Annotated in this window: 75 protein-coding genes and 4 tRNA genes (1 of these 79 cut by a window edge); 54 read left to right on the top strand and 25 right to left on the bottom strand. The window is 48.2% G+C overall.

The features are described from left to right. On the bottom strand, positions 1 to 456 hold the 5' portion of the coding sequence (gene yeiP, locus P2G85_RS11335) for an elongation factor P-like protein YeiP (RefSeq protein ID WP_275864195.1). The gene continues 111 nt to the left of window position 1, outside the view; only the first 456 of its 567 coding nucleotides appear in the window; the start codon lies at positions 454 to 456; its stop codon lies off the left edge, out of view. 160 nt (positions 457 to 616) lie between these two features. Here yeiP and P2G85_RS11340 point away from each other — a divergent pair, with 160 nt between their 5' ends. Further along, positions 617 to 1384, top strand: a complete 768-nt coding sequence (locus P2G85_RS11340; protein WP_275864196.1) for a nucleotidyltransferase domain-containing protein — start codon at positions 617 to 619, stop codon at positions 1382 to 1384. A gap of 23 nt (positions 1385 to 1407) precedes the next feature. Here P2G85_RS11340 and P2G85_RS11345 read toward each other — a convergent pair whose 3' ends face one another. After that, positions 1408 to 3771 carry a DNA polymerase II gene (locus tag P2G85_RS11345; RefSeq protein ID WP_275864267.1) on the bottom strand — a complete coding sequence of 788 codons (2364 nt, stop codon included), beginning with the start codon at positions 3769 to 3771 and terminating at the stop codon, positions 1408 to 1410. A gap of 436 nt (positions 3772 to 4207) precedes the next feature. On the opposite strand from P2G85_RS11345, the gene uvrY reads away from it, so the two are divergent. From uvrY to nspC, 11 genes are all read left to right on the top strand, one after another. Beyond that, a complete protein-coding gene (gene uvrY, locus P2G85_RS11350) occupies positions 4208 to 4852 on the top strand; it encodes a UvrY/SirA/GacA family response regulator transcription factor (RefSeq protein ID WP_275864197.1) in 645 nt (214 codons plus the stop codon). A 1-nt stretch (position 4853) separates the two neighbouring features. Beyond that, positions 4854 to 6686 carry an excinuclease ABC subunit UvrC gene (gene uvrC / locus P2G85_RS11355; protein WP_275864198.1) on the top strand — a complete coding sequence of 611 codons (1833 nt, stop codon included), beginning with the start codon at positions 4854 to 4856 and terminating at the stop codon, positions 6684 to 6686. Between the two features lie 46 nt (positions 6687 to 6732). Next, positions 6733 to 7290, top strand: a complete 558-nt coding sequence (gene pgsA / locus P2G85_RS11360; protein WP_275864199.1) for a CDP-diacylglycerol--glycerol-3-phosphate 3-phosphatidyltransferase — start codon at positions 6733 to 6735, stop codon at positions 7288 to 7290. Between the two features lie 429 nt (positions 7291 to 7719). Further along, a tRNA-Cys gene (locus P2G85_RS11365) sits at positions 7720 to 7793 on the top strand. A gap of 3 nt (positions 7794 to 7796) precedes the next feature. Then, positions 7797 to 7872 (top strand) — tRNA-Gly (locus P2G85_RS11370). Positions 7873 to 7949: 77 nt separating this feature from the next. Then, positions 7950 to 8036, top strand: a tRNA-Leu gene (locus tag P2G85_RS11375). A gap of 12 nt (positions 8037 to 8048) precedes the next feature. After that, positions 8049 to 8124: transfer RNA gene (locus tag P2G85_RS11380), tRNA-Gly, on the top strand. Between the two features lie 344 nt (positions 8125 to 8468). Next, positions 8469 to 8594, top strand: a complete 126-nt coding sequence (locus P2G85_RS11385; protein ID WP_275864200.1) for a hypothetical protein — start codon at positions 8469 to 8471, stop codon at positions 8592 to 8594. 476 nt (positions 8595 to 9070) lie between these two features. Then, on the top strand, positions 9071 to 11947 hold the full coding sequence (locus tag P2G85_RS11390; protein ID WP_275864201.1) for a pyridoxal phosphate-dependent class III aminotransferase: 2877 nt from the start codon (positions 9071 to 9073) through the stop codon (positions 11945 to 11947). A gap of 18 nt (positions 11948 to 11965) precedes the next feature. Beyond that, positions 11966 to 13219, top strand: a complete 1254-nt coding sequence (locus P2G85_RS11395; RefSeq protein WP_275864202.1) for a carboxynorspermidine synthase — start codon at positions 11966 to 11968, stop codon at positions 13217 to 13219. A 113-nt stretch (positions 13220 to 13332) separates the two neighbouring features. Next, a complete protein-coding gene (gene nspC / locus P2G85_RS11400) occupies positions 13333 to 14466 on the top strand; it encodes a carboxynorspermidine decarboxylase (protein WP_275864203.1) in 1134 nt (377 codons plus the stop codon). A 55-nt stretch (positions 14467 to 14521) separates the two neighbouring features. Here the strand turns inward: nspC and P2G85_RS11405 are convergent, their stop codons facing one another. Both P2G85_RS11405 and P2G85_RS11410 read right to left on the bottom strand, forming a co-directional pair. Further along, on the bottom strand, positions 14522 to 15034 hold the full coding sequence (locus P2G85_RS11405; RefSeq protein WP_275864204.1) for an ACT domain-containing protein: 513 nt from the start codon (positions 15032 to 15034) through the stop codon (positions 14522 to 14524). Positions 15035 to 15250: 216 nt separating this feature from the next. Next, positions 15251 to 16123: a DUF3943 domain-containing protein gene (locus P2G85_RS11410; protein ID WP_275864268.1), complete on the bottom strand. Its 873-nt coding sequence runs from the start codon at positions 16121 to 16123 to the stop codon at positions 15251 to 15253. Between the two features lie 225 nt (positions 16124 to 16348). On the opposite strand from P2G85_RS11410, the gene P2G85_RS11415 reads away from it, so the two are divergent. Further along, positions 16349 to 17581 (top strand): CinA family nicotinamide mononucleotide deamidase-related protein, encoded by a 1233-nt coding sequence (locus P2G85_RS11415; RefSeq protein ID WP_275864205.1) that lies wholly within the window; start codon positions 16349 to 16351, stop codon positions 17579 to 17581. Between the two features lie 87 nt (positions 17582 to 17668). Here the strand turns inward: P2G85_RS11415 and yfaE are convergent, their stop codons facing one another. From yfaE to ubiG, 4 genes are all read right to left on the bottom strand, one after another. After that, positions 17669 to 17950, bottom strand: a complete 282-nt coding sequence (yfaE, locus tag P2G85_RS11420) for a class I ribonucleotide reductase maintenance protein YfaE (protein ID WP_275864206.1) — start codon at positions 17948 to 17950, stop codon at positions 17669 to 17671. Next, positions 17950 to 19083, bottom strand: a complete 1134-nt coding sequence (gene nrdB, locus P2G85_RS11425; protein ID WP_275864207.1) for a class Ia ribonucleoside-diphosphate reductase subunit beta — start codon at positions 19081 to 19083, stop codon at positions 17950 to 17952. The genes yfaE and nrdB overlap by 1 nt, the downstream gene beginning before the upstream one ends. A 93-nt stretch (positions 19084 to 19176) precedes the next feature. Continuing rightward, on the bottom strand, positions 19177 to 21459 hold the full coding sequence (nrdA, locus tag P2G85_RS11430) for a class 1a ribonucleoside-diphosphate reductase subunit alpha (protein WP_275864208.1): 2283 nt from the start codon (positions 21457 to 21459) through the stop codon (positions 19177 to 19179). A 499-nt stretch (positions 21460 to 21958) separates the two neighbouring features. Next, positions 21959 to 22666 carry a bifunctional 2-polyprenyl-6-hydroxyphenol methylase/3-demethylubiquinol 3-O-methyltransferase UbiG gene (gene ubiG, locus P2G85_RS11435; RefSeq protein ID WP_275864209.1) on the bottom strand — a complete coding sequence of 236 codons (708 nt, stop codon included), beginning with the start codon at positions 22664 to 22666 and terminating at the stop codon, positions 21959 to 21961. A gap of 308 nt (positions 22667 to 22974) precedes the next feature. Between ubiG and gyrA the strand changes: the two genes are divergently transcribed. Both gyrA and P2G85_RS11445 read left to right on the top strand, forming a co-directional pair. Beyond that, positions 22975 to 25623 carry a DNA topoisomerase (ATP-hydrolyzing) subunit A gene (gyrA, locus tag P2G85_RS11440; protein ID WP_275864210.1) on the top strand — a complete coding sequence of 883 codons (2649 nt, stop codon included), beginning with the start codon at positions 22975 to 22977 and terminating at the stop codon, positions 25621 to 25623. A 122-nt stretch (positions 25624 to 25745) separates the two neighbouring features. Further along, a complete protein-coding gene (locus tag P2G85_RS11445) occupies positions 25746 to 26369 on the top strand; it encodes a hypothetical protein (protein WP_275864211.1) in 624 nt (207 codons plus the stop codon). Positions 26370 to 26478: 109 nt separating this feature from the next. Here the strand turns inward: P2G85_RS11445 and nrfA are convergent, their stop codons facing one another. Next, positions 26479 to 27906: an ammonia-forming nitrite reductase cytochrome c552 subunit gene (gene nrfA, locus P2G85_RS11450; protein WP_275864212.1), complete on the bottom strand. Its 1428-nt coding sequence runs from the start codon at positions 27904 to 27906 to the stop codon at positions 26479 to 26481. Between the two features lie 450 nt (positions 27907 to 28356). Here nrfA and nrfB point away from each other — a divergent pair, with 450 nt between their 5' ends. The 10 genes from nrfB to P2G85_RS11500 all read left to right on the top strand — a co-directional run bounded on the left by nrfB (position 28357) and on the right by P2G85_RS11500 (position 37513). After that, on the top strand, positions 28357 to 28941 hold the full coding sequence (gene nrfB, locus P2G85_RS11455) for a cytochrome c nitrite reductase pentaheme subunit (protein WP_275864213.1): 585 nt from the start codon (positions 28357 to 28359) through the stop codon (positions 28939 to 28941). Between the two features lies 1 nt (position 28942). Next, entirely contained in the window at positions 28943 to 29629 is a 687-nt protein-coding gene (nrfC, locus tag P2G85_RS11460; protein ID WP_275864214.1) for a cytochrome c nitrite reductase Fe-S protein, read from the top strand. After that, on the top strand, positions 29626 to 30597 hold the full coding sequence (gene nrfD, locus P2G85_RS11465) for a cytochrome c nitrite reductase subunit NrfD (RefSeq protein WP_275864215.1): 972 nt from the start codon (positions 29626 to 29628) through the stop codon (positions 30595 to 30597). The genes nrfC and nrfD overlap by 4 nt, the downstream gene beginning before the upstream one ends. 9 nt (positions 30598 to 30606) lie before the next feature. Next, on the top strand, positions 30607 to 32517 hold the full coding sequence (nrfE, locus tag P2G85_RS11470; RefSeq protein ID WP_275864216.1) for a heme lyase NrfEFG subunit NrfE: 1911 nt from the start codon (positions 30607 to 30609) through the stop codon (positions 32515 to 32517). Further along, positions 32492 to 33028, top strand: a complete 537-nt coding sequence (locus P2G85_RS11475; protein ID WP_275864217.1) for a DsbE family thiol:disulfide interchange protein — start codon at positions 32492 to 32494, stop codon at positions 33026 to 33028. Before nrfE ends, P2G85_RS11475 begins: the two co-directional genes overlap by 26 nt. After that, positions 33015 to 33422, top strand: a complete 408-nt coding sequence (locus P2G85_RS11480; protein ID WP_275864218.1) for a cytochrome c-type biogenesis protein — start codon at positions 33015 to 33017, stop codon at positions 33420 to 33422. Before P2G85_RS11475 ends, P2G85_RS11480 begins: the two co-directional genes overlap by 14 nt. 158 nt (positions 33423 to 33580) lie before the next feature. Next, positions 33581 to 33757, top strand: coding sequence for a hypothetical protein (locus tag P2G85_RS11485; RefSeq protein WP_275864219.1), 177 nt, complete (start codon positions 33581 to 33583; stop codon positions 33755 to 33757). A gap of 271 nt (positions 33758 to 34028) precedes the next feature. Beyond that, positions 34029 to 34625, top strand: coding sequence for a GTP cyclohydrolase II (ribA, locus tag P2G85_RS11490; protein ID WP_275864269.1), 597 nt, complete (start codon positions 34029 to 34031; stop codon positions 34623 to 34625). 385 nt (positions 34626 to 35010) lie between these two features. After that, on the top strand, positions 35011 to 36555 hold the full coding sequence (locus tag P2G85_RS11495) for a L,D-transpeptidase family protein (protein WP_275864270.1): 1545 nt from the start codon (positions 35011 to 35013) through the stop codon (positions 36553 to 36555). A gap of 301 nt (positions 36556 to 36856) precedes the next feature. Next, a complete protein-coding gene (locus P2G85_RS11500; RefSeq protein ID WP_275864220.1) occupies positions 36857 to 37513 on the top strand; it encodes an MBL fold metallo-hydrolase in 657 nt (218 codons plus the stop codon). On the opposite strand, the gene P2G85_RS11505 is transcribed toward P2G85_RS11500, so the two are convergent. Further along, the gene (locus P2G85_RS11505) at positions 37514 to 38179 is read right to left on the bottom strand and encodes a DUF2982 domain-containing protein (RefSeq protein WP_275864271.1); all 666 of its coding nucleotides are present in this window, start codon (positions 38177 to 38179) and stop codon (positions 37514 to 37516) included. It lies immediately after the preceding gene. 268 nt (positions 38180 to 38447) lie between these two features. On the opposite strand from P2G85_RS11505, the gene P2G85_RS11510 reads away from it, so the two are divergent. The 6 genes from P2G85_RS11510 (at position 38448) to P2G85_RS11535 (ending at position 44422) form a co-directional block, all read left to right on the top strand. Further along, positions 38448 to 38840: a MarR family transcriptional regulator gene (locus tag P2G85_RS11510; RefSeq protein ID WP_275864221.1), complete on the top strand. Its 393-nt coding sequence runs from the start codon at positions 38448 to 38450 to the stop codon at positions 38838 to 38840. A 435-nt stretch (positions 38841 to 39275) separates the two neighbouring features. Continuing rightward, positions 39276 to 40364, top strand: a complete 1089-nt coding sequence (locus P2G85_RS11515; RefSeq protein ID WP_275864222.1) for a TRAP transporter substrate-binding protein — start codon at positions 39276 to 39278, stop codon at positions 40362 to 40364. A gap of 128 nt (positions 40365 to 40492) precedes the next feature. Beyond that, positions 40493 to 41032 (top strand): TRAP transporter small permease subunit, encoded by a 540-nt coding sequence (locus tag P2G85_RS11520; protein WP_275864223.1) that lies wholly within the window; start codon positions 40493 to 40495, stop codon positions 41030 to 41032. Between the two features lie 12 nt (positions 41033 to 41044). Then, positions 41045 to 42331, top strand: a complete 1287-nt coding sequence (locus tag P2G85_RS11525) for a TRAP transporter large permease subunit (protein ID WP_275864224.1) — start codon at positions 41045 to 41047, stop codon at positions 42329 to 42331. Positions 42332 to 42435: 104 nt separating this feature from the next. After that, a complete protein-coding gene (locus tag P2G85_RS11530) occupies positions 42436 to 43800 on the top strand; it encodes a cache domain-containing protein (RefSeq protein ID WP_275864225.1) in 1365 nt (454 codons plus the stop codon). Next, positions 43784 to 44422 carry a response regulator transcription factor gene (locus tag P2G85_RS11535; RefSeq protein WP_275864226.1) on the top strand — a complete coding sequence of 213 codons (639 nt, stop codon included), beginning with the start codon at positions 43784 to 43786 and terminating at the stop codon, positions 44420 to 44422. Before P2G85_RS11530 ends, P2G85_RS11535 begins: the two co-directional genes overlap by 17 nt. A 62-nt stretch (positions 44423 to 44484) precedes the next feature. On the opposite strand, the gene P2G85_RS11540 is transcribed toward P2G85_RS11535, so the two are convergent. Further along, positions 44485 to 44961: a MarR family transcriptional regulator gene (locus tag P2G85_RS11540; RefSeq protein WP_275864227.1), complete on the bottom strand. Its 477-nt coding sequence runs from the start codon at positions 44959 to 44961 to the stop codon at positions 44485 to 44487. Between the two features lie 386 nt (positions 44962 to 45347). On the opposite strand from P2G85_RS11540, the gene P2G85_RS11545 reads away from it, so the two are divergent. Both P2G85_RS11545 and P2G85_RS11550 read left to right on the top strand, forming a co-directional pair. Further along, positions 45348 to 46919, top strand: coding sequence for a BCCT family transporter (locus P2G85_RS11545; protein WP_275864228.1), 1572 nt, complete (start codon positions 45348 to 45350; stop codon positions 46917 to 46919). A gap of 225 nt (positions 46920 to 47144) precedes the next feature. Then, positions 47145 to 49028 (top strand): methyl-accepting chemotaxis protein, encoded by a 1884-nt coding sequence (locus tag P2G85_RS11550; protein ID WP_275864229.1) that lies wholly within the window; start codon positions 47145 to 47147, stop codon positions 49026 to 49028. Between the two features lie 83 nt (positions 49029 to 49111). On the opposite strand, the gene P2G85_RS11555 is transcribed toward P2G85_RS11550, so the two are convergent. Both P2G85_RS11555 and P2G85_RS11560 read right to left on the bottom strand, forming a co-directional pair. After that, positions 49112 to 49831 (bottom strand): 3'-5' exonuclease, encoded by a 720-nt coding sequence (locus P2G85_RS11555; RefSeq protein ID WP_275864230.1) that lies wholly within the window; start codon positions 49829 to 49831, stop codon positions 49112 to 49114. 8 nt (positions 49832 to 49839) lie between these two features. Next, positions 49840 to 51729 (bottom strand): DUF294 nucleotidyltransferase-like domain-containing protein, encoded by a 1890-nt coding sequence (locus P2G85_RS11560; protein WP_275864231.1) that lies wholly within the window; start codon positions 51727 to 51729, stop codon positions 49840 to 49842. 224 nt (positions 51730 to 51953) lie between these two features. Here P2G85_RS11560 and P2G85_RS11565 point away from each other — a divergent pair, with 224 nt between their 5' ends. Further along, entirely contained in the window at positions 51954 to 52580 is a 627-nt protein-coding gene (locus P2G85_RS11565) for an outer membrane beta-barrel protein (RefSeq protein WP_275864272.1), read from the top strand. A 141-nt stretch (positions 52581 to 52721) separates the two neighbouring features. On the opposite strand, the gene P2G85_RS11570 is transcribed toward P2G85_RS11565, so the two are convergent. From P2G85_RS11570 to P2G85_RS11590, 5 genes are all read right to left on the bottom strand, one after another. Next, a complete protein-coding gene (locus P2G85_RS11570) occupies positions 52722 to 53912 on the bottom strand; it encodes an amino acid aminotransferase (protein ID WP_275864232.1) in 1191 nt (396 codons plus the stop codon). Between the two features lie 270 nt (positions 53913 to 54182). Continuing rightward, positions 54183 to 54482, bottom strand: a complete 300-nt coding sequence (locus P2G85_RS11575; RefSeq protein ID WP_275864233.1) for a hypothetical protein — start codon at positions 54480 to 54482, stop codon at positions 54183 to 54185. Positions 54483 to 54684: 202 nt separating this feature from the next. Further along, entirely contained in the window at positions 54685 to 54915 is a 231-nt protein-coding gene (locus tag P2G85_RS11580) for a hypothetical protein (RefSeq protein WP_275864234.1), read from the bottom strand. Between the two features lie 452 nt (positions 54916 to 55367). Continuing rightward, positions 55368 to 56768 (bottom strand): asparagine--tRNA ligase, encoded by a 1401-nt coding sequence (gene asnS, locus P2G85_RS11585; RefSeq protein ID WP_275864235.1) that lies wholly within the window; start codon positions 56766 to 56768, stop codon positions 55368 to 55370. 188 nt (positions 56769 to 56956) lie between these two features. Continuing rightward, positions 56957 to 58582: a methyl-accepting chemotaxis protein gene (locus tag P2G85_RS11590; RefSeq protein ID WP_275864236.1), complete on the bottom strand. Its 1626-nt coding sequence runs from the start codon at positions 58580 to 58582 to the stop codon at positions 56957 to 56959. Between the two features lie 319 nt (positions 58583 to 58901). On the opposite strand from P2G85_RS11590, the gene P2G85_RS11595 reads away from it, so the two are divergent. Both P2G85_RS11595 and queD read left to right on the top strand, forming a co-directional pair. Further along, on the top strand, positions 58902 to 59486 hold the full coding sequence (locus tag P2G85_RS11595) for a DJ-1/PfpI family protein (protein WP_275864237.1): 585 nt from the start codon (positions 58902 to 58904) through the stop codon (positions 59484 to 59486). Positions 59487 to 59735: 249 nt separating this feature from the next. Beyond that, the gene (queD, locus tag P2G85_RS11600) at positions 59736 to 60092 is read left to right on the top strand and encodes a 6-carboxytetrahydropterin synthase QueD (RefSeq protein ID WP_275864238.1); all 357 of its coding nucleotides are present in this window, start codon (positions 59736 to 59738) and stop codon (positions 60090 to 60092) included. A gap of 243 nt (positions 60093 to 60335) precedes the next feature. Here queD and P2G85_RS11605 read toward each other — a convergent pair whose 3' ends face one another. From P2G85_RS11605 to P2G85_RS11620, 4 genes are all read right to left on the bottom strand, one after another. After that, positions 60336 to 60803, bottom strand: a complete 468-nt coding sequence (locus tag P2G85_RS11605) for a GNAT family N-acetyltransferase (RefSeq protein ID WP_275864239.1) — start codon at positions 60801 to 60803, stop codon at positions 60336 to 60338. A gap of 131 nt (positions 60804 to 60934) precedes the next feature. Continuing rightward, positions 60935 to 62296, bottom strand: coding sequence for an L-serine ammonia-lyase (locus P2G85_RS11610; RefSeq protein WP_275864240.1), 1362 nt, complete (start codon positions 62294 to 62296; stop codon positions 60935 to 60937). 95 nt (positions 62297 to 62391) lie between these two features. Then, on the bottom strand, positions 62392 to 63645 hold the full coding sequence (locus P2G85_RS11615) for an aromatic amino acid transport family protein (RefSeq protein WP_275864241.1): 1254 nt from the start codon (positions 63643 to 63645) through the stop codon (positions 62392 to 62394). 288 nt (positions 63646 to 63933) lie between these two features. After that, entirely contained in the window at positions 63934 to 64536 is a 603-nt protein-coding gene (locus tag P2G85_RS11620) for a CoA pyrophosphatase (protein ID WP_275864242.1), read from the bottom strand. 176 nt (positions 64537 to 64712) lie between these two features. On the opposite strand from P2G85_RS11620, the gene P2G85_RS11625 reads away from it, so the two are divergent. Together P2G85_RS11625 and P2G85_RS11630 are read left to right on the top strand one after the other, a co-directional pair. Beyond that, positions 64713 to 65252: a heme NO-binding domain-containing protein gene (locus P2G85_RS11625; protein ID WP_275864243.1), complete on the top strand. Its 540-nt coding sequence runs from the start codon at positions 64713 to 64715 to the stop codon at positions 65250 to 65252. Between the two features lie 6 nt (positions 65253 to 65258). Next, entirely contained in the window at positions 65259 to 66962 is a 1704-nt protein-coding gene (locus tag P2G85_RS11630; RefSeq protein WP_275864244.1) for an ATP-binding protein, read from the top strand. A 30-nt stretch (positions 66963 to 66992) separates the two neighbouring features. Here the strand turns inward: P2G85_RS11630 and pabB are convergent, their stop codons facing one another. Then, positions 66993 to 68354: an aminodeoxychorismate synthase component 1 gene (gene pabB / locus P2G85_RS11635; protein WP_275864245.1), complete on the bottom strand. Its 1362-nt coding sequence runs from the start codon at positions 68352 to 68354 to the stop codon at positions 66993 to 66995. Positions 68355 to 68576: 222 nt separating this feature from the next. Here pabB and P2G85_RS11640 point away from each other — a divergent pair, with 222 nt between their 5' ends. The 8 genes from P2G85_RS11640 to P2G85_RS11675 all read left to right on the top strand — a co-directional run bounded on the left by P2G85_RS11640 (position 68577) and on the right by P2G85_RS11675 (position 76381). After that, the gene (locus P2G85_RS11640) at positions 68577 to 70100 is read left to right on the top strand and encodes a fumarate hydratase (RefSeq protein ID WP_275864246.1); all 1524 of its coding nucleotides are present in this window, start codon (positions 68577 to 68579) and stop codon (positions 70098 to 70100) included. Between the two features lie 153 nt (positions 70101 to 70253). Continuing rightward, positions 70254 to 70439, top strand: coding sequence for a hypothetical protein (locus P2G85_RS11645; protein WP_275864247.1), 186 nt, complete (start codon positions 70254 to 70256; stop codon positions 70437 to 70439). Positions 70440 to 70625: 186 nt separating this feature from the next. Then, positions 70626 to 72002: a YcjX family protein gene (locus P2G85_RS11650; RefSeq protein WP_275864248.1), complete on the top strand. Its 1377-nt coding sequence runs from the start codon at positions 70626 to 70628 to the stop codon at positions 72000 to 72002. Beyond that, entirely contained in the window at positions 71999 to 73039 is a 1041-nt protein-coding gene (locus tag P2G85_RS11655) for a TIGR01620 family protein (RefSeq protein ID WP_275864249.1), read from the top strand. The genes P2G85_RS11650 and P2G85_RS11655 overlap by 4 nt, the downstream gene beginning before the upstream one ends. Before the next feature lie 100 nt (positions 73040 to 73139). Beyond that, positions 73140 to 74684, top strand: coding sequence for a transcriptional regulator TyrR (tyrR, locus tag P2G85_RS11660; RefSeq protein WP_275864250.1), 1545 nt, complete (start codon positions 73140 to 73142; stop codon positions 74682 to 74684). Positions 74685 to 74720: 36 nt separating this feature from the next. Continuing rightward, entirely contained in the window at positions 74721 to 75305 is a 585-nt protein-coding gene (locus P2G85_RS11665) for a GNAT family N-acetyltransferase (RefSeq protein WP_275864251.1), read from the top strand. A gap of 1 nt (position 75306) precedes the next feature. Continuing rightward, positions 75307 to 75894, top strand: coding sequence for an HD domain-containing protein (locus P2G85_RS11670; RefSeq protein ID WP_275864252.1), 588 nt, complete (start codon positions 75307 to 75309; stop codon positions 75892 to 75894). Positions 75895 to 75907: 13 nt separating this feature from the next. Beyond that, positions 75908 to 76381, top strand: coding sequence for a DUF2947 domain-containing protein (locus P2G85_RS11675; protein WP_275864253.1), 474 nt, complete (start codon positions 75908 to 75910; stop codon positions 76379 to 76381). A 61-nt stretch (positions 76382 to 76442) separates the two neighbouring features. On the opposite strand, the gene P2G85_RS11680 is transcribed toward P2G85_RS11675, so the two are convergent. Continuing rightward, positions 76443 to 77405: an integron integrase gene (locus tag P2G85_RS11680; protein WP_275864254.1), complete on the bottom strand. Its 963-nt coding sequence runs from the start codon at positions 77403 to 77405 to the stop codon at positions 76443 to 76445. Between the two features lie 783 nt (positions 77406 to 78188). Here P2G85_RS11680 and P2G85_RS11685 point away from each other — a divergent pair. Then, complete coding sequence (locus tag P2G85_RS11685) at positions 78189 to 78551, top strand: hypothetical protein (protein ID WP_275864255.1); 363 nt, start codon at positions 78189 to 78191, stop codon at positions 78549 to 78551. A 1170-nt stretch (positions 78552 to 79721) separates the two neighbouring features. Here the strand turns inward: P2G85_RS11685 and P2G85_RS11690 are convergent. Then, positions 79722 to 79928 (bottom strand): hypothetical protein, encoded by a 207-nt coding sequence (locus P2G85_RS11690; protein WP_275864256.1) that lies wholly within the window; start codon positions 79926 to 79928, stop codon positions 79722 to 79724. A 1712-nt stretch (positions 79929 to 81640) separates the two neighbouring features. Between P2G85_RS11690 and P2G85_RS11695 the strand changes: the two genes are divergently transcribed. The 7 genes from P2G85_RS11695 (at position 81641) to P2G85_RS11755 (ending at position 88766) form a co-directional block, all read left to right on the top strand. Further along, the gene (locus tag P2G85_RS11695; RefSeq protein ID WP_275864257.1) at positions 81641 to 82036 is read left to right on the top strand and encodes a DUF3465 domain-containing protein; all 396 of its coding nucleotides are present in this window, start codon (positions 81641 to 81643) and stop codon (positions 82034 to 82036) included. Between the two features lie 151 nt (positions 82037 to 82187). Beyond that, positions 82188 to 82961, top strand: a complete 774-nt coding sequence (locus P2G85_RS11705; protein WP_275864258.1) for a hypothetical protein — start codon at positions 82188 to 82190, stop codon at positions 82959 to 82961. A gap of 1342 nt (positions 82962 to 84303) precedes the next feature. After that, positions 84304 to 84753, top strand: coding sequence for a C-GCAxxG-C-C family protein (locus P2G85_RS11720; RefSeq protein ID WP_275864260.1), 450 nt, complete (start codon positions 84304 to 84306; stop codon positions 84751 to 84753). 819 nt (positions 84754 to 85572) lie between these two features. Continuing rightward, positions 85573 to 85872 (top strand): hypothetical protein, encoded by a 300-nt coding sequence (locus P2G85_RS11735; protein ID WP_275864262.1) that lies wholly within the window; start codon positions 85573 to 85575, stop codon positions 85870 to 85872. A gap of 689 nt (positions 85873 to 86561) precedes the next feature. Continuing rightward, complete coding sequence (locus P2G85_RS11740) at positions 86562 to 86936, top strand: RidA family protein (RefSeq protein ID WP_275864263.1); 375 nt, start codon at positions 86562 to 86564, stop codon at positions 86934 to 86936. Between the two features lie 162 nt (positions 86937 to 87098). After that, positions 87099 to 87575 (top strand): GNAT family N-acetyltransferase, encoded by a 477-nt coding sequence (locus P2G85_RS11750; RefSeq protein ID WP_275864264.1) that lies wholly within the window; start codon positions 87099 to 87101, stop codon positions 87573 to 87575. A gap of 780 nt (positions 87576 to 88355) precedes the next feature. Further along, on the top strand, positions 88356 to 88766 hold the full coding sequence (locus P2G85_RS11755) for a hypothetical protein (protein WP_275864265.1): 411 nt from the start codon (positions 88356 to 88358) through the stop codon (positions 88764 to 88766). The last annotated feature ends 868 nt before the right edge of the window (positions 88767 to 89634 follow it).

Genomic DNA, 89634 nt, shown 5'->3' on the forward strand with positions numbered 1-89634 from the left:
GGTACGTGCCGATGCAGATGCGCCTTTGATTGACGGATCGGTCTCTTCAATTACCAGTTCCACCGACGATGGTAGCTCAAGGCCTACAGCGGAACCGTCAACCAGGATAATGTGAATGCCTTGGGTATCTTCATTGATGAACAGCAGGTCATCTTCGATTTCGTTGTGTTTGAACGTGTATTGCGAGTAGTCTTCGTTATCCATGAAGATATGCTCGTCACCGTCTGCGAATGAGTACACAACCGCACGTTTGTTCATCTCGACCGTATCCACCACGTCATCAGATTTGAAACGCTCATCAACGCGCGCACCGGTGGACAGGTCAGTACAACGCATTTTGTAGATTTTTGCACCGCCACGGCCGCCAGGAGTGGTTACTTCGATGTCTTTCACCAGAAGCGTTTTACCATTGGACTCGATGGCAAAGCCTTTTTTGATTTCACTTGCCTTTGGCATTATCTATTCCTATTTATACGTATTAAGCAAAACGGGGTGATTATAGCGCTAAGTTCACAGACTGGCATCTAAAATCCTTCGGCAAGAGGATCTTGATTCGAGTGGCAACCTGTTGGATCATAGTCGGCAGAGCCTTTTAAATTGAGTATTTTTCCTGTCCATGTCACTTGCTGTTATTGATCCCCAAGCTCCTTTTCAACCGGAATATGCTCCACTGATCCAAGATTTACTGCACTGCTTAAAAAGCGGGCTGGGGAATAAACTCCACAGTCTGTATGTTTATGGCAGCGTTGCGCGCAAAACGGCGACACCCGGTAAGTCGAATATTGATTTAGTGGTCGTGACACACAGCGGGTTTGAGGATCACAAAGCCACTCTGTTCAATACCATTAAATGGCGAGTGCAAAAGGAATACCCCCATGTTAACGGGGTATCAATCCGATGTGCTTTGGTTAAGGAAGTGGCCAACCTCGACAGCATCTTTACCTGGGGCTTTATGCTCAAACACTGCTGTGTCTGCCTTTATGGCGAAAACCTCGGCGAGTGTTTTGGCGACTATGTCCCGAGCTGGGAAATTGCCAAACACTGGAATATGGATGTTGAAGATTGGCTGATAGTGTACCGGAAAAAAATCGCCCAGGCGGGTGGCCGTGAGCAAATGGTGCAGGCACAGCAGGTGATTGCCAAGAAATTGCTACGTGCTGCCTATTCGCTGATTATGTATAAGGATAAGCGTTGGTTTGATGACCCGTTGAGGTGCGGAGAGGAGTTTCTTCAGTATCACCCCGAGAAAGCGACCGAAATTGAGCGGTTGGGGATTTTGCTCTCGGGGCGGCCCATACCCAAACGCTCGGTCATCGGCCTGATTGACAGTTTTGGCCAGTGGCTGGTCAAGCAATATCAAAAGACTGAGTTTCGTATCGGTTAAATCATTAATCTCGCTCTCCGTATTCAGAACAGGCCGAGCTGTGGGGCACACAGGCGCTCAAAGTCAGTGCCGATAAAGGGCAGAATCGCATCGGCGACGGGCTTGAGTTGTTTGTCTATATAGTGCTGGTAATCAATCGGGCTGCGGCGATACTCAGCAGGCTCAGGCCCGTTCACGGTGATCAGGTATTCTATCCGCCCCCGGTTCTGGTACTGGAGTGCTCTTCCCAGCCTGGCGTTGATCTCATCGGCCAGACGCGCCGCGCGCACTTGTGGCGGTACATTTTTCTGATATTCATGAAGCTTTCTGCGTAAGCGTTTCTGGTAGACCAGTTCATGATCAAAATTACCATTGTGGGTTTTCTCTACGGTTTCACGTATGTAGTTACTGGGGTCTTCACCGTGGAAGATCATTTGGTACAGTTGGTGCTGAAAACGTTGCGCCAGCGCTGTCCAGTCGGTACGTGCACTCTCCAGGCCCTTGAAGATGATCCGCTCCTGGTCACCTTCACCAATCAGCCCGGCGTAGCGCTTTTTCGAGCCGGTTTCTGCCCCGCGGATGGTCGGCATCAGGAACTTGCGGTAGTGGGTTTCATACTCCAGTTCAAGGATTGACGTGAGGTTGTACTCCGAGCGCAAGTGCTCGTGCCACCAGTTGTTGATGTAATCGACCAGCTGATAGCCAATTTTGTCGGCGTCCGCCTGGCTGTAGGGACCATCGAGGGAGACGAACGTCGAGTCAGTATCACCGTAGATAACCTGATAGCCCTGTTGTTCAATCAGTACTTTGGTCTGCTTCATGATCTCATGCCCGCGCATCGTGATGCTGGAAGCCAGGCGGGTATCAAAAAAACGGCATCCTGACGAGCCAAGAACGCCATAAAATGAATTCATGATGATCTTAATGGCTTGGGAAAATGCCTTCTCTTGATTCTTTTTCGCGACGTCACGCGCCGCCCACAATTTTTCAATCATCTCGGGCAAAAAGTGCCTGGAACGGTGGAACTGGCCACCACGAAATCCCGCCACTGCCTGCTCATCGCCTTTACCTACTTCAAGCAAAAGCCCTTCAACCAGTCCCAGCGGATCGATTAAGAACGAGCGAATAATCGACGGGTAAAGGCTCTTAAAGTCGAGCACCAATACGGAGTCATACAGGTTCGGGAGCGAATCCATGACGTAGCCTCCGGGGCTGGCTACCCAGTTTTCCGGATGGAGGTTAGGCGCAATATAACCGGCGCGGTGGAGTTGAGGCAGGTAGAGGTTGGTGAAGGCTGCAACCGAGCCACCAACCCGGTCCAGCTCCACTCCGGTTAAGCGGGAACGTTCAATGGCGAAGTCAAGCAGGTGGGTGTGGGCGAAGATCCTGTTGACCAGCACACAATCCTGCAGATTGTATTTGGCCAGAGACGGTTTATCACTGCGGTACATCTGGTTAATTTCATCCATGCGATCATGCACGTTATGGATGGCTTTACCTTCACCCAGCAGCTCCTGCGAGACCGACTCCAGTGACCAGGAGCGGAAATGATAGGTTGCGGTCTTCAGCGTGTCGATCCCATCAAGCACAACCCGGCCGGGGATGGAAATGAAGCCTTGTTGGCTTTGCGCAGCGCTGCGAAAGAAACTGTGTTGTCCCGCCCGGCCTATGGCAAGTTTGAGCTGGTGCCATTCGGCGCGTTTGTGCAGTAAACGAAAATCGAAGTCGATCACGTTCCAGCCAATGACTACGTCGGGATCAAACTCGGTAAACCAGGCGACGAGCGCTTCAAGCAATGCCCGTTCATTGGCGACCCACTGGATAGGAGTATCAGACGACTCGGGTTTGCCAATCATGATTACCCGGCTGTCTTGTGGGCTGTCGAGGCCAATGGAATAGAGTATCCCTTTTTCTGAACACTCCAGATCGAGAGATACCACATGCAGACGCGGGAGGTAATTGCCGCCACGACACTTGGCGTTAACGGCAGCACGGTACCCCAGGCGTTGTTGCAAAGGCCCGCTGAACTCGACGCTACCTTTAATGAAACGTTCCATCAGGAAGCGGTCAGCCAAACGGATATCCCCTTCCAGTACTTCAATTTCTTGTTGGGTCAACGCCAGTTGCAGGGTTCGGGCTTCTTTAAGCGTAGGAGTATAACAGGCCGTGAGTGGCTGTTGAGCGAAGCTCTTCAGAGGCAGTGCTTTGAAATCAGCACTAATGTGATTACTAACAGCGAGTTTTTCCGCCAGAACTTGTTGTGCCTGAGGAACAAAAAACACCGGTTTTTCGCCGTTTATCAATAGCTGGGTTGCACCCCGGTCGGTGGCTAACCAAAGTTCTATTTGGGTCTGTCCACCCACATCCCGCGCCTGGCGGGTAAGTAAGAAACCTTGTTCAATAGTCAAGAGCGTTGCAACCTCAGCGAATAACTTCGTCGCCATTCTAGCATTCTGGCGCAGAAAGGGTATGGCGGAGTGCCACGTCATCACGGTAGCAGCGGCAGGAATGATTTGCCTGCTGTATGGTTCTTAAGCGTTGCTGTATGCGGACTAATCAATCCCGGAGAAGTTTGTGCCGGACACGGCAATATGCAACCTAGCTGCTTGATTTGTAGAGGGTAATGTTGTTAGCTTACCAGTTGTAAAGTAAGGTTTTGTACAGCCTGCTGAGAAATAAAACGGCTCTCTTTGAATAAGTTCTTGCTAAAGTTTGCATTTCAGCACATATTCTTAGAAAGCAATTTTTTGTCTATTGCGTTACGATATAGGCAATCATACTGATATCCACATTGAACAACTGTTATGTGGGTGCAGAGCCAATAAAAAGTGTGGAGATACAAGTTTGATAAATGTTTTCCTTGTAGATGATCACGAGCTGGTTCGCACAGGGATACGACGTATTATTGAAGACGTCCGTGGAATGAACGTAGCAGGAGAAGCTGACAGCGGTGAAGAAGCGGTAAAATGGTGTCGCAGTAATTATGCAGATGTCGTTTTAATGGATATGAACATGCCCGGAATCGGTGGCTTGGAAGCGACGAAAAAGATTCTGCGTGTTAATCCGGACGTGAAAATCATTGTACTGACTGTTCATACGGAAAATCCGTTTCCAACAAAAGTGATGCAGGCGGGGGCCTCTGGCTACCTGACCAAAGGTGCAGGGCCGGATGAAATGGTCAATGCAATTCGTGTAGTTCATAGTGGGCAGCGTTATATTTCGCCAGAAATTGCGCAGCAGATGGCGTTGAGTCAATTCTCGCCGGCATCTGAGAACCCATTTAAGGATTTGTCCGAGCGTGAGCTTCAGATCATGATGATGATCACAAAAGGCCAGAAAGTCACGGACATCTCTGAGCAACTTAATTTAAGTCCTAAAACGGTCAATAGTTATCGCTATCGCCTGTTTAGCAAATTGGACATTAATGGTGATGTGGAGTTAACCCACTTAGCCATCCGCCACGGAATGCTGGACACCGAGACGCTTTAGTGTGATTCCTGCTTTCGATTCGGCGTCCTTCCTTAAGACAGTGACTCATCAGCCCGGCGTGTACCGTATGTACAACGCCGACGCTGTGGTTATTTATGTCGGTAAAGCCAAAGATCTGAAAAAGCGCCTCTCGAGTTACTTTCGCAAAAAAGTCGACAGTGAGAAGACCCGCGCGTTAGTCAGCAACATTGCCAAAATTGACGTAACCGTAACCCATACGGAAACCGAAGCGCTGATTTTAGAGCACAACTACATCAAGCAGTATTTACCTAAATACAATGTGTTGCTGCGTGATGACAAATCTTACCCGTATATTTTTATCAGCGGTCATCAGCATCCCCGTTTATCATTGCACCGGGGGGCGAAAAAACGCAAAGGTGAGTATTTCGGTCCGTATCCTGATTCCGGGGCTGTACGCGAAACGCTGCACCTGCTGCAAAAAATTTTCCCGGTACGCCAGTGTGAAGATACGGTTTACGCCAACCGGACCCGGCCTTGCCTGATGTATCAAATTGGCCGCTGCGCCGGGCCGTGCGTCAGCAGTATTATTTCTGATCAGGAATATACGGAACTGGTGGGGTTGGTCAGGCTGTTTCTTCAGGGCAAAGACAAGCAGGTACTGGAACTGCTGATCAGCAAAATGGAAACGGCCAGCCGCGAGCTGCGCTTTGAAGAAGCGGCAAAATTCCGTGATCAAATCCAGGCGATCCGTCGCGTGCAAGAGCAACAATATGTGTCGGAAGACAGTGCCGAAGATTTGGATGTGTTGGGTTTCGCCCAGGAAAACGGCATTGCTTGTATCCATATCCTGATGATTCGCCAGGGCAAAGTGCTGGGTAGTCGTAGCCACTTCCCGAAGATTCCGCAAAATACCAGCCAACAGGAAGTATTCGATAGCTTCCTGACTCAATACTACCTGAGTCACAATGAAGCGCGCACTATTCCGGCACGGATCATTCTCAATCAAGAGCTCGCTTCTGAACTCGCTTCTATCCAGTTGGCACTGAGTGACATGGCGGGGCGTAAAATTCAGTTCCATTCCTCGCCGACCGGCACGCGGGGACGCTATCTGAAACTTGCCAATACTAATGCGTTAACGGCGATTACCACCAAAATTAACCATAAAATGACCATTCATCAGCGCTTCACTGCGCTGCGTGAAGTGCTGGGGATGGCATCGATTAGCCGTATGGAGTGTTTCGATATCTCTCACACTATGGGGGAGAGCACCATCGCTTCGTGTGTGGTATTTAACAGTGAAGGTCCGGTTAAACAGGAGTACCGTCGGTACAATATCACGGGGATCACGGAAGGGGATGATTATGCCGCGATGGGGCAGGCGCTGGAGCGTCGTTATTCCAAACAACTGGATGTGGAAAAGATCCCGGATATCATTTTTATTGATGGTGGTAAAGGTCAGCTGAACCGGGCCCATGAGATCATTACCCGCTATTGGGGCGACTGGCCTAAGCGTCCGGTGATGATCGGTATTGCCAAAGGGGTAACACGCAAACCCGGGTTAGAGACGCTGATTAGCGTAGAAGGGGAGGAGTTCCATTTACCCAGTGACGCCCCTGCACTGCACCTGATCCAGCATATTCGAGATGAAAGCCACAATCATGCCATCGCCGGGCACCGGGCGAAACGTGGTAAAACGCGTCGCACCAGTCCGCTGGAGGGCATCGAGGGGGTCGGGCCAAAACGCCGCCAGGCACTATTGAAATATATGGGGGGACTGCAAGAGCTTAAACGCGCAAGTGTCGAAGAAATCGCCAAAGTGCCGGGTATTAGTCACTCTTTAGCAGAAATTATTTTCCAAGCATTGAAACAATAAGCAAAATCCCGCACCATTAAGACGCAATGTGTAAGAGAATAATAAAATGCGTTTGAATATCCCCAACATACTGTCCCTGTTAAGGTTGTTCCTTATCCCGATTTTTGTGGTCGTTTTCTATCTGCCTTACTCATGGGCGCCATTTGCCGCTGCGATGGTTTTTTTTGTCGCCGGCTTTACCGACTGGCTCGATGGGATGTTGGCACGTAAGTTAAATCAGACCTCTCGTTTTGGCGCGTTTATTGACCCGGTGGCAGATAAGGTTCTGGTCGCTACCGCACTGATTCTTATTACCGAACACTTCCATTCGATTTGGGTCACTATTCCAGCTGTAACCATGATTGCCCGCGAAATTATTATTTCTGCACTGCGAGAGTGGATGGCGGAAATCGGCAAACGAGCCAGTGTTGCGGTTTCCTGGGTCGGGAAAGTGAAAACTGCCTCGCAGATGTTTGCACTTTGGGTACTGATCTGGCGCTATGACGAGTGGATGGTGTGGCTGGGTTTCGCTGCACTGTACATCGCGACCTTCCTGACCTACTGGTCCATGGTGCAGTATTTGGCTGCGGCCAAAGATGACTTACTCAATGAAGAGCATCATTAGATTCTTAAAAAGCAGGCTTAGCCTGCTTTTTTCTTTGTAGGTTGTTTCTAGGTGACTTTGTTTTCTAGGTGACTTAGTCACGACTACCTGGTCGTTCGTCTCGCGGAAAGGAAAATGTGAGCGGAGTCTTGTTATTCGCTTAAGATGGAAAGTTAGTCCGGTTTGGCTGACTAAACTGAAGCTCTCGCCCTCTTAATGTCGGTAGGAAATGGCGACTTAGGTAGTTCAAATCTCTCAATAAACAAGTGCGCTACGGTGATTTTTTGTGATGAAACTAGTCGATTTTTCGTCTTTCGCACAAAATCTAGTCAAACGGTTTAAAAAACTAAAAATAGTATTGACTCGATTGCACGAATCCGTAGAATGCATCCCGTACCCAAGAGAGCATGGCTTGAAAGGGGAGTAAGATAAACTTCTTACAACTAAGAAGGCGCGTTGGCAGAGTGGCTATGCAGCGGATTGCAAATCCGTGGACCTCGGTTCGACTCCGGGACGCGCCTCCATTTGCGACACTAGCTCAGTTGGTAGAGCGCAACCTTGCCAAGGTTGAGGTCACGAGTTCGAACCTCGTGTGTCGCTCCAGATTTGGTGATATGGCGTAAGCGGTATCCAGATGGTGTGTTACTTTTCTGTAATGGCATCACAAAGTATATTTGTGTGCCCTGGTGGTGGAATTGGTAGACACAAGGGATTTAAAATCCCTCGGCGTTCGCGCTGTGCCGGTTCAAGTCCGGCCCGGGGCACCATCTCAATATTTTGCGACACTAGCTCAGTTGGTAGAGCGCAACCTTGCCAAGGTTGAGGTCACGAGTTCGAACCTCGTGTGTCGCTCCAGATTATAAAACCCAGCCTCGTGCTGGGTTTTGTCGTTTTTCTTCACTAGAATTTTTCTGATCCGGAAAGCCATCGCGATCGCACCGTTCTGCCTAGGGTAAAAGTATTGCATAACGTTGCCCTGCCTGGATGCCCGCATGTCTTCAGTTCAGGCCTGAGTTACAACCAGGTGGTTATGCTGGTTTTTTTTATTGCAATAAGCAAGACATTGCCATGCCGTTGGCAGGTCTACATCTCTCAATAGCTATTGAACGCGACCTGAACGCTTCACAACACGCTGAATGTAACGCGATTGCACGCCGGAATGGGACCCGATTCAGACGCCTTTGTGCTGGGTTAAGGCTGTGAATGAGCCTGACTTTATCGCTGGCTTTGGTGCGCATGATTTGGTCCGCGGTAAGCGGATATTAAGTCGTCAGGGTGATACGGATATTGGCTTAGTTGCCAAAGGCTCATTCTGTACACGTTAATATGTGATCTTGTTCTAAAAATAGAGTGTAAAAATGATTGCCAGAGCGTTTTGTTTTGTGATAAATTCGCGCGCAATCTCGGAGCGATAGAAATCGACGAAAACATCTCTGGGGGATACGCGTAGTGACCATTCAAGCTGATTGTGACACTACGTAGGGTAGGTATCAGTAGCACCTATTACTGATAGACGGGATACTAATGTTGCAGAAAGCAGCATGTTAATGGGAAACCCAACATTGAAATCTTTAAATAATCACACATTAATCAGCTTCATATTACCGAAATGCCCAGTTCGACAAGATAGCTGCATTACGGAACCTTGATTATTTCCCATCCGTTTTAGAAGTCGCGTTTATCGCGACGAGTTGCTTATGTTTGCGATTTAGCAAGCAGAGTGACTGATTTATGTTGCCTGTTATTTACCACCGAATCCTGATAGCAGGAATTGAAGTTACCACATTCAAGGGATCAACGTATGAGCACCGCCTTTGAAGTCGATAATACTATCGCGAATATTTCTCCTTCTCTCGTCCCCGTTGTTGAGGGCTTGTATGACTTAACGCCGGATCAAGTGCTGCTGGATCAGGCTGAGCATGAATCAGAAGTACGTTCTTATCCACGTCGATTGCCGATTGCGATTAAGCAGGCTTACGGCTGTTTGGTTGAAGACACACGCGGACAGGTCTTTTTAGATTGTTTAGCAGGTGCGGGAACGCTAGCACTGGGTTACAACCATCCTGAAATTAATCAGGCATTGAAAGAACAGCTGGACTCTGGCCTTCCATATCAGACTCTGGATATTGCGACGAGTGCAAAAACTCAGTTTATTCAGTCTGTGAAGTCGTTTTTGCCGGCAGAGCTGGGCGATAACAGTGTGATCCAGTTCTGTGGACCATCTGGTGCCGACGCGGTAGAAGCTGCGATTAAGCTTGCCAAACAAACCACTGGCCGCAACACCATGTTTGCATTCCGCGGGGCATACCACGGCATGACCAACGGTACCATGGGGATGATGGGTAACTTGGGCACCAAAGCGCGTCGTACCGGGTTGATGTCTGATGTCCATTTTATGCCGTTCCCTTATAACCTGCGCTGCCCGTTTGGCCTGGGTGGTGACGAAGGTGCTAAAGCCAGTATCCGTTATATCGAGCGTTTATTAAACGATGATGAAGCGGGTATCATGAAACCAGCGGCGATCATTGTCGAACCAGTTCAAGGTGAAGGCGGTGTAATTCCTGCCCCGGCATTCTGGCTGCGCGAGCTTCGTCGTATTTGTGATGAGCACGGAATCCTGCTGATTTTCGATGAAATTCAATGTGGTGTTGGTAAGTCAGGTTACAACTTCGCCTTTGAAGAAGCGGGTATTGTGCCAGATGTCCTGTGCTTATCTAAAGCCATTGGTGGCGGTTTGCCAATGTCACTGCTGGTGATTAACAAACAGCACGACACCTGGAAGCCGGGTGAGCACACAGGTACTTTCCGTGGTAACCAACTGGCGATGGTTTCAGGTGCGAAAGCCCTTGAAATTATTCAGCGTGACAACCTGGTTGAGCATGCCAACGTTGCCGGTCAGTACTTACGATTTGGTCTGGAAAGTATCCAAAAACGCGTTAACTGTATTGCTGAAGTGCGCGGTAAAGGTTTGATGCTAGGCGTTGAAATCAAGAACCCTAACGGCGAGCTCAATAAGTTCGGTGAACCTCTGGCTGATGGTCAGTTGACACTGGCGATTCAACGCGCCGCGTTAGAGCGTGGTTTGATGGTTGAAAAAGGTGGTCGTGACGGTTCGGTGATCCGTTTCCTTCCTCCGTTGATCATTACTTTTGAGCAAATCGACTTTGCCTTGCGTGTTCTGGAAGAAGCGATCATCGCTGCAGGTGGTAGCCATGTTGAAGCGGCACCACAAGAAGAGTGGAAAAAACATTTCATCCATACCGGCGAACTAGGTAGCACTGAGTTTGCAGCGGTGATGAACCACACGACTGCGGCCATGAAGTCGGTGTTTGAGCAAGTTGACGCACCGTATTCAGGTATGGATCCTAAAGCGCTAGAAGATGCGATTAATGCTGTCGATCTGGACAACAAAAACGCGCCACTAACATCGGTGATTGATGATGCGGCAGAGCTTGTGGCTAAAAACGCAATCTTCACGCAACATCCTGATTGTATTGCGCATTTGCACACGCCGCCTTTGATGCCGGCCGTTGCCGCAGAGGCGATGATCGCGGCGCTGAACCAGTCAATGGACTCCTGGGATCAGGCTTCATCTGCGACTTACGTTGAACAGAAGGTCGTGAACTGGCTGTGCGATAAGTACGAGTTGGGCGAAAAAGCCGACGGTATTTTCACTAGCGGTGGCACCCAAAGCAACCAAATGGGCTTAATGCTGGCGCGTGACTGGATAGCAGACAAGCTAAGTGGCCACTCAATTCAGAAGCTAGGCCTTCCTGAATACGCGGACAAACTGCGCATCGTATGTTCGAAGAAGTCTCACTTCACGGTGCAAAAGTCGGCATCTTGGATGGGGCTGGGTGAAAAAGCGGTGATGACCGTTGATGCAAACGCAGATGGCACGATGGACATCACTAAGCTGGATGAAGTGATCGCTCAGGCAAAAGCTGAAGGGCTAATCCCATTTGCGATTGTTGGTACCGCGGGCACGACAGACCACGGTGCGATTGATGATTTAGACTTCATCGCGGACATGGCTGAAAAACATGACATGTGGATGCATGTTGATGGCGCGTACGGCGGTGCGTTAATTCTTAGCAGCCACAAAGCGCGTCTGAAAGGCGTAGAGCGAGCACATTCAATCAGTGTTGATTTTCACAAGTTGTTCTACCAAACAATTAGCTGTGGCAGTCTGTTGGTCAACGACAAGTCGAACTTCAAGTTCCTGCTTCATCATGCTGATTACTTGAATCGTGAACACGACGAGTTGCCGAACTTAGTGGACAAGTCAATCGCAACGACCAAGCGTTTTGATGCTCTGAAAGTGTTCATGACAATGCAAAACGTTGGCCCGAAAGCACTTGGTGATATGTACGATCACCTACTGGCTCAAACGCTGGACGTGGCAGACATGATCCGTGCGAACGATCAGTTTGAACTGTTGGCCGAGCCTTCGTTGTCAACGGTATTGTTCCGTGCAACACACGCATCAGCCGATCTCGACGAACTGAATAAAACGCTACGTCTGGAAGCGCTGACTCGCGGTGTCGCGGTATTGGGTGAAACCGTTGTCGACGGTAAAACCGCTCTGAAATTTACGATTTTGAACCCGTGTCTAACGACAGCGGACTTTGAATCTCTGCTCTCTAAAATCAATATGCTAGCAGTTGAGCTAGTTTAACAAAGGTAACGGAAAACTATGGCAATTCTACAGATTGGTGCAGGCGGCGTTGGCTGGGTAGTTGCACACAAAGCAGCACAAAACAACGACGTTCTGGGTGATATCACAATCGCATCACGTACCGTAGGTAAGTGTGAGAAAATCATCGAATCGATTCAGAAGAAAAACAATCTGAAAGATTCAGCTAAGAAACTAGAAGCTCGTGCAGTAAATGCTGACGACGTAGATGCTCTTGTTGCTCTGATTGAAGAAGTGAAGCCGGACCTGGTGATCAACGCAGGTCCTCCATGGGTAAACATGCCAATCATGGAAGCGTGTTACCGGGCAAAAGTGTCATACCTAGATACATCAGTAGCGGTTGACCTGTGCTCTGAAGGTCAGCAAGTTCCACAGGCTTACGATTGGCAATGGGGCTACCGAGAGAAGTTCGAAGAAGCCGGTATCACTGGTATCCTGGGTGCTGGTTTCGATCCAGGCGTCGTATCTGTGTTTGCAGCATATGCAGTTAAACACCTTTTCGATGAGATCGACACCATCGACGTGATGGACGTAAACGCGGGTGACCACGGTAAGAAGTTTGCAACTAACTTTGACCCGGAAACCAATATGCTAGAGATCCAGGGTGACTCTTTCTACTGGGAAAATGGCGAGTGGAAGCAAGTACCTTGTCACTCACGTATGCTTGAGTTCGAATTCCCGAATTGTGGCTCGCACAAAGTGTACTCAATGGCGCACGACGAAGTGCGTTCAATGAAAGAGTTCATCCCTGCCAAACGTATTGAGTTCTGGATGGGCTTCGGTGACCGTTACCTGAACTACTTCAACGTAATGCGTGACATCGGCCTACTTAGCCCAGATCCGCTAACGCTGCACGATGGCACCGTAGTACAGCCTCTTCACGTGTTGAAAGCACTACTACCAGATCCAACGTCTCTGGCACCGGGTTACACCGGTCTGACGTGTATCGGTACCTGGGTTCAGGGTAAGAAAGACGGTAAAGAGCGTAGCGTATTCATCTACAACAACGCTGACCACGAAGTGGCATACGAAGATGTAGAGCACCAAGCGATCTCTTACACCACAGGTGTACCGGCGATCACGGCAGCGCTACAGTTCTTCCGCGGCAAGTGGGCAGATAAAGGTGTGTTCAACATGGAACAGCTGGACCCAGATCCGTTCCTGGAAACCATGCCGTCTATCGGTCTGGACTGGCATGTTCAAGAGTTGGAACCAGCTCAAGGGTTACCAGTTATCCACGAACTTAAAAAGTAAGTCGTCAAGCCTAGACTTATCTTGATTTAACTAAATCTAAGCCGATGCAACTGCGTCGGCTTTGTTCGATTTTATAGTGCCTTCGTTTGGGCGAGGGGACTCAAGGTATTAACATGCAACACAATGAACTAAAAACCCCGTACTTCATGATCAATGAAGACAAGCTGATTGCGAACCTGGAGAAAGCAAAACAGCTAAAAGAAATCTCAGGCGTCAAGCTGGTGTTGGCACTGAAGTGTTTCTCAACCTGGGGCGTATTCGACATCATCAAGCCTTACTTAGACGGCACAACCAGCTCGGGTCCGTTCGAAGTAAAACTTGGCTACGAAACGTTCGGCGGCGAAACGCACGCCTACAGTGTGGGTTATAGCGAAGATGACGTGCGTGAAGTGGCAGACATTTGTGACAAGATGATCTTCAACTCGCAGTCTCAGCTCGCGGCTTACCGTCATATCATTGAAGGCAAAGCGTCAATTGGTCTGCGCCTGAACCCGGGCGTGAGCTACGCAGGCCAAGACCTGGCAAACCCGGCACGTCAGTTCTCTCGTCTTGGTGTACAAGCAGACCACATCAAACCTGAAGTCTTCGATGGTATTGATGGTGTGATGTTCCACATGAACTGTGAAAACAAAGATGTGGATGCGTTTATCGGTCTGCTGGATTCAATCTCTGAGCAGTTTGGTCAGTACTTAGATAAGCTAGATTGGGTGAGCATGGGCGGCGGCGTATTTTTCACCTGGCCAGGCTACGATATTGAGAAGCTAGGTTTAGCGCTTAAAGCGTTCTCTGAGAAACACGGCGTACAAATGTACTTAGAGCCGGGTGAAGCGATCATCACTAAGACCACAGATCTGGTGGTTACAGTGGTTGATATCGTAGAGAACGTGAAGAAGACTGCGATCGTCGATTCTGCGACAGAAGCACACCGTCTTGATACGCTGATTTATGATGAGCCAGCCTCTATTCTGGAAGCATCAGAAAACGGTGCTCATGAATACGTGATCGGTTCGTGCTCGTGCCTGGCCGGGGATCAGTTCTGTGTGGCGAACTTTGACCAACCGCTGGAGATTGGTCAGCGTTTACACATCATGGACAGTGCCGGATACACCATGGTGAAGCTAAACTGGTTTAACGGTTTGCGTATGCCATCGGTGTACTGTGAGCGTTCAAATGGCGAAGTCCAAAAACTGAATGAGTTTGATTATTCAGATTTTAAACGTTCTTTATCGCAGTGGTCGGTGCAATAAGCCGGAAACCTCACAACTAAAAAGAGCAGCGTCTGCTGCTCTTTTTTATGCCGGTTTAACTTTCAATCACGACCCGGGTATCTTCACTGAGTGATTCAAGCTCGTTGGCGATATCATCAATGTCCATCTCATTGGGTAGTCTGAGCGCTATCTTCGCCGTGAACAGACTTGAGCTGATGCCTCCCCCTCCGGCAATGAACACCCGCTGGCAGTCCATATCTAAGATAGAAATGCCCTGTCCGTCAAGAACATGGGTGATCTCGTTGACAATACCGGCGCGGTCGTTGGCGTCGAGACGAATTTGATAAATGGTGTCTTCGCGGTGTGCATGAAGATCAGAATCGACAAAATGGACAGTTAATGTCTGGCAGGCTGAAAACGCTTCTTTTACGATGTCGGCATTCTGGGCCGGAAGTTCGACTTTAATGACGCCTGCCACTTGGTCTTCAATAAAGTTAACTTTACTGATTAACCACTTACCCCCATTTTCATGCGTAACTGCGGCGAGCTGCTTGATGGTTGCAGGCGATGCCTGACCAATGAAATTAACGATAAATACAGTGTTCATATTGTCCCCTCCCGGCGAAAAGCTTAGGACGCGCCACCACAAATGAGACGCTTAAGTTATTGGAATAAATCCCTTTATTTCAGTGTAGGTGTAAGCCCATCACTGTGTTTGATAAAAGTCAATTTTTCTTACTAATTCGTGATGCAAACAATGAAAACTCTGGCTAGGGCACAAAAAAAAGCAGCGTTTCCGCTGCTTTCTCAGATAGTGATGTGATTAAAACGTCATTTTCAGTTCTACCCCGTAGAATTGGCGGTCGTAACTGGCTCCGGCATCCATTGCGAACTGTGCGGCGTCTTGGTTACCAAACCAAGGCGTTGAGCTAAACTGAAAATCGGCACTGCCTCCCCAGGCATTGGAAACCCAGTAATGGATGTGCCCGACAGGGTTAAGGAGGAATAACGAGACATCACCCATGGTTTCTGAGCCCATTACTTCACCACCGTTGCTAACAATATCTTGCTCTGCGGTTAACATCATTTCACCGACGACGGCGCCAAAGAAAGGGGTAATGAAGATATCCTGCCAGGATGGGACTTCGGCAAAGGCTTCCACGCCATATTCCCAAAAAAAGGTCGACATGGTGGCAGAGTAAAGAAAAGACTCAAACTCGTTGTAACCCGCGTGACGCGCTGCGGTATAGTAAACACCACCAAAATAAGGGTGCATAATGTAGTTCAGGAAATGTTCATCTCGATCCCACACTGGTCCATTTTTGACATTGTCTTTCCATTTTTTACCCAGTTGGCTCATGTCGCGGTCTTCTTCATCCCACTTGGTAATACTTTCTGGTAAAAATGTCATTAAGCCCACGGTGGCAACGCTCAGCCCGAGGATGGTGTAGGTTTGCCCCATCAGGTAGTCCCAATCTTTATCTTTTGGCACGATTTGGTGTTTTGGGTGCAAGCCAGCATCCAGATCATAGGCGTCTTCACTGTTTTGTTCAAAAGTGAGACTAGGATTAATCGTGTCAAATGTATACAGAGCGGGGCTTTCGCAGTAGTCTGATAGACATGTAGGAGAGTAGGAAAACTCAATATCCTGACTGGCATCGTATGCCATCGCGTGTGTCGCAGCAGAGGCGGTCATGACGAGGCTAGCTAGAGTTCTTTTGAACGTAGTTGAGTTTGACACTAAGGTCTCCAAGTGTAATGTTTAATGATCGAGCTCACAATTATCCCCCAAAAGAACAGTCATTTAAACACTTGGATTTCAGAAAACCTAAACTTAAGGCCTTAATCTCCAGATCGAGAAATAAAAACGATAAATTCCCTTATAACTAGAAGAGATTCTAATGATTTTTAGGAGTCAGTTGTGAAAATTGCGATGCTCAGCACCGGTGAAGAGGTGCTTCACGGAGATATTGTAGATACCAATGCCGCTTGGCTGTCTAATCTGTTTTACCAGAAGGGATTTGCGCTGACTAAACGCTCGACAGTGGGCGATCAACTGTCCGCATTGGTCGAAGAGCTTTTGATGCTCAGCTTCAATAATAATGTGGTTATCGTCAACGGTGGTCTGGGGCCAACCACCGATGATATGAGCGCATCGGCGGCAGCTAAGGCCGCAGAGTGTAAGCTGGTGTTGTTCCGGGACTGGTTGGCACATCTGGAGCAATTATATGCCCGCAGGGGTAAACCAATGCCTGATAGTAATTTAAAGCAGGCGATGTTACCGGAAACAGCGACCATTCTGGATAACCCAATCGGTACGGCTTGTGGTTTTCAAATGGAAATTAACGGTGCGGTGTTCTATTTCACCCCGGGTGTACCGAGCGAATTTAAGCTGATGGTCGAAACGCAGGTTTTACCTGATCTTAAACGCCGCTATCCTGATACAGCTGCTTTTGAGTGTAGCCGCTTGTTTACCTTTGGTCTGTCTGAATCCGGGATTTCCGATAAACTGGACCGGCTAAAGTTGCCATCAGGATTTGAGCTGGGCTATCGTTCTTACCTGCCATTTATTGAAGTCAAACTGTTTGGACCGGCAGGTCAGTTGGAACAGCGGCTCAAGATGATGCAGATCATCTACAGTCATCTGGAGAGTAACACCGTGAGTATTGATATACCTATGGTGGCTCATGTCGGCCAGTTGTTGGTTGAGCGGTCGCTAAGTTTGTCGGTTTCCGAGCAAAGTAGCCATGGTCACCTGACATACTGGTTAAATGGTGATGAGCAGCTCGCCAGCCAGTTTGGCCATGGTTGGGTATTGTCTGAGCAAGGCGTTGCTGTTGCCGATCAGGGTGATCCGCTCGCGGCGACTTTTGCGTTGGCCGGGGCGACACGTGATAAGTGTGGCAGTGATCTTGCCTTGGTTACTGGCAAAGTAGAGGATGGGGTGTTTTCGGTTGCGCTATCCACGCCAGCGGGCGAGTGGGGGGCGTTATACAAGCTGTCGAGAAAATACTCCGGCTCAGACCGCGCCCAAGTGATCAGTGCAACGGCATTGGATCTGCTGCGGCGTTATCTGGAGCGTAAGCCCATGTCTGGCCGATATATGTTCCTTGATACGGTTAAAGAAATGCACATACCGAAAAGTGCGATGTAATAAGCACATCGTAGTGAACTGAATTAAGATAACGCAGACAAAAAAGCCAAGGCATTGCCTCGGCTTTTTAATTGCTCTGCTCTGGGCTTACGCACGCTGTTTTTCTTTCAGCGTGTAGTTGACACCAGTCAGCTTAAGGTTTGATTTCGCTTTGCAAATGCACGGCAGAATTTCGTTCCCTTGGGTGTAGGCCATGGCAAAACCAACATACTCCACTTCACCTGATTCCAACTTGCAACGACACGCACCACAGTGCCCATCACGACAGTTGTACTCTGGTAATAGACCAGCTTGCTCCATTGTCTCCAAAATCGTATTGGATGGGTTGGACTCAATGCTGACGAGTTTGTTGATTTTGATATTCGGCATTACAGCTCAAATCCTTCGAAGTCGTCTGCACTTACTTCGTTGTCGATCTGACCAACAAGGTAAGAAGAGATTTCTGCTTCCTGAGGGGCAACCTGAACGTTATCTGAAGAGAGCCAGGCGTTAATCCACGGAATGGGGTTGCTGGTGGCGTCCGGATAAGCAGCAGGCAGGCCAACTGCTTGCATGCGGATGTTGGTGATGTACTCAACGTATTGGCTTAGGATGTCTTTGTTAAGACCGATCATTGAACCATCTTTGAACAGGTACTCAGCCCATTCTTTCTCTTGCTCAGCCGCTGCTTTGAATAGGTCAAAACACTCTTGTTTGGCTTCTTCAGCGATTTGCATGAATGAGAAGTCGTCCTGACCGTTACGCAGCAGGTTGATCATGTGCTGAGTACCGTTTAGGTGCAGAGCTTCATCACGCGCGATCAGCTTGATGATTTTCGCGTTGCCTTCCATCAGCTCACGTTCGGCAAATGCGAACGAGCAGGCGAAACTGACGTAGAAACGAATCGCTTCCAGTGCATTAACGGACATCAGACAGACATAGAGTTTCTTCTTCAGCTCGTACAGGCTGACTTTGATGGTTTGGCCGTTGACCACGTGCTCACCTTCACCGAAACGGTGATAGTCGTTGGTCGCCTGGATCAGGTCATCGTAGTAGTGGGCGATGTCTTTGGCACGCTTTAGGATATGCTCGTTCTCAACGATGTCGTCAAATACCACACTTGGGTCGTTGACGATGTTACGAATGATGTGCGTGTAGGAACGAGAGTGAATGGTTTCTGAGAAAGACCAGGTCTCGATCCAGGTTTCCAGCTCAGGCAGAGAAACCAGAGGCAGCAGCGCTACGTTCGGGCTGCGGCCCTGAATAGAATCCAACAGCGTCTGGTACTTCAGGTTGGAGATAAAGATGTGTTTCTCGTGATCTGGCAGCTTGTTGTAATCGATACGGTCGCTGGATACGTCTACCTCTTCCGGGCGCCAGAAGAAAGACAGCTGCTTTTCAATCAGCTTTTCAAAGATCTCGAATTTCTGTTGGTCGTAACGGGCCACGTTTACGGATTGGCCAAGGAACATTGGTTCCTTTAGTTGGTCGTTTTTGTTCTGGTTAAAAGTACTGTAAGCCATAATGCCTCAATTCCTTTTAGACCTCCCCAAAAGGGGAGGTGTTCGATATTCTGTTATTAATTCAGCTAGTTCGGATTGTTAGTGTGGGGAAGATTAAATCTTACAACCGCCGCCTGCACAATCGTCATCTTGTGGTTGAACTGCGTCTTTCTGGTCATCTTTCGCGCCGTCACGGGTGTTATGGTAGTAAAGTGTTTTTACCCCAAACTTGTACGCGGTCAGCAGGTCTTGAAGTAGTTTCTTCATTGGAACCTTGCCGCTCTCGTAAACTGACGGGTCGTAGTTTGTGTTCGCCGAGATCGCCTGGTCTACGAATTTTTGCATGATGCCCACAAGATGCAGGTAACCGTCGTTAGAGCCGATGTTCCAAAGCAGCTCATAGTTGTCTTTGAGTTCCGTGAACTCCGGCACCACCTGCTTGAGGATACCGTCTTTTGATGCTTTTACCGACACGTAACCACGTGGTGGTTCAATACCGTTGGTTGCGTTTGAGATCTGGGAAGAGGTCTCCGAAGGCATCAGCGCAGTCAGGGTTGAGTTACGCAAGCCGTGCTGCATGATTTCTTGGCGCAGGCTATCCCAGTCGTAGTGCAGCTCTTCGTCACAGATCAGGTCGACATCTTTTTTGTAAGTGTCGATTGGCAACAAACCTTTTGCGTAATTGGTCTCACCGAATGAAGGACACTTACCTTGCTCTTTCGCCAGCGCTACCGACGCTTTGAGTAAGTAGTACTGCATCGCTTCGAACGTGCGGTGAGTGAGGCCATTTGCGCTGCCGTCAGAGTACTTAACGCCATTCTTCGCTAGGTAGTATGCGAAGTTGATAACACCAACCCCCAGGGTACGACGGTTCATGGTCGACTTGTAGGCCGCTGGCAGCGGGTAATCCTGGTAATCCAGCAGCGCGTCGAGTGCGCGTACTACCAGATCCGACAATTCCTCAAAGTCATCCAGAGACTGGATGGCACCCAGGTTAAACGCCGACAGCGTACATAGTGCGATTTCGCCTGAATCATCTTCAACGTTGGTTAGAGGCTTAGTTGGCAGTGCGATTTCCAAACATAGGTTCGACTGGCGAACTGGTGCTACTTCTGAATCGAATGGGCTGTGAGTGTTACAGTGATCCACGTTCTGAATGTAGATACGACCTGTTGATGCGCGCTCTTGCATTAGCAGAGTGAACATCTCAATCGCTTTAACGGTCTCTTTCTTGACTGAAGGATCGTTCTCGTATTTCACGTACAGGCGTTCGAATTCTTCTTGGTTTTCGAAGAATGCGTCGTACAGGCCCGGTACGTCGGATGGTGAGAACAGGGTGATGTTGCCACCCTCAACCAGGCGTTGATACATCAGTTTGTTCAGCTGCACACCGTAGTCCATATGGCGAACACGGTTCTCTTCCACACCTCGGTTGTTCTTAAGTACCATCAGAGAACGAGCTTCGCCGTGCCACATCGGATAGAACACCGTTGCTGCGCCGCCACGGACACCACCTTGAGAACAACATTTCACCGCAGTCTGGAAGTATTTGTAGAACGGGATACAGCCAGTGTGGAATGCTTCACCACCGCGGATTTCAGAACCCAGCGCCCGGATACGACCGGCGTTGATACCGATCCCGGCACGTTGAGAAACGTAACGAACAATTGAGCTTGCGGTTGCGTTGATAGAATCCAGGCTATCACCACACTCAATCAGTACGCACGAGCTGAACTGGCGGGTAGGGGTCCGCACACCAGACATGATTGGCGTCGGCAGAGAGATCTTGAATGTCGAAGTCGCATCGTAGAAACGTTTGATGTAATCAAGACGTGTCTGTTTCGGGTAATTAGCGAACAGGCAGGCTGCCACCAGGATGTACAGGAACTGGGCACTTTCGTAGATTTGCCCGGTTACGCGGTTCTGGACGAAGTATTTTCCTTCGAGCTGTTTTACGGCTGCGTATGAGAAATCCAGATCGCGTTTATGATCGATATAGCTGTCCAGCTCATCAAGTTCTGCTTTGGTGTAGTCTTCCAGAATATGCTTGTCATATTTACCCATATCAACCAGACGCGACACGTGATCGTAGAGCGTTGGTGGCTCATATTGGCCGTAAGCTTTTTTACGCAGGTGGAAAACCGCCAGGCGAGCAGCCAGGTATTGGTAATCCGGTGTTTCTTCTGAAATCAGGTCTGCCGCAGACTTAATGATGGTTTCATGAATATCTGAGGTCGTGATACCGTCATAAAACTGGATGTGAGCGCGCAATTCGACTTGTGAGACAGAAACATTGTTCAGGCCTTCTGCGGCCCACGTGATAACGCGGTGAATCTTATCGAGATCGATAGTTTCCTGGCGACCATCGCGCTTTGTGACGGTAAGTTTTTGGTTCATTCTGCTTTATTTCCCTAACAAAACTGATTAAAGCCGTGTTTTTGTTTGTTTATGTGCAATTTTTGTAAAAATTGCGTCGGCTTTGTGATCATGGTCTACCTATATATTGTAGTCTAAACACAACATATAGGGGTTGGTTTGTTTTCGGGTTACAAGATAGTGCTATTGCTGGCAGTTTTCAAGGGAGCAGAAACTGGAAGAGTTGTGGATAACTTGGAAAAACAAAAAAAACAGTAAGTGGTTACTAACCGATGAGAAAAGGGCAGAGTTGATGGGGGAAAAGTGGCTTTTGGCGATCGGTTCATAAATAACCGCAGATAAAAAAAATTTCCTTGATCTTTGGCAATTTTTTGTTAGCAAAAAAAGATTGGTTAGAATGCCGCCGAGTGCACAAAAAAACGGCAGCGAAAGTAAAAAAGGCGATGCATTTGTGCTATCGCCTTAGGTGAAAATTTGTTTCGGGGCCAGGGAAAAATGGTAATGCTGCCCCGCTAACGCATTAGCATTTTTGGGTATGAACGATATAGTTGACATCGACATTAGACCCCAGCTTGTAGCTGTCGGTAAGCGGGTTGTAATGTAGGCCCGTAATACCGAGTTCGGTCAGATCGGTTTGGTCGATCATTTTCAGCATTTCCGCCGGGCGGATAAATTTGTCGTGATCATGGGTGCCTTCCGGCACGATTTTCAATAGTTTTTCAGCACCAACAATGGCGAATAAGTATGACTTGATGTTGCGGTTTAACGTCGAGAAGAAGACGTGACCGCCGGGCTTGACCAGCATGGCACACGAACGAATAACCGAAAGTGGATCGGGAACATGCTCGAGCATTTCCATACACGTTACCACGTCATAAGTACCAGCGTGCTCTGCCGCATGGTCTTCGATGGTGCTTTGAATGTAAGTCAGTTTGGTGCCGGTTTCCAGCGCGTGTAACCGCGCGACTTCCAGTGGCTCTTTACCCATATCCAGGCCGGTAACGACCGCTCCCTCTTTGGCCATGCTTTCAGCAAGAATGCCACCACCACAACCGACATCAAGTACGTGTTTGCCAAATAAACCATCGGCTTTTTCGAGTACATAGTTCAAGCGTAACGGATTAATTTGGTGCAGCGGTTTAAATTCACCTTCCAGATCCCACCAGCGTGAAGCCATTTCTTCAAATTTCTGGATTTCACTCGGATCGACGTTTTGGGCTTTGGTCATCATGTTTGTCTTGGATTAGTTCTGAGTCCTTGAGTGGCGCGATTATACTCTAATGCAACAAATGGACAAAACAGCTTGTCTTCAAAGTTGCCCAATCAGAGTGAAATTGGCTTGTGCTGATGGAAATGTAGTCACTTATCAGAAAGATATGGGACTAGTGTGCAAATTCTCGTCATTTGAGGCATCACCAACCTCACAACCTGATAAAAGGAGAGGGAAAGAGATGCCGAAGTGCGGAATTGTGTGTTATATTTTTGCACCTTACACGTATCGTATTTACGATCAGAAAATAGAGGGATAATGGCTCTATGAGCGATTTAGCTAAAGAGATCACGCCCGTAAACATTGAAGACGAGCTTAAAGGTTCGTACCTAGACTACGCGATGTCCGTTATCGTGGGTCGTGCTCTTCCGGATGTGCGTGATGGCCTAAAACCAGTACACCGCCGCGTGCTATACGCGATGAACGTACTAGGCAACGATTGGAACAAACCATATAAAAAATCAGCCCGTGTTGTCGGCGACGTAATCGGTAAATACCACCCGCATGGTGATAGTGCTGTGTACGACACCATCGTACGTATGGCTCAGCCGTTCTCGCTTCGTTACATGCTGGTCGACGGTCAGGGTAACTTTGGCTCGATCGATGGCGACTCTGCTGCGGCAATGCGTTATACCGAAGTTCGTATGGCAAAAATTGCCCATGAACTTCTGGCTGACCTAGAAAAAGAAACGGTAGACTACGTACCTAACTATGATGGTACTGAGCAGATCCCTGCGGTTCTGCCGACTAAAGTTCCTAACCTGCTGGTTAACGGTTCTTCCGGTATCGCGGTAGGTATGGCGACCAACATTCCACCTCACAACCTGGGTGAAGTGATTGATGGCTGTCTGGCATACATCGATAATGAAGCGATCACTATTGATGAATTGATGGGTTACATACCCGGCCCGGATTTCCCAACCGCTGCACTGATCAGTGGCCGTAAAGGCATCGTCGATGCTTATAAAACCGGTCGCGGTAAGATCTACATGCGCTCTAAAGCGGATATCGAGACGGAAAAAAATGGCCGTGAAACCATCGTGGTTACCGAGATCCCTTATCAGGTGAACAAAGCTCGCTTGATCGAAAAGATCGCTGAGCTGGTGAAAGATAAGAAAGTTGAGGGCATCAGTGCGCTACGTGATGAGTCTGACAAAGACGGTATGCGTATCGTTATTGAATGTAAGCGTGATGCGGTCGGCGAAGTGGTTTTAAACAACCTTTACGCTCAAACTCAGCTTCAAACGACTTTCGGTATCAACATGGTGGCGTTGGACAATGGCCAGCCTAAGCTTTTCAACCTGAAAGAGATGTTGAAGTGCTTCGTTGACCACCGTCGTGAAGTCGTGACTCGTCGTACTATCTTCGAACTACGCAAAGCACGTGAGCGTGCCCATATCCTGGAAGGTTTGGCACTGGCACTTGCCAACATCGATGAAATCATCGAACTGATCCGTAACGCGCCAACACCGGCTGAAGCAAAAGCTGGTCTTGTTGCTCGTGGCTGGGACCTTGGCAATGTTGCTGCGATGCTGGAGCGTGCCGGTACCGATGCGGCACGTCCAGAGTGGCTTGAGCCACAGTACGGTATCCGTGATGGTCAGTACTTCCTGACGGAGCAGCAGGCACAAGCTATCCTGGATCTACGCCTACACAAACTGACCGGTCTGGAACACGAGAAGATTCTTGACGAATACAAAGCACTTCTGGAAGAAATCGCCGAGTTGATGCATATCCTTGCAAGCACTGAGCGTTTGATGGAAGTGATCCGTGAAGAGTTAGAAGCGGTGCGTGATGGTTTCGGTGACGAGCGTCGCACTGAAATCACGGCTGCCAGCCATGATATCGACATGGAAGAGCTGATTGCTCGTGAAGACGTAGTAGTAACGCTATCACACGGTGGCTACGTGAAATACCAAGTGCTGAGCGATTACGAAGCCCAGCGCCGCGGTGGTAAAGGTAAGAGCGCCACGAAGATGAAAGATGAAGACCATATTGAGCGTCTTCTGGTGGCCAATACCCACGACAACATTTTGTGTTTCTCTACCCGTGGTAAGACCTACCGCTTGAAAGTGTATCAATTGCCACTGGCAAGCCGTACCGCCCGTGGTAAGCCGATTGTTAACATCCTTCCACTGGAGGACGGTGAGCGTATTACCGCTATTCTGCCGGTAGATGAGTTCTCAGCAGACAAGTTCATCTTCATGGCGACCGGTGACGGTACCGTTAAGAAGACGTCACTGGATCAGTTTGCAAACGTACGTTCAAACGGTCTGATCGCGGTTAACCTGCGCGAGGACGACTCGCTTATTGGTGTTGATATCACCACAGGTGACAGCGACATCATGCTGTTCTCGAAAGCCGGTAAAGTGGTTCGCTTCAGTGAAGACAAAGTCCGTCCAATGGGCCGTACAGCTGCTGGTGTTCGTGGCATGAAGCTGGGTGATGATGATCAGGTGGTTTCTCTTATCGTACCGTCGCATGAAGGTGACATCCTGACAGTTACAGAAAACGGTTATGGTAAGCGTACGGAACTGGATGAGTACCCAACTAAGGGCCGTGCAACTCAGGGCGTGGTGTCAATCAAGGTTTCTGAGCGTAACGGTCCGGTTGTCGGCGCGATACAGGTAGAAGAAGGCGACGAGATGATGATGATCACCGACGCCGGTACTCTGGTACGTACCCGTGTTGCCGAAGTCAGCCAGGTAGGCCGTAATACCCAGGGTGTGACCCTGATCCGTACCGCCGATGACGAATCTGTCGTTGGTCTGCAGCGTATCGAGGAAGTTGAAGAAGCTGAATTGCCAGAAGGCGAAGAAGCAGAAGCAAATGAAGCGACAGAGGCCAATGCAGAGCAGCCGGCAGCTGAAGCGCCTGCAGCAGATGACGCAGCAGAAGGTTCTGAGGAAGAGTAATTCTTCATCTTAATCGCTAATGTTGAAAGCCGGGCATCACGCTCGGCTTTTTTGTATCTGCATCACCGCAATGACGAAGCTATATCTGTACACTAAGCCTACCTTTATTTATGGATAGCGTTATGTCTGTTTGGTTTTTCGTTGCAATCTCTTTAATGGGGTTGTTGATTGTGTTTTTGTCGCTCAGTGCGGCAAAAGTTAAGCCAACGCAGTGGTTTGGTTTTTGTACCTTAGTGTTAGTACTTACTAGTGCGAGCTTCCTTCTTTTCAGACAGCCACCGCCATCCCCGCCTCAAGCGGAAGTGTCACGTCTGATGACCACTCCGGACATCATGCAAGAGATCCAACAGCAACTTCGTAACGATGCCAATAACGCTGAGCTTTGGTTTCAGCTCGGGCAAGGCTATTTGGCCGAACGGGAGCTTGATGCTGCGCTGATTTGTTTTGATTATGCTATCCAGCTGACGGATCCGGTAACGGCGAGGCAGTTAGCGGCAAAAGCCACCGTACTGTATTACCTTGATAAACAAACCATGACAGACGAAGTCAGCTTGCTTCTCGAGCAAGCATTGCAGCTCGAGCCTCATAACGAAACCGCGTTATCCTTGATTGCCAATGACCACTTTTTATCATTCCGTTTTCAGCAGGCCATAGATACCTGGGTACGGTTGCTAGACTCTGATGATCCGAATCTGGACCGGGTACACATCATTAATGCCATCAACCAGGCAAAAGCGATGATGTAGCTGTTGGACGCGGCTTTGAGCCGTCAGTGGACGACAAGTGGCAGGTGATAACCCCATGACATGAGAAAAGGGGGCGCAGAGTGCGCCCCGGTTGGTGGTTGTCCAAAGTTTAGTATGTCGCTTCGCGCTCCGTTGCTGCTTTATCCCAGTCCGGAACGACCGTTTCCAGGAAATGCTGTTTGTCGGCGTTCATTTTCTCCATATCCATTCCCAGCGCTTGTTGCGCTTTTGCCTTGGTCGAGATATCAGGGAGTTGCACGGGTTCAGTTATCCCCTTGGTTGCCAACAGACGCACAAGTTTGGTTCTTGCGTTTGCGGCGCGGTCCACGGCAGTACCCAGAACTTCAAGTGCGACTTCCGGCGCGTGCATGTGGACACCGTGCGAAGCGATCGCGTAATCCCAGCGCCATTGTGCATGGCGAATATCTTGCAGAATTGGCTGCATCTCTTCCTCTGTCGCGCCTGCTTTCCATGCGGCACCGGCTTCAAAGTGTGCTGCAACGATTTGCTTCTCCGCGGTGAGTTTCATGTTAAGCACCTGAGCTTTGCGGGCTGATACGATGTTGCGCAACTGCTCTTTAGTTTGGGTATGACACTGGGCACAGGTGTCTTCGAAGCGGTCGAATGGGTTACCGACTTTATGGTCAGTGTACACGGTGCCGTCTTCGTTGGTGACCTTCGGCATATGACAATCGACACATACCACTTTGTTCTTACCGTGAATACCATCGCGCCATGTTTCGTAGCCAGGATGCTGCGCTTTTAGCATTGGGGCTTTGGAAACGGCATGCGTCCAGTCTTTGAAGTTCAGCGCATCATAGTACTGCTCCATGTCATTGACGGTGGTGCCCATATCCCAAGGGAACTTCACGGCTTTGGTCGGGCCGGTAAAGTAGTATTCAACATGGCATTGAGCGCAAACGGACGCTTGTTTATCAAGGCGAGACTGTTGATCGAAGTTTTTGCCGATCGCATCAAACGCTCGCTCAACATAAGGTCGGGTTAACGCCAGCGATGGTTCACCCCGGTTAAATTGCTCTGAACGGGTGTCGTGGCAGTCAGAGCAGCCAATAGGATTGGCGATCTCCGCGCCCAGACGCGCCCACTTGCCGTTGAAGTAGCCGTCTTCGCCGCGCTCATCAATCACCCTTGCTACGTCAGGGCTTTTACAGCTCCAGCATGCCATTGGCATTGGCCCGGAGTTTGCGTCTGTCGGGGCTCCGGTACGAAGCGTTTGCCTGACATCATCCAGTGCATAGAAGTGACCGCGCGCTTTGTTATAGTCCTTGGCGAAGCCGTAGCCTGCCCACAGGATCACCATATTAGGATCTTCACTCAGGGCATCTTCAATATGTTCACTCTCAGAGGTTGCTCTCCAGGAATGGTACTGGTCAGGATGGTTTTGTTCGAAGGCGTCATTGCGAGGATCAACGAGACCTTTATCTTCCGCCGCCAACGGAGAGCCAAGCCAAATAAACTGGCTGGCGAATAAGGTTGCTACCGCGACAGGTGCGCTCATCCAGTGTTTTATATTCACGGTGTTATCTCCATATTCATTTTTTATTAGCAGCGTTGTGAGGAGCTATTCCAAATAAGAATCGGAGATCTGGTATTAGTATTGTTGCTTAATGTGGTTGATGAAATAGTGAGCGATTTATATTTTGTTTCAGATCAATTTAGGCCAGTGATCTGAGTCATATTTAGTTTCATATACCCCAAAAGGGGTAGTGAAAGCGCCCTTCATTCCCTAACTGGTCGCGTTTTGAGTGTCGGATTAATAGGGTGATTTAGTTCGCTTTTTAAGCAAGCTAACCTGCCTCTTATAAGCAATAGGGTTATGATAAATACAGGTTTAGCGTTGTGGCTTTCCAAAATAAGAATTGATGTCATTTGAAGTTATGGAAATACCTTCAGAGGTAATTAATTGTCGCTCGAATTAATAATTGAGAATAGTTATTAATTATTTTTTGAGCTAAGGAAAGAAAATATGGGCAACATAAAATTGACCATAGAGACAATGCTGAAATTTCTCTTCGTCTTTGCCGTCTATGGTTTTTCAATCGCCGCCCATGCGACTCCCTCAGAGCCTGCTGATGGCGCTCAAGCTGAGCGTCATCAAGTGGAGTTGATTCGCGACCGGGACTATAAATGTCTTCAGTGTCACAAGGAATCGAAACAGACTCTGGGTCAATCGCATGATCCCCAGGTTTTGCTTAGCAAAGGGCAGGTACTGAACTGCACCAACTGCCACAGTAATATCGGACCTGACCACCGGGAAGGGGCACCTGAGGTGATAAAATTCTCTGCAGCGCAGTCTAAAGCGGTTCATGGCAAGGCCTGGCTTGATCCCACCCTGATACTAAAAGCGAATAGCCAGTGCGTTGATTGCCACGCACCAACGCAACAGCGTGAAAGCCACTGGACGCATGATGTGCACGCCAAAAACCTTACCTGCTCAAATTGTCATGATGTCCATGCCAAAAAAACTAAGGCTTTATCATACGACAGCAAGCAGCTAATCAAGCAGTGTGTTGACTGCCACTCTGAATTTGCCAAAGAGGAGGAGAGGTAAGATGAAATGTTCTAGACGAAACTTTTTAGCCGGTAGCGGCGCTCTGATTCTTACCACCGGGGTAGCGGGCACTGCCGTTGTGAGTTCTTCTCTTTATGCCGGTGACGATGAGCAAGCCAGGCGTTTGGGGATGGTGCATGATGAAAATGCGTGTATTGGCTGCAGTGCTTGTACCGATGCGTGTCGTGAAGTCAATCAGGTTCCGGAAGGCGTGACACGGCTTAAAATTCATCGCAGTGAACCGATGGGCGTGTTCCCTGATGTGGAATACCAGTTTACCCGCGAGTCTTGCCAACATTGTGACAACCCGCCTTGCGTGTACGTTTGCCCGACCGGGGCCGCATACAAAGATGAAGCAACGGGTATTGTTGACGTACACAAAGAAAAATGTGTCGGCTGTGGCTACTGTTTGGCGGCATGCCCGTACCAGGTGCGTTTCTTCCACCCGGAAAACCACTCGGCTGACAAATGCAATTTCTGTCGCGATACCAACTTAGCCCAGGGCAAACAACCCGCCTGCGTTGAATCCTGCCCAACGAAAGCACTGATATTTGGGGACTTGAATGATCCAGGCAGTGAAGTCAGCAAAGCGATACAAAACCATGTGGTGTATCGCGATAAGTCACACCTGGGCACTCAGCCTAAGCTTTACAAAATACCGCATGACAAAGGGGAGGTGTCATCATGAACGGCTTCGAAAGTGCTTTCCACTTTGATTCCTTAGTGTGGGACTGGATCATTGCGATCTACTTGTTCCTGGCCGGTATGTCTGCGGGGGCGGTAATGATCGCTATTTATCTCAGACGTAAAGTGATTAATGGCGATCCGGCGAATAACGGCATCATGCAGGCAATGGCGTGGCTGGCACCATTTGGCATTATCTCCGGGTTGGTGATTTTGATCTTTCACCTGACCAAACCGTTAGAGTTTTGGAAGATCATGATCTATTACAACCCAACCTCAGTGATGTCGATGGGGGTTATTCTGTTCCAGGTGTATATGCTGGTGTTGTTTATCTGGATTGGTGTGATTTTCCGTCATCAGATCATCAACTTCTGTGAGGGCATGCTACCGGGTGGTTTACTGGACCTGGTTGATGGCTTCCTTCTTAAAGCTCGCCGGGCAAACAATGCGATTGAGCTGTTTTTGGGCTTGTTGGCGATAGTCCTGGCAGCCTATACCGGTTTCTTGTTGTCGGCGTTAAAAACTTATCCGATGCTCAATAACCCGGTGTTGCCCATCTTGTTCCTGTTTTCCAGTTTGTCGTCAGGAGCCGCAGCGTGTCTGATGTTCGGCATTCTGGTGTTTAAAGAGCCGACGAGCAGCCCGAGTGTTTCTTGGGTGCACGGTTTTGAACGTCCTGTTGTGCTGTTTGAACTGTTTGTACTGGTGACATTTTTTACCGGGCTTATCTTTAGCGGTGGTCAAAATGAAGTGGCAGCGTGGAATGCGATCGCAGGTGGCTTCTGGGCCCAGTGGTTCTGGGTGGGAGTAGTGCTGATTGGCATGTTGACACCCCTGACGCTTAACTGGCTGATGCCCTCAGGAGTGCGGCATAAAGGCAGTTACATCTTTGTTGTCACCACGCTGAGTCTGGTCGGTGTGTTGATGCTGCGTACGTTCATTTTGTACGCCGGCCAGATGACCATCGTGTAAGGAGCAAGGATGGAGGCTGAACTGGGATTTTTCCTACTGATATTGGTTGCGGTTGGCTCGTCCTGTATGGCGGTGAGCCACTGGGCTCTCCGGTCGCTGGGAAAAATGCCGGTGCTGCAGCATCAGCAGGCGGTTTCGCACCTGATCAGTTTAGCCTCTGTGCTTTGTCTGCTGCTGCTGATCGTCTGTTTTGTCCGGGACGACTTTGCACTGGAATATGTCGTGACGCATTCCAACAGCCAACTGCCGTTGCCTTTTAAGGTCGCTGCGGCATGGGGCGGGCATCAAGGATCGATGTTGTTTTGGGTGGTAACCTTGTGCGCCTGGTCGTCTTTCATTGCGCTCAAGACCCCGATTAGCCGGCGTTACACCGCAGACTGCCTTGCGGTCATGCATGTTCTGATTGCGATATTTGCCTGGTTCACCTTAACCACATCCAATCCATTTGCCTACGCGCAGGTTCTGGTGAATGAAGGGCGGGACTTAAACCCGATGCTGCAGGATGTGGGTTTAATTGTTCATCCGCCGTTACTTTATCTGGGCTATGTGGGGTACGCGGCTGTGCTCGCTTTTGCCCTGGCGGCGTTACTGGGTAAGCATCCTTTACATCAGTGGTATGACGCAGCGCGTTACGCAGTGTTTTTCGCCTGGGCAACGTTAACCATCGGTATCCTGGTCGGATCGTGGTGGGCGTATAATGAGCTGGGCTGGGGAGGCTGGTGGTTCTGGGATCCAGTGGAAAACGCCTCACTGTTGCCCTGGCTAACCGGGAGTGCTCTGCTACACAGTGGTGTATTAGCCAAGCGTCATCAGGCGGCGGTGTGGAGTACCTATGCTTTAGCGTTTGCGACATTCAGCCTGAGTGTTTTGGGCACCTTTATTGTCCGCTCGGGCGTTCTGACCTCGGTGCATGCCTTTGCGGTCGATCCGACCAAGGGGCTAATGTTGCTGGGCGTGCTGAGTTTACTGGTGGTGATGACATTTGGTCTGCTGATAGTCCGCGGCGAGGCCATCAGGCCGTTCAGGTTGCGGTCATTGAGGAGCCGGGCCTACCTGCTCTATGTGGCGATGGGGCTGATGGTTATTACTGCGGCGATCGTATTCCTGGGGACTTTCTATCCGCTAGGTTACCAGTTGATGGGTTTAGGTAATATTTCCGTCGGTGCCCCTTACTTCAATAGCCTGGTCTTTCCGTTGTCTGTTGTTGCCTTGTTCATGCTGGCCGTGATGCCGGTGTTACGCTGGCAGCAGGGAGTGCAGCGTCACTGGAAGGCCCACACGGCAGGTTCTGGTGCCGTTTCGCTCATTGCTGTGGGGCTGTTGGGCGTATTTGTCGATGATGTAAAGTCGAGTACGTTCATCACGGTTTTTCTTGCTGTGTGGGTGGCCGCCTCTCATATTTACCTTCTGCTCACAACAGAGAAGAAAGCGCCACTGATGCCAGCCGTGTTAGCGCACTGCGGGTTTGCATTGGCCACAGCCGGTGCGGTCGTAAACAGCGATTACTCCTATGAGTATGCTTTGAGGGCTGAACCTGGTGTTATCCATGAGAGACAAGGGGTGATCGTTGAGTTTCACGGGATCGAGTGGCGAGTCGGGCCAAATTACACGGCTGAACAGGCACAGGTTACGTTACGAACGGAAAACAACGGGATATACCGCCTGCTTCCGGAAAAACGCCATTACCCAGTACGAGTAATGAACATGACCGAGCCGGCGATACGTTCATTGTGGCATGGTGATTATTATGTGACTTTAGGCGACCGAGTCGCAGAAAATGCCTATGCGATTAAAGTACAGTATCGCGCTGGAATCTGGTGGATTTGGTCGGGCGGTTTGATTGCGGTCACGGGTGCGCTGGGGAGTATGCCGGGTAGAAACCGCAGGAGTGCGCATGTCATCAAAAAGAAACTCGCTTAAATTGGCAGGACTGGTTGTGGCAGTGATCGCATTTGCTGCTGTGAGCTTGGTCGCGTTATCCGATAAACCCCAGGCTGTATTGTCCCAGCCCCGCGAGTTGACTGTACCTCAGTTCAGTGCGGTTTCTCTCATCTCTGGGCAGGCAGTCTCGGAGAGGTTATTTAAGGGGGAGGGATACAAGTTATTGAATGTTTGGGCTTCCTGGTGCGGAGTATGTAAACGTGAAAACGATGAGTTGTTAATGTTGGCGCAGCAAGGAGTGAAAATTATCGGGTTAAATTATCGTGATCAAAGTCTGGCGGCGAGGAATTATTTGCAGGTTAACCATGATCCTTATTACGAAGTGATCAGTGATCCAAATGGCTCTCTGGCGATCGAACTGGGAGTAATAGGCACACCAGAAACGTATCTGGTGGATCAATATGGCAAGATTTTGATCAAATACCGGGGGCAACTTACGCCAGAAGCGTGGAATGATATATTTTCAGGATACTTTGATGTCTCAATATAGCTATTTTGTGATTATTTTTATGGTATTACTGGGATTTATGTCTCCAGTGCATGCTAATCAGATGGATCAAAATCTGGATCTTTTTGAGTTTCATAATGCTGATACTCAACAGCGCGCCATCACGCTGGCAAAGACGTTACGCTGCCCCCAGTGCCGAAACCAGAACCTGATAGAATCGAATGCTGAGTCCGCTAAGGATTTGAGATATAAAGTTTATACTATGATTAATAACGGTTATTCGGAAGATGAAGTTAAGCAGTATTTAATTATTAGGTATGGAGATATTATTTTGTATGATCCAGAATTTAATTATTCTACCGCGTTATTATGGATCATTCCCTTAGTGTTAATGATCTTTTTTGGTTTATTTTCGATCCAAATGACTCGTCATTAATTATGTGACCATTATTCCACTCTTTGAAATAAATTGTGCATATAACAAGCAAAATGATATGATCTTCGATGATTTAGTTTGTTTGAATAAAAGTTGAGCATTGCAACCAAGAAAACCTGAGTTTTCAATGTAATAATAGAATCTTATAGGTGTGTGTAGTGGATATAGTAATAACGAAATTAAAAAAGGACTTTTATTCGCAGATTCATGCATTACAGTCACCGAAACTGCCACAAGTAAAGTCCACGCTTGCCGTGTTAACTGAAGAGGAACTTCAGGAACTGGAAAACGCCTGGATTGAACTGGTTGTGTGGAAGAAAAGTCAGGCGCACTAAACAGCTATACAGAACATTTGAAAAACCCCGGACAAATTTGTCCGGGGTTTTTTATTGTAGTTGGTTAGAAATGTTATATTATAACACTTGTCGTCAAGAACAGGTGTGCTGAGAGACGGCTTCATCGTGGTATAGCGGAGAGAATGACCCGTCTTTGTGATCTCAATGTTGAAAAATTGGGTATCAGTCCCCATAGTTGAAAGCAAATGCGAGTGTTCCGGTGAACGCGATAACAACAATGCATCAAGCAATAAATTGAGTGAGTAAAGATATGGCGGAAGTACGTGCCAGAGTGGATTTTAAAGTTGGGGCTAAAAGTAATATCGATGCAGAGATTCTGTCGTTTCGCGGGTTGAAGACAGACAAAGAGCACGTCGCGGTTATTTTTCAGCAAGCGGATAAAACGCAAGACATACCTCTGGTGCGGATGCACTCAGAGTGCCTGACTGGTGATGTGTTCCACTCGTCACGCTGTGACTGTGGCGAACAGTTGGAAGAGACCATTAACCTAATGGGCGAGCATGGTGGCATCATACTCTACCTGCGCCAGGAAGGGCGTGGTATTGGCCTGTATAACAAAATCGACGCGTATCGTCTGCAAAGTCAGGGTATGAACACCTATGAAGCGAATAATCACCTTGGTTTTGACGATGATCTGCGTGATTTTACAGAGGCGGCACAAATGCTTCAGGCAATGGGCGTTACTAAAATTCGCCTGGTCACCAATAACCCAAAAAAAATCCGTGAACTGGCAGAGTACGGCATCGATATCGTTGAGGTTGTGCATACCTCGGCGCATGTTAAAGAGGGCAACGAATACTACCTCAAAGCCAAAGTTTCACACGGGAAACATCACCTTAAAGTGTGACACGCTGAGCTCAAACACACGTTTTTGCCTTTAAAGCCTCATGTTCATGAGGCTTTTTTGTATCTGTTGTTGCAATAAAATGCAGATTGGCTTTGTCTTGCGACTCTTGGCGCAAATCACAAGTACTGACAGTAACGGAACGGTTTGCAAAAGCTCAGTAAGGATGCTCCTGATGAACGTAGGAAAACGCTTAATCCAAGTCAACATGGCCTCGCTTATCACTGCCAGCGGCGGCAGTGGGATAACCACTGCTCTAGTGTGGTTTCATCCTGGCACAGGCGTATCGTGAATAAGAATCTCAAATATTCGCCAGCAAGCATGGAGATCTTTGCCATACTTTTTTTATGGCAAGTGAAACAAGGATGGACCAGTGTTAGCACGGCTTATGATCATAACGGCCCTCCTGATGCCGTTTTATAGTTATCCGACGGTGGTGTCCCCCGAGGCCTCAGCTCAGACCGAGCAAGAGGAAGCGGTCATACAGCTTTCGATCGAGAAGATGATCCGCTATCCCGAGCTTGTCGACCAGCTCTATGACAGCACCAACTATCGCCTTACCTGGCAGAATCCTGATGATGTTGCGAGATTTGAGTTCCAGTTGCAGCTGCTTATCCTAGCCAATATCAGTCCGGTTTTTGACGAGCAGTATCATCGTATTGAACTGGTGAAACGCCATGGTGATAAACTCGATTACGATCTGGTGATGACCGATTCGCTGCTGATGTATCTCAGTTATGTCGAGCAGGTGCCGCAACAAGGGTTAAGCTGGCTGTTTTCGGTTAATCAGGCGTTGTCACTACCGGCTCCTTCATCACTCTCCCTCGCCAGGTTAAGTGATGATATTACCGTGGGGCAGCTGGATCGCTTCCTGGCGGGGTTGATGTCACCGCTTCAGGGCGATCCGGATTTTAATCGTGTGTATGACTCTTTACAGGCGTTTTCCAGACAAGCGCTTGCCAATTATGAGCAGCAAGGCCTGACCCGGGTCGGGGATATATTAAACAATAAAGCGGCATTGCTCGACAGAATGGCCGTTGTCGGTGTTGAGGTGGTTCACCTGCGTGAAATGGGGGGGCTGTTCGATCAGGAACTGGAACATGCAGTGAAAGAGTTTCAGCGCATTCATGGTTTGAAACAAGACGGGATCATCGGCCCTAATACACTACGCTGGCTTAATTTTACGCCTCAACAGCGGCTGCACTCGCTGGCGTTAAATGCGGAACGTTCGCGTATCTGGGCACAGGAGCGGGATAACGTGGTGTTTGTTAATGTTCCCGGCTTTGAAGTGACCTACTGGCATCAGGGCGAGCCGTTGTTTGAGTCAAAAGTGGTGGTCGGGCGCACCAGCCGCAAAACGCCGATCATGACCAGTAAGCTAGATGCCGTGATCCTCAACCCGACCTGGAATGTTCCGTGGAAAATTATGGTTAAGGATATTTTACCTAAGGTAAAACGTAATCCTATGTACCTGATAGAGAATAATATTCAGATCATTCGTTCTTGGAGTTCGTTTGAGGTTATCGATCCGACCACCATCAACTGGTCAAGTATCAATCCACGTACGTTTCCTTATCGGATGAGGCAACTCTCTGGTACACATAATGCGCTTGGCTTGTATAAGTTCAATATGCCTAACCCGAAAGCGATATATATGCACGATACGCCAAGCAAAAATTTGTTTGAAGAAGACCGCCGGGCCTTCAGTTCAGGTTGCGTCCGCGTGCAGAATGCGGATCAGTTTGCGGAGTTATTGTTTAAGATCCAGGGGCTGGAAGAGTTGCTGGCCAGCCGTCAGCAGGAGCCGGATGCAAATACTTCCGTACCGCTTGGGCAGCGGATCCCAGTGCATATTATTTATCAGACAGCATGGCTGGAAGATGGCACTTTGTATTACCGTGATGACATCTACCACTATGATCAACAAGGCTAGCAGGTGTGATAGTTAATACTGGTTACCAAAAGAAATTTTGCTGACGGCACAAGATCCGAAGTACTGATAGTTTCCGCCTGCCGCTCCCCGCCCACCAATAATGCCTTTAACAACCGTACGGCCAGGGCAGCGAAAAAGCTGTCACATGCTGGGTAAAGCCATCGCATTCACCTTGATACCGGCTCGATCAGGTCGTGCTAACCAGCAAGCATGCTATGGTGCGTGGCGGGTGCTTGCAGTCACCATAGGTTAGTGTCATAGTTGGCCGAGCTTTTTATCCACTTTCCACAATAGGTTTTCTATGGCGCTGAAATACCAAGTAGTCCCGGTGACTTCTTTCTCACAAAACTGTTCAATCGTATGGTGTGACGAAACCATGAAAGGCATCGTGATCGATCCTGGTGGTGACGTTAAGCAGTTGGCTGCATTGATAAAAGAACTGGGCGTTGAAGTGGTTAACCTGGTGTTGACTCACGGCCACCTGGATCATGTCGGCGGTACCGAGCCTTTGGCTGCAGCGTTGGGTGGCGTTGAAATTGTCGGGCCGCACAAAGCCGATAATTTCTGGCTACAAGGCCTGGAAGGGCAGAGTCAGATGTTTGGCTTCCCCTTGACTGAAGCCTTTGAACCCCATCAATGGTTAGATGATGGTGACACTGTCACGTTTGGTCGGCAGGTGATGCGCGTTATCCATACCCCGGGCCATACTCCCGGGCATGTTGTGCTGTACAGTGAAGAAGCAAAACTGGCGTTCGTTGGTGATGTTTTGTTTAATGGTGGTATCGGTCGCACTGATTTCCCGCAAGGTGACTTCAATACTCTGATTTCGTCAATCAAGACCAAACTTTGGCCTTTGGGTAATGATGTGACGTTCGTGCCCGGCCATGGACCTCAGTCAACGTTTGGTCACGAACGACGCTCTAACCCGTTCGTTGCGGATGAGATGCCACTGTATTAATCATTCCGGCTCGGCGGCTGCTAAGTAACGCCGGGCCAGTCCAACAAACGCTTCTGCATCCCGATCCAGATCACTGGCTGAGATAAACACATCATAGCCATAAAATTTGCGTTGGTATGCCATGCGGTTGGCAAGCATGGCCAGCAACCCCTTATATTGTACCCCCTCAGAGCTGATGTAAGGTGTTTGATCGAGCACCATGTCTTCAAACTCGCTTTCACGCTGGTGCTGTCTTGCTCCCAAGTATAGTAAGGCGCGTTGATTGAGCAGTACTTCTGTCGCGATACGTGGGCAAATGGAGTTTAAATAGGGGGAGTAATGCTTCAGACGAATACCGATCCACGGCAGCGGTTGGTGCCATCCTTCTTGTTCATAGGTGCAAATCCCGATGTTATCGATGTTGCGCCATTTAACCACCCAGCCTCCTTTAAACAGGTGTTGTTGCAGATGGTAAGCTGTCAGGGTAAAACTGACCTGACTCTTTTTAATCAGTAGAGTAGCAAAGCCGACAATTACCGCCATCAAAACGACAGAAAGCACAGCCTGGGGCCAGCCCGGGGCGATGATCACCAAAGACAAAGTCACGATCACCAACACCAAAATGATAAGCTTATTGAGCGGGGAATCCGGCTTGAAATGGGAGTTGGTTAAGTGCAAAGTTTCCATACGTTCATCTCGTTGTGTCTGCTGGTCATCCGTCGTGGTTATTTGGGTATCTTGTTGCACATCCATGAGCTGAAACCTCTGTTTTTATACCCAGTATTTGATAAAGACCTTCAGTTCGCGGCTGTCTAAATAGTAGACGTTCTAAGCATTGCGCGCATTTTTCATCGCCTTTCGCCGCAAAAACCTACAAATTGAACCGGAATTTTGGTATAAAACGCGCTTCAAATTTTCATCCCTGCTGAGATGCAGTGAACTGGAGAAATATTCAATGAGACTTGCTCACAAGCGTAAAGTGCAGATGAAACTGCAAAAACGCATTAAAGCGACAGTAGCAAACCTGGCAGCCGCACCGAAAGCCGCGAAGCCTGTAGTTGAAAAAGTGGTTGCTGAAAAACCTGTTGTGGAGAAAGCAGTAGCTGAGAAGAAAGTAGCTGCAGCAAAAACAACAGATATCACGCTGACCCCTAAGCAGCGCCAAGTGCTGGATATCGTTGTGGCGAACACCGACGGTATCAACCCTAAAGGTATCGGCCTGGCAGCTGGCCAAGAAGACGCCAAAGCGGCATCTTGGGCTACGGGAGCACTGAAGAAGCTTCTTGAAGAAAACCTGGTTCAAAAAGAGCAGCTAGCTGGCAATAAAGTCATTTACAAAGCCGTTTAATTGCCGTTGCTGCTATAACTACTTTTTAATGCCTCGATTCTGTCGGGGCATTTTTTTGCCCTATTTGCCCGTTCCCGGCCGTGTTATCCAGGCGCAAGAAGGTCCCCGCACGCCACTATACCGGTTCCAAACTGTCGTTTGTCACATTTTCTTAAATAGTTTGTAAATATATCCACTGTTATCTACGTAAGTATATCCCTGATGGCCTTTGTGCAGGCGAGAGTGATATCCTACTGATTAATAGGTTAATTTTAATGGTAGCGGCAAATTGATTACGTACATCCACGTACCACTTTAGATTAATGCGCTTTGACAGGCTATCAGTTGTTGCGTGTTCATGCTGATTTCCTAATCGGGTGCCATGCATCATCTTTACTCCGAATCCGTAACAATAATTACTCCCCATATAACTTTCGGTTACAAAGGACGTGAACGATGAGTCTAATCCAACAATCTCTGAAGCGAGTACTTAAAACCACAGCCATGGCTGCGGCTCTGGCACTGGCAGCAACTTCGGCTAACGCGGCTGAAAAAGTGTACCGCTTGAAACTGGCAGAAACCTGGGGGCCCAATTTCCCCATATTTGGCGATGCGACCAAAAACATGGCTAAAATGGCGGAAGAAATGTCTAACGGTCGTTTACAGATCCGAATCGATTCTGCCAACAAACATAAAGCGCCTTTTGGTGTGTTTGATATGGTGAAATCCGGTCAGTATGACATGGGCCATTCGGCGTCTTATTACTGGAAAGGCAAAGTACCGAACACACTCTACTTTACGTCAATGCCGTTTGGAATGCTGCCGACAGAGCAGTACGCTTGGTTCTATTACGGTGGCGGCATGGAGTTGATGGAGAAAGTTTACTCACCGCACAATCTGCTGTCTTTCCCCGGCGGTAATACTGATACTCAGATGGGCGGCTGGTTCCAGAAAGAGATCAACTCTGTGGATGACCTGCAAGGCCTGAAGATGCGCATACCGGGCTTCGCTGGTGAAATCCTCGCAGAACTTGGTGCCAAGCCAACCAATATAGCTCCGGGTGAACTGTACACCTCTCTGGAACGTCGCACGATTGATGCCCTGGAGTGGGTCGGTCCCTCTCTGGATCTGCGCATGGGCTTCCACAAGATTGCACCGTATTACTACACCGGGTGGCATGAGCCAGCCACTGAACTGCAGTTTTTGGTTAACCAACGCACCTGGAAGCGCTTGCCTGATGATCTGAAAGCGATCCTCAAAGTGGCGATGAAAACGGCAGCGTATGACATGTATACCCAGTCCAAGCATGAAAGTGGTAAAAACTGGGCGTCGATCAAGTCTGAATATCCGAACGTTCAGGTTAAAGATTTCCCACCGTCAGTGATTGATGCACTGCGTCAGGCGAACGATAAGCTGCTGAAAGATCATGCGAGTAAAGACGCCCTTACCAAAGAGATCCAACAGTCTCAGGCTGATTACCTCAAGCAGGTACGTCCATGGTCTGATATCTCGCACCGGGCTTACTTAAACAGCCAGGCCCAGTAACGACTTCTACCCTCCGGCTTGCAGTACTAAGCCGGGTCATGAAGCCCAGGAAAACTTCTCACCTGAGAAGTAAATAAAAATGGCTCCGCCAACAGGCGGAGCCGTACAAATGTTCCATGGAGTTCGGCATGAGAAGCCTTATTTATATCGAACGAATGTTCAATCGTTTTGGTGACTTTCTTGGTTGGCTGTCCAGTGTGTTATTTATCCTGCTACTCGCCAATGTGGTGTATGACGTCATTATGCGATACGTGTTTAATGATGTTTCAATCGCGTTCCAGGAACTGGAGTGGCATCTGTTTTCCGCTGTATTCCTGTTAGGCGTGCCGTACGCGATTAAAGCGGGCGGCCACGTGCGGGTAGATATCTTTTACGAGCGGCTGTCCTACAAAGCGCAATCGATCATCGATATTCTCGGTACCCTGATTTTCTTGTTTCCTTTTTGTCTGCTGGTGGCGTGGTTTGGGCTGGATTTTGCCAAAGAGAGCTACGCACTGGGGGAGACGTCAGGAGATCCCGGCGGCTTACCTTACCGCTGGATCATTAAAGGCATTATTCCGCTCTCATTTTTGTTTATGGCCGTGAGTGGTATCGGATTACTGCTTCATTCGGTTAATAAAATTGTGAATCCTCATCTCATCTATGCCGGTAGTAGCCGCCAGTCGTAAAGGGAAGTTGTCATGATCGGTATTGTAATGTTTTTTGTTGCTTTATTTGCACTGCTGTTGGGGTTTCCGGTGGCGTTTACCTTTGGCGGGATTGCGCTGATCTTCGGCGTATGGGCGGAGGGCATCGAGATGTTTGCTTTCATGCCTTACCGTATCCAGTCGATCATGGAAAACACCGTGTTGATGGCGGTACCACTGTTTGTCTTCATGGGGCTGGTATTGCAAAAAACTCGTTTGGCAGAGCAGCTACTCGAGTCGATGGGAAGATTGTTTGGCGGAGTTCGCGGCGGAATCGCGATTTCTACCGTTCTGGTCGGGGCGCTTCTGGCGGCATCGACCGGAGTGGTAGGCGCCTCGGTGGTGGCGATGGGGCTTATTTCGTTACCGGTGATGCTCAAGTACAACTATAACAAAGGCCTGGCGTGCGGCACGATATGCGCGTCCGGGACGCTGGGGCAGATCATTCCGCCCTCCATTGTGCTGATTTTGCTCGGAGATGTGTTGGGTGTCCCGGTGGGGGATTTATTTCAGGCGGCGATCTGGCCGGGACTGATGCTGGTTGGTGCCTATGTGGTGTATATTTTAATCTACGCTAAGCTGAACCCTGACGCCGCGCAGGCGCTGGAGCGTGATATGTCCATCAGCCGCAGGCAAGAGGTACTGAAGGCGCTCAAAGCGGTCATTCCACCACTGGCTCTGATCATTGTTGTGCTGGGTTCTATCTTCGCCGGGGTTGCGACACCAACCGAGTCAGCTGCGTTAGGCGGGGCCGGCGCGATTGTGTTGTCGCTACTTTACCGGCAGTTCAGCTGGGCTATGGTTTACGACTCGGCCAAAGAGACCGTCAAAGTGACCGCAATGGTGTTTGCCATTCTGCTCGGCGCGACTGCCTTTTCCATGGCGTTTACTTATACTGGCGGGGATTATCTGGTTGAAGAGTGGATGCTACAGATCCCGGGTGAGAAATGGGGCTTTTTGATCATCACCATGGTTGTCATCCTGATCCTGGGGTTCTTCATCGACTTTGTGGAAATCTGCTTCATTATTGTCCCCATTATTGCACCGGTCGCCGAGCTGCTGGGGATAAACATGACCTGGTTTGCGATTCTGATCGCCATGAACCTGCAAACCTCGTTCCTGACGCCACCTTTTGGTTTTAGCCTGTTTTATCTCAAAGGTGTAGCACCCAAGGGGGTGACCACATCAGATATTTATCGTGGAGTGATGCCCTTTATTGCCATCCAGATAGTGGTACTGGCTTCATTGCTGCTGTTCCCGGCATTTTACGGCATGGGCTGACCAGTCCGGTAAAGTGTGACTTAATCGTTTCACCCTTTGATAACAAATTGTTAGAGTAAAACTGCTTATTCTGCCGGATAAGCAGTTTTTTTAATGGAGGGAGTATGCCTCTTAAAGCTAAACTGATTTTGCTTACTCTGGTTCCGTTGTTGCTCGTCACTGCCAGCATCAGCTGGATTTCGATCTATCAGGCGAAAACGCTCGGCCAGCGGGAGGTTGAGATTTTTCGTCAGAGCCTGATCCAATCGAAAGAACACGCGCTCAAGGATACGGTTGAACTGGCGTTTGATGCCATCTCGCACATTTACAACGATACCAGTCTGGATCAACAGGCAGCTCAGGCTGAGGTTAAAGGTATTCTGTCGCGCTTACGCTACGGCGCGGACGGCTACTTTTTTGCCTACGACAAACATGGTACCAACCTGGTTCATCCAATTCTGCCGCAACTGGTGGGGCAGAACCTGTTACATTTGCAGGATGAAAATGACGATCATCTGATTGAAGCACTGCTGTACCAAGCGCAGTCAGGGGGGGGCTTTCATCAGTATTTGTGGCAAAAACCATCGACCGGTGATGTAGTACCTAAACTGAGCTATGCCGCCTGGCTGGATCGCTGGGAGTGGATGATCGGTACCGGGCTGTATATCGAAGATGTGCACCATGAAGTCGCTAATATGCGCGCTGCAGTTAATCAAAACATAGAAACCACTTTTTTTACGGTAGTGGTGATTTTGGTGGTGACAGTCGCGGTGATCATCGTACTGACGTTGGCGATCAACTTGCACGAACACCGTCTGGCGGATAAAAACCTCAAAGAGCTGGCTTATAAAACCGTTATGTTTCAGGAGGATGAGAAAAAGCACCTGGCACGCGAACTGCACGATGGGATCAATCAACTGTTGGTGTCGAGCAAATGTCATTTAGACCTAATGAGCCATCGATTGCACGACCCTAACCTGAAATCCCATCTGGAAAAATCCCAACGCTCACTGTTGACTGCGATTAACGAAGTGCGGCATATCTCCCATCAACTGCGCCCGAGTGCGCTGGATGACATTGGCCTTGAAGCGGCACTTAGCACTTTACTGCAGGACTTTCACTCGCATTCCGGGATCGAGATTGATAGCCATTTTGATACCCAACAGCACAAGCTCAAGTCGGAAGTCGCAACCACGTTGTATCGGGTTGCGCAAGAGTCGCTCAACAATATTGAGAAACATGCAGAAGCAGAAAAAGTTACGGTAATTTTGCAAAAAATGGGTCATATGCTGCAATTGTTGATACGTGATGATGGCATGGGGTTCCAGGCCGACCATTCCCTTCATCGGCAGGGGATTGGGTTACGCAACATGCGCGAAAGGGTCGAATTCATCGGCGGGGAGTTTGAACTGATGAGTGAACCGGGTCTGGGGACAGAGATCACCGTGTTGTTGAATTTAGATGGATTAAATTATGGACAAGCCAATTAGGGTGGTGGTGGTTGATGATCATCAGGTGGTACTGGATGGATTTTTGGCCCGGCTGGAACTGGAAGCGAATATTGAAGTCGTAGGAACCGCAAGTAATGGTCTGGAAGCAATTAATGTGGTGAAGCAACTCGATCCGGATGTGATTTTGATGGATATCAGTATGCCTGTCATGAACGGCATCGACGCCACCAGCGTGATCAAAGAAGAGCGGCCGAGCAGTAAAATCCTGATGCTGACGATGCATGATAACCGAGAGTACATCATGAAAGTGATGCAGGCCGGTGCAGTCGGCTATATGCTAAAAGAGATTTCGGCGGATAAGATGGTTCAGGCGATCAAAACGGTGAATCAGGGGTCTACTTATTTTTGCGAATCCGTCACGCAAACCTTGTTTACTCAAGAGGTGGTTCCTGTGGCGCAAAAACCAAACCCGCTTAGTCGCCGCGAAGCCTCAGTGCTAAAGCTGGTGGCTCAGGGGCACAGCAGTAAGAAAATTGCCACGCTGCTGGATATTAGTTATCGCACGGTAGAGACTCATCGTCATAATATTAAGCACAAGTTAGATCTGCATTCTACGGCAGAGTTAGCTAAGTATGCACTGGAAGTGGGGTTGATTGAATAAAAGAGTGAGGGCGACTTAAACCTCCGGAGGAGAGGAGCTGGCACACTCACTCGGCGCTGGTGTTATTCAGACTTGGTGATGCTACCGATTTCCAGCATTGGCGCAACATCGAACTCTTCGGCGTTCATCATGCTGGATATTCTCTGTACCGAAGACAGCAGCAAGCTCTGCTCCCACTCTTCGAGCTTCTGGAAGCGGTTAATAAAGTGTTCCTGTAATGGCGTAGGGGCTTGGGCAAGTGCCGCTTTGCCTTTTTCTGTCAGGTGAGCGTGCACTTTACGTTTATCTTCGACACTGCGGCGTCGTTCGGCCAACTGATTACGCTCCAGCCGGTCGAGAATCGTGGTGGCTGTGGCCTGACTCATATTGGTCTGCGTCGATAACTGCTTGATGGTCACATTGCTGTTTTCTTCGATCGCACGCATCAGAATCAACTGCGGCGCGGTCAGCCCGGATTCCTTACTTAATTTCTTCGAGTGTAAATCGATAGCCCGGATAATTTGGCGAATCGAGACCAAAACTTCTTCGTATTTTTCCAATTTCTCAATCCAGTTAAATGGGGGAAGCTGTTATTGCGCGACACTAACGTAAATCGCTGGCTATGAAAAGAGTTTTGCCAGCATAACCCCCATTGTTCTCAAAATAATTTTGATGTTTTTCATATAATAATTCGCAGGGATGGGGTGCGATTTTGACTGCTATGATTTATTTTTAGTAATAATGGTTTGTGGTCGAAAGATTGCGCCGGGTGTTCGTCTGTGGGTTAAATGAGCGCCATGTGCTGTAAGTCGTTGGATTATGCCAATCAAATCTAGACAAACTGACCGCAAATGTTAGGATCTTCAACCTTTATGGAAATAAAATTCATCGTGTTCAAAGTAGTTGTGATTTTGTGCTCAGGTTTTGGATACGAAAGAGAGGAAAAATGACGAAAGGTATAGATAAGTACAGTATTGACAGTACCGACTATACGGTCGGTCAGGACAATGTGCAAAAATGGGGCTTTGATGTTCATAACCCGGTTTTTGGTATCAGTGCCGGCTTGATCGCGCTATTTCTGGTCGCCGCACTCGTGTTGGACGCCCATACTGCCAAGACGGTCCTGGATGGGGTGAAATGGCAGATCATCGGGTCTTTTGACTGGCTGTTTATCATTGCAGGTAACATCTTTGTGATCTTCTGCCTGGTATTGATTGTCTCCCCATTGGGTAAGATCCGGCTTGGCGGCAGTGATGCCGTTGCAGATTATTCTTTTATGTCCTGGCTAGCCATGCTGTTCGCCGCAGGGATGGGAATCGGTCTGATGTTCTGGAGCGTGGCAGAGCCGGTCGCGTACTTTACCGGTTGGTATGAGACGCCGTTAAACGTTGAGCCGAACTCGCCGGAAGCGGCGACGCTGGCATTGGGCGCAACCATGTTCCACTGGGGATTGCACCCATGGGCGATTTACGGCGTGGTAGCGCTCTCTCTGGCTTTCTTTACTTACAATAAGGGCCTGCCTCTTTCCATGCGCTCTATTTTTTACCCGCTGTTAGGTGACCGGGCATGGGGCTGGGCAGGACATATCGTTGATATTTTAGCGGTACTGGCGACCCTGTTCGGTCTGGCGACCTCGCTGGGTCTGGGAGCGCAGCAGGCAGCCAGTGGTATCCATCATGTATTCGGGTTAGAGCCGGGGTTAGGCCTGCAGGTGGTGGTGATCACCATCGTCACCCTGTTGGCCGTGGTCTCTGTTGTTCGCGGTATTGATGGTGGGGTAAAAGTCATCAGTAACATCAACATGATCATCGCCTTTTTGTTGCTAATCTTAGTTGGCCTGATTGGCTGGGCGGCAAGTTTAGGTTCTATTCCGACCACGCTGATGGCGTACGCAGAGAACATCCTGCCACTGAGTAATCCGTTTGGCCGTGAAGACGAAGCGTGGTTCCAGGGCTGGACGGTGTTCTACTGGGCGTGGTGGATCTCCTGGTCACCATTTGTCGGTATGTTCATTGCGCGTGTGTCTCGTGGCCGTACGGTACGTGAGTTCATTACTGCGGTATTGATTGTACCAACCGTGGTTACTGTCGTTTGGATGTCGGTGTTTGGTGGCCTGGCGATTGAACAGGTTATCAACCAAGTGGGTGAGCTGGGCGCTAAGGGCTTAACTGATGTGTCGCTGGCGATGTTCCAGATGTTTGATGTGTTGCCGTTTGGCTCGCTGCTGTCGATCATCGCGGTGGTACTGGTGTTGGTGTTCTTTATTACCTCATCGGACTCGGGTTCGCTGGTAATTGATAGCATTACCGCTGGTGGTAAAGTGGATGCCCCGGTACTGCAACGGATTTTCTGGGCAGTAATGGAAGGGGCAATTGCGGTAGCCCTATTGTGGATTGGTGGCTCTGAAGCGGTGCAGGCACTGCAGGCCGGCGCAATTTCAACCGCGTTGCCGTTCACTTTTGTTTTGCTGGCCATGTGTGTCAGCCTGATCCTCGGGATGACCACCGAGCGGCGTTAACTTAGTCATCGGTCATAACAGACCGGGCAGTGTTTGAATCAAAGCCAGCAGCTAGCTGGCTTTTTTGTGCCGTTTTATTGACGGGCGACAAAAAAATAACACCATAAACCTTAAGGATTACAAATGGTTATTTGTTTTGATTCATGTATAAATAATGGTGCGAGAATCACCAGTAGGGTGTAAACTCGTGTCACTTTTACTGTTCTTGCAATTAATCGCATTATTATGAACTTATCATTAAAACAAAAGCTCATTGGTGCCAGCCTTTCCGCAGTGGTGGTAATGGCAGCTGCGCTGACTTGGTTATCTGCCGATCAACTTGCTGATCAAACTCACTCTGGTGTCAAAGCCCGTGCTCATAGCCTGAGTACTACTGCCTCGGGTGGTATTGCTGACTGGGTGGCGATTCGTAAAGACATTGCCAGCTCATTTAACGACTACAGCCTGGAATCAAATGTGGTCTCTTACCTGCAGCACGCCCGTAAGGCGGGTGGGTTTGACGATATTTTCTTAGGCACGCCGAAAGGCGAGATGTACCGCTCCCATCCAGAGCGCAACCGCGCTGGCTATGATCCTCGTACCCGTCCGTGGTACAAAGAAGCGCGTAAAGCCGGTAAGCAAATCATTACCGAGGCTTATCAGGATGCGATCACCAACGCCTTATTGATCACTATTGCTGAGCCGGTTTACCTGGGCGGGGAATTTGTCGGTGTGGTGGGCGCTGATGTACTGATTGATCAACTGATTAATGATGTGATCAGCCTGGACGCCGGTGACAATGCCCATGCCATGCTGATTGATATGAACATGGGGACTTTCCTGGCACACCCGGACAAGAATGTGACGCTTAAGCCGATTTCCAGTGTGTTGGGCCAGCTATCGCCAAGCGCAATTAAGCAAGCGGCTAACACGGGCAGCATTGAGAGTATCGATGTTGATGGCGAAGAGAAGCTGTTCTATTTCAGTGCGGTACCGGGTACCTCCTGGATGTTTGCCATCGAAATGGATCGTGAAACTGAAGAGGCGGGCCATAGCCAGTTGCTGCGTGAGATGTTGTTTACCGCACTGCTGATCACTGTAGTGGTCGTGGCGGCAGTTTCTGCGTTGGTGAACTTCCTGTTCCGTGATTTGGGCCGGGTATCGAAAGCGCTGGAAGAAATTGCATCGGGTGAAGGCGATCTCACTCAGCGTCTGGAACCGCGCAGTGATGATGAAGTGGGTAAACTGGCGGAAAACTTCAACCGGTTTGTCGGTAACATGCACAGTATGGTGTCGCGGTTAAGTGACGTATCGGTGTCACTGTCAGCACAGGCACGTCAGACAGCACAGCAGGCCGAAGAGCGTAGCCAGCGCATTTCTTACCAACAGGATGAAATCAACATGGTGGCGACTGCGGTGAACGAGATGGCCGCGGCGACACAAGAAATTGCCGGCAACGCAGATAGTACGGCACAAAGCTCGGAAGAAGCGGTACAGGCATGTGTGCATGGTTCCGGTCAGGTGACTCAAACCCAGGGTTCTATTCAGAACCTGGCACAAGAAGTTCAGGTTGCAACCGATGTAATCCAAGAACTGGAAGCGCATGGAAACAGCATTAATACGATCTTATCGACGATTCAGGGTATTGCTGAACAGACCAACTTACTGGCCCTGAATGCGGCAATTGAAGCAGCCCGTGCCGGTGAGCAAGGGCGCGGTTTTGCGGTGGTTGCCGATGAGGTGCGTGTTTTAAGCCAACGTACACATGCATCGACCCAAGAGATTCAGGAAACGATTGAACTGCTGCAAGGTACCACCGCGAACGCGGTCGGCATTATGGGCGACAGCCGCCGTCTGGCTGACACCAGTGTGGATGACGCCAACTCAGCGGCGGTGAGCTTAACTCAAATTCACACTGCGGTTGAGCGTATTAGTGATATGGCGACGCAGATCGCGTCGGCTGCGGAAGAGCAGGCGTCGGTGACCACTGAGATCACGCGCAATACCGAAGGTATTCGCGATGTGTCTAATGAGTTGTCTGCGGAAGCGCAGCATGCGGCGCAGCAAGCGGCGGAGCTGTCAGAGTTGTCTCATGAGCTGGAAAACGAGATCAAACGATTCAAGTTATGATCAGCTGACATGTGCAAGACGAAAAAGGAGCCGTAAGGCTCCTTTTTTTGATGACTGTCTGATGAGGTGTCTCAATGCAAATTTTAGAGCCAAAAATCACCGACAGGCATATCTGCAGCATAATGGTGGGCTATCTGAGCCTGAAGCAGCTCCGCAGTTGCGATGGCATCGGTTAATGCGTGGTGCGGCGTATAGTCGGGGAGGCCGTAGCGACGCCGCGACTGTGCCAGCCGCAGTGATGCGGGTTTCACACCCTTAAGCCGGTTCCACAATCCGCCGGTCAGTTGCTTCTGGATTCTCTCTTCCAGTTGAAGGGTGTCCAATACGGGGAACTCAATGCCCTCCCCAATCCGTGAGCGCAGCGCCTTATCCAAGAATTCTCGTTCTATCCGGCGGTAATGCACCACGACTATCTTACCGCTCAGGCAGGGCAACAGTTCGGTGAGAATATCAGACAAGTCGGGGGCATCGACCAACTCACTGTGGGTAATACCGTGAATGATTACTGACTCTTCACCAAGTTGTTTTTGTGGCCTGACGATCCAATGTCGGGCCTGTTTAAGGAAAATGCGGTTGAGGTTAAACGGCACCAGTCCTATGGAAATAATGTCATCTTTATCGGGTTTCAGGCCGGTCGTTTCCAGATCCAGTGCGACAAACTCAATCTCGGTAAGCGGAGTGTTTGCGGCGGGCAGTTGCTCGCTATAAAAAGCTTTGAGCCGTTCATCGGCAACCCGCTCCAGTTTTTGGGCAAATTTGGCCGGCCATTGAATCGCCGGGGGGTGAAAGAGTTTTTTCAGCATGGTTTCCCCTATTTAAACTTGTTGTTGGCCTGATAGCGAAATTTCAAGAAATTTTGGCCATTGCTGAGGATCTGGAAAGCATCTTTCAGATTGCGGCGCTCAAAATCGGACAGGTTTTCCGGCTCAATGTTGTTGTCTGGTTCAATACCCAACTCGACGTCGTATGCCTGGTGGCGGATACGCACCATAGAAATAAACTCCAGCGCATCTTTAAGGTCCTGGGCCCGGCCTTTGGGCAGGATCCCGGCGTCGATGATATCATCCAGGCGTTCGAATGAATTTCGTGCTCTTGAGCCCACGGCAAGCGCATGAACGCGGATCAAATCGACCAGCGGGGCGGTACCGCGTCGTTTCATGTTAATCGAGTTATTGTGACGACCGTCTTTTTCCATCACGAAGTCTTTGAAGAACCCGAGTGGTGGGGTGCGGTTTAGCGCATTACGCGCTAAACAGGCCAGAAAACGGTTGTTTTTGCGTGCGCGCCTGACGATGAAACTGGTTAATTGCTCGGCCCACTTTAGCCGGCCATAAACACCATCTAAATCGAAGAAAATTGAGGCATTTAATAAGGCTTTTGGATTGGGATCGTCGATCCAGTCAGCAAAGCACGCTTCCCACTCCGATCGGGTCATACGCCAAATTGGATTGGTTGCCATGATGTCCCCGGTACAGTACCTGTAACCGCAGGCATTGAGTCCATCACAGACAAATTTGGCCATGGCTTCAAAGTATGCGTTATGTTTGGTGGGGTTGTAGGTTTCGTCAAGGATGATGGCGTTGTCCTGATCTGTCACCAGCAGTTGCTCATCCCTTCCCATCGAACCCAGCGCCAGGAAACAGTATGGCACCGGAGGGGGGCCCAGTTTTTCTTCGGCTAACTCCAGTATGCGTTGCTTGAAACTGCGCCCAATCACCGACATCGCACTGCCAACCATATGTGAGTTGGCATCTTCGTTGACCAAGCGGACAAAGCTGCTCTTCACTTCATCGGCCACAGTGGCTAAATCTTCGATGGTCTGTTGCTGGAAGATACTGCTCACCAACAGGAGCGAGCTTTGTGATTCGTAACGCACGATATCGGTGGTTTCGATAATGCCAATCGGTTGTTGGTTTTTGACCACCGGCAGGTGGTGGACATTGTACCGCAGCATGGTCAACATGGCTTCGTAGACATAGGCGTTGTGATCAAGCGAGATCACTTCCGTGGTCATCACCGAGGTGACATCATCCTGGGGGGATAGCCCTTCCGCCAGTACCCGGGTGCACAAGTCGCGATCGGTGATGATGCCCAGCACCGGGGAGGGCTGGCCGTCTTCATCGGGTTCGCTGTCCGGGTCGACGATCAGCAGTGATGAGACATTATCCTGGGCCATTCTTTGCGCCGCTTCCTGAATGCTCTGGCCTTTGTCGATCGTCGGGACTTCTCGGTGCAGCAAGGTTCTGACTTTGGATGTCGTCAGGTCGTTGGCGTCGCTGTTTTCTAAGTTTGCCTGGCGAAGACGGGCACTGTTTTCTACTTCGACAAAATCAGCAAAGGTGTCAAAATTGTCGTATAGCTCCTGGAACATCTCTTCCGGAATGCAGTAGAGCAGGGTATCTTCGATGGCCTTGACCGGGAAACGGACTTTATTATTGGTCAACAACCCCATTTGCCCAAACAGGTCGCCTTCATCCAAGCGGTTATAAAGCTCTCCCTTGCGTCGATAGACTTCGACTACACCGCTGCGGACAACGTACATATCGTGGATATGGTCGCCAAAATGAATGATCGGGGTATCCTGGCGGTAATAAGAAATCTCGACACTTTGTGCCGTCTTGTTCAGGGTTTCTTCTGGTAGCTCATTGAAAGGGGGATACTTGGCGAGGAAGTTACAAATCTCGAGAAGTTCTGCATCCATCAGGGTGCCTTTTGGTGAACAAATGATAGCGTAATCATAACTTAGTTTTAAAACAGAGTCTTATCGGATCACTGTTTTTATAACTTGATGATAAGATTCCCGTAGCTGGCACGGTATTTTTCTGTGTTTTCGGTTAAGATTTAAAGAGCAGGCAAGCTGAGTTTTTAAAAAGCCTGTTGTGCTGTTAAAGCACGATTCAAGTGACACTCATGGAAGGACGTAAAATGGTGAGATTGTTATTAACAGCCCCTTTGATAGTAATGCCTTTGCTCAGTTTTGCTGCAGATAAAGCGCCGGCAAAGACATTTGATTATGAGTACATACAGTTAGATGCAGGGGTTGGCACCACCAATGAAGAATGGCTGGAGAATTCGAACTCAACCACTCTTGCATTAGGCGGGAATTACCTGTTCACGGACAACTGGATGTTTAATCTTGATTATTCTGCGCAGTTTATTCATCCGCAAGATTTTACCTTGCGCGTCGACCGGTTGTTGTTGGGTGCCGGTTACCGTTACCCGCTTAATAATAAGTTAGATATCTACGGTATCTACAGTATCGGCGCGTTGAAAGCTAAAGCGACAGCAGACAGTAACGATAAAACGATTTATTCTGAGAGTGAGTTTCTTCAGGCTGCCAAGTTGGGTGTGCACTATCTGATCAAAGAAAACCTGACTGCGACGGCGGAAGTCAAATTAACCCGCAGTGATTGGGTCGATGAGGACAACTATCGCTTGGCGCTGAATTATCAGTGGCACGATGTCATCGGTACCGGCGTGTATTATCAATACCGAGATGTTGAGTCGAACTATATTAACGAAGCGGGGATCAGTCTGAGGTTCTTATACTAGGTGTATTTTAAGGTGCGGGAGTTCTATGCCTTGTGCTAAGCGATTTGTCCTGCACAATTATCTGAACACCGGTTTATCCAGATTGGTATAGCAAAAAGGTCAGCAAATGCTGACCTTTTGTTTTTTTACCGTATAGAGCCGTTACAGGACGGCTGCAATGCCTTTGCACAGCGGCAGCATATTAGATTTTGTCATGCCTGCGACGCTGATACGGCCCGAGCCGACGATGTAAATCCCGAACTCTTCTTTGAGACGGTTAACCTGATCTTTGTTCAGGCCGGAGAATGAGAACATGCCGTTCTGACGTTCGATAAAGCTGAAATCAGCCGCTACGCCTTGCTCTTTCAATGTTGCGACGAACAGCTCGCGCATTTCCTGAATGCGGTCACGCATTTCTGCCACTTCGGCTTCCCATTCAGCGCGCAACTCGGCATTGCCTAGAATGTGAGTCACCACTGCGCTGCCGTGTGCTGGCGGGTTGGAATAAATAGAGCGGATGATGGCTTTTACTTGTGAAAATGCGGTGGTAGCGATCTCCTCAGACTCTGCCACTAGCGTAAAGGCACCGACACGCTCGTTGTACAAACCAAAGTTCTTTGAGAATGAACTGGCCACCAGGATCTCTTTGTTGTATTTCGCGAATGTACGCAGGCCTGCGGCGTCTTCTTCTACTCCTTTGGCAAAACCCTGGTAAGCAAAGTCGAACAGAGGCAGCAGTTTTTTCTCGGCAACCAGTTTGGCTAACACTTCCCACTCTTCTGCCGTTGGGTCGATACCGGTTGGGTTATGGCAGCAGCCATGCAATAGTACAATGTCGCCTTCAGCAGCCGTTTGCAGATCGGCCAGCATCGCATCAAAGTCTTTATCTTTTGTTTCGGCGTTGTAATAGCTGTACTGCTTAGTCTCCAGGCCGGCAGCAGTAAATACACCGTTATGGTTAGCCCAGGTCGGGTTACTGATCCAGATTTTCACATCGCCCAATTGACGCTTGATAAACTCACCAGCGACGCGTAATGCGCCGGTACCACCAGGTGCTTGTGCAGTTTTAGCCCGTTTTGTAGCAACAATCTCGGCGTCCGCACCAAAGAGTAGTTTTTGTACTGCTAAACCGTATTCAGCCGTGCCTTCGATCGTCAGGTACGATTTGGTTTTCTCTGTTTCAACCAGTGCAGCTTCAGCTTTCTTAACGGTTGCGAGGACCGGGGTCTCACCGAGTTCGTTTTTGTAAATACCAACGCCCAGGTTAATCTTTTCAGCTCGAGGATCTTGTTTAAACTCTTCAGTTAAGCCAAGAATAGGGTCAGCCGGAGCGGCAACTACTTTTTCAAACATAATCGTCATCCATGTTAATCGAAGGGGTATGACGACATTTATACCTTTGAGCAATATCCGATACAACAGTTAGAGAAAAGAAAACTTAAAAAAATTTTGATTTGAAACAGAAATCTAACATTAACAGTGCTTTTACCAATAAAACCTTGCAAAAATGGCGACTAAAGCGCGGAGTAAGATCATTGGTAGGTGGTTTTTTATACAGGGAGCGGATAAGCCCGGATAAAAAAACGCTCCGGTAGCGGAGCGTTTATAACCAGACGATGGGGGCTAGTTCTTTAAGTTAATTTCCGACTCGATGGCGTTGGTTTCGATGTCTGGGTTTTTGGTGAACTTATCCGAAGCCCAATCATTGACATGTTTTAAAATCGCCTTCAGTGCATGCTTTTGATTAGGGGTTTCGTCATTACCCATTTCTAGTGCTTCTTTTGGGTGGTTACCTGTTGAATCTTGGGCAATATGCAGCCAGTCAGGGTGCCAGTAGTAAGGCTGGCCAGATGGCGTGTTCCAGGTATGAATGCCGTTTGTTTCACCTTTATATTCGATGTCATTTTCGTGGTACTTGGTCATTGTTATTGTCTCTTACAGTGATAAGTTGCGGTGTGCGTCACCATTGCTTATTCAATGTAACAGTCGGGAACAAAAAAGATGTGATGTCACTCGCTTTTACGTCAACGGGCTACCTCGATGCTTTTATGCCGATCACAAACGAAGACATACGTTTGATCTTGTACTGTGCGCGGCTGGTCAGGTTCACCCGTTGAGCGCGATTTTATTTGCGGTTTAGATCTTTGAGTATGGCCTGTTTGGCGTGTTCTTCAGTTGGGGTTTCACCTTCCGGGACATCCAAGTCACCTTTTGACTGCAATCCCATTGCATCCTCAGCAATATGCAACCAGTCCGGGTGCCAGTAGTAAGGGTTACCACCTGTGGGGTGATCCCAGCTGTGTACGCCCTTATGCACGCCGTTATAGGATAGATCGTCCATGGTAAACACTTTCATCATAACCTCCTGATATAGGGTTCTTTTCATCTCATTGATAGTATGGAATATAAATTGAAATCACGCTGAAATATTTTTAATGAGTTTTTGGTGGAGATTGAACAGCGGAATCATAGCGAAATAGGATGCAGTCCAGACATAGTGTGAGTTTGCACATCAGAGATAGTGAGCGGCGTATGAGTCGCTGGTGGCGGCGGGATGCCGTGACAAGATAACCTTCCCGGGCAGGAGGTTAAAATCAGGTTTTTAGTATTCCCGGTGTGCGGATAAACATGGCGCATGTTCCGGAGCACTTCCGGTTAACATCTCCACATTCTGCTAGCGGTTGTGGAGCCAGTGACAGGCTTGTGTACTATTGGGATGGACTCAGCTCATCATCGGCCGATGTTTAGCCCGATAAGATCAAAAAAGCCTCCCGAAGGAGGCTTTTGAACAATAACTTTACTTCTTGATTAGAAGTTTGCAGAGCGTGGCGTACGTGGGAATGGGATCACGTCACGAACGTTGCCCATGCCGGTTACGTAAGATACCAGACGCTCGAAGCCCAGACCGAAGCCTGCGTGTGGCACGGTGCCGTAACGGCGCAGGTCGCGGTACCAGCTCATGTGCTCAGGGTCGATGCCCATGTCGCGCATACGTGAATCCAGAACGTCCAGACGCTCTTCACGCTGAGAACCACCGATGATTTCACCGATACCTGGTGCAAGAACGTCCATCGCTGCTACAGTCTTGCCATCGTCGTTCATACGCATGTAGAACGCTTTGATGTCTTTCGGGTAGTTCTTCACGATAACAGGCGCTTTGAAGTGTTCTTCAGCCAGGTAACGCTCGTGCTCAGAAGACATGTCGATACCCCATTCAACCGGGAACTCGAACTCACGACCAGAATCCAGCAGGATTTGGATCGCGTCAGTGTAGTCTACTTGGGCGAAGTCAGAAGACACGAACTGCTCCAGACGAGAGATAGCTTCTTTGTCGATGCGCTGGGCAAAGAACTCAAGGTCATCACGACGCTCTTCAAGTACTGCTTTGAACACGTACTTCAGCATGTCTTCAGCCAGTTTCGCTACGTCATCGAGTTCGGCGAACGCAACTTCAGGCTCAACCATCCAGAACTCCGCCAGGTGGCGGCTGGTGTTTGAGTTTTCAGCACGGAAAGTCGGGCCAAAGGTGTAAACTTTGCTTAGTGCACAAGCGTAAGCTTCCGCGTTTAGCTGGCCAGATACGGTCAGGAAGGTTTCTTTACCGAAGAAGTCTTCGTTGTAGTCCACTTTGCCAGCGTCAGTGCGAGGCAGGTTTTCCATGTCCAGCGTAGAAACGCGGAACATTTCACCAGCGCCTTCTGCGTCAGAAGCGGTGATCAGTGGCGCAGAAACCCAGAAGTAACCTTGCTCGTGGTAGAAGCGGTGGATCGCCTGAGACAGGCAGTTACGTACACGGGCTACTGCACCGATCACGTTGGTGCGCGGACGCAGGTGCGCGACTTCACGCAGGTACTCGATAGAGTGACGAGTTTTTGCCATTGGGTAAGTATCAGCATCTTCTACCCAGCCAACTACTTTAACGTCAGTTGCGGCGAGTTCGAAATCCTGGCCTTTCGCCGGAGACTCAACAATCTTACCAGTTACTTCAACAGAGCAGCCGGTAGTAAGCTTTAGCACTTCGTCGTTGTAATTATTAAGATTATTAGGGACCACGGCCTGAATCGGGTCGAAACAAGAACCGTCATAAATGGCAAGGAAAGAGATTCCAGCTTTGGAATCACGACGTGAACGGATCCAGCCGCGAACAGTGACTTCACTGTCTACCGCAAGCTTACCGCATAGTACGTCAGATACAGGCGCGTAAGTCATGTTATAAATATTCTCCATTGAGGTAAAAATTCAACCCGATGCTCAACAAAAGTGCTTGAAACAAAATATTTTTGTTTAAAAAAACAGCAAGGCGTCGGGTTGTATAGAATTTTACAGATTCAACGGCACATATTACCTGTCAATTCGCCAGCTTCAACCTTTATTATCAATTTGGCGGCGAGATTTTGTTATTTGCTGGCGCTTTTGCTCTCCGATAATGCAAATTGGTTCAACAATCTCTCCAGATGATCAGAGAGCTGTTCCAGAGCGACACTAATATCACGGGTATGCGATGCGGATTGGGAGGTATCATTGGCATGCCGGGTGATGGTATCGACTTTATTTTGAATGTTGAGGCTGACTTGAGAGGTGGTTTGCGTTTGCTGTTGAATTAGCTGGGCGTGCTGGAGCACCTGATGCATTTCCTCAACGACTACACGCATGCTGTCAGACAAGGTTTCCACTTCCACTGAGCGCTGGTGGGCGTACTGACAGACATGATCCACCGAGGAGAGTGATTCGATGCTGCCTTGCTGGAACTGGGCAATAATAGTCTCGATGTTACCGGTTGCTTCGGAGGTACGTGAGGCGAGGCTGCGTACTTCATCGGCCACTACCGCGAATCCCCGGCCTTGCTCTCCGGCCCGTGCCGCCTCAATCGCGGCATTCAGTGCCAGTAAGTTGGTTTGCTCAGCGATGCCTTTAATCACATCTAAAATGGTTGAGACTTCACTGGTTTGTTGATTTAGCGTGGTGATTTTTTCTCTTACGGTATCAATATCACCAACTAAACTTTTGATCTCTTCACTTACGGTGTGGGCTTGCGCAGCGCTTTGCGTCGCGACTTCTACGGTATGGTTGATCACCCGGGTCGCTTCGATGGTCGCCTGTTCGACCTCAGATTGCTGTAGCTGCATATCGCTGATGTTATGCTGTACTTCGCTGGTCTCACTTTGTTGGTTATTCGCCGCATCATCCGTCGATTGAGCGACATTGGTCAGTTGGCTGGCTGAGTCTGCCAACGAGTGCGAGGTTTGTTGTACTTTGGTCAGGCTTTCAGACACCGTATCCATGAACGAGTTGATCGAATCTGCCAGTTGGCCCACCTCGTCGTGTTGAGCGTGAACCAAGCGTTGGGCGAGGTTCTTGCTGGCACTGACGTTGGACATAAACGTCGAGGTTTTCTGGATTGGACGGACAATGATTTTGCGGATCAGCCCCATGGTGATCAGAAAGCCGACAAAAGCGATTGTGGACATGATCCCCATGGCGTACAGCGCTTGCTTGTCAATCATTGAACTGACATGGCTCATGTTATATTCGAGACGAATGGCACCGAGCACTTCACCCTCAGGCGCGATATGGCAGGACACGCAATTGGTGCCACGATAGTTCTCGCTTGATTTCATTGGTAGCGCGACGACGATCCCCTGACCCCAGTCGGCGTTGATCGGCTCAATCACGTACTCACCACTGAGCGCGCGCCGGTCGATGTCATCCTGCGGCTGCTGGTCTTTCTGGCCCGGGCCATAGAGTTTGGACACCGTTTCTGCACGCAGGACTCTGACTTGTTCGATCCCGTCTTGCGCCAGGGCTTTTTGCCTGAGCGTCTCTTTTTGTGCCATGGTGCCGGTTAGCATCATCATATTGAGGCTGTCAAAGTAGTTACTGGCTTTGTCGTGCAGTTGCTCACTGAGCACATCATTGATCAGGGATTTTTGCTGGTAATACTGATACGCCGTTGACACAGCGAGTACGCAACTGAACACGCCGATCAGGGTAAGAAGTAACTTGAAGGTGATGGTTGAGCGCATATTATCTTATTTTTATCTTATTTTAATTGAACCCAGATATTGTAGGGCTTTGGCGAGGGATGGGCGATTTACCCGACATATGAATGTGACCCCATAGGCAGTGCGGTTGATGTAAATGTGATGTAATTAACGTGTAATCAATATTTTGGCGTAATGCCAATAAAATGACAACAGAAAAGCGTGATCGGCATATCAGGTGCTAGTTGTGCTTGATGGCAAGGTGCAATGCCGGGATTAGCATGGGTAAATGACCACTGGTTTGGTGGTCAGGACGAAAGCAGGGGATTCACTTATCGCGTTTTATGGGCAGGGAGGCACAATGAACATTGGCATTTATATTTATGATAACGCAGAGGTGCTGGATTTCTCCGGGCCCTTTGAAGTGCTGAGCACGGCAAAACGCCTGGGTGCTGAGAACTGGCATGTCTTTCTGATAGCGGAATACACTAAACCGGTTGTCGCGCGCGGCGGTTACCATGTGCTGCCGCACTATTCTATCCAGCACCATCCGCCCATCGATGTCCTGCTGGTCGCCGGCGGTGTGCATGGCGGTGAACTGGCCAAATCGGAGCTGAGCCGCTGGATACGAGCGCTGGAACCTACTGCCAGGATAATGGCCTCGGTATGCACCGGGGCATTTTTGCTGGCACAAGCGGGGCTGCTTGATGGCCGTTCGGTCACAACCCACTGGCAGGACATTCCCGAACTTACCAGTCAGTTTCCCGGCCTGAATGTGGTGAACAACCGACGCTGGATTGTTGACGGCAAATACATTACTTCTGGTGGCATCTCGGCCGGGATTGATATGAGTTTATATCTGGTATCGATACTTCACAGCCCGGCCCTGGCCGGGCAGGTCGCACGCCAAATGGAATACCGGTGGCAAATCAACCCTGAAGCATAGTGGTGCGGCTTATATCGCAGCGCCCTGGAGGAATGGTATTGATAAAATTAATACTAGCCGTAGAAGAATTGTGGCACAGTCCACGGAGTGCGATATACTACGTGCTGCGAATATGGCGTTTTTATCAAACAGGGAAGAGCGACGCAGCAACCATGGAACATTGTGTATTCACCAGATAGGAATTTGCGCTGTATTTACTTGAATAAATATTAGTTAAATCAAAGGTTTATTATTTTGAGTTCCCGTACAATGGAATTATATAAAGAATTTATGTTCGAGGCAGCACATCGCCTACCACACGTGCCTGAAGGGCATAAATGCGGCCGTTTGCATGGACACTCGTTCTTAGTGCGCCTTTATGTGGAAGGCGAGGTGGATCCACATACCGGTTGGATTGTTGACTTTGCCGAGATCAAAGCGGCATTCAAACCTATCTACGACCGTCTGGATCACTACTATCTGAACGACATTGAAGGGCTGGAAAATCCAACCAGTGAAGTGCTGGCAAAATGGATTTGGCAACAGTTAAAGCCAAACCTGCCACTATTGAGTAAAGTTGAAATTAAAGAAACGTGTACCGCAGGCTGCATTTACAAGGGTGAATGATTGAGCTTTCGATGCAGAAGTAAAAAAGCAAGCGCTACGCTTGCTTTTTTTGTACCTCACTTTTGCGTACAGGCGCAGGTTATACCAATCTTCATCAGTATATGATCATTCTTGCTGGTTAACATCGCAGATAACGGCGTTGTAGATTTGATAATCGGAATAACCAGTTAACCGAAAATTGCGCCTTGTCTGAAGCGATTTTTCCTGCGCCATTACCTGGACCGCTAGTTATCCAGACAGGTATCAGGCAAGCTCATGGCGCATGATGTTCTCTTTACCGGTATTACCCAATATGGTTTTCTCGGTGCTGTCAAAACCTGCTGCCGTAAAGAAACGGCAGGCGGATGAGTTACGCACGGGTACAGAGACACACAGTGATGTACTCTCGGTATCAATCGCATAAGCATAGGTGAGCAGCTTTGTCAGCGCGGCTTTGCCAATCCCCTGACGCTGAAAGCGGCGGTCGATCATGATATAGCTCAACCCTAGCTCGTGGCGCATTGCAAATGGCGCATGTTGGAAAAAGCCTTTGTCGATAATTAAGAATCCGGCAGTGACGTAGTTGTAATAGATAGTGACAAAAGTATCTGACGGACTGCGTTGCTGATAGGCCTGCTCAAACGGGATAAACCAATCTTTTTGGTCATCTTGCACAGTAAGTTGCATCAAGCTGGAAAAGTCTTTCAAGCGGGTTGGCTTTAAGGCAATCATGGGGTGACGGGGAATTTATACAGGATACTAGTATTATAAAACGCAGCGTTGAGCTGTGGCAACGGAATATCAAAAGTAAACAGATAAAAAAACCCGAGCGATGCCCGGGCTTTTACGAAGGAGGTGCGGCATTAGCAGATAACTTTTACTGCCAGGCCACCTTGAGAGGTTTCGCGGTATTTGGCGTTCATGTCTTTACCGGTCTCCAGCATGGTTTCAATCACCTTATCCAGAGAAACACGCGGTGCAGAAGAACGACGCATAGCCATGCGGGTTGAGTTGATCGCTTTTACCGCTGCGATGCCATTACGCTCAATACAAGGAACCTGCACCTGACCGGCAACCGGGTCACAGGTGAGGCCCAGGTTGTGCTCCATGGCGATTTCCGCCGCCATACACACTTGCTCCGGGCTACCACCCATCAGCTCAGCCAGGCCGGCTGCGGCCATCGAACATGCCACGCCGACTTCACCCTGACAGCCCACTTCGGCACCAGAGATCGAGGCATTACGCTTGTATAGACCACCGATTGCACCAGATGCTGCAAAGTAGCGGATGTAATCTTTCTCAGTAACGGTTTGGATGAACTTGTTGTAGTAGGCCAGTACCGCAGGGATGATGCCACACGCTCCGTTAGTCGGTGCAGTCACGACACGGCCACCGGCGGCGTTCTCTTCATTGACGGCGAAGGCAAACATGTTCACCCAGTCAACCACAGACATAGGGTCGTTAGAGGTTTTTTCTGATGTCAGCAACTGTTGGCGCAGGGCTGCTGCACGGCGTGGTACACGCAGTGGTCCCGGCAGGATACCTTCTTCATTCATACCGCGTTCCATACATTCATGCATGGTTTTCCAGATGTTAGCGAAGTAAGTGCGGGTCGATTCTTCAGAATGCAGGGAGTGCTCGTTTTTCATTACCAGCGAGCTGATAGACAAGCCATTCTCACGGCACTGGTTAACTAACTCTTCTGCAGTGGTGAACTCGTAAGGCGCTTTGATTGGGTTCTCTGCTTCCTTACCAAAGTTTTCCTCATCAACGATGAAGCCACCGCCGATAGAGTAGTACGTTTTCGAGTACACGTTTTTGTCATCGATCCACGCATGGATCTGCATGCCGTTTTCGTGCAGTTCAAGGTTAGTGGTATGGAAGTTCATCCCGCCTTCGCGAGGGAACGAGACTGTATGACAGTGCATGCCAACAGGTAGGCGTTCAGTTTCTTCTACGCGCGCGATAAAGCCCGGAATAGAGTCGATATCAACTTTCTCAGGGGTATTGCCTGCAAGACCCATGATGATGGCGATATCCGTGTGGTGACCTTTCCCTGTCAGTGATAGTGATCCATAAACGTCAACGGTGATTTTAGTGATGTCGCGCAATTTTCCCATTGCACGCAGGTCATCAATAAACTCTTTACCCGCTTTCATGGGGCCTACAGTGTGAGAGCTGGAAGGACCAACACCGATTTTATAGATATCAAATACACTAATCATATCGATTACCTCAGAATAAAGCCCCCCGTAGAGCGGGAGGCTTACTTTTTATCGTTATATTCTTAATTCAACCACGCGTGATTAATCAGCAGTGATTAAAGAGCGCCGTAGATTACAGAACTAATAGCGGCAAGGCCACAGATTGCTGTGAAAATCTGTACAGGTGCAGAAGTTTTGTACTTCGCCATCGCTGGTACTTTTTGCATTGCAAATACTGGCATCAAGAACAGGATAGCGGCAATCATTGGTGCGCCCATGGTCTCAATCATGCCCAGGATGCTTGGGTTAACGATAGCTACGATCCAAGTCGTGATAACGATGAACAGTAGTGAAGCTTTTTCAATCTTGCTTACTGGTTTTTCAGAGCGAGACTTGATCAGGCCAACCAGACCTTCGTGCGCGCCCAGGAAGTGACCGAAGTAGCTTGAAGTGATCGCCGCGAAAGCAACCAGCGGACCCATGTAAGAGATCAGTGGAGATTCGTGAACGTTCGCCAGGTAAGAAAGTACTGAAATGTTTTGCTCTTTCGCTGTAGCCAGTTGCTCTGGAGAAAGAGACAGAACTACAGAGAATACGAAGAACATTACGAAGCCCATCAGCATCATTGCTGCGCCGCCAGTGATCGCGTCAGTTTTCTTAACCGCGTTGTCACCGTGTTGCAGGCGCTGGTCTTTAGAGAACTGAGAGATGATTGGGCTGTGGTTGAAAGAGAACACGATGATTGGGATCGCCAGCCATACAATCGTTGGCATTGAACCCCAGTCAGGTGAAACTTCCATCATTGAACTGTTCCAGTCCGGGATCAGGTAGAAAGACAGCGCAAGCAGGATAAATACCAGTGGGTATACCATCGCCGATGTGGCTTTTAGCATCAGTTCTTTACCAAACACCACGCCTGCTGTCATTGCCGCGATCAGCGCACCCGATAGCAGCCAGCGAGGGATTGACTCCATGCCAATCTGGTTGACCAGGAACGAATCTACTGTGTTGGTAATACCAACGCCGTAAATCAGAACAATTGGGTAGATGGCGAAAAAGTAGGCAAAAGTGATAAGGTTTGCGCCAGTCTTACCAAAGTGTTCTTCCACTGTGTCAGTGATATCAGCTTCAGGGTTTTTTGCAGATAGTACGAAACGCGCCAGAGATTTGTGAGCAAACCAGGTCATTGGTGCAGCAATTAGTGAAAGAATTACTAATGGCCAGAAACCGCCAGCACCTGCTTTGATTGGTAGGAACAGGACGCCAGCGCCCACAGCAGTGCCGAACAGAGACAGACACCAGGTAAAGTCTTTGTAAGTAAACTTACTAGACGATTGTGCGGTAGAAACCGCAGAAGTATTAGTAGTCATTTTTTGATACTCATTTTTGGGAACAGGAAATAAGTCGGCAGCGATTTTGCAAGATTTTGCAAAGCGAAAAATAGATCTAAATCATATATTGTTCGAGCTTATTGAATGATGTATCAAAAAGCTGCGTCTTATCACGAAAACGCCGTGCTACATGTGATTATTGTTAATACTTCGGATTAGAAAAATTAATCTTAAGATAAACTTTGCAAAGTTTTGGCAAACTAAACGTTTGCGTTGGAAATGGTTAATTAAACTAATGTGAATGAAAGTTTTTAAGCTTGTTGATAGTTAGCTCTGAAGAATGAGGTGTTGCTGTAACGATTCAATGATCTGCGCCGTCATTCCCCAGATAAAGTGCTGCTGGTAAGGAATGGCAAAGACCCGATGGTGATGATCTCTTACTCGAAATTTGGCGCTGAAAAGCTTTTCAGCGTCGAGCAAATGACTGGCGGGGACTTCAAACACCGCTGCCACTTCATTGTGATCAATCCGGGTATGGTAGTCTGCGGAGACAAATGCTAAAAATGGTGTGACATGAAATAGACTAATGGTTGGCAAGCGCGGAAGCTGACCAAAAATTTCAACTTTTTCAGGATGTAAGCCAATTTCTTCGTAGGCTTCCCGTAGGGCAGTTTGGGCCAATGATTTATCTTGCGGTTCAAACTTACCGCCGGGAAAACTGATTTGCCCGGGGTGATGGCGCAGGTGTTTCGCGCGCTCGGTCAAAATCACCTGCATGCCGTTTTCTCTTTCAACGAAACCGATCAACACCGCCGCATCGCGGAAGGATTGCTTGTTGAGCTTGGCAAGGCGCTGCAACGATTCGCTGTGGTAGCCACTGGGCAGGGTCAACTGAAAAACTTGCAGCAACTGCGCTTTGTCTATTTCCATACGTTATTCCTTTCATTACTTCTCTAGGCCAACATTGCTTCTCCCGGCCAACTGGTTTCCGGTACGTGGCATGCCACAACAGCAGGCATGTGCCTGCGGTCGACATTAATTTGAAACTTATAATGTTATACACCATTCTTAAACTTAACACGTTTCTTAAGGAGAAGGAGCGGCCGATGAAAGGGATAATTTTCACCGAGTTTATGGAGCTGGTGGAAAACAAGTTTGGTCTGGAAGTGCTGGATGAAGTACTTGACCTGTCGGGCAACCGCGGGGTTTATACTGCGGTTGGCAGCTATGACCACCGGGAACTGGTGAAGCTGATTGTCAACCTGAGTAAAGTGACCGGGGTTGCGCCAGAGGCGCTACAGCAGGTGTTTGGTGAATGTGTGTTTCACAACCTGCTCCGCTCGGTTCCCAGCCATGCGAGTTTACAGCAATGCAGCTCGGCCTTTCAGTTTATCCGTCATGTGGAAGATTTTATTCACGTTGAAGTCAAGAAGCTCTATCCGGATGCCAACCCGCCCCGGTTTGACTTTATCAGCGAAACGGTCAGCGAGCTGGTGTTTGATTACCGCAGCGCACGTTGCATGGCCCATGTTTGCCTGGGGCTGATCAAAGGCTGCGCCAGCCATTTTGGTGAAGAGATCAGCGTTAAGCAGCAGCAACTGAGCGATGACGGCAGCCAGGTGCGGTTTTGGTTGCAGGCCAACTAACTGCCCATGGCCGCGAAGTCTTCGTTAGAGAGAAAGCTGGAAAGAGAAATCGCCTCGCGCAAGGCCGCTGAGCATTTGCTGGAGCAAAAAAGCCTCGAGCTCTACGAGGCCAACCAGCAGCTGAGTGTTGCGGTCAAAAAGCTCAAACTGCAGTCACAGAAGGATTTGCGTAAGTTTGAGTTTGAAGAGCAGATCGACATCACCCTGATTAAGTTCGGCCGCACATTCCTCTCTAGTGCCTTTGACCAAACCCTTGTCGCCAGCTTTTTAGAGCGGCTGACATCTAATGCCATTTTGTCGGCAACCTTCATGTGGTTAGATGAAGCCTATTTCCCATCGCTAAACCAGCATCGATTTGGCCACTTACAGCTTGAAAGTGACGGGGTAATTCAGCGGAAAATGTGCTGGCAAGACAATCAACTGCATATCCCGATTATTGTTGAGGAACAAATTGTCGGTGAGTTGGTGTTTGTAGCAAACCTTGACCATGTTAGCCGTGAGTTAGTCGCGAAACAGATGGTCTTAGTCTCTGATCTGATTCATGGCGTGATTGGTCGTCATCTGAGCCTGGAACGTGAAGTGGCGCTGCGCAAAAGGGCCGAAGAGTCGGAACGGGCGACCAAAGAGTTTGTCGCGATGATAAACCATGAGTTGCGTACGCCGCTCAATGGGGTATTGGGCAGTGCAGAGTTGTTAGAGAAAACCCCGTTAGGTCTGGAACAGAGCCAATATTTACGTAATCTGATGCATTCGGGAGAACTACTCCGGGTGATCATCAATGATCTGCTTGATTTCAGTAAAATGAACGCTGGGATGATGGAAATCATCGATAAGGTGTTTGCCTGGGCTGAGCTGGAAAACACTATTACCGGGGTGTTTGCCGCCAAAGCAGCCGAGAAACGCATTCACTTTTCAATCGACAAAAAAGTCGGTATTCCTGAGTACCTGATTGGTGATGCTGAGCGGATCACCCAGATTTTGGTGAATCTGGTGGGGAATGCGATTAAGTTTACCCATTTGGGCGGGGTGGTGTTAAGGGTCGAGTGGTCAGAAGGGATGATGCACCTTGAAGTGGAGGACACCGGGATTGGTATCCCTAAATCTGCGCAAGCTACTTTGTTCGATCCGTTTGTTCAGGCGGATCGCTCAACCAAGCGTAACTTTGAAGGTTCAGGGCTAGGTCTGGCCATTTGTAAAAACCTGGTTGATTTGATGCATGGTGAGATTGGCTTCACCAGTGAAGAGCGCAAAGGCACGATTTTTAAAATTGCGATACCGCTGCCGCAGGGGGAGAGTCGGAACTTTGCGCCGTATGGTGAAAGCGCGACCGGCAAGCCGGTCGAGTTGGCAGGACGCAGTATTCTGGTGGTTGACGATATCCGGATGAATCAGGTAATTGTGACCCAGATGCTGAAAAAACTGCGTATCCAGCCCGATTTGCGCAGTAACGGTATCGAAGCCGTTGAAGCCGTACAAGACAAACACTATGAGCTGATCCTGATGGATTGCCGGATGCCGGAAATGGACGGTTATGAAGCCACCGCGCATTTGCGCAGCATTGGTTTTACCCAGCCAATTATCGCGCTGACCGCCGGTACTACGTTAGAGGAGCGGCAAAAATGCATCGACTCAGGCATGAATGACATCCTTACCAAACCCTACACGGCCGCAGACATTGAGCAAATAATGTTTAAATGGCTGGAGGATTAGCCCTGTCGAGGTATGAGAGGGCCATTCCGGTTACTTAAGGGCGGGCAAAATTTTCGACAGCTTGTCGAGGGTTTCCTGGTACTCGGCAGCGCACTCACTGTCGGCCACCACGCCGCCGCCGGCCCAGGCATGCAAATGGTGGTTTTCTGCGATTAAGGTACGAATGGTGATGCTGGTATCTATCCGGCCATGACGGGAGATGTAGCCGATGCTACCGCAATAGGCACTACGTCGGTGGGGTTCAAGTTCTTCAATGATTTCCATCGCCCTGACTTTGGGCGCTCCGGTGATTGAACCACCCGGAAAGCAAGCACGCAGCAGATCCGCCGGAGAATACTGGTCATCCAGATCAGCGCGAATGGTGCTGACCAAATGATGGACTGCAGGAAAGCTTTCAATATCAAACAATTTCGGTACATGGACACTGCCTGGTGATGCCACCCGGCCAATATCATTACGCAGCAGATCGACTATCATCAGGTTCTCTGCCTGATCTTTTTCTGCCGTTTGCAGATCGTAAGCATAAGCTTGATCTTGATCGGGATCATCGCTGCGAGGGCGGGTACCCTTGATTGGTTTGGTTTCGATCACTCCGGCGTTAAGCTGCAGAAAGCGTTCCGGGGAAATGCTTAAAATACTCGATTCGGCCATCCGGATGAAGGCGGAAAAGGGCGCCTGATTGGCTTGCTCTAAACGGCAGTACGCCTGCCATTCACTGCCTTGATAGGTGGCGCTGAAACGTTGTGCCAGGTTGATCTGATAGCAGTCGCCACTTAACAGGTAATTCTGCACCGCATCAAACCGTTTGGCATAGTCTTGCTGCGTCATATTGGACTGCCAGTCACCGGTCAGCATAAAATCAGGATTAGCTGTTGCGCGTTGCTGGTTTAGCCATTGCCATGCCTGATTGACATCCTGGCCGGCCAGCGTCGCTTTACGCTGTTGGTGGTCGACGATCACCGCCCAAGCGTAAAGTCCGACCGCCATGTCCGGCGTGGCCAGATCTTGCTTTGCCAGGTTAGGGATTGATTCAACCCGGCGGCCAAGATCGTAGCTGAAATACCCCAGAGCCCCGCCGACAAAAGGTAGGTCCTCACAGCCCTCCAGCGCCAGATCAGGCAGCAAGCGCTGTTGATAATGATCGAGCAAGGTAAACGGATCGGTATCAGACACTTCAGTGTGTTGCTGGTGAACGATGCGGGTCTGCTGGCCGGTGGTTTTCAGGGTTGCGATGGGGTTGGCGACCAGAATATCGAAACGGCTGTCAATATGGGTTTGGGAGGCCGAACGTAATAGCATGGCCCATGGCTGGGATTCGATACGGGAAAACAGGGTAAGTGCGAGGTCTTCGGCGTAGTCCAGCGCCTTAAAATCAAGGAGTTGAGTGTCCATGTTGTTCATTTGTTTAATTTGTGACAAAGAGTTCATTCACTGCATGGCATGTCGTGGGAAGCAAGAGTATCATAAACACCGAAACAGATCGCTGACTTCCTTGGATCGTGATTGGTCGACATCGTTCGTAACTTACGTTAAAACACGCGTTTCGCACCATCAGCTCATCACACGATCAGGAGCCAGGCCAATAATGGAAGCATAACTATAACGAGGCATGCAATGACGGTAATCCGCAAGCAGGATGTGATCAGCAGTGTCGCTGACGCGCTACAATACATTTCTTACTACCACCCGTTAGACTTTGTTCAGGCCCTTGAAAAGGCCTACCATCGCGAACAGAGCCAGGCAGCTAAAGACGCAATTGCCCAAATCTTGATCAATTCGCGCATGTCGGCGGAGGGGCATCGTCCTATTTGTCAGGATACCGGCATTGTGACCTGCTTTGTCAATATTGGTATGGGCGTGCACTGGGACTCCACCGATATGACGGTACAGGAAATGGTAGACGAAGGCGTCCGTCAGGCTTATACCAATCCGGATAACCCGTTGCGTGCATCGGTTCTGATGGATCCGGCGGGTAAGCGTATCAATACCAAAGATAACACCCCTGCGGTTGTGCATATCAACATGGTGCCGGGCGATAAAGTCGAGATCCAGATCGCGGCGAAAGGCGGTGGTAGTGAAAATAAAACCAAAATGGTCATGCTTAACCCATCTGACGATATCGCCGAGTGGGTAGAGAAAACCCTGCCAGCTATGGGCGCGGGCTGGTGTCCGCCTGGTATGCTGGGCATCGGTATTGGTGGTACGGCAGAGAAAGCGGCGGTACTGGCCAAAGAATCGCTGATGGAACACATTGACATTCATGAACTGATTGAGCGTGGCCCGCAGAATGCGGAAGAAGAGTTGCGTCTGGATATTTTCAACCGCGTCAACAAACTGGGTATTGGCGCACAGGGTCTTGGCGGCTTAACTACGGTTGTGGATGTCAAGATCAAAACCGCACCAACCCACGCGGCTTCTAAACCGGTGTGCCTGATCCCGAACTGCGCTGCAACGCGCCACGTCCATTTCACGCTGGATGGCAGCGGCCCGGCGAAGCTGACCCCGCCGAAACTGGAAGATTGGCCAGACATTACCTGGGAAGCCGGTGAAAACACCCGCCGTGTCAACTTAGATACGGTGACCAAAGAAGAAGTGCAGCAGTGGCGCACTGGCGAAACCGTGCTGCTGTCGGGCAAGATCCTGACCGGGCGTGACGCGGCCCATAAACGCATTCAAACTATGCTGGACAATGGTGAAGGCCTGCCGGAAGGGGTGGATTTGAAAGGCAAGTTCATTTACTACGTTGGCCCGGTGGACGCGGTCGGTGATGAGGTGGTTGGCCCGGCGGGCCCAACAACGTCGACCCGAATGGATAAGTTTAGCGACATGATGCTGGACGAAACCGGGATCATGGGCATGATTGGTAAAGCCGAGCGCGGGCCGGCAACGGTCGAGTCGATCAAAAATCATAAAGCGGTTTACCTGATGGCAGTGGGCGGCGCTGCGTATCTGGTGGCAAAAGCGATCAAGAAAGCCCGCGTCGTGGCCTTTGAAGATCTGGGTATGGAAGCGATCTACGAGTTTGAAGTAGAAGACATGCCGGTGACGGTAGCCGTCGATTCAAACGGCGCAAATGCGCATCAAATCGGGCCTGACATGTGGAAAGTGAAGATTCAGGAAATGGAAGCACAGGCTTAATCATCGCCGTAATAGTGTGACAAACTGCTGATTTAACTAGTAAACAGTTGAAAAAAGTGCGGCGTAAGCGGCACTTTTTGTCTATATAATAGGTTATACGTATAACGGCATATCAAACAGTAATTGGTGTGTCGATAATGATTAGGAGACTGCATGCCTCGCTTTATACAGCTTTTACAGCTCATTCTTGTCGTTGTGATTGGTGCTTTTGTTGGTTATGACTTGATCCTGCACGGGATCAGTATTTTTGAAGAAAAGTACGTGACGATCACTTGTGTGTTGGCGGTGGTGCTTGAGATCGCGCTGTTTGTGATTTACAAGTTAATCGAAGACGACTAGGCATCCCAACCCGTTTGACCATTCGATAAAAGCCTCTGCATGCGTCAGGGGCTTTTGTGCTTTGGTTGTCCCGTCCTGAAATGTGGTTGTTCATGTTTGATTAAGGTGAGTGGCTTTACACTATTTCAGAATAGTTGAGGGCTTGGTAGCCCTTTAGCAGCGTAAGACAGGTAACACAGCAAAATAATGAAACGAATAACGCAAGAAGTGAATGACTTTATCAGCCGCGGCATGGACAGTAATGTGCGGATTGCCGTGACTGGGTTATCGCGTGCAGGCAAAACGGCATTCATCAGTTCGCTGGTGAACCAGTTGTTGCATACGGCCACCCACAATAACCTGCCGTTACTGAGTGCTGCCCGGGACGGACGCTTGATTGGGGCCAGACGCGAGCCACATATGAACATGATGGTACCGCGCTTTGCGTATGATGAGGCAATGGAGCATATCCATGCGACACCACCACAATGGCCGGTTCCAACGCGAGATGTCAGCGAAATTCGTTTAGCCATCAAATATAAACCCAACAAAACGACTAAAAAACTGCTGGGTAAAACGGCGGTACTGAACCTTGATATTATTGATTACCCGGGAGAATGGCTGCTCGATTTACCTTTGATGGCGATGGATTTCGCTGAGTGGTCGGAAAGCCAGTTTGCCGCGCTGAAAGGCGAGCGAAAAATACTGGCTGAAGATTGGCTGAATGCACTGGCGCTGGTTGATCTCGACGCTGAGGTGGATGAAAAGCAGCTTGAACACGTATCTCAGGCTTACACACAGTATTTGCATGCCTGCAAAGATGCCGGTTTACATTGGGTTCAGCCGGGCCGTTTTGTCCTTCCCGGGGATTTGGACGGTGCGCCGGTGCTGCAGTTTTTCCCATGTCGGGTGGGGGCTGAACACCGAAGTGATAAAGGCAGTAATCTGGCCATGCTGGAAACGCGCTATCGTGAATATCAGCAGAAGGTGGTGAAAGCGTTCTATAAACATCATTTTGCGACGTTTGACCGGCAAATTGTACTGGTTGACTGCTTACAACCACTTAATGCCGGTGATGAGGCATTTTATGATATGCGCCATGCCCTGGAGCAAATCATGCACAGCTTCCGCTATGGACAGAGTAATCTGCTGCGCCGGCTGTTTGCGCCGAAAATCGATAAAGTGTTGTTTGCCGCAACCAAGGCCGATCATGTGACGCCGGAGCAGCATCCTCATTTGGTGTCGTTGTTGCAGCAGATGGTCCACCCCGCGTGGCAAACGGCCGCGTATGAAAATATTGATATGAACTGTATGTGCATTGCTTCAGTTCAGGCCACCACGTCAGGTTTTATTTCATCCGGTGATAAGACGGTTCCAGCTTTGCAAGGAACTACTCTAGAGGGGGAGGTGCTGACCCTGTTCCCAGGCGAGGTACCGAAGAAAGTGCCTGATGAACATTATTGGCAAACGCAGGGGTTTGAATTTAGCTCTTTTCTTCCGTTGCCAACCGAGCAAGATCAGCCGTTGGCACATATCCGGATAGATAAAGCTCTGGATTACCTGATTGGGGATAAACTCAAATGAGTAAGTTGAAGCAGAAACAGGTGTTCACCAACAAGCTCTCGACAAGCAAACCACAAGATGCGGGCGCTGAACTGACTGCTCAGCAGCATTTTTCATCCCGGGATAAATTTGTTCCGGTTAACCTTGAGCCTTCAGCGGCAGATACTGCTGCCGAGGTGGATCTTGAGCCGATCATTCGCCCGAGTACCAGACGCCGCTGGCTGAGTACGGGTTTGTTTGTCACGTTTTCCGGGTTGGTCGGCTGGCAGGCAGTGGATACGGTTGCCGGTGCGATCGAGTCAGCAGACTGGCTGGCTCTTGGTTGGACTGGCTTTACCGCGATTGTTGCCTCCCTGGGGTTAGGGGCGTTAGGCAAAGAACTGTGGAAGCTACGCAAACTGCGCCACCACTTTAGTATTCAGCAGCAGAGTGAAGCCCTGCTCGTTAGTCAAAGTGTCGGTAAAGGAAAAACCTTTTGTGAGCACATTGCCGCGCAAAGTGGGGTTTTGGCCGAGAGTCCCGCCTACGACCGATGGTTCAATAGCATTAATCCCGCGCACAGTGATGCCGAGATCCTCGACATGTACGACGCGATGGTGGTGAACCAGCAAGATAAACGGGCTACCCAGATTGTCTCTAAGCATGCAACCGAATCTGCGGCGCTGTGCGCGGTGAGCCCTCTGGCGGCTGCAGATATGTTGCTGGTGGCGTGGCGAAATTTCAAAATGATCGACAATCTGTCCCGGGTTTATGGTGTCGAGCTCGGATACGCGTCGCGCCTCAAACTGATCCGCGCGGTGTTTATCAACGTTGCGGTAGCCGGAGCCAGTGAGCTGGCGATTGATGCGGGTATGGATCTGATGTCGATGGATCTGGTAGGGAAAATATCCGCTCGGGCCGGGCAGGGGATCGGGGTCGGTATTTTAACCGCCCGGTTGGGGTTAAAAGCGATGGCACTGTTGCGCCCGTTGCCGTGGCATCCTGACAGGCAAGTCAAACTGGGTGGCATTCGTAAGGAAATCGTGGCGAAAGTTACATCAATGACAGTGAAACCTTAACCAATATCACTGATGAGCCATGCGGAAAACTTGACGGTTGAACACGCTTGGTAGAAACTACTGTCAACTTTTCCTGACAGTTGTGAAATGGGATATCTCAGTGCGTCTTGAGGTCTTATGTGAAGATAGACTCGGCTTAACCCGAGAGCTGCTTGATATTTTAGCGTCTAAAAATATCGATTTGCGCGGTATAGAAATTGATATCGTTGGTATTATTTACCTTAATTGTCCCGATATTGATTTTGACACCTTCAGTGAACTGATGGCAGAGATCCGTCGCATTTCGGGAGTCAAGGATGTGCGTAAAATCCAGTTTATGCCGATGGAGCGCCATAATACCGAACTCCTGTCGTTGGTGGATAACCTGCCAGAGCCGGTATTTGCTATTGATCTCAAAGGTTGTGTCGATATGGCTAACATGGCGGCACTGTCTTTACTTGGTCAGCACAAGCAGGATGTGATAGGTACGCCCATCAGCGCTCTGTTGCCGAGCGTGCGTTTCTCACGCTGGACTGAAGGGGTAAATGCGCGTACGCGTGAGACACTGGTCATTGATGGTTTGGATTATGTTATGGAGTTGATGCCGGTCTATATCAAAGACGAGGCTCAGAATTCCACGTTGGCAAGTACTCTGATGACGATTCGATCCAGTCAGCCCGGTGTTCAGATTGAAGAAAGCATACCGTTGCAAAATTCACTTGGCTTTGAGCATTTTGTCGGCGTTTCAAACCGCCATAAAGCATTGATGAATCAGGCGAAAAAGCTGGCGGTACTGGATCAGCCTCTACTGATTGAAGGTGAAACCGGTACCGGTAAAGAGATGCTGGCAAAAGCGTGCCATAGCCGTTCTGGCCGGGCGAATAAGCCGTTTATGGTTCTCAGTTGTGCCTCAATGCCTGATGATGTGGCGGAAACCGAGCTGTTTGGTCATGCACCAGGGTCTTTTAATCATGAGCAGGGCCATAAAGGTATTTTTGAGCAGGCTGACGGCGGCACGGTGTTCCTCGATGAGATCGGGGAAATGAGTGCGCACCTGCAAATCAAACTGTTACGGTTTTTGCAGGACGGTAATTTCCGCCGGGTCGGAGCAGAAGATGAGATGCATGTAGATGTGCGCATTATTGCATCAACCAAGCACAATTTGGCGGAGCTATCTGAAGCCGGCCAGTTCCGGGAAGATCTTTTCTATCGACTCAATGTACTGACTCTGACCATTCCTCCGTTACGCAAGCGGACTAACGATATTGCGCCATTGCTGGAGCTATTTGTGACTAAGCATTCGCAACAGCTTGGTCTGACAAAGCCAGAGCTTGACCAAGACTTAGTTGATGGTTTAGGCAGTTACCACTGGCCAGGCAACATGCGCCAGCTGGATAATATGGTCTTGCGGGCACTGACCGAACTGGAAGGCGAGCTGCTGAAACTCGAGCACTTTAATTTGCCTCCACCCCAGGCGGTGGCTGGTGGTTCAGCGACGTTGAATCTGGATGGTTCACTGGATGAAATCATGCGTGATTACGAGTCACAAATTCTGGAGCGTTTGTATCAGTCATTCCCTTCAAGCCGAAAGCTGGCAAAACGTCTGAATGTATCGCATACCTCTATTGCCAACAAACTGCGCGATTATGGCATTCGCAAAAACTGAGTACGTGGATTAAGTAAAAGGAACTCGTAAACCCCAATGGAAGATAAAAGCACCTCGGTAGCTGTACACAAGTTGGATGGCAATTTGTTACTGAGAACGGCCGAAGTCGGTGATGCTGATATGATCGCGACTTATTTTCAGCAAAATCGTGACTACCTGGCGCCGTTTGAGCCGACAAGAGAAGACGCGTTTTTTACCGTCAATGGCTGGCTGCAAAAACTGATCAAGCTGAATGAGCTGCATCGACTAGGGCTTGGTTATTACTGCCTGCTGATCGAGCAGAGTACGGGAAAAATGCTGGGTACCATTTCATTCAGCAGCCTGGCGCATTTTCCGATTTATGCTTGCAATGTTGGTTACTCCTTAGCAGAGCAAGCCCAGGGAAAAGGTTACATGCGGCGTGGGCTTAAAATGGCGTGTGACTATATGTTTAAGCATCAGAAATTACATCGTATTCAGGCTGGTTACATGCCACACAACCTGCGCAGTGAGTCGGTCTTAGAGCATGTCGGCTTTGTTCGCGAAGGGTACGCGAAAGACTATTTATTGATTAATGGTGAGTGGCAGGATCATATCCTGATGTCACTGACTAACCCCAATTGGCAGCGGGAGCCACGATAAGATGGAAAGACTTGAGCAACAACTGGCACTCGTGTTAGAGCTGGACCGCTTGAAAAACGTATTACGCCGCACACGGGTAAAATGTGCCGACAAGCGGTTAGAAAACAGTGCTGAGCATAGCTGGCATGTCGCGTTGATGGCCATCCTGATGCAGGAACATGCTAACGCTCCTGTCGATATTGCCCGAGTGGTTAAAATGTTGCTGATACACGATGTGGTCGAGATTGATGCCGGTGATACGTTCGTTTATGACACTGGTGCGTCAGAGGAGCAGGCTGAGAAAGAGCAGCAGGCTGCGGAGCGCTTGTTTGGTATGTTACCAAAGGATCAAAAACAAGAACTGCTAACCTTATGGCATGAGTTTGAAGCCGCGCAGTCAGACGATGCAAAGTTTGCTAAGGCACTCGACCGCTTGATCCCAATGCTATTGAATTACCATAATAATGGTCAAAGCTGGCAGGAAAATGGTGTGAGCCGCGAGCAAGCGATGACCATTAACCAGCGAATTGAACAAGGTTCTGCCATTTTATGGCAAAAAGCTAAACAACTTATTGAAGAAGCCACCGAGAAGGGTTGGCTGAAGTCTTAATAAAGGAGACTGAATGTCTTATTTGCCTTTGGACGAATACCAAAGAAAATGGATTTTTACTCACCAATCGATGCCGGTGCCTGATGAGGATCTAGCGCAGATCAAGCCAATGACTCAAGCGCGTTCGGCGCAGTTCTGGAAAGAAAATATCAGTGCGCAGAGTCCGGATATGGATCGGTTGAGCTCACAAGACTGGCCGATGAAAGAATCAAACTGGTCTGAGCAAACTGACTGGATGGCCGCATGGGAAGCGGACGCCCCTGAGATGCCACAAGAAGTGCTGGAACATCTCGATTGGCAGGATGACGTCACGGTGTACTTTTGCTACGAAAAATACAACGTAATTGAGACCAAATGGTCGGTATTTAAAAAGTACTGGAAGAACTTTTTGTTCTACGATGACGGGCCGATCTTAATCGCCCGTCGCCGTTCGCAGGCTCTGTGGTTTGATACCACTGGCAGCGTGAAACTTGGCGTTCGCCAATAGTGCTGTTTTTTTATCGGTCTGTTAAAAACCACCCGTTTTGCCAGGGTGGTTTTTTATTGCATCAGAGGTTGGAGAGTGGGCTTAAAACCCCTCCGGCACCTCTCTGGATCACATGGGTATAGATTTGGGTAGTTTTGACATCGGAATGGCCTAACTGCTCCTGAACGGTGCGAATATCGGCACCGGATTCCAGCAAGTGGGTGGCAAAACTATGTCGTAGCGTATGGCAGGTTACATTCTTTTCAATCAAGGCGTCTCTGGCAGCCCGTTTGACTGCCCGCTGAATCGCAGATTCATTAAGGTGATGACGGCGCAGTAAATCACTGTCAGGATCTCTGGAGAGCGCTGTGGATGGGAACAGAAAATGCCAGTTAAAGTCCAGCTCAGCATTTGGGTATTTTTTAGGTAACCCGCTGGGAATATGCACGCCAATGTAGCCGGGCATATGGCGATCCTTTTCATAGTAGCGCCGGGCAACTGCTACTTGAGCTTTAAGCGGCTCGTGCAGCTCGTGGGCCAGAGTGACGGTGCGGTTCTTACCTCCTTTTCCTTGCCAAATGCGAACAGCGCCGTAATCGTAATCGATATCTTGAACTCTTAGCCTCAGACACTCCATCACCCTTAATCCAGAGCCATATAACAATTGAACTTGCAGCGTATATTTGGGATCAATATGCTGGATGAACCGACGTACTTCTTCACGAGTCAATACGACGGGGAGTTTCTTTTCGGTGAGTGACTTTTGAAAACGCATATCCAGAGAAAGCGGCGTTTGTAAAAACTCTTTGTATAAAAAAGAAATGGAGTTTAGTGCCAGTGCCTGAGTTTTGACGGAGACATTTTCATTAACAGCAAGATGGGTAAGAAAGGCTTCTACGTCAGATTCATTCAGTTTTGATGGATGAGCGAGGTGATGAAAAACGATAAAACGCTTTATCCAAAATAGATAAGTTTGAATGGTTTTCTTCGCATAATGTCGGGACATCATATGATCTTTTAAGCTGAGTAAGAACTGACTTTTCATTGGATAAGTGATATGTAAATTTATACAGTGCCACTACTGTAAAGGCATTTGTCCAAATTAACATGCAGACAGCCTTCTAATTGCTCGCTTAAGCACATATATTCATACTATTTTTCTATGGGTTTCATAAGCATGAGTGATAATATACAGGTCGCTTTTGTTATGAAAGAGGGCGGTAGCTTGGTCGGAAACCTGGCACAGTGCCGTATAGAAAGCGTTAGGCAAAGGGCAGAAAGTTCTTTTGTTCTAATCTTCGTGTTCCCTTTGGTCATCGTTTTCTTTAGTCGGCAATTCCGCATTGTCGGCTCAAATCCTTGAATCTCTTCAACCGTAAAGCATGCCAAATTTCGTGGGTTGCCTCATTGATTTTTGGTGTCGGTCGGTGGTGGGCTTAACTGGCTCAAGGCGTGGAAAGGGCAAGGTAGCCGAAGCTTTCGTTATTGCTGTCATTTCGCAGCTTTTAGTTTCTCAGTTTAAAAGCTACTTTACCGCTGAACGTCTGCGTTTCGCAGTTGTTGATACCTCGGCTGTAACATAGCGGCTTCAGTTGTTCTTGAATCACAAAAAGTCAGTGGGTGATTGGTTGCTTATCGTGTTTAAGGTATTCTGTTTTCAAACCAAGTTAGTGAGTGCGCAGGAAAATTTGCCTAACAAACAATTCAAGCTGATTCGCAACGCTCGGCGCTTTCGGTTTCAATTAGTTTGGTGATTACGGTGAAGTGTTTGAGTGCTTTGGCAGCGTTGCTCACAACTTAATTGGGCGTTAGTTTTTATGGAGGTTAAATGAAATATTTGATAATGATGAGTATGGCATTATTGCTGTCAGCATGTGCGACAACACCACAAAAACTTCGTCATTCAGAGCCGGTGTTTCAGTCATCTAGCTCGATGAGCCCACCTGCTGTTGCTAGTTGTATTACTGAAAAATGGGAAAACTTAGACTATTTAGTTTATAGCCCAATGGTGACGTTTCATGAATCATCGTTAGGGTATGAGGTAATGCAGTACTTAGATGGTGAACTAGTCCATTTAGCTGATATAGAAAAAACTGAAACAGGAAGTCATGTTAAGGTCTACACACAGTCTTTGATTCTTTGGACAGACCCAGCGGTTAAGTCTCTCATGAGCTGCGAGCTTCAAAACTAACAAGCAATTTAAGCAGATTCGCAACGCTCGGCAATTTAGGTTTGAATCAGCTTCAGTGTTTACGGCACAATGGTCTAGGTAGGTGGTGGCGTTGCTCACTACTTAATTGGGCGTTATGTTTACTTGAAATTCAAAGGCTTAAAGTTCTTAGGCTCTAGTTCTTTGCCCCTTTAGCAATTCGTCCCTAGTAGACTCAGCAAATCCGCATTGTCGGCCTAAGTTCTTGAATAGCTCAGGCCGTAAAACATGCCAATATTCGTGGGTTGCTTCATTGTCAGGTCGTGGCGGTCGGCTTCTTGTTTAACTGGCTCAAAGTCGCTTTTGGATTCTTAACCAATCAGCATTTCGGCTTGGCAGTTGCCTCGGCAATTTGCCATTGTCTTGCGCTTTGGTTGGAAAGAAAGGGCGCTTGTTGTTACTCGGTCGGGTTGCCTCATTGGGCAGGGAAGAGGAATTACTTGTTTCAGGTTGGTCGCCTTTGGTGGTCAAGTTGGTTTAAACCTTATGGTTTGGTTCAGAAAATTGGTCTGAAACAGCAGTTCTTTCTCAAGTAATTCAATCGTTTGTGGTAAAACATAACAAGCAATTTAAGAGGGATTCACAACGCTTGGCACTTTTGCTTCTACTTCAGTTTTAGTGTTTATGGCACAATGCTTTAGGTTTTGATGTAAGCGTTGTTCACCCCTTAATTGGGCGTTATGTTTACTTGAAATTCAAAGGTTTAAAGGTCTTGGCCTCTAGTTCTTTGTCCCTCTGGCAATTCGTCTCTAGTAGACTCAGCAAATCCGCATTGTCGGTCTAAGTTCTTGAATCTCTCAGCCCGTAAAACATGCCAATGTTCGTGGGTTGCTTCATTGTCAGGTCGTGGCGGTAGGCTTCTGGTTTAACTGGCTCAAAGTCGCATCTAGGTTCTGAGTCAATTGGCATTTTGGCTTGGCAGTTGCCTCGGCAATTCAGCATTGTTTTGCGCTTTGTTTGGAAAGAAAGGGAACTTGTCGGGGCTTAGTCGGGTTGCCTCATTGGGCAGGGAAGTGGATTTGTTTGTTTTAGGTCGGTCGCCTTTGTCGGTCAAGTTGGTTTCAGCCTTGTGGTTTGCTTCAGAAAACTAGTTAGAAATAGCAGTTCTTTCTCAAGTAAATCATGTGTTTGTGGTAAAACATAACAAGCAATTTAAGAGGGATTCACAACGTTTGGCACTTTTGCTTCTACTTCATTTTTAGTGTTTATGGCACAATGTTTTAGGTTTGGGTGGAGGCGTTGTTCACCCCTTAATTGGGCGTTATACGCTATATGAAGAAAGCCTAAAATTTCAGGCCAATAATCTCGATTTTCAGCGTTGAGTTCTGGTTTTTGGTCGTCAAAAATTTCCCATTTCAATCCTAGTTTCCTTCGGTTCGTGGCTCACTATCGGCTTGCCGTTTGTGTGATGGTTTTCTTCTTCGGTGCTGACGATGTCAGGTCAATTTGGGCAACATGTGTCGCTGAAATGCAGCTCTGCGATTTTGCCTTTCTAAAAGCCGATTTACTTGCTGAAAGGGCGCTTTCTTTGGTGTGGTGAGTTCACGTGGTTTCTGTGACTTTGTGGAAAGATCTCATTGCTAAATTGTCTTTCCAAAAGCACTTTTTGGTGTTGCTAATCCGTTTTCTACGGCGCTGGTAGTTCCAAGTGGTTTCAGTGACAAGTCGCGGTAAGTCTAAGCCTGACGTGTGTGCATCAAAGTACATATAAATCATGGTTTCAAAGTGGGGCTTGGCATAAAATCTTGGCTTAAACGTTCATGCGTATAACAAAGCGTTCAAGAGGGATTTGGCACGCGTGGCATTTTTAGTATGCGTTGGGTTCAGTGTTTACGGCGCTATGCGGTAGCTTTTGTATTGCGTGCCGGCACCCCTTAACGCGGCGTTATGTTTTAATTTAATTTCAATGGCTTAAATGCCTTTGAGTCGTTCTTTGCTCCTATAGCCATTCGTTGGGAGTAGACTCAGCAAATCACAATTGTCTGCCCCAATTCTTGAATTACTTCACCCGTAAAACATGCCAAGGTTCGTGGGTTGCTTCATTCGATTTTTCGGGTGGTTTGGTCGTCTTGTTTCTCTGGCTCAAAGTCGCTTTGTGCGTATTTCCCAATCAGCCAATAACCTTGGCAGTTGCCTCGGCAAATCGGTATTGTTCTGCGCTGTTGTTGCTAAGAAAGGGCGCTTGTTGAGCCTTGATCGAGTTGCCTCATTAGCAGGGAAGTGGGCTTACTCGTTTCAGGTTTTGCGTATCTGGCGGTCAAGTGAGTTCGAGCTTGTGATTTGGTTCAGAAAACTAGGTCTACACTTTAGTTCTTTGCCAAGGAAATCAACGAATTGTGCTAAAACATAACAAAGCATTTAAGACGGATTCTCAACGCTTGGCAATTTCAGCTTAGGTCAGCTTCAGTGTTAAATGTGGCAAGGTTTAGGCTTAGGTGGTCGCGTTGTTCACCACTTAATGCGGCGTTATGTTTTAATAGAATTTCAATGACTTAAGTGCCTTTGAGTCGTTCTTTGCCCCTTTAGCTACTCGCTGGGAGTAGACTCAGCAAATCACTATTGTCGCTAAGTTCTTAAATCTCTCAGCCCGTAAAACATGCCAAGGTTCGCGGGTTGCTTCATTCGAGTTTTCGGGTGGTTTGGTCGTCTTGTTTCTCTGGCTCAAAGCCGCTTTGAGCGTATTTCCCAATCAGCCAATAACCTTGGCAGTTGTCTCGGCAAATCACCATTGTTCTGCGCTGTTGTTGCTAAGAAAGGGCGCTTGTTGTGGCTTGTTCGAGTTGCCTCATTATCAGGGAAGTGGACTTACTTGTTTCTGCTTTAGTGCATCTGGCGGTCAAGTGAGTTTGAGCTTGTGATTTAGTTCAGAAATCTAGCTTTGCATCTCAGTTCTTTGCCAAGTAAATCAACGAATTGTGCTAAAACATAACAAAGCATTTAAGACGGATTCTCAACGCTTGGCGATTTCAGCCTAGGTCATCTTCAGTGCTGAATGTGGCAAGGTTTAAGGTTGGGTGGTCGCGTTGTTCACCACTTAATGCGGCGTTATGTGAATTGGAGAAATTGACTATATGAAGAAGTTTATCGCTATATTTATAGCACTCTTTTGTCTAGCCTCGATTGGTGCTCAAGCTAATGATCATCAGTTAAAACAAGCATATGATAATCATCAAAGTGATGTTCAAGTTCAAGGCTCAGGCACAGTAATTCGCTTGCTACGTGATGACAACGAAGGAAGTAGGCATCAAAAGTTTATTTTAAAGTTGGACAGTAAACAGACCTTACTTGTTGCTCACAATATTGATTTGGCTCCCAGAATTCCAAACCTAAAAGTGGGCGATCGAGTTCAGTTTTACGGTGAATATGAATGGAATAAAAAAGGTGGTGTTATGCACTGGACACACCATGACCCAAACAATAAACACCCGCAAGGTTGGTTAAAGCACAACGGTAAGACGTACGAGTAAAAATTCACATAACAAACTGTTCAAGAGGGATTCGCAACGCGTGGCATTCTTACTATGCGTTAGTTCTAGTGTTTAAGGCGGTATGCGGCGACTTTTGTATTGCGTTGCTCACCCCTTAACAGGGCGTTAGGCATATTGTAAGGAGAAGGTGGTGAGATTTAATCCATTTGGCGATAGGCTTCGAGCTCTAGAATCAAATATTTTGAAATATCGTTCATATGAAGTTCTTTTAGTAGTCTTCTATGTCGAGGAAATAAAAAATTTCGCTATGAGGACTATTCAGTCTAATGACCAACGTAAGTTTGGAGAGCCAAGAATAAGCCCTAAAACAAAGAAAAAATATCAGAAGCTATGGGATATTCTTGTTTCCGAAGGTGTACTAGAGCAAAGTGATAGGATATTGATAGAAGACCTGATTGAGTTCAGAAATAACTCAGCTCATTCACTCGCAGATTTGTTTTCTGATCTAAACACTGATGATGTGTCAAAATTTGTTTCACAAAAGTTCTCTTATAATCATGGTGCTGCAGTAAAAGCTGAAAAAGTATATGAACGATTAGTCGAAAATATGAATGGTAATTATTTCCTCACAATTAGTACTGATAGTTATGTTTTTAGGAATGCTGAAAATTTATACAAAAAAGAAATGAAAAAATTGGCAGGTAAAATAAATAAGTTGTATGAGGAAAGAAAATTAGAAATCGAGCGTTTAAATGCTGAGCAAGATAGGTTTGCATCAGAACATATACACCTATTGAAGCCTATACATCCTGACAACAGAAAGGGTAACAATCAAATCACTCCAATAGGGAAAGCGACAATGGAAAAATTATTTGATTTAGGTTATAGCAACTTGTTTATATCTTATTCGATGAAAATAAGTTTGAGAACTGTCAATGCTTATCAAAAGAAACTATATGCCTAACAAACTGTTTAAGAGTGATTCGCAACGCGTGGCATTTTTACTATGCGTTGCTTTTAGTGTTTAAGATGGTATGCGGCGGCTTTAGTATTGCGTTGCTCACACCTTAACAGGGCGTTATGTTTACTTGAAATTCAAAGGCTTAAAGTTCTTAGGCTCTAGTTCTTTGCCCCTTTAGCAATTCGTCCCTAGTAGACTCAGCAAATCCGCATTGTCGGCCTAAGTTCTTGAATAGCTCAGGCCGTAAAACATGCCAATATTCGTGGGTTGCTTCATTGTCAGGTCGTGGCGGTCGGCTTCTTGTTTGACTGGCTCAAAGTCGCTTTTGGATTCTTAACCAATCAGCATTTCGGCTTGGCAGTTGCCTCGGCAATTTGCCATTGTCTTGCGCTTTGGTTGGAAAGAAAGGGCGCTTGTTGTTACTCGGTCGGGTTGCCTCATTGGGCAGGGAAGAGGAATTACTTGTTTCAGGTTGGTCGCCTTTGGCGGTCAAGTTGGTTTAAACCTTGTGGTTTGGTTCGGAAAATTGGTCTGAAACAGCAGTTCTTTCTCAAGTAATTCAATCGTTTGTGGTAAAACATAACAAGCAATTTAAGAGGGATTCACAACGCTTGGCACTTTTGCTTCTACTTCAGTTTTAGTGTTTATGGCACAATGCTTTAGGTTTTGATGTAAGCGTTGTTCACCCCTTAATTGGGCGTTATACGCTATATGAAGAAAGCCTAAAAATTCAGGTCAAAAATTTCAGTTTTCAGCCTTGAGCTCTGGTTTTGAGACGCTGAGATTTACCTGCTCCAATCCTAGTTTTCTTCAGTTCTTTGTTCGGTTTGGGCCTGCCGTTTATCGGTGGTTTTCTTCTGGGGTGCTGATTTTTCAGGGTTAGTCCAGGCTGCGTTTTTCGTTGAGATTTAGCTCTGTGAATTTGCCTTTCTAAAAGCGGATTTACTCGCTGAAAGGGCGCTTTCTCTGGTGTGGTGAGTTCACGTGGTTTCAGTGAGTTTGTGGAAAGTCCTCATTGTGAAATTGTCTTTCCAAAAGTGCTTTTTGGTGTTGCAGGTCTGTTTTCTGCGGCGCGGTTTGTTCCAAGTGGTTTCAGTGGCAAGCCGCTGCAAGTCTTAGCCTGACTTGGGTGCATCAAAGTACATAAAGTTTGTTGTTTGCAAAGTTTAAAATAACGTAAAATCAACCCTTTGGGTCTGCAAACTAACAAACTGCTCAAGAGGGATTCACAACGCGTGGCATTTTTACTATGCGTTGATTTTAGTGATTAAGGTGGTATGCAGCGGCTTCGGTATTGCGTTGTTCACCCCTTAGCAGGGCGTTAGGCATCAAGGAGGTTGTTGTCATGGAAGAATCAATAAAATTTGGTAGGTTAGCTGAAGTTCATTTCGAAAATGGGCTTTTGTGTGCTGAAAGTGTCGTTTCTGCTATAGCTGAATATCACGGGGTGGATGACCAATTAGCCTCAAAAATGGCGACGGGATTTTGTAGTGGTATGGCTAGAACTTGTGGACCATGTGGTGCCTTATCAGGAGCTGTTATGGGCATTAGTTTAGTTCTAGGTCGTGAATCACAAAGTGATACTGTCGCAGCCACGTACGAAGCAACGCAGGAATTGGTCGAGAAGTTTGAAAGTGAATTCGGCGCAAAAGACTGCCATAAGCTTTTAGGTTGTGACATTGGAACAGAAGAGGGTATGGCTCATTTCCGTTCTCACAACCTTCGTTCTAATTGTAGTAACTACACACGAAAAGCTGCTGAAATTGCAGTGCAAATATTGAGCAAAGATGCCTAACAAACTGCTCAAGAGGGATTCGCAACGCGTGGCATTTTTACTATGCGTTGATTTCAGTGATTAAGGTGGTTTGCAGCGGCTTCGGTATTGCGTTGCTCACCCCTTAGCAGGGCGTTATACGCTATATGAAGAAAGCCTAAAAGTTCAGGTCAAAAATCTCAGTTTTCAGCGTTGAACTCTGGTTTTTAGGCGTCAAAATTTTCCCGTTTCAATTCTCGTTTTCTTCGGTTCGAGGCTCACATTCTGGCCGCCGTTTGGGGATGGTTTTATTCTTTGCTGCTGATAGTGCCAGGTCAGTTGATGCGAAATTTGTCGTTGAAACTCAGCTCAGTGAGTTTGTCTTTCTAAAAGCCGATTTACTCGCTGAAAGGGCGCTTTCTTTGGCGTGGTGAGTTCACGTGGTTTCAGTGAGTTTATTGAAAGTCCTCATTGTGAAATTGTCTTTCCAAAAGTGCTTTTTGGTGTTGCAGGTCCGTTTTCTGCGGCGCGGTTTGTTCCACGTGGTTTCAGTGGCAAGTCGCTGTAAGTCTAAGCCTGACTTAAGTGCATCAAAGCACATAAAAATCATGGTTTCAAAGTAGGGCTTGGCATAAAATCTTGGCTTAAACGTTCGTGCGTATAACAAACTGTTTAAGAGTGATTCGCAACGCGTGGCATTTTTACTATGCGTTGCGTTTAATGCTTAAGGTGGTATGCGGTGGTATCGGTATTGCGTTGCTCACACCTTAACAGGGCGTTATGTTTTTTGTGGAAATAATAGCTTTAGCGGATTCTAGATTGTTGCTATAAGAATGTCGTGTCCAATATAAGGAGAGTGGCATGAGTAGCAATGATTCTTACTTTTTAGCTCTAGAAAATCGCGGTTTGGAGAAAGTTAAAGTTCAATGGTTAAATCACAAACATGGCAGACCAGAGTCAAAAAATTGGTATTTAGTTCGACACTGGATTGAGGAACAAGAGCAGAAGCAACGTAATATCAACTCCAGCGTTAAAGAGGAGTTGACGTTAAAAGGTTTCGAGTATTCGGCAGAGTCCAATAAAATACAGCGCAACATGTTGTGTGTACTTGCTTTAACTTTGATTGTTGATTTAATCACAATACTGCAAGCACAAACATAACAAACTGTTCAAGAGGGATTCGCAACGCGTGGCATTTTTACTATGCGTTGGTTTAAGTGATTAAGGTGGTGTGCGGTGACTTCGGTATTGCGTTGCTCACCCCTTAACAGGGCGTTATGCAACTCAGGTAAATTTAGGGTTTTAATCTTTTTGGATTTCTCCGGCCATTTGTTTTGTGTTGTCGGCAAATGAGCATTTTCGGCTTCAAATTCGTGGTCAACTCAGACCGTAAAACAGGCAAGATTCTTTGCTTGCCTCAATCAGTTTTAGCGTTGGCGCGTTGTTAATTTTGCGGGCGCAAAGTGTGGAAAGGGCAAGTTAATCGATCATTTTTCTTTTGCTGAAGGTTTCGCTCGTTGAGTTTTCCTGATTCAAAAGCTTAGTTTGTTGCTGAAAGGTGGACTTTGTTTTGGCGGCTTATTTATCAAGGCTCAGGCTATGGTTGATTTTTGGTTCACTTAATCAATATTTCGACTGTTTTCTTAATTCAATTTGGTGTAACTTTATGTTTATCTTATTGAATTTGCATAACAAAGCATTTAAGACGGATTCGCAACGCTTGGTGTTTTTAGTGTAAATTCAGTTTTTGTGTTTTAAGTGGTTTGTCGAGGCATCGGTGTTTAGCGTCGCTCACCACTTAATGCGGCGTTAGGTGAATTGCGATAATTCAACAAGATCGGGGGGATAGAATGAGCGAAATTAAGAGATGTGATGTAAATGAAGAATGGGCACACTCAGGTTACGTTGTAGCTGGAGATTATGTTTTCCTTGGTTATTGTGTTGGCAATGTTGGGAAAAGTGTCGAAGAACAAATAAACGGAGCTTTTGATGATATGGCTAGAAAGCTTGAAATGGAAAATCTAACGTTAGATAGTGTAGTGAAAATCGATGTTTTGCTCAGGGATGTATGGAATATTCCATTAGTAGAGAAAGTTATCAAAGAACGTTTTAAGAATGGCTATCCTGCGAGAAAAACGATTTCTACTGATTTTGCTCATAGAGGTGGAGAGTCATCAGGTCTTCATGTGCAAATAGATGGTGTTGCTTATATCGCAAAAAAATAAGCCATGTGCAATCCAGTTATTCACCTAACAAATTGCTTAAGAGTGATTCGCAACGCGTGGCATTTTTGGCTTGCGTTGGGTTTAGTGATTACGGCGCAATGCGGTGGCTTGGTCAAGGCGTTGCTCACACCTTAGCAAGGCGTTATAACCTTAGAGGGAAAAATGGAACTTAGAGCATTTGAAAAGGAAGATCATGACCTGCTTATCGGTTGGATCGACTCAGATAAATTGAATTATCAATGGGGTGGTCCAAACTTTGAGTTTCCATTGGATTCAGTGCAAATTTCTAAACACTGTTCCCAAGAGCAAGTGTTTCCGTTTATCTTTGTTGTCTCAGGTCAGAACGCTGGCTATGTTGAGCTATTCAAAGTTTCAGATTCGCACTTTAGGATTTGCCGCGTATTTGTTTCAGACAGCTTTCGTGGAAAGGGCATTTCAAAGCGTATGCTTGGTCAATTAGTCGATCTAGCAAAAGATAAATACAGCGCTAGCTTACTATCACTAGCTGTATTTGAACGAAACATAGTTGCGAGAAATTGCTATGAATCGCTTGGTTTTACCGTTACAGCGCATGAAAATGGCTCTCGTTCTTTCGACGGTGAGGTTTGGGGTCTTTTACGTATGGAAAGACGGTTATAACAAAGCATTTAAGAGTGATTCCCAACGCTCGGCATTTCCAGTTCAAGGTTGGGTTTTGTGTTTACGGTGGTATGGTTAAGTTTCGTGGTAGCGTTGCTCACACCTTAATGCGGCGTTATACGCTAGATGAAGAAAGCCTAAAAATTCAGGGCAAAGATTTCGGTTTTCAGCGCTGAGTTTTGGTTTTTGGGCGTCGAAGTTTTTCCCATTTCAATTCTCGTTTTCTTCGGTTCGAGGCTCACATTCTGGCCGTCGTTTGGGGATGGTTTTATTCTTTGCTGCTGATAGTGCCAGGTCAGTTGACGCGAAGTCTGTCGATGAAACTCAGCTCTATGGATTTACCTTTCTAAAAGCTGTTTTACTCGCTGAAAGGGCACTTTTTCTGGTGTGGTGAGTTCACGTGGTTTTAGTGAGTTTGTGGAAAGTCCTCATTGTGAAATTGTCTTTCCAAAAGCGCTTTTTGGTATCGCCAGTCCGTTTTCTGCGGCGCGGTTTGTTCCACGTGGTTTCAGTGGCAAGTTGCTGTAAGTCTTAGCCTGACTTGAGTGCATCAAAGCACATAAAAATCATGGTTTCAAAGTAGGGCTTGTCGTAGAATTTTGGCTTTAACGTCCATGCGTATAACAAAGCGTTCAAGAGGGATTTGGCACGCGTGGCATTTTCAACATGCGTTGAGTCCAGTGTTTACGGTGCATTGCAGAGGCTTATGTATTGCGTGCCGGCACCCCTTAACGCGGCGTTAGTAGCAATCGGTAGTATTCTACATTTGAGGATATAAATATGGAGCAAGAAAAAGCGTATTCAATAATTGATGCTTTAGCGAATGGAATTGATCCTAATACGGGAGAGTGTTTCCCAGAAGACTCTCCTTATAATAATCCAGACGTAATTCGCGCACTATTCTACATACTTCGCAATAAGCCTGTTCAGAAAAAACATAAAAGGTCTCTTGAAGAAAAACAGCGAGAGAACGTAGAAAAAGGTTTACCTAAAAATCATGGGTTACCTTGGACAGATGAAAGTGTTGAGTATGTTATAAATCAATACCATGCAAACGCATCAATTGACGTGATTGCTCTGGATGTAGCAAGAAAGCCTAATTCAATTATAGGTTTGCTAAAGAAAAAGGAAGTAATAACAGATGAACAGGCTTTCTCATTGGGTTTGCGTTACCAAGGTGCACGCGCTTAAGGTTGCTACTAACAAATTGCTTAAGAGTGATTCGCAACGCGTGGCATTTTCACTATGCATTGATTTATGTGATTAAGGTGTAATGCAGAGGCTTGGTCATTACGTTGCTCACACCTTAGCAAGGCGTTATACGCTATATGAAGAAAGCCTAAAAATTCAGGTCAATAATCTCAATTTTCAGCGTTGTGTCCTGGGGTTTGGGCATCATGATTTCCCGGTTTCAGTTCTCGTTTTCTCCGGTCCGTGGCTGAGTTTTGGCCTACCGTTTATCGGTGGTTTTCTTCTTTGGTGCTGATTTTTCAGGGTCAGTCCAGGCTGCGTTTTTCGCTGAAACTCAGCTCTGTGAGTTTGCCTTTCTAAAAGCTGTTTTACTCGCTGAAAGGGCACTTTCTTTGGTGTGGTGAGTTCACGTGGTTTCAGTGAGTTTGTGGAAAGTCCTCATTGTGAAATTGTCTTTTCAAAAGCGCTTTTTGGTGTTGTCAGTCCGTTTTCTACGGCGTGGTTTGTTCCAAGTGGTTTCAGTGGCAAGTTGCTGTAAGTCTAAGCCTGACTTGAGTGCATCAAAGCACATAAAAATCATGGTTTCAAAGTAGGGCTTGTCGTAGAATTTTGGCTTTAACGTTCATGCGTATAACAAAGCGTTTAAGAGGGATTTGGCACGCGTGGCATTTTTAATATGCGTTGGGTTCAGTGTTTATGGTGCATTGCAGAAGCTTATGTATTGCGTGCCGGCACCCCTTAACGCGGCGTTAGCTCTCTTTGCGTAAAAATAGAAGTCAGAGAATGAAAATCAAATCAAAAATTATACTTACAATGTGTTTTGCAGCGTTTGGTTCATCAGGTAGTCAAAACGTAGAACCAACATCAG

Source organism: Vibrio sp. CAU 1672, assembly GCF_029223195.1.
GTDB lineage: Bacteria > Pseudomonadota > Gammaproteobacteria > Enterobacterales > Vibrionaceae > Vibrio.

Coding starts and splice junctions, on each gene's coding strand:
- P2G85_RS11340 (WP_275864196.1), top strand. CDS start 617: ATGTCACTTGCTGTTATTGATCCCCAAGCTCCTTTTCAACCGGAATAT.
- pgsA (WP_275864199.1), top strand. CDS start 6,733: ATGCGTTTGAATATCCCCAACATACTGTCCCTGTTAAGGTTGTTCCTT.
- P2G85_RS11390 (WP_275864201.1), top strand. CDS start 9,071: ATGAGCACCGCCTTTGAAGTCGATAATACTATCGCGAATATTTCTCCT.
- P2G85_RS11395 (WP_275864202.1), top strand. CDS start 11,966: ATGGCAATTCTACAGATTGGTGCAGGCGGCGTTGGCTGGGTAGTTGCA.
- nspC (WP_275864203.1), top strand. CDS start 13,333: ATGCAACACAATGAACTAAAAACCCCGTACTTCATGATCAATGAAGAC.
- P2G85_RS11405 (WP_275864204.1), bottom strand. CDS start 15,034: ATGAACACTGTATTTATCGTTAATTTCATTGGTCAGGCATCGCCTGCA.
- P2G85_RS11410 (WP_275864268.1), bottom strand. CDS start 16,123: ATGACCGCCTCTGCTGCGACACACGCGATGGCATACGATGCCAGTCAG.
- yfaE (WP_275864206.1), bottom strand. CDS start 17,950: ATGCCGAATATCAAAATCAACAAACTCGTCAGCATTGAGTCCAACCCA.
- nrdB (WP_275864207.1), bottom strand. CDS start 19,083: ATGGCTTACAGTACTTTTAACCAGAACAAAAACGACCAACTAAAGGAA.
- nrdA (WP_275864208.1), bottom strand. CDS start 21,459: ATGAACCAAAAACTTACCGTCACAAAGCGCGATGGTCGCCAGGAAACT.
- ubiG (WP_275864209.1), bottom strand. CDS start 22,666: ATGACCAAAGCCCAAAACGTCGATCCGAGTGAAATCCAGAAATTTGAA.
- gyrA (WP_275864210.1), top strand. CDS start 22,975: ATGAGCGATTTAGCTAAAGAGATCACGCCCGTAAACATTGAAGACGAG.
- P2G85_RS11445 (WP_275864211.1), top strand. CDS start 25,746: ATGTCTGTTTGGTTTTTCGTTGCAATCTCTTTAATGGGGTTGTTGATT.
- nrfB (WP_275864213.1), top strand. CDS start 28,357: ATGGGCAACATAAAATTGACCATAGAGACAATGCTGAAATTTCTCTTC.
- nrfC (WP_275864214.1), top strand. CDS start 28,943: ATGAAATGTTCTAGACGAAACTTTTTAGCCGGTAGCGGCGCTCTGATT.
- nrfD (WP_275864215.1), top strand. CDS start 29,626: ATGAACGGCTTCGAAAGTGCTTTCCACTTTGATTCCTTAGTGTGGGAC.
- nrfE (WP_275864216.1), top strand. CDS start 30,607: ATGGAGGCTGAACTGGGATTTTTCCTACTGATATTGGTTGCGGTTGGC.
- P2G85_RS11475 (WP_275864217.1), top strand. CDS start 32,492: ATGTCATCAAAAAGAAACTCGCTTAAATTGGCAGGACTGGTTGTGGCA.
- P2G85_RS11480 (WP_275864218.1), top strand. CDS start 33,015: ATGTCTCAATATAGCTATTTTGTGATTATTTTTATGGTATTACTGGGA.
- ribA (WP_275864269.1), top strand. CDS start 34,029: ATGGCGGAAGTACGTGCCAGAGTGGATTTTAAAGTTGGGGCTAAAAGT.
- P2G85_RS11495 (WP_275864270.1), top strand. CDS start 35,011: ATGATCATAACGGCCCTCCTGATGCCGTTTTATAGTTATCCGACGGTG.
- P2G85_RS11500 (WP_275864220.1), top strand. CDS start 36,857: ATGGCGCTGAAATACCAAGTAGTCCCGGTGACTTCTTTCTCACAAAAC.
- P2G85_RS11505 (WP_275864271.1), bottom strand. CDS start 38,179: ATGGAAACTTTGCACTTAACCAACTCCCATTTCAAGCCGGATTCCCCG.
- P2G85_RS11510 (WP_275864221.1), top strand. CDS start 38,448: ATGAGACTTGCTCACAAGCGTAAAGTGCAGATGAAACTGCAAAAACGC.
- P2G85_RS11515 (WP_275864222.1), top strand. CDS start 39,276: ATGAGTCTAATCCAACAATCTCTGAAGCGAGTACTTAAAACCACAGCC.
- P2G85_RS11520 (WP_275864223.1), top strand. CDS start 40,493: ATGAGAAGCCTTATTTATATCGAACGAATGTTCAATCGTTTTGGTGAC.
- P2G85_RS11525 (WP_275864224.1), top strand. CDS start 41,045: ATGATCGGTATTGTAATGTTTTTTGTTGCTTTATTTGCACTGCTGTTG.
- P2G85_RS11530 (WP_275864225.1), top strand. CDS start 42,436: ATGCCTCTTAAAGCTAAACTGATTTTGCTTACTCTGGTTCCGTTGTTG.
- P2G85_RS11535 (WP_275864226.1), top strand. CDS start 43,784: ATGGACAAGCCAATTAGGGTGGTGGTGGTTGATGATCATCAGGTGGTA.
- P2G85_RS11545 (WP_275864228.1), top strand. CDS start 45,348: ATGACGAAAGGTATAGATAAGTACAGTATTGACAGTACCGACTATACG.
- P2G85_RS11550 (WP_275864229.1), top strand. CDS start 47,145: ATGAACTTATCATTAAAACAAAAGCTCATTGGTGCCAGCCTTTCCGCA.
- P2G85_RS11555 (WP_275864230.1), bottom strand. CDS start 49,831: ATGCTGAAAAAACTCTTTCACCCCCCGGCGATTCAATGGCCGGCCAAA.
- P2G85_RS11560 (WP_275864231.1), bottom strand. CDS start 51,729: ATGGATGCAGAACTTCTCGAGATTTGTAACTTCCTCGCCAAGTATCCC.
- P2G85_RS11565 (WP_275864272.1), top strand. CDS start 51,954: ATGGTGAGATTGTTATTAACAGCCCCTTTGATAGTAATGCCTTTGCTC.
- P2G85_RS11570 (WP_275864232.1), bottom strand. CDS start 53,912: ATGTTTGAAAAAGTAGTTGCCGCTCCGGCTGACCCTATTCTTGGCTTA.
- P2G85_RS11575 (WP_275864233.1), bottom strand. CDS start 54,482: ATGACCAAGTACCACGAAAATGACATCGAATATAAAGGTGAAACAAAC.
- P2G85_RS11580 (WP_275864234.1), bottom strand. CDS start 54,915: ATGAAAGTGTTTACCATGGACGATCTATCCTATAACGGCGTGCATAAG.
- asnS (WP_275864235.1), bottom strand. CDS start 56,768: ATGACTTACGCGCCTGTATCTGACGTACTATGCGGTAAGCTTGCGGTA.
- P2G85_RS11590 (WP_275864236.1), bottom strand. CDS start 58,582: ATGCGCTCAACCATCACCTTCAAGTTACTTCTTACCCTGATCGGCGTG.
- P2G85_RS11595 (WP_275864237.1), top strand. CDS start 58,902: ATGAACATTGGCATTTATATTTATGATAACGCAGAGGTGCTGGATTTC.
- queD (WP_275864238.1), top strand. CDS start 59,736: ATGGAATTATATAAAGAATTTATGTTCGAGGCAGCACATCGCCTACCA.
- P2G85_RS11605 (WP_275864239.1), bottom strand. CDS start 60,803: ATGATTGCCTTAAAGCCAACCCGCTTGAAAGACTTTTCCAGCTTGATG.
- P2G85_RS11610 (WP_275864240.1), bottom strand. CDS start 62,296: ATGATTAGTGTATTTGATATCTATAAAATCGGTGTTGGTCCTTCCAGC.
- P2G85_RS11615 (WP_275864241.1), bottom strand. CDS start 63,645: ATGACTACTAATACTTCTGCGGTTTCTACCGCACAATCGTCTAGTAAG.
- P2G85_RS11620 (WP_275864242.1), bottom strand. CDS start 64,536: ATGGAAATAGACAAAGCGCAGTTGCTGCAAGTTTTTCAGTTGACCCTG.
- P2G85_RS11625 (WP_275864243.1), top strand. CDS start 64,713: ATGAAAGGGATAATTTTCACCGAGTTTATGGAGCTGGTGGAAAACAAG.
- P2G85_RS11630 (WP_275864244.1), top strand. CDS start 65,259: ATGGCCGCGAAGTCTTCGTTAGAGAGAAAGCTGGAAAGAGAAATCGCC.
- pabB (WP_275864245.1), bottom strand. CDS start 68,354: ATGGACACTCAACTCCTTGATTTTAAGGCGCTGGACTACGCCGAAGAC.
- P2G85_RS11640 (WP_275864246.1), top strand. CDS start 68,577: ATGACGGTAATCCGCAAGCAGGATGTGATCAGCAGTGTCGCTGACGCG.
- P2G85_RS11645 (WP_275864247.1), top strand. CDS start 70,254: ATGCCTCGCTTTATACAGCTTTTACAGCTCATTCTTGTCGTTGTGATT.
- P2G85_RS11650 (WP_275864248.1), top strand. CDS start 70,626: ATGAAACGAATAACGCAAGAAGTGAATGACTTTATCAGCCGCGGCATG.
- P2G85_RS11655 (WP_275864249.1), top strand. CDS start 71,999: ATGAGTAAGTTGAAGCAGAAACAGGTGTTCACCAACAAGCTCTCGACA.
- P2G85_RS11665 (WP_275864251.1), top strand. CDS start 74,721: ATGGAAGATAAAAGCACCTCGGTAGCTGTACACAAGTTGGATGGCAAT.
- P2G85_RS11670 (WP_275864252.1), top strand. CDS start 75,307: ATGGAAAGACTTGAGCAACAACTGGCACTCGTGTTAGAGCTGGACCGC.
- P2G85_RS11675 (WP_275864253.1), top strand. CDS start 75,908: ATGTCTTATTTGCCTTTGGACGAATACCAAAGAAAATGGATTTTTACT.
- P2G85_RS11680 (WP_275864254.1), bottom strand. CDS start 77,405: ATGAAAAGTCAGTTCTTACTCAGCTTAAAAGATCATATGATGTCCCGA.
- P2G85_RS11685 (WP_275864255.1), top strand. CDS start 78,189: ATGAAATATTTGATAATGATGAGTATGGCATTATTGCTGTCAGCATGT.
- P2G85_RS11695 (WP_275864257.1), top strand. CDS start 81,641: ATGAAGAAGTTTATCGCTATATTTATAGCACTCTTTTGTCTAGCCTCG.
- P2G85_RS11720 (WP_275864260.1), top strand. CDS start 84,304: ATGGAAGAATCAATAAAATTTGGTAGGTTAGCTGAAGTTCATTTCGAA.
- P2G85_RS11735 (WP_275864262.1), top strand. CDS start 85,573: ATGAGTAGCAATGATTCTTACTTTTTAGCTCTAGAAAATCGCGGTTTG.
- P2G85_RS11740 (WP_275864263.1), top strand. CDS start 86,562: ATGAGCGAAATTAAGAGATGTGATGTAAATGAAGAATGGGCACACTCA.
- P2G85_RS11750 (WP_275864264.1), top strand. CDS start 87,099: ATGGAACTTAGAGCATTTGAAAAGGAAGATCATGACCTGCTTATCGGT.
- P2G85_RS11755 (WP_275864265.1), top strand. CDS start 88,356: ATGGAGCAAGAAAAAGCGTATTCAATAATTGATGCTTTAGCGAATGGA.